At 41.0% G+C, this 94,073-nt stretch carries 79 protein-coding genes, 6 pseudogenes and 2 other annotated features; of the genes and pseudogenes, 73 read left to right on the forward strand and 12 right to left on the reverse strand.

The window, feature by feature from the left end; translation table 11 throughout:
- Positions 1 to 161 precede the first annotated feature (161 nt).
- Positions 162 to 1,535, forward strand: a pseudogene (mbcS, locus tag ETB99_RS08565) (acyl-CoA synthetase MbcS); the annotation flags it as partial.
- Positions 1,536 to 1,920: 385 nt separating this feature from the next.
- Here mbcS and ETB99_RS08570 read toward each other — a convergent pair.
- Positions 1,921 to 3,090: pseudogene (locus ETB99_RS08570) on the reverse strand (IS256 family transposase).
- A gap of 262 nt (positions 3,091 to 3,352) precedes the next feature.
- Between ETB99_RS08570 and ETB99_RS08575 the strand changes: the two are divergent.
- From ETB99_RS08575 to eat, 9 genes and pseudogenes are all read left to right on the forward strand, one after another.
- The gene (locus tag ETB99_RS08575) at positions 3,353 to 4,402 is read left to right on the forward strand and encodes a DNA cytosine methyltransferase (RefSeq protein ID WP_042894807.1); all 1,050 of its coding nucleotides are present in this window, start codon (positions 3,353 to 3,355) and stop codon (positions 4,400 to 4,402) included.
- Positions 4,403 to 4,522: 120 nt separating this feature from the next.
- Positions 4,523 to 5,929: a protein NO VEIN domain-containing protein gene (locus tag ETB99_RS08580; RefSeq protein WP_063211361.1), complete on the forward strand. Its 1,407-nt coding sequence runs from the start codon at positions 4,523 to 4,525 to the stop codon at positions 5,927 to 5,929.
- A gap of 12 nt (positions 5,930 to 5,941) precedes the next feature.
- Positions 5,942 to 6,967 (forward strand): DNA (cytosine-5-)-methyltransferase, encoded by a 1,026-nt coding sequence (dcm, locus tag ETB99_RS08585; protein ID WP_216366126.1) that lies wholly within the window; start codon positions 5,942 to 5,944, stop codon positions 6,965 to 6,967.
- 270 nt (positions 6,968 to 7,237) lie between these two features.
- A pseudogene (tnpC, locus tag ETB99_RS08590) lies at positions 7,238 to 8,686 on the forward strand (IS66 family transposase).
- A 413-nt stretch (positions 8,687 to 9,099) separates the two neighbouring features.
- Positions 9,100 to 9,847, forward strand: a pseudogene (locus tag ETB99_RS08595) (IS982 family transposase); the annotation flags it as partial.
- Positions 9,848 to 10,012: 165 nt separating this feature from the next.
- Positions 10,013 to 11,470, forward strand: a complete 1,458-nt coding sequence (locus ETB99_RS08600) for an ethanolamine ammonia-lyase reactivating factor EutA (protein WP_171700391.1) — start codon at positions 10,013 to 10,015, stop codon at positions 11,468 to 11,470.
- A gap of 13 nt (positions 11,471 to 11,483) precedes the next feature.
- Positions 11,484 to 12,845, forward strand: a complete 1,362-nt coding sequence (locus ETB99_RS08605) for an ethanolamine ammonia-lyase subunit EutB (RefSeq protein WP_042895911.1) — start codon at positions 11,484 to 11,486, stop codon at positions 12,843 to 12,845.
- Positions 12,846 to 12,869: 24 nt separating this feature from the next.
- Positions 12,870 to 13,712 (forward strand): ethanolamine ammonia-lyase subunit EutC, encoded by an 843-nt coding sequence (gene eutC, locus ETB99_RS08610; RefSeq protein ID WP_042895914.1) that lies wholly within the window; start codon positions 12,870 to 12,872, stop codon positions 13,710 to 13,712.
- 26 nt (positions 13,713 to 13,738) lie between these two features.
- The gene (gene eat / locus ETB99_RS08615) at positions 13,739 to 15,133 is read left to right on the forward strand and encodes an ethanolamine permease (RefSeq protein ID WP_171700392.1); all 1,395 of its coding nucleotides are present in this window, start codon (positions 13,739 to 13,741) and stop codon (positions 15,131 to 15,133) included.
- Between the two features lie 275 nt (positions 15,134 to 15,408).
- Here the strand turns inward: eat and ETB99_RS08620 are convergent.
- Positions 15,409 to 16,288, reverse strand: a pseudogene (locus tag ETB99_RS08620) (IS982 family transposase).
- A 209-nt stretch (positions 16,289 to 16,497) separates the two neighbouring features.
- Here ETB99_RS08620 and ETB99_RS08625 point away from each other — a divergent pair.
- Positions 16,498 to 16,845 (forward strand): phenylacetate--CoA ligase family protein, encoded by a 348-nt coding sequence (locus ETB99_RS08625; protein WP_253263589.1) that lies wholly within the window; start codon positions 16,498 to 16,500, stop codon positions 16,843 to 16,845.
- A gap of 110 nt (positions 16,846 to 16,955) precedes the next feature.
- Here the strand turns inward: ETB99_RS08625 and ETB99_RS08630 are convergent, their stop codons facing one another.
- Positions 16,956 to 17,759 carry an NAD kinase gene (locus tag ETB99_RS08630; RefSeq protein WP_171700393.1) on the reverse strand — a complete coding sequence of 268 codons (804 nt, stop codon included), beginning with the start codon at positions 17,757 to 17,759 and terminating at the stop codon, positions 16,956 to 16,958.
- A gap of 125 nt (positions 17,760 to 17,884) precedes the next feature.
- Between ETB99_RS08630 and ETB99_RS08635 the strand changes: the two genes are divergently transcribed.
- From ETB99_RS08635 to ETB99_RS08655, 5 genes are all read left to right on the forward strand, one after another.
- Entirely contained in the window at positions 17,885 to 18,496 is a 612-nt protein-coding gene (locus tag ETB99_RS08635; protein WP_129000728.1) for a DUF2953 domain-containing protein, read from the forward strand.
- Positions 18,497 to 18,534: 38 nt separating this feature from the next.
- Entirely contained in the window at positions 18,535 to 18,963 is a 429-nt protein-coding gene (gene ytfJ / locus ETB99_RS08640; protein ID WP_003398006.1) for a GerW family sporulation protein, read from the forward strand.
- Positions 18,964 to 19,040: 77 nt separating this feature from the next.
- Complete coding sequence (gene tpx / locus ETB99_RS08645; protein WP_003398004.1) at positions 19,041 to 19,547, forward strand: thiol peroxidase; 507 nt, start codon at positions 19,041 to 19,043, stop codon at positions 19,545 to 19,547.
- 85 nt (positions 19,548 to 19,632) lie between these two features.
- Positions 19,633 to 20,607, forward strand: a complete 975-nt coding sequence (locus ETB99_RS08650; protein WP_375153713.1) for a class I SAM-dependent methyltransferase — start codon at positions 19,633 to 19,635, stop codon at positions 20,605 to 20,607.
- 157 nt (positions 20,608 to 20,764) lie between these two features.
- Positions 20,765 to 21,958: an acetate kinase gene (locus ETB99_RS08655; RefSeq protein WP_171700395.1), complete on the forward strand. Its 1,194-nt coding sequence runs from the start codon at positions 20,765 to 20,767 to the stop codon at positions 21,956 to 21,958.
- A gap of 26 nt (positions 21,959 to 21,984) precedes the next feature.
- On the opposite strand, the gene ETB99_RS08660 is transcribed toward ETB99_RS08655, so the two are convergent.
- Positions 21,985 to 22,299, reverse strand: a complete 315-nt coding sequence (locus tag ETB99_RS08660; RefSeq protein WP_012574186.1) for a hypothetical protein — start codon at positions 22,297 to 22,299, stop codon at positions 21,985 to 21,987.
- 146 nt (positions 22,300 to 22,445) lie between these two features.
- Here ETB99_RS08660 and ETB99_RS08665 point away from each other — a divergent pair, with 146 nt between their 5' ends.
- Positions 22,446 to 23,654 (forward strand): argininosuccinate synthase, encoded by a 1,209-nt coding sequence (locus ETB99_RS08665; RefSeq protein ID WP_077429290.1) that lies wholly within the window; start codon positions 22,446 to 22,448, stop codon positions 23,652 to 23,654.
- Complete coding sequence (gene argH / locus ETB99_RS08670) at positions 23,651 to 25,027, forward strand: argininosuccinate lyase (RefSeq protein WP_171700396.1); 1,377 nt, start codon at positions 23,651 to 23,653, stop codon at positions 25,025 to 25,027. The genes ETB99_RS08665 and argH overlap by 4 nt, the downstream gene beginning before the upstream one ends.
- Before the next feature lie 12 nt (positions 25,028 to 25,039).
- On the opposite strand, the gene ETB99_RS08675 is transcribed toward argH, so the two are convergent.
- A complete protein-coding gene (locus ETB99_RS08675) occupies positions 25,040 to 25,492 on the reverse strand; it encodes a universal stress protein (RefSeq protein WP_009361531.1) in 453 nt (150 codons plus the stop codon).
- Between the two features lie 105 nt (positions 25,493 to 25,597).
- Here ETB99_RS08675 and ETB99_RS15190 point away from each other — a divergent pair, with 105 nt between their 5' ends.
- Both ETB99_RS15190 and ETB99_RS08680 read left to right on the forward strand, forming a co-directional pair.
- Positions 25,598 to 25,726 carry a hypothetical protein gene (locus ETB99_RS15190; protein WP_006320834.1) on the forward strand — a complete coding sequence of 43 codons (129 nt, stop codon included), beginning with the start codon at positions 25,598 to 25,600 and terminating at the stop codon, positions 25,724 to 25,726.
- A gap of 74 nt (positions 25,727 to 25,800) precedes the next feature.
- A complete protein-coding gene (locus ETB99_RS08680; RefSeq protein WP_171700397.1) occupies positions 25,801 to 26,580 on the forward strand; it encodes an SDR family oxidoreductase in 780 nt (259 codons plus the stop codon).
- Between the two features lie 17 nt (positions 26,581 to 26,597).
- Here the strand turns inward: ETB99_RS08680 and ETB99_RS08685 are convergent, their stop codons facing one another.
- The gene (locus ETB99_RS08685) at positions 26,598 to 27,689 is read right to left on the reverse strand and encodes a M24 family metallopeptidase (RefSeq protein WP_171700398.1); all 1,092 of its coding nucleotides are present in this window, start codon (positions 27,687 to 27,689) and stop codon (positions 26,598 to 26,600) included.
- A gap of 108 nt (positions 27,690 to 27,797) precedes the next feature.
- Here ETB99_RS08685 and ETB99_RS08690 point away from each other — a divergent pair, with 108 nt between their 5' ends.
- Together ETB99_RS08690 and ETB99_RS08695 are read left to right on the forward strand one after the other, a co-directional pair.
- Positions 27,798 to 28,475, forward strand: coding sequence for a metal-dependent hydrolase (locus tag ETB99_RS08690; RefSeq protein WP_006320842.1), 678 nt, complete (start codon positions 27,798 to 27,800; stop codon positions 28,473 to 28,475).
- 74 nt (positions 28,476 to 28,549) lie between these two features.
- Positions 28,550 to 29,860 carry a CBS domain-containing protein gene (locus ETB99_RS08695; RefSeq protein ID WP_006320843.1) on the forward strand — a complete coding sequence of 437 codons (1,311 nt, stop codon included), beginning with the start codon at positions 28,550 to 28,552 and terminating at the stop codon, positions 29,858 to 29,860.
- A 15-nt stretch (positions 29,861 to 29,875) separates the two neighbouring features.
- On the opposite strand, the gene ETB99_RS08700 is transcribed toward ETB99_RS08695, so the two are convergent.
- Positions 29,876 to 30,175 (reverse strand): YtpI family protein, encoded by a 300-nt coding sequence (locus ETB99_RS08700; RefSeq protein ID WP_006320844.1) that lies wholly within the window; start codon positions 30,173 to 30,175, stop codon positions 29,876 to 29,878.
- Between the two features lie 99 nt (positions 30,176 to 30,274).
- Here ETB99_RS08700 and ETB99_RS08705 point away from each other — a divergent pair, with 99 nt between their 5' ends.
- Positions 30,275 to 31,222 (forward strand): DHH family phosphoesterase, encoded by a 948-nt coding sequence (locus ETB99_RS08705; protein ID WP_171700399.1) that lies wholly within the window; start codon positions 30,275 to 30,277, stop codon positions 31,220 to 31,222.
- A gap of 8 nt (positions 31,223 to 31,230) precedes the next feature.
- Here the strand turns inward: ETB99_RS08705 and ytrI are convergent, their stop codons facing one another.
- Entirely contained in the window at positions 31,231 to 31,731 is a 501-nt protein-coding gene (gene ytrI, locus ETB99_RS08710; protein WP_077429296.1) for a sporulation membrane protein YtrI, read from the reverse strand.
- Positions 31,728 to 32,066: a sporulation membrane protein YtrH gene (ytrH, locus tag ETB99_RS08715; RefSeq protein ID WP_021093776.1), complete on the reverse strand. Its 339-nt coding sequence runs from the start codon at positions 32,064 to 32,066 to the stop codon at positions 31,728 to 31,730. The genes ytrI and ytrH overlap by 4 nt, the downstream gene beginning before the upstream one ends.
- A gap of 113 nt (positions 32,067 to 32,179) precedes the next feature.
- On the opposite strand from ytrH, the gene dnaE reads away from it, so the two are divergent.
- From dnaE to ETB99_RS08755, 8 genes are all read left to right on the forward strand, one after another.
- On the forward strand, positions 32,180 to 35,401 hold the full coding sequence (gene dnaE, locus ETB99_RS08720; protein ID WP_171700400.1) for a DNA polymerase III subunit alpha: 3,222 nt from the start codon (positions 32,180 to 32,182) through the stop codon (positions 35,399 to 35,401).
- An 87-nt stretch (positions 35,402 to 35,488) separates the two neighbouring features.
- Positions 35,489 to 36,742: an NADP-dependent malic enzyme gene (gene ystJ / locus ETB99_RS08725; protein WP_077429298.1), complete on the forward strand. Its 1,254-nt coding sequence runs from the start codon at positions 35,489 to 35,491 to the stop codon at positions 36,740 to 36,742.
- Positions 36,729 to 37,331: a FadR/GntR family transcriptional regulator gene (locus ETB99_RS08730; protein ID WP_171700401.1), complete on the forward strand. Its 603-nt coding sequence runs from the start codon at positions 36,729 to 36,731 to the stop codon at positions 37,329 to 37,331. Before ystJ ends, ETB99_RS08730 begins: the two co-directional genes overlap by 14 nt.
- A gap of 69 nt (positions 37,332 to 37,400) precedes the next feature.
- On the forward strand, positions 37,401 to 38,273 hold the full coding sequence (accD, locus tag ETB99_RS08735; RefSeq protein ID WP_077429300.1) for an acetyl-CoA carboxylase, carboxyltransferase subunit beta: 873 nt from the start codon (positions 37,401 to 37,403) through the stop codon (positions 38,271 to 38,273).
- A complete protein-coding gene (gene accA / locus ETB99_RS08740) occupies positions 38,258 to 39,235 on the forward strand; it encodes an acetyl-CoA carboxylase carboxyl transferase subunit alpha (RefSeq protein WP_171700402.1) in 978 nt (325 codons plus the stop codon). Before accD ends, accA begins: the two co-directional genes overlap by 16 nt.
- A 181-nt stretch (positions 39,236 to 39,416) precedes the next feature.
- Complete coding sequence (gene pfkA / locus ETB99_RS08745; protein ID WP_077429302.1) at positions 39,417 to 40,376, forward strand: 6-phosphofructokinase; 960 nt, start codon at positions 39,417 to 39,419, stop codon at positions 40,374 to 40,376.
- 48 nt (positions 40,377 to 40,424) lie between these two features.
- A complete protein-coding gene (pyk, locus tag ETB99_RS08750) occupies positions 40,425 to 42,185 on the forward strand; it encodes a pyruvate kinase (RefSeq protein ID WP_077429303.1) in 1,761 nt (586 codons plus the stop codon).
- 46 nt (positions 42,186 to 42,231) lie between these two features.
- Complete coding sequence (locus ETB99_RS08755) at positions 42,232 to 42,624, forward strand: FxsA family protein (protein ID WP_309138142.1); 393 nt, start codon at positions 42,232 to 42,234, stop codon at positions 42,622 to 42,624.
- Positions 42,625 to 42,641: 17 nt separating this feature from the next.
- Here ETB99_RS08755 and ytvI read toward each other — a convergent pair whose 3' ends face one another.
- Entirely contained in the window at positions 42,642 to 43,760 is a 1,119-nt protein-coding gene (gene ytvI / locus ETB99_RS08760) for a sporulation integral membrane protein YtvI (protein WP_171700403.1), read from the reverse strand.
- An 87-nt stretch (positions 43,761 to 43,847) separates the two neighbouring features.
- On the opposite strand from ytvI, the gene ETB99_RS08765 reads away from it, so the two are divergent.
- From ETB99_RS08765 to ETB99_RS08940, 35 genes are all read left to right on the forward strand, one after another.
- Complete coding sequence (locus tag ETB99_RS08765) at positions 43,848 to 44,303, forward strand: DUF441 domain-containing protein (RefSeq protein ID WP_171700404.1); 456 nt, start codon at positions 43,848 to 43,850, stop codon at positions 44,301 to 44,303.
- 261 nt (positions 44,304 to 44,564) lie between these two features.
- Positions 44,565 to 45,683 (forward strand): citrate synthase, encoded by a 1,119-nt coding sequence (gene citZ / locus ETB99_RS08770; protein ID WP_077429307.1) that lies wholly within the window; start codon positions 44,565 to 44,567, stop codon positions 45,681 to 45,683.
- A 79-nt stretch (positions 45,684 to 45,762) separates the two neighbouring features.
- Positions 45,763 to 47,037: an NADP-dependent isocitrate dehydrogenase gene (icd, locus tag ETB99_RS08775; protein ID WP_129000709.1), complete on the forward strand. Its 1,275-nt coding sequence runs from the start codon at positions 45,763 to 45,765 to the stop codon at positions 47,035 to 47,037.
- Between the two features lie 23 nt (positions 47,038 to 47,060).
- On the forward strand, positions 47,061 to 47,999 hold the full coding sequence (gene mdh / locus ETB99_RS08780; protein WP_171700405.1) for a malate dehydrogenase: 939 nt from the start codon (positions 47,061 to 47,063) through the stop codon (positions 47,997 to 47,999).
- Positions 48,000 to 48,053: 54 nt separating this feature from the next.
- Entirely contained in the window at positions 48,054 to 48,524 is a 471-nt protein-coding gene (locus ETB99_RS08785; protein WP_171700406.1) for a MaoC/PaaZ C-terminal domain-containing protein, read from the forward strand.
- 90 nt (positions 48,525 to 48,614) lie between these two features.
- A complete protein-coding gene (locus tag ETB99_RS08790) occupies positions 48,615 to 49,331 on the forward strand; it encodes a response regulator transcription factor (RefSeq protein ID WP_171700407.1) in 717 nt (238 codons plus the stop codon).
- The gene (gene pnpS / locus ETB99_RS08795; protein WP_171700408.1) at positions 49,324 to 51,087 is read left to right on the forward strand and encodes a two-component system histidine kinase PnpS; all 1,764 of its coding nucleotides are present in this window, start codon (positions 49,324 to 49,326) and stop codon (positions 51,085 to 51,087) included. Before ETB99_RS08790 ends, pnpS begins: the two co-directional genes overlap by 8 nt.
- Before the next feature lie 193 nt (positions 51,088 to 51,280).
- Positions 51,281 to 53,908, forward strand: coding sequence for a DNA polymerase I (gene polA, locus ETB99_RS08800; protein ID WP_171700409.1), 2,628 nt, complete (start codon positions 51,281 to 51,283; stop codon positions 53,906 to 53,908).
- An 18-nt stretch (positions 53,909 to 53,926) separates the two neighbouring features.
- Positions 53,927 to 54,748 (forward strand): DNA-formamidopyrimidine glycosylase, encoded by an 822-nt coding sequence (mutM, locus tag ETB99_RS08805; RefSeq protein WP_129000703.1) that lies wholly within the window; start codon positions 53,927 to 53,929, stop codon positions 54,746 to 54,748.
- A 66-nt stretch (positions 54,749 to 54,814) separates the two neighbouring features.
- Positions 54,815 to 55,438 carry a sporulation membrane protein YtaF gene (ytaF, locus tag ETB99_RS08810; RefSeq protein WP_006323535.1) on the forward strand — a complete coding sequence of 208 codons (624 nt, stop codon included), beginning with the start codon at positions 54,815 to 54,817 and terminating at the stop codon, positions 55,436 to 55,438.
- 8 nt (positions 55,439 to 55,446) lie between these two features.
- Positions 55,447 to 56,052 carry a dephospho-CoA kinase gene (gene coaE / locus ETB99_RS08815; protein ID WP_006323530.1) on the forward strand — a complete coding sequence of 202 codons (606 nt, stop codon included), beginning with the start codon at positions 55,447 to 55,449 and terminating at the stop codon, positions 56,050 to 56,052.
- A gap of 107 nt (positions 56,053 to 56,159) precedes the next feature.
- Positions 56,160 to 57,188, forward strand: a complete 1,029-nt coding sequence (locus tag ETB99_RS08820; protein WP_006323528.1) for a glyceraldehyde-3-phosphate dehydrogenase — start codon at positions 56,160 to 56,162, stop codon at positions 57,186 to 57,188.
- Between the two features lie 241 nt (positions 57,189 to 57,429).
- Complete coding sequence (gene speD / locus ETB99_RS08825; protein WP_012574217.1) at positions 57,430 to 57,804, forward strand: adenosylmethionine decarboxylase; 375 nt, start codon at positions 57,430 to 57,432, stop codon at positions 57,802 to 57,804.
- A gap of 75 nt (positions 57,805 to 57,879) precedes the next feature.
- Positions 57,880 to 58,272 carry a cytosolic protein gene (locus ETB99_RS08830; protein ID WP_077429314.1) on the forward strand — a complete coding sequence of 131 codons (393 nt, stop codon included), beginning with the start codon at positions 57,880 to 57,882 and terminating at the stop codon, positions 58,270 to 58,272.
- A 62-nt stretch (positions 58,273 to 58,334) separates the two neighbouring features.
- A complete protein-coding gene (gene nrdR, locus ETB99_RS08835; protein WP_077429315.1) occupies positions 58,335 to 58,805 on the forward strand; it encodes a transcriptional regulator NrdR in 471 nt (156 codons plus the stop codon).
- A gap of 33 nt (positions 58,806 to 58,838) precedes the next feature.
- Entirely contained in the window at positions 58,839 to 60,236 is a 1,398-nt protein-coding gene (locus ETB99_RS08840) for a replication initiation and membrane attachment family protein (protein WP_171700410.1), read from the forward strand.
- A gap of 10 nt (positions 60,237 to 60,246) precedes the next feature.
- Positions 60,247 to 61,179, forward strand: coding sequence for a primosomal protein DnaI (gene dnaI, locus ETB99_RS08845; RefSeq protein ID WP_171700411.1), 933 nt, complete (start codon positions 60,247 to 60,249; stop codon positions 61,177 to 61,179).
- A gap of 62 nt (positions 61,180 to 61,241) precedes the next feature.
- Positions 61,242 to 62,096 (forward strand): putative sporulation protein YtxC, encoded by an 855-nt coding sequence (gene ytxC, locus ETB99_RS08850; protein ID WP_171700412.1) that lies wholly within the window; start codon positions 61,242 to 61,244, stop codon positions 62,094 to 62,096.
- A 294-nt stretch (positions 62,097 to 62,390) separates the two neighbouring features.
- Positions 62,391 to 64,322, forward strand: a complete 1,932-nt coding sequence (gene thrS / locus ETB99_RS08855) for a threonine--tRNA ligase (RefSeq protein ID WP_129000699.1) — start codon at positions 62,391 to 62,393, stop codon at positions 64,320 to 64,322.
- Between the two features lie 117 nt (positions 64,323 to 64,439).
- Positions 64,440 to 64,563: a sequence feature (ribosomal protein L20 leader region), on the forward strand.
- A 25-nt stretch (positions 64,564 to 64,588) separates the two neighbouring features.
- On the forward strand, positions 64,589 to 65,131 hold the full coding sequence (infC, locus tag ETB99_RS08860; protein ID WP_006323512.1) for a translation initiation factor IF-3: 543 nt from the start codon (positions 64,589 to 64,591) through the stop codon (positions 65,129 to 65,131).
- 19 nt (positions 65,132 to 65,150) lie between these two features.
- Positions 65,151 to 65,351, forward strand: coding sequence for a 50S ribosomal protein L35 (rpmI, locus tag ETB99_RS08865; RefSeq protein WP_003397838.1), 201 nt, complete (start codon positions 65,151 to 65,153; stop codon positions 65,349 to 65,351).
- A gap of 18 nt (positions 65,352 to 65,369) precedes the next feature.
- Positions 65,370 to 65,729: a 50S ribosomal protein L20 gene (rplT, locus tag ETB99_RS08870; RefSeq protein WP_003397837.1), complete on the forward strand. Its 360-nt coding sequence runs from the start codon at positions 65,370 to 65,372 to the stop codon at positions 65,727 to 65,729.
- 61 nt (positions 65,730 to 65,790) lie between these two features.
- A complete protein-coding gene (locus ETB99_RS08875; RefSeq protein ID WP_171700413.1) occupies positions 65,791 to 66,279 on the forward strand; it encodes a dUTP diphosphatase in 489 nt (162 codons plus the stop codon).
- 55 nt (positions 66,280 to 66,334) lie between these two features.
- The gene (locus ETB99_RS08880) at positions 66,335 to 67,420 is read left to right on the forward strand and encodes a M42 family metallopeptidase (RefSeq protein WP_171700414.1); all 1,086 of its coding nucleotides are present in this window, start codon (positions 66,335 to 66,337) and stop codon (positions 67,418 to 67,420) included.
- 227 nt (positions 67,421 to 67,647) lie between these two features.
- Positions 67,648 to 68,829, forward strand: a complete 1,182-nt coding sequence (locus ETB99_RS08885) for a galactokinase (protein WP_171700415.1) — start codon at positions 67,648 to 67,650, stop codon at positions 68,827 to 68,829.
- Positions 68,826 to 69,812, forward strand: coding sequence for a UDP-glucose 4-epimerase GalE (gene galE, locus ETB99_RS08890; protein WP_171700416.1), 987 nt, complete (start codon positions 68,826 to 68,828; stop codon positions 69,810 to 69,812). The genes ETB99_RS08885 and galE overlap by 4 nt, the downstream gene beginning before the upstream one ends.
- Positions 69,813 to 69,815: 3 nt before the next feature.
- Positions 69,816 to 71,327 carry a UDP-glucose--hexose-1-phosphate uridylyltransferase gene (gene galT / locus ETB99_RS08895; RefSeq protein ID WP_171700417.1) on the forward strand — a complete coding sequence of 504 codons (1,512 nt, stop codon included), beginning with the start codon at positions 69,816 to 69,818 and terminating at the stop codon, positions 71,325 to 71,327.
- A 15-nt stretch (positions 71,328 to 71,342) separates the two neighbouring features.
- Entirely contained in the window at positions 71,343 to 71,486 is a 144-nt protein-coding gene (locus ETB99_RS08900; RefSeq protein WP_171700389.1) for a hypothetical protein, read from the forward strand.
- A 289-nt stretch (positions 71,487 to 71,775) separates the two neighbouring features.
- Positions 71,776 to 73,065 (forward strand): ABC transporter substrate-binding protein, encoded by a 1,290-nt coding sequence (locus tag ETB99_RS08905; RefSeq protein WP_171700418.1) that lies wholly within the window; start codon positions 71,776 to 71,778, stop codon positions 73,063 to 73,065.
- A 234-nt stretch (positions 73,066 to 73,299) separates the two neighbouring features.
- Positions 73,300 to 74,217 (forward strand): carbohydrate ABC transporter permease, encoded by a 918-nt coding sequence (locus tag ETB99_RS08910; protein ID WP_171700426.1) that lies wholly within the window; start codon positions 73,300 to 73,302, stop codon positions 74,215 to 74,217.
- Positions 74,210 to 75,034, forward strand: a complete 825-nt coding sequence (locus ETB99_RS08915) for a carbohydrate ABC transporter permease (RefSeq protein WP_004889101.1) — start codon at positions 74,210 to 74,212, stop codon at positions 75,032 to 75,034. The genes ETB99_RS08910 and ETB99_RS08915 overlap by 8 nt, the downstream gene beginning before the upstream one ends.
- A 21-nt stretch (positions 75,035 to 75,055) precedes the next feature.
- Positions 75,056 to 78,097, forward strand: a complete 3,042-nt coding sequence (lacZ, locus tag ETB99_RS08920; protein ID WP_171700419.1) for a beta-galactosidase, LacZ type — start codon at positions 75,056 to 75,058, stop codon at positions 78,095 to 78,097.
- A gap of 174 nt (positions 78,098 to 78,271) precedes the next feature.
- On the forward strand, positions 78,272 to 79,072 hold the full coding sequence (locus ETB99_RS08925) for a winged helix-turn-helix domain-containing protein (protein WP_253263590.1): 801 nt from the start codon (positions 78,272 to 78,274) through the stop codon (positions 79,070 to 79,072).
- Between the two features lie 22 nt (positions 79,073 to 79,094).
- Positions 79,095 to 80,114: a LacI family DNA-binding transcriptional regulator gene (locus ETB99_RS08935; protein ID WP_171700420.1), complete on the forward strand. Its 1,020-nt coding sequence runs from the start codon at positions 79,095 to 79,097 to the stop codon at positions 80,112 to 80,114.
- Positions 80,115 to 80,173: 59 nt separating this feature from the next.
- Positions 80,174 to 81,226 carry an aldose epimerase family protein gene (locus ETB99_RS08940; RefSeq protein ID WP_171700421.1) on the forward strand — a complete coding sequence of 351 codons (1,053 nt, stop codon included), beginning with the start codon at positions 80,174 to 80,176 and terminating at the stop codon, positions 81,224 to 81,226.
- A gap of 35 nt (positions 81,227 to 81,261) precedes the next feature.
- On the opposite strand, the gene sspI is transcribed toward ETB99_RS08940, so the two are convergent.
- On the reverse strand, positions 81,262 to 81,471 hold the full coding sequence (gene sspI, locus ETB99_RS08945) for a small acid-soluble spore protein SspI (protein WP_171700422.1): 210 nt from the start codon (positions 81,469 to 81,471) through the stop codon (positions 81,262 to 81,264).
- 83 nt (positions 81,472 to 81,554) lie between these two features.
- On the opposite strand from sspI, the gene msrA reads away from it, so the two are divergent.
- The 6 genes from msrA to ETB99_RS08975 all read left to right on the forward strand — a co-directional run bounded on the left by msrA (position 81,555) and on the right by ETB99_RS08975 (position 92,229).
- Positions 81,555 to 82,079, forward strand: a complete 525-nt coding sequence (msrA, locus tag ETB99_RS08950; RefSeq protein ID WP_004889108.1) for a peptide-methionine (S)-S-oxide reductase MsrA — start codon at positions 81,555 to 81,557, stop codon at positions 82,077 to 82,079.
- Positions 82,076 to 82,825 carry a TrmH family RNA methyltransferase gene (locus tag ETB99_RS08955; RefSeq protein ID WP_021093805.1) on the forward strand — a complete coding sequence of 250 codons (750 nt, stop codon included), beginning with the start codon at positions 82,076 to 82,078 and terminating at the stop codon, positions 82,823 to 82,825. The genes msrA and ETB99_RS08955 overlap by 4 nt, the downstream gene beginning before the upstream one ends.
- A 70-nt stretch (positions 82,826 to 82,895) precedes the next feature.
- Positions 82,896 to 83,131, forward strand: a binding site (T-box leader).
- A gap of 50 nt (positions 83,132 to 83,181) precedes the next feature.
- A complete protein-coding gene (gene pheS / locus ETB99_RS08960) occupies positions 83,182 to 84,216 on the forward strand; it encodes a phenylalanine--tRNA ligase subunit alpha (RefSeq protein WP_077429332.1) in 1,035 nt (344 codons plus the stop codon).
- 15 nt (positions 84,217 to 84,231) lie between these two features.
- Positions 84,232 to 86,646, forward strand: a complete 2,415-nt coding sequence (gene pheT / locus ETB99_RS08965; RefSeq protein ID WP_171700423.1) for a phenylalanine--tRNA ligase subunit beta — start codon at positions 84,232 to 84,234, stop codon at positions 86,644 to 86,646.
- A 241-nt stretch (positions 86,647 to 86,887) separates the two neighbouring features.
- The gene (locus tag ETB99_RS08970; RefSeq protein WP_309138143.1) at positions 86,888 to 91,060 is read left to right on the forward strand and encodes an RHS repeat-associated core domain-containing protein; all 4,173 of its coding nucleotides are present in this window, start codon (positions 86,888 to 86,890) and stop codon (positions 91,058 to 91,060) included.
- Between the two features lie 719 nt (positions 91,061 to 91,779).
- Positions 91,780 to 92,229, forward strand: coding sequence for a DUF5071 domain-containing protein (locus tag ETB99_RS08975; protein WP_052023561.1), 450 nt, complete (start codon positions 91,780 to 91,782; stop codon positions 92,227 to 92,229).
- Between the two features lie 201 nt (positions 92,230 to 92,430).
- On the opposite strand, the gene ETB99_RS08980 is transcribed toward ETB99_RS08975, so the two are convergent.
- Positions 92,431 to 92,676, reverse strand: coding sequence for a hypothetical protein (locus tag ETB99_RS08980; RefSeq protein WP_143271315.1), 246 nt, complete (start codon positions 92,674 to 92,676; stop codon positions 92,431 to 92,433).
- A gap of 193 nt (positions 92,677 to 92,869) precedes the next feature.
- Here ETB99_RS08980 and ETB99_RS08985 point away from each other — a divergent pair.
- Positions 92,870 to 93,808, forward strand: a pseudogene (locus tag ETB99_RS08985) (RHS repeat domain-containing protein); the annotation flags it as partial.
- Positions 93,809 to 94,073 lie beyond the last annotated feature (265 nt).

Here is a 94,073-nt window from a genome sequence, read left to right on the forward strand (position 1 = left end):
AAGGCAAAGACGGAAAGCGTATCGCACAAGGAATAAATTATAGATATGTCCAAGTCATTCAGCGATTTGACGGATATGCTTATGGAAAGGGGGTGGCGGAACTTGCGTAAGGTGCAATTCCTCCCCGTGCCTAAAGGCGGGGGCTTCCTTGCGTAAGTTTCGTGATGCTCCCGCGTTTGTTAGAAGCATATGCGGTATATATAGGTGCGTTGAAAGCCGGGCTTGTCGTTATTCCGAGTTCCGAGATGTTGCGTACAAAAGATTTGCAATATCGGATTTCGCATGGGGAAGTGAAAGGGGTTATTGCTTATTTTCCATATGTTGAGCAATTCATTCCTATTGAGGGTATGGAAAATATGGTCGCATTTTCGGTCGGCGGTTCGACTGAGCGATGGCTCGATTTACATGAAGAAATGGCAAAACAAAGTGATGCATTTGTTGCTGTAGAGACGTCTCGTGAAGATATGGCATTTTTATCTTATACATCGGGGACGACAGGAAATCCGAAAGGTGTAGTGCATACGCACGCTTGGGCATATGCTCACTTAAGAACAGCAGCAAAAAATTGGCTTTGTATTGAAGAAGGGGATCTTGTTTGGGCAACAGCAAGTCCAGGGTGGCAAAAATGGGTATGGAGCCCGTTTTTATCAACGCTTGGATGCGGGGCGACAGGTTTTGTGTACCATGGCCGCTTTGAGCCGGAAAAATATTTGCATCTGCTAGAGAAGTACCGTATAAATGTACTTTGTTGTACACCAACCGAATATCGTCTTATGGCGAAGGTGCCGACGATTTCTCAATATAAGTTGCCGCACTTGCATAGCGCTGTATCAGCAGGTGAACCGTTAAACCGAGAAGTCATTGATACGTTTGAGCGGTATTTTGGTGTTCAAGTTCGCGATGGATATGGACAAACAGAAAATACGTTGCTTGTCGGCGTGATGAAAGGAATGAACATAAAGCCAGGTTCGATGGGGAAACCGACACCAGGGAATCGTGTTGAAATTATTAATGAGTTCGGTGAGCCTTGTGCGGTTGGAGAAGTCGGAGATATTGCGGTTCACGTCGAAACGCCAGCTTTATTTAAGTGTTATTATAAAGACCCGGAACGAACAGCGATGCAGTTTCGTGGAGAATATTATATTACTGGCGATAAAGCGAAAAAAGATGAGGAAGGGTACTTTTGGTTTGAAGGTCGTGGCGACGATATTATTATTAGCTCAGGTTACACAATTGGTCCGTTTGAAGTGGAAGATGCATTAGTGAAACATCCATTTGTGAAAGAATGTGCGGTTGTCGCTAGCCCAGATGAAATTCGGGGGCACGTTGTTAAAGCGTTTATTGTGCTACGAGAAGGGGTAGATAAAAACGACCCGAATTTAATTCCGCAGCTTCAAGAGCACGTGAAACAACTAACAGCGCCGTATAAATATCCGCGCAAAATTGAGTTCGTGGACGATTTGCCAAAAACGACCTCGGGCAAAATTCGTCGCGTTGAATTGCGCGAACGTGAAAGAAAAGCTGTACAAAAATAAAACGTTCCGCTCCAAGTCAATCGGAGCGGAAAAAAGCTTGACGAATAAAAAAATTTTTGTACTATACTTTTAGAATTTTCTTAAAATTAAGAAATATTTCTACAACCCTCTTTTTGATAGCGCTTACATTTTTGGGATTTGCCTCTGTAAAGTCATAAAGATATAAAAACGTCCATAAAGTGTTATCGAAAGAGGGAAATAAACAAAGGGGGATGAAGTGGGTACCGTCAAGAATTTTGTGTAATGTAAGATAGATAGGGTATCTCTGAATGGATTTAGAATGGATAGGGAACCGATTTCCTCCCCACAGGAGACTGAATATTCAGTCTCCTGTGGGGAAAGGGAAAATCCCCTTATTTTGTTTATTTTCGTTTACAATATATAGTTAATTGTAACATTCTTCAAACATTCGCTGGAGGACTTCCTGCGCTTCGGCAAATCCTTGTAACTTTCGCCCCGCCCATTTCTCATTAAAGTCTTGGATGGTTAAATACACGACTTTTTCCGCGGCTTCTAAACTGCTCAAACTGTTCATCAGCTTGAGACGTTTCCGAATTTCCTTGATCGTTCGTTCGATGGCATTGGTCGTGTAAATTACATTTCGAATACTGCTTGGATAATCCATAAATGTAAGGAGGACATCCAACTCATTTGCCCAAGATTGAACTTCTCTTGGATATTTGCTGGACCATTTCGACTCAAACTGTTGAAACATTTGTAACGCCATCTCCTTATTCGGCGCGCGATAAATCAGCTTGAAATCCTCGGCCACTTCGAATTGGTCTTTTTTCCGAACACAGCTGAGGGTGTTACGGACTTTGTGAACGACACAGCACTGTACATCGGCTTTCGGATACACCACCTTAAAGGCTTCCTCCAGCCCCGGAAGGCCATCGAAGACGCCAAGAAGCACTTCCTTGACGCCTCTTTTGTAGAGCTGTTGGAGAATCTCCCGCCATCCATAGGCGCTTTCTTGTCCTCCTACAAAGAAATCGAGAATTTCGCGTTATCCTTCTTCGTTCACCCCTAACACCACATAAATGACTTCTTTCTCCACGGTTTCGCGGCGAAGTTTCACGTACAAACCGTCCAAATATAAGACGGAATAACGCTTGTGTAGTGGACGATTGCGCCATTTTTCGATGTCTTCCTTTACGACATCGGTAATATGGCTGATTGTCGTAGGAGAATAGGTACTTCCTAGAATTCGTTCGATAAACTTGCCAATTTCCCGTGTACTCATGCCGCTTTGATACATCTTGATGATGGCTTCTTCCAGCCAGCCGGTGTGTCGTTGGTAAGGGGCAAACAGCTGCGTTTGAAATTCCCCGTTTCGGTCTCTTGGAACCAAAAGACCCTCAATCCGGCCATATTGCGTATCTAGATTTCGCTGATAGTAGCCGTTTCTCATATTCGGCGTTCCAGCCTGTTCGATTTCGAGGAAATGTTTGATTTCTTCTCGCATGATCAGTTCTAATTTTTCTTTTACAAACTGACGAATGGCATTTTCCAGTTGATTTGCCCAGTCGACATTCGGTATACTTCTTTTAGACATAGGTAGGGTACTCCTTTCTCTAAGATTTTTGGTCCAATCAGAGAATACCCTACCTTTTTTCTTTTGGTCTAGCAAAATGCTTTACACAAAATTTTATACATCATTCCTGTATATTAGATTTTACATTTTTTTGATTTTATGCTTTTATTTTTCTTGGAGTAATATCAATATAGACAAATTACTTTTTGTTAAAATAAAATGTTGTAACTACAAGCTGTGTTGTTTATTTAATTAATAAAAACGAATAAGGGGAATTTGCTTTATGTACAATATCATTGACCTATTTTGTGGCTGTGGAGGACTATCCTTGGGGTTTGAACTGGCCGGATACCGAACTTTATTAGGGATAGACAACGATAAAGCCGCTATTGAAACTTTCGAAAAAAATCATAAGGGAAGTATAGGATTATGTACAGATATCACTGAAATCACTAAAGAAGAAATTCTTCGAACCATAAATTATCAAAACGTGGATGTGGTGGTCGGTGGGCCGCCGTGTCAAGGGATGTCCATTGCAGGGCCAAGGAAACTTCATGATCCAAGGAACAAGCTATATTTATCGTTTATAAGAATTGTAGAAGAACTGCAACCTAAAGCTTTTGTGATCGAAAATGTCCCTGGATTGGTCAGTCTTTTTAAAGGCGCCATTAAAGATAGTATTTTAGAAGAGTTTAACAGAATAGGGTATACTGTTAATTACCAAATACTAAATGCAGCTGATTATGGTGTTCCTCAGCTGAGAAAGAGAGTATTTTTTGTGGGGCTTAAAAACGGGAAGAAATTTGTATTTCCGGAGCCAAAGATTCTATTTGAAAATGATTGGATAACTGCCGAAGAAGCTACTAGTGATTTACCATTATTAGAAGATTCATTAGGTAATGAAATAGAACATTATGTTTCCGAACCAAAAAATGAATTCCAGAGTTTCTGTCGTAGAAACTCCAAAGTTATTTATAATCATCAGGCCACAAATCATAGTGAACAAACTAAAAAAATCATTAGTCTAGTACCGGAAGGTGGGAACTTTAAAGACCTTCCTGAAGGGTATAGAAAAACTAGAAATTTCAATGTTGCATGGACAAGGTATCACAGCAAACGTCCAGCTTTAACAATTGATACAGGACATCGTCATCATTTTCACTATAAAGCTAACAGGGTACCGACAGTTAGGGAAAATGCTAGATTCCAGTCTTTTCCTGACGATTTTATATTTTATGGTAACAGGACACAGCAATATAGACAAGTTGGTAATGCAGTACCACCATTATTGGCAAAAGCTATTGCTGAACAGCTAACCGTTTATCTTGAATAACAAAATAATAATTGGGGAGAGAGATAAGACATATAGTTTCGTTCCTCTCTCCAAGCACTAAGATGGGGTCTAGGTAACGGGAAATTTCGCATAATATCTATAAACAAGAGGTGGGGGAGATTGTTATTGTACCAAGTTCCTGAACAGTATTATTTTAGAATACATCATCCAAGACCTCGATTTAAAAATGATATTGAAAATGTACTTATATACCTTGCTACAGAAATTACTGCCATTGGTAAGAAGATTGCCACAGATTTTACTAAAGAATTAAACGCTGCCATTAGAAGATATCCAGGAAATTTGACTAAGAAACAAAAGACAATAGATAACTGGAGAACAGAAATAGATGCCTTATTTTGCTTTATTGAGAGAGAGGACATTTACCTTAAACCTAGCAGACGAGCAGTTGAGTTAGCCACTACTCAGGACTTAGTGAAGTTTTTTAAGCTCTTTTGTTATCACTTTCAGTATCCTGGCGGTTTTCTGAAGCCACATATGAATTTAGAGTATTTAAGACAAGGCATTAAATTTCGGCCATGTTCTTATGTCTTAAAAATGCTATATACTGCTGAAAAAAACAGCGGAAACAGAGCCGGTATAACAAAAGCAGAAGCAACTCATTGTGTTTTTAATGACCTAAGGGTTACAAGAGACAATCGATGCGTAGAAGATACTTGGGACTTAGTGATGCACAATAGAAGAAATAATATCGAATATGACTGGACCGGTGACGTGATACGCTATGCCGGTGATATTTTGGATTATATGGTGCAAGCAAACTTGCTTGTAAAGCATGCAGATGGCAGATATTATATAAATCATGTAGAGGATATTGCGATTCAAAGATTTATAAATCCAACCAGTGATTTATTTGATTATTATGAAAAAATAAAGGATATTTCAAATATAACAATTGATGATGTTAAAGATCTAGATGATGAATGGGTCCGTTATTTTAATACCGAGCGTGAAGATGGCTTTTTTGATACCGACATTCTTGCATTAATGACCGACACGTCCTCTAAATATCAAGAACTAAAGGAAATGCTGGATTTGGATAAAATAATTGCTGAAGGTGGTTTATCATCTGCTGAAAGCATAGGATTTGTAGGAGAAAGCTTGGTATTAAATCATGAAAAGAAAAGAGTCGTTTTAGAGGGGAGACCTGATTTAGAACATTTGATAAAATTAATTCCAGATACATATGCTGTGGGATATGATATAAACTCACGGGAAATTGACGGAAAACATCGGTTTATTGAGGTTAAAACTACTGCAAGTTCTACCCCAATTAATTTTATGAGGTTTCATCTAACACCGAATGAGTGGTCTGCAGCTGAAACGCATGGGGAAAAATATTTTGTTTATCGTCTTATGGTAACAAAAGGAAACACAAGACTTATTATTATTCAAGACCCTGTCGGAGAATATAAGCGTGGAAATCTGTCTGCTATGCCTCGTGATGGAATGGACATTTATTTTGACCCGAAGAAATGTGGGGTGGAGGTACAATTATTGATATAAAAGGTGATGTTTATGTTTACTGTTGTTTCTTTATTTTCTGGTTGTGGCGGAGGAGATTTAGGATTACATGGTGATTTTGAATTCTTGGGTAATTATTACAGCAAACTGCCTTTTAAAACTATTTATGCAAACGAAATTGATCCCAAAGTAGCTGAAATATTTAGCGAAAACTTCAATATCATCCCTGATGTCCGTGATATTAGAGATGTACCAGAAGATGACATCCCGAAACATGATGTATTAGTGGGTGGCTTCCCATGTGTATCTTTCTCTATTGTAGCCCAAAATCCCAAAAGACTAGGGATAAAAAATGAGACAGGAAGACTATTCTTCGAAATGGTCAGGATATTAAGGGCTAAACAACCGCTGGCCTTTATTGCAGAAAATGTAAAAGGTATTTTATCAGCCAACAAAGGAGAAGCATTTCCGCTTATCCTTAAGGAATTCGAAGACTGCGGATACGAAGTGAAATACAGTGTACTAAATGCTGCTGATTATGGTGTACCACAAAATAGACATCGTGTTTTCATTGTTGGCTTACGAAAAGATGTTAAATTAAGTTATAATTTTCCTGAGCCTACTCATTTTGAAGAAGAAAGTCTCTTTGGACAACCTCATGTTCCTTTAAAAAAAGTCATTTTTGACGAGAACGAGGTGGAAGAGAAGTATTATTTTAGTCAAAGAGCAGTTGAAGGAATGCTTAGGGCTAAAAAAGAGATGAATAAAGGCCGTGCCCAAGATATTAACAAACCTTGTAATACAGTTGGCGCACATTTGGCAAAAGTTAGCCTTAACAGTACAGATCCTGTTCTAAATATTAACGGAAGATATAGACGCTTTACACCTAGAGAAGTGGCAAGAATACAATCTTTTCCTGAATCATTTAAATTGATCAATTCTGAAGGAACGCAGTATAAGGCATTAGGAAATGCCATACCTCCTGTTCTAATGTGGCATGTAGCAAAAAATTTAAGTCATACATTATCAAGCTATGTTAAAAGGATGACGGAAACTGAAGAGAGAGAATTGGTAAAATAAAATTATCCTAAAAAGGTCCTGCTAGGTGATGCTGTGCCTAGCGGACCTTTTTTAATGGGTAACGCTTATACCAAAACTTGCCCTTTTCGGTTACGGAAAATAATCATAATAGGTATTAATACCATAAAGCATTAATCCCTGGTAACATAAGTTATCGTTTCTTGTTTTTCACACTAAACGTAACTATTCAGCCACATCATAAAGTGAGCTGAATATTTTCTTCTTTCCTTGTCTATGATGTGAATACTGATAGACAAGGAGGTGAATCGCGTGTTGACGGTACAACAAGCTGTATTTACAGTTGAGAGCTTAATCAGCAAAGTCCAACAACAAAAACAGCTCATTCATCAACTCGTTCAAGAAAATGAACATTTGCGTCACGAAATCAAACAGCTGCGCAAAGAAAATGAACAACTGAAGTATCGCGTTCAAGAGCTGGAAGCACGCACGAAAAAAAACAGCTCCAATAGCCATTTGCCCCCATCTTCTGACCGTTTTGCCAACACACGTTCTTCTCGTCAACCATCTGGCAACAAGCCAGGCGGACAAGAAGGACATCAAGGAACGACGCTCCGTCAAGTGGAACATCCACATCATCGTGTCGTCCACCGTGTGCATACGTGTCAAGGATGTGGGGCTTCTTTGCGTGAAGTCAAACCGTTCAAAGTCGATATCCGTCAAGTGTTTGATGTCCCTCCTGTGCCGATCGAGGTGACACAACATGAACGTGAGGTGAAATCGTGTCCACATTGTCGATGTGTTCAACAAGCCGAATTCCCATCCCACGTCACGAATCATGTGCAATACGGTCCACGGCTCACGGCGCTCGTTGTTTATTTACATCATATCCAATTGATCCCGTACAAGCGTTTAAGTGATACAATCTAAGCGTTATATCAACACTCGATTAGTACGGGAACTCTTGCCAATATGGTGAAACGAGGACGCGAAGCGCTGGAATCAAATATGGACATGATCGAGAACGCCTTACTTGAATCCAACATCCTGCATGTCGATGAAACGAGTTTGCGCATCAATGGGAAACTCGCATGGGTGCATGTCGCGTGCACATCGAAATATACGTACTTGGCTCCTCACGCTTCTCGTGGAAAGAAAGCGACCGATGATATCGGGATTCTTCCCCGATATGAAGGAACGATGATGCACGATGCGTTCGGTACATATCCGAAATACACACATGCCACCCATGCCCTTTGCCATGCCCACCATTTGCGTGAGTTAAAAGGATTCATCGAACAAGGGCATACGCGGGCGATGCGCATGACCACGTTTCTGTTGGCCGCCAAGCAAGCCGTCGAAGCCCATCACGGTGCACTTTCCGAAGAAGAAGCGAGACGGTGGGAACGAGCGTATGATCGCATCCTAGAAAGAGCACAACACCGATTGGAAACGATGACGCCTCTTCCGAAAAAAGCACTCGCTTTTGTTCGATGCCTTCAAAAACGAAAGGAAGAAGCGCTGCGTTTCTTACGTGAAGTACATGTTCCCTTTGACAACAACCAAGCCGAACGCGATCTTCGCATGGTTAAAGTCAAAGAGAACATTTCGGGTACATTTCGCGAAGAAACATTCGCCCAGTCGTTTTGCATCACAAGAAGCATCATTTCCACACTGACGAAACACGAAAAAAACGTGTGGGATTCGTTATGTCTTCTGTTGACAGGCGAAACGCTCGATCGTGTTCTTTCTACCACTTAGGGCATTTTCTATTACGGGGATGCCTTATTTGTGTTGCGCTCCTTTACATACTACTATCGGGATGAATAGTTACCAATTTCTCCTAACAAGTTTCTTTTTTACCACGTTGAGTTTCCTCCCATTCTGTGCAAATTTTTCTTTTTGTAGACGTGTTGATTGACTTCTTTCTACTCTTTCTATAGTAATATTTTAACTTATTTGTATATTCACATCTTAAATAGACCATTCTTCCTATCACCACTCCGATTATCAATGGCAAAGGTAATTAATAACATATTATAGAAATGATCTTAGGATTTTGGTGTAAAAAATATGTTAGATAAACTGACATAAAAATTGTTCTTATTCTTTAAATATACTTTAATATTTATATAAAATTTTTTTAAAACCCGTGGTGCTAGATAAACTCAAACAAGCAAGAGGACGCTGTCATCATCGCCATTCATCTTTTAGGAAAGCTGCTCGGTTTTACTTCTGAACGGGCGTGGCATCGTTTTGTCACGGGAAATTTGTTCACAAACGGCTCGTTTCTCGAACGTTCTCGGTATAACCGCCGCTGCCGGGCGCTTGGTTTCGCCATCAAATGGATCCGTCATGAGCTGGCGAAACGTGGTCAATACCATGCTTATGCGGTCGTCGACAGCTTGCCTCTTCCGTTGTGCCATCCCGCAAGAATGCAGCGCGTCAAGCGGTTTCGAGGGATCGTGGATATGGGGTATTGTGCTTCCAAAAAGCAATGGTACTACGGTTTCAAGCTGCATCTTCAAGTGACCAATCAAGGGCTGGCCATGGGCTATGTCGTGACGGAAGCGTCCTGCCACGACGTCAAAGCCGCTGAAACGGTGATGACTCCAATCCCTCATCCCTACAACTTTGGGGACAAAGGGTACATCAGCCACGCTCTTCTAGAAAAGCTGTACGAAGAACACCAAGCCGCGTTCTGGACACCGTCTCGACACAATCAAAAGCACGGCCCATCCAAGGCATGGGAAGAATGGATCCGAAAAAAAACGCAAAGTGATCGAGACGGTGTTCTCGGTTCTGGTTGACCACTATCGCATCACGGGGATCCGAGCCAATTCGATTATCGGATTTGAAGTGGCACTAGACGGTATATTGTTAGCTTATTCCCTGGTTACACTTGGGCTAGTTGAGCGCTAAAGCTCAACTAGCACCACGGGTATTTTACAGAAGAAAAAATCTAAAAATCTATTAGATGAAAGAAGAGTATGAAATACTGATTCTACAGTTGATTGAAAAATTCTTGAGTATAATACGAAACCAGCGCCAATAACTGAAACACAGGATTTTTAGGATGTGAGTAGAGTGGAAGGTCAATCGATTATTAGCGTGGGAATCGATATCGGAACAAGTACGACAAAATTTATTGTAAGTCATTTAAAATATGCAAAAGTATCTAGTCATTTTTCTTTGCCTCGCTACGAAATTGTTGAGAGAAAAATTGTGTATGAAAGCCTTATGTACTCAACGCCGTTAAAAGAGAAACGGGATGAAATTGATTTGAAAACTCTCATGGGATGGCTTGAAGAGCAATATAAAAAGGCAGGAGTGAATGTATCAGAAGTAAAATCTGGCGCTGTGATCATAACCGGCGAAACCGCAACGAAAAAAAATGCAGAGAGCATTCTACATTATTTAGCTGAAAAATCGGGGGATTTTGTAGTTGCCATTGCTGGTGCTAGTTTGGAAGCGTTGCTTGCCGGCAAAGGATCTGGTGCTTTTTTGCGATCTAAAGAAGTGAAAGGAACAGTTGCTAACATTGATATTGGGGGTGGAACAGCGAATGTTGTACTTTTTCGGAGAGGAAAAGTATTAGGTACCATTACCTATCATGTTGGTGGAAGATTAATCGAATTAGATCAGAATGGTGAAATTACGTTTATATCCCCATCTATTGAACCATGGTTACATTCGAAAAATTATCGACTGGAGGTAAAGAAAAAAATTTGTTTTAAAGAAATGCAGCAGATTGTCCAAGAAATGTGCAAAGATATGCTGAATTCGTTAACCGGTCAGAAACCGATCCGGTTGGATGATTCGCTAATTCACAGCACGAGTTTTCAAGTGATTCCTCCTATCGATGAGGTGATGATTTCTGGAGGAATTGGTCAGTTGCTTGAGAAAGAAGCTCCTAAAACGATCTATGACACCGCTGTCTATGGAGATATCGGTCCGCTTCTTGCACATGAAGTAGTAAAGGAGATTGAAAATTGTTCGTTAAAACTAATAAAAGCGACGCAAACATCTCGTGCAACGGTAATCGGAGCCGGGATGCAAAGTACAGAAATTAGTGGGGCTACTATACATGTTGCCCCGTCACGTCTCCCGATCCGCAATTTACCAATCATGATGATTGAGCTAGACAATGAACAAATAAAAAACAGAGATTATGTGTATGAGCAAATCAAACATGCGATGATCGAGTGGAAGCAGTACTTTCAAGGGGAACAAGAAATTCCTTTTGCCATTCATATTCGAGGGATTTCTTATTGTTCATATGCAGTATTAAAAGAAGTAGCCAAGATATTATTTTCGCTTTATGAAAAATACTTTCCGAGGAATCCTGTTTTAGTAGTCATCTGTGAAAACGATATTGCGAAAGCACTTGGACAATTGCTAGTGCTTCAATCTAACAATAAAGTAGATATCATTTCGATTGATCAAGTTGTAGTTGAACAAGGTGACTACATTGATATAGGAGAAACAATCAATCAAAGTATGGTTCCTGTAGTCATCAAAACGTTGGCTTTTATGAAAAATTAGGAGGTGATTCAATTTGAAAACAACGATCACATTAATGAGAAAAACTTATCAATTTAAAAGTTTGAAAGAAATTATGGCAAAAGCAAATGAAGAAAAATCAGGTGATCAGCTAGCGGGTATTCATGCGCAAGATGCACAAGAACGAATTGCAGCAAGACATGTTTTATCAGAGCTAACTCTTGCTGATATTCGAAATAACCCGCTTTTGCCGCCAGAAGAAGATGAGGTGTCACGTGTCATAGAGGAAGGGGTTAACGAAAAAATTTACGCATCAATTCGAAATTGGACGGTTGCGGAACTTCGTGAATACCTTCTATCACCGAATGTAATGAACAACGAAATCACTCATATTCGCCGAGGACTAACAAGCGAGATGATTGCCGCAGTAACGAAGATTATGACAAATTTGGATTTGATCCAAGCGGCATCAAAAATCACAGTAGAAACACGTTGTAACACAACGATTGGTCAAAAGGGACGATTAGCAGGGAGAGCACAGCCTAATCACCCTAATGATAATTTACAAGGAATCAAGGCAGCGATTTTTGAAGCATTGAGTTACGGCGTTGGGGATGCGGTTATTGGAATTAATCCGGTTATTGATACGGCAGACAGTGTGAAGGCGATTTTAAATATGACAAAGGAGTTAATTGAGAAGTGGAATATTCCGACGCAAAATTGTGTTTTAGCACATGTAACAACACAAATGAGGGCGATTAAACAGGGAGGGTCAGCAGATTTATTATTTCAGAGTTTGGCAGGTACTGAACAGGGAAACAAAGCATTTGGCATTAGCGTGGAATTGCTAGATGAAGCAAATGAACTGATTCTAAAAGAAGGAACAGCCGCTGGTCCGAATGTATGGTATTTCGAGACAGGACAGGGATCGGAACTGTCAGCAGATGCTCATCATGGTATTGACCAACTAACGTTAGAAGCTAGGTGCTATGGGCTGGCCAAGCGATATAAGCCGTTTATAGTGAATACAGTAGTAGGCTTTATTGGCCCCGAGTATTTATATAACAGTAAACAAGTGATTCGTGCGGGACTTGAAGACCATTTTATGGGAAAACTTCATGGCTTGCCGATGGGAGTGGATGTTTGTTACACCAATCATATGAAAGCGGACCAAAATGATATGGAAAACTTAGCAGTCCTCCTGGCTGCAGCGGGTGTCAATTTCTTAATCGGTGTGGCTATGGCAGATGACTGTATGCTAAATTATCAATCTCTTAGCTTCCATGACATTGCCACACTAAGAGAATTGCTTCACATGCGACCGGCTCCGGAGTTTGAGCGCTGGTTAGAAAAAATGGGGATTATGGAAAACGGAAAGTTAACATCAATAGCTGGTGATCCTACTTTATTTTTATAAGCTATAAAGGTGGTGGTATGTGAAATGAATCAAGCGGATATTCAACAAGAGAAGTTGATTATGGAATTACAGACCAAAATATCAGACAAAATAATCGATAAAGACGAAGATGAAAAAAGTTTTCATTACACTGTGGTTGATTGGTCAACATATGTCCCAAATCCAAAATTTCCTGAAGGAATTGATGAATTGCGAAAAGTAACTCCTGCACGTATAGGGGTATGGAGGACGGGGACACGTCCACTGACGAAAACAATTTTAAAATTACAGCTTGATCATGCTGCAGCTGTTGATGCTGTTAACGGAGAAGTCTCTGATAGTTTACTTAAAGAATTTAATTTATTTACAGTAGAGACTTGTTATGAAAATAAAGAAGTTTATTTAAAGAGACCAGATAAAGGGCGGGTTCTTACAGAAGAGGCAGTCAAAACGATCCAAGAAAAATGTGTGAAAAATCCTCAAGTACAAATCGTTGTTTCTGATGGATTAAGTGCAAGTGCGATTGAGGCAAATCTCAGAGACATTTACCCAGCATTGTTGGATGCATTAGAAGTAAATGGGTTAACGCAAGGAACTCCTTTTTTTGTAAAAGGTGGAAGAGTAGCATGCATGGATCATATCGGTGAGATCTTGCAACCAGAAGTTCTTGTCCTTTTAATTGGAGAGAGACCAGGTCTTGTTTCTGCCAATTCTATGAGTGCTTATATGTGCTATAGACCGAGAAAAGGAACTATAGAATCGGAGAGAACTGTGATTTCTAATATTCATTCAGGAGGTACTCTTCCTGTTGAAGCTGGTGCCCATATTGGTACGATTTTAAGAAAAATGATTGATCAAAAAGCTAGCGGACTTCATTTAGAGCTTTAACATAATTATTAAGGGGGAAGGATAGTGTGGTGAACAATTCTAATCATTTGCAAAAGGCGTTAAAACCAATTCATTTATGGGGAATTGCAGTAGGAATGGTGATTTCAGGCCAGTATTTCGGATGGAATTACGGATTTGAGCAAGGTGGAACGATAGGATTAGCGATTGCCACGATTATTGTCACTATTTTTTATACGACTTTCATATTTAGCTATTCAGAACTTTCTACATCCATTCCACACGCTGGAGGACCATCCGCCTATGCAAGAAAAGCGATGGGTCCTTACATGGGGTTTATGACGGGATTAGCCTGTTTACTTGAATTTGTTTTTGCTCCGCCTGCCATTGCTGTTGCGACTGGAGCCTACATTAACTTTTTAATTCCAAGTATTAACGCTGTGTATGCTACAGTGGCTGTTTTTTCATTTTTTATTTTAATCAATCTAATAGGTGTAAAAGGAGCCGCAATCATTGAGCTTGTTGCTACTATTTTGGCATTGATTGGTTTAAGTGTTTACTACGTTGCTGGACTGCCTCATGTAAATAGCTCGGCGATATTTAATGATATGTCATTTTTTAACGGTTGGACAGGAGTATTTGCCTCTATTCCTTTCGCTATTTGGTTTTTTCTTGCTATTGAGGGAGGAGCGATGGCAGCAGAAGAAGTTCGTAATCCTAAAAAGGATATACCAAAAGGATTTATTTCTGGCATTTTGACATTAGCGACTGCAACCGTTCTTACATTGCTTGTAACAGCTGGGCTCGGCGGAGGAGAAGGAAAACCTGCTGATTATCCGCTTCCGCAAGCGTTAGCTGGCGTTTATGGTGAAAATAATATTTTACCAAAAACGGTCGCCATTATTGGTTTGTTTGGGTTAATAGCAAGTCTGCATGGCATAATCATTGGTTACTCCCGACAAACGTTTGCATTAGCCAGAGCGGGATATCTGCCTAGATTCCTCTCTAACTTATCAAAAAGAGGAGTTCCGCATTGGGGATTAATTGTACCTGGTATTATAGGAGTAGTTAGTGCTGGTTCTGCTAGCTTTGCCAATGCTTTGATTATCTTATCTGTATTTGGTGCGATTACCATGTATTGTTTGAGTCTCATATCGCTGTTTGTATTGCGGAAAAAAGAACCTCATATGGAACGACCTTTCAAGGTAAGCTATCCAGTTGTTCCGGGAATAGCACTCTTTTTAGGTATTATTTCGTTCTTTTGCGTATTAAAATATAGTGTATTAACTACAAACCTTCCTCTCTTCGGAATTGAAATTCCGTTAATCGCTGTAATTTTGTTCGTATTTGGCGCAGGAAGCATTTACTACTTCTTAGTAGGTGCTAAGAACATTCGTCCAATATCTGAGGAATTTGTATCTATCGAAGATGTAGCATCTAGTCAGCAGAATGTATCGTTATAGGCTCTATAAAAAGTATTTGTACCCAGATTTGAAATAACTGTCGTTCCTCGTGTTTATTTGGTATTCTCGAATGGTGACGGATATTTTTATCATACTCCCATGAGAAGATTCCCATTTCAACGTGCATCAACGGGTAAAGTGGGAGATAAATTGGCTTTAGGGAGAAATGATTCTTATTCTTTTGGACAATGAGATGTTGGGGATATAAAGGCGGAATCTATTTTAAAGATAACCTGCGTTTTTATGATTTAAAAACCCGTGGTGCTAGTTGAGCGCTAGCGCTCAACTAGCACGAGTGTTACAAGTGAATACACCAACAATATGCCATCTAGTGCTACTTCAAATCCCGCAATCGAATTCGCACGAATGTCTCTGTGATACGATACTGGTCAACGAGGACAGAGAACACCGTTTCAATGACTTTCCGTTTTTGTTTGAGCCATTTCTCCCATGATTCAGATGGGCGGTGTTTCTGATTTTTGCGAGATAGAGTCCAAAAAGCGATTTGGTACGCTTCATACAACTTTTTTTGCAATTCGCTACTGATAAATCCTTTATCACCCAAGTTATAGGGATGAGGAATTTGAGTCATGACGGTTTCCGCTGCGGTTCGATCGTGACAGGACGCCTCCGTTACCACGTATCCCTGGGCAGTCCTTGGTCTGTCACTTGAAGACGAAACTTAGACCCATAGTACCACTGCTTCTTCGACGCACAAAGCCCGATGTCCGCGATCCCTTGGAATCGTTTGACACGGTACATTCTTGCGGCATGGCACAACTCGAGTGGTATACTATCTACGACCGCATAGACGTGGTGCTGCCCACGTTTGGCTAGCTCATGGCGAATCCATTTGATCGCAGAGCGTAGCACTCGACAACGACGATTGTAGCGAGAACGTTCGAGAAAATGTCCATCCGTAAACAAGTTCCCAGTCACAAAGCGATGCCATGCACGTTCGGAAGAGAAGCCAAGCAGCTTCTCTAAAAGATGAATAGCAATGATTACCGCATCTTCTTGTTTCACCAAATGACGATTGCGACGTTGCAAATACATTTGAATCGATGGCAGTTGAGCAGAAACAAAGAAAAAAATGGCTGTATATTGTTTTTGAATCTTTGCTTGATCTGTAGTAAAACGAAAGTGCTCTTGCATGGGAATTCTCTCTTCGAATGTTGGTTGGCACTTTCATTCTACGGGAGATCCACAAGCAAGGGCTATTTTTATGCTTACTCGAGTTTATCTAGCACCACGAGTTTTACACAAAATTTTATACATCATCTTTATGGCGAAAGGGGGAAGGATATGGAACAGCAGATTGTGGCTGCATTGCTTTTGAAGATCGTCAAGGTCCGGGATTAAAAGTGAGTTCACGAGCCATTGTACAATTAGGTGATCCAATAACTGACGATCTACTTCATGAAGAAGGGGACATTGTCGTCACGATACTAGATCGCACATATCTGCTCATTCGTTTTGGCACAGGAGATGTCTCACGATGGGTGGATGATTACGAAGGAGAACGTATAGTAGGTGTAATCGGTCGAGTCGGTACAAGCGTGAAAGTGAAAGGAATGTTTGTTCACGAACAACAGTTAAAGCAAGTGATGGCTGAAGTAGGTTGCTTGCTGTTTCAGGCGATTGTAACAGATGAAAATGGTCATGATGAATTGACGATTTACATTGAGAAAGAGCTTGATGAAGAAAAGTAAAAAACGTCATTCGTGTAACACCGACATTTGTTCATGTTGATCGTGTAAATGAGGCGAATCGCTGCCTCGTTGATCAAAGAAAATGGTAAAAAGAGGCGAAATGCCTCTTTTTACAAAAATGTTCGTTTTACTTTTTCCCAAAAAGAGTTATCTTTTAACTTGACCGTTTTTATGACTTTTCCACTTAATGCAATATCAATTTTTTCAACATGTTGAATGCTTAATGCTTCATTATCCATCCCGATAATTGGATAGTCGTTTCCGTCTTGTACGACTTTTAATGTAAGTTTTCGGTTTCCGCTTAAAATAAATGATGAACCGAGGGTGCGATAACGATTGTTGTTTAGCGATGCTAATTCGCTTACTTGAAAGCAAGGAAGCATCGGGTCTACGACTGCCCCATTGACCGATTTGTTGTAGGCAGTACTTCCCGTCGGTGTAGCAATGATCATGCCATCCCCGCGGAATGTTTCAAAATGTAAATCGTCAATAAACACGTCCATGACAAATGTTTTAATAATACTTGAACGAATCGTACATTCATTTAAACAATAAAATGATGTAGAGTCATTTACTGTAACGTAAATCGTTGGATATTTACGCACTTCAATTTGTTCGGTTGTCATCGCCTCAATCATTTTGTCTGTATCATGAATATGAAAATCGCAATACATACTTAATGAACCCGACGTTGAAATACCGGCATATAAGCAGTCGTCACGGAAGCCTGTTTTTCTGACGGCTTGTAAAAATGTCCCATCGCCACCTACGCTTACAATAATGTTTGCGTGCTTCGCATCGTCCATGACTTGAAATCCATACTGTTTGGCGAGTTCAATAAGCGGTTGGACTTGCTTTGTCGTTTCTTCATCATGTTTATGAAAAAAGTACATGCGATTACGGCGTTCAGTCATCGTTTTCCCTCCGTTAAAATGTCCTCACGTTTATTTTATCATTTATTTTCCATTCATTGCGAATTTATTCGTTTAATTTTGCTCGTTTTTGTCGAAAATGTCATCGGGAAGGAAGTGAAAAACCGATGATTTTTATTATTGCCATCATCTTTATTGCCTTCTTAACGTTTATTCCTTTTTTACATGTATACATGACGATTCAATTTCAACATGCACAAGATAATGACCAATTCACCATTGATGTTCGTATCCTTCGCATATTTCATTATCGATTTGTTGTTCCGCTCATTGAAATATCGAAAAAGGAAGCTGGAGTAGTGACAGAGCAAAAAACAACAACAGGAAAAGACGAAAAAACAACGTTTACTGTCACCGACGCTCGCGAACGTCTAGCGCAATTGAAACAATGGCTAAACCAAATCGTTCATTTACATACAATCATGAAAAAGTTTTTGCAACATGTGTCGGTTTTACAGTTTCAATGGCATACACAAATTGGTGTCGGTGACGCGGCAAAAACCGCCGTGCTTGTCGGGGTTGGATGGTCGGTAAAATATTATGTGGTGGCAATGATAAGTAAATATATGAACGTTTGTATCACTCCTTCCATTTCTATCGTTCCTTTTTTCCAAGGAGCTGTATCGCGTACGTCATTTACATGTATGATCCAATTTCGAATTGGTTACGCTATATTAGCAGGACTGAAGGTCGTTAAACATTGGAAAAAAGACATGTGAGTCACAAATGATGTGGACAGTTGTTAGGAGGAATGAAAATGAATGGACATCCAATTGAAGGATTAATGACGACGGCGATGGAAAATTTAAAAGAAATGATCGATGTCAATACAATTATTGGTGATCCTGTCGAAACACCTGATGGAAGTGTCATTTTAACTGTTTCAAAAGTCGGATTTGGCTTCGCTGCAGGCGGTAGTGAGTTTATATTAAACAATGGAAACGAACAACAAAAAGAAGCACATCCGTTCGGTGGGGGAAGTGGTGGCGGAGTATCGATCACACCGATTGCTTTTTTAATTGTTAACAGTTCCGGTGTGAAATTGTTGCATGTGGACGAAAGCACGCACTTATACGAGAAAATTTTAGACTTAGCTCCACAAGCGATTGAAAAGATCCAGCATATGTTTGAGAAAAAAGAAAAGCCGAAGCAACAACATAACGGAGCGCCAGACTTTGATATTTAGTATCAATCGAAATAATTGAATTTTTCATCTAATTACGTTATGATGAGCCTGTATCTTATATAAAGAGGAGGCTTACTATGGCGAAGGTTACATTTAAAGGAAATCCTGTCACATTAGTTGGCAATGAAGTGAAAGTCGGTGATGCAGCTCCTAATTTCACGGTGCTTGCAAACGACTTATCGCCGGTGACATTAGACGATACAAAAGGATTTGTTCGGTTAATTAGCGTTGTACCATCAATCGATACAGGAGTTTGTGATGCGCAAACGCGTCGTTTTAATGAGGAAGCAGGTAGCATTGAAGGAGTAAAAGTATTAACGATTAGCGTTGATTTACCATTTGCGCAAAAACGTTGGTGCGCTGCAAACGGGTTAGAAAACGTTGTCACACTGTCTGATCATCGCGACGTATCGTTTGGCCAAGCATATGGTGTGCTTATTCAAGAATTGCGTTTACTTGCTCGCGCTGTATTTGTCGTTGATCGTAACGATCGTGTGACATATGTTGAGTATGTATCTGAAGCGACAAACCATCCGAACTACGAAGCGGCAATCGAAGCGGCAAAACAAGCCGCGCAACAATAATTGTTTGAGGCTGTCTCAAAAAGGGATAGCCTTTTTCGTTTACATTTTCTAAAATAAAATGTCGGACAGAAAGGAGTGAGGGATGTTGGAAAAATTGTTTACCATCATTGATGAAACGGCGACATGGCTTCAAGAAGAATTAAAATGTTCATATTTAGAAGCAGTTGCTGAAACTGGAGAAAATTTATTTCACGGGGATGTACTGCAAGAAGAAGTAAACGAGCTATTAAAAAAACGTTTAAAAAAGGCGTATGAAGTTGTGCATGTACACGAGTGGAAAAATGAACATATTCGTAAAGCGCTACAATTAGCGATATTAAAAGGAATGAAACAATATGTACAGCCACACCATCAAATGACACCGGATGCGGTCTCAGTATTTATTGGCTATTTAGTTGATGAATTTACAAAAACGTATTTTTCGTTATCGCTTCTCGATCCTGCTATTGGTACAGGAAATTTAATGACAGCTGTGTTGAATCAACTGACGAATAAAAAAGTAAGAAGTTATGGGGCGGATGTAGACGATTTACTATTAAAGCTCGCTTATGTGAATGCAAATTTACAACAACATGAAATTCAATTATTTCATCAAGACAGCTTAAAGCCGTTGTTTATTGAGCCGGTTGATGTAGTTGTGTGCGATTTGCCGATCGGATATTATCCAGACGATGAAAATGCCAAGTCATTTCGTTTACATGCAAAAAGCGGTCATTCATACGCTCATTATTTGTTTATTGAGCAAAGTATTCGTTATACGAAAGAAGGCGGATATGTATTTCTCGTAATTCCAAATACGCTGTTTACATCAGACGAATCAAAACAACTGCATGCTTTCATCAAAGAAGAAACGTTTATTCAAGGCTTGTTGCAACTTCCGCTTTCGATGTTTAAAAATGAAAAGGCAGCGAAAAGTATTTTTATTTTGCAAAAGAAAGGCGCGCATGCAAAAGCGCCAAAACAAGCGTTGCTTGCCCAGCTTCCTAGCTTTTCGAATAAGCAGGCGATGCAAGCCATGGTGCTAAAATTCGAACAATGGCTGAAAGAAAATCGTTCATAACCTTCTGAATATAACAAATATGTGAAGAAAACGTTTTCGGGAAGTTTGTATACTTGAAAAGAGCGGTGAACGACCCGTAAAATGAGAGACGTACCGATGAAATTCGCATAGTTGCATACAATAATTGTGAACGATGTTAAAGGAGCTGTTTAATCAAATGCCAAAAATCATTGCGATCAATGCAGGAAGTTCTTCGTTAAAATTTCAATTGTTCAACATGCCGAGCGAGGAAGTATTAACAAAAGGTGTTGTTGAGCGAATTGGTTTTGAAGATGCGATTTTTAATATTACAGTCAATGGTGAAAAAATAAAAGAAGTAACGCCAATTCCGGATCATGCGGTTGCTGTAAAAATGTTGCTTGATAAATTAATTGAACTTGGTATTATTCAATCGTTTGACGAAATCGAAGGAATTGGTCATCGTGTGGTACATGGTGGAGAGAAATTTAGCGACTCCGTTTTAATTACAGATGAGACGTTAAAAGAAATTGAAGACTTATCTGATTTAGCGCCATTGCACAACCCAGCAAACGTTGTCGGCATCAAAGCGTTTCGTGAAGTGTTACCGAACGTACCAGCGGTTGCAGTATTTGATACAGCATTCCATCAGACGATGCCAGAACAGTCGTTTTTATATAGCTTGCCATATGAGTATTACGAAAAGTTCGGCATTCGTAAATACGGGTTTCACGGCACATCACATAAATATGTGACACAACGTGCAGCTGAGCTATTAGGCCGCCCAATTGAGCAACTTCGTTTAATTTCTTGTCATTTAGGAAATGGAGCAAGTATTGCAGCGGTAGAAGGCGGGAAATCGATCGATACGTCGATGGGCTTTACACCGCTTGCAGGTGTAGCGATGGGGACGCGCTCAGGAAACATCGACCCAGCGCTAATCCCGTACATTATGCAAAAAACAGGGAAAACAGCCGAGGAAGTCATTGATATTTTAAATAAAAAGAGCGGTATGCTTGGTTTAACTGGTTTTTCAAGCGATTTACGCGATATTGAAGAAGCAGCTGCAAAAGGTGATCAACGCGCAGAATTAGCGCTCGAAGTGTTTGCTGGGCGCATTCATAAATACATCGGCTCATACGCAGCGCGCATGTGCGGCGTCGATGCGATTATTTTCACAGCAGGCATTGGAGAAAATAGTGATGTCGTCCGTGCAAAAGTATTGCGTGGTCTTGAATTTATGGGCGTTTACTGGGATCCGGCATTAAATAAAGTGCGCGGCAAAGAAGCGTTTATTAGTTATCCGCATTCTCCGGTAAAAGTATTAGTCATTCCAACGAATGAAGAGGTTATGATCGCCCGTGATGTGATGAGATTGGCGAATTTAGCGTAAAAAAGGTGTCCGTATGGGCACCTTTTTTATTGATGTATGCGATTTGTAACGGTTTGATTCATTCGATACCAAATCCATAAATCGTTAATGATGGACGCGAGCGCTGCAATTTCAAAGTTGAGCGTGCATGAGCGAGCGAAATCATTTTCTTCTCCAAGCTGTCGTTGCTTTTCATTAATTTGTTGTTCTAGCTCGATAATTCGATCAGGAATTTTGCCACGAATCGTCTCCCATTCTAATAAAATTTCTGCTTGTTCTTCTTTTGTGTACATGTCCCATTCTTTTTGTAAATGTGGCAGGCGAATGCCAAGGCGTTCATCATATATAAAATGTGCACTCATATTATTCTCCCATCCTTTTCGCTTATTAATTTTTATTTTAATCAAAATAGTTATTGAAAAAAAGAAAAATAGCTGTTACATTATTAATATGCGAAATGAATAAATATAAATATATAAGTATTTTTATTCTTCAAGGAGGAACGATTATGGCAAATCCAAAAGTGGTGCTCGCTTATTCAGGAGGTTTAGATACATCGGTAGCGATTAAATGGCTACAAGAACAAGGATATGATGTTGTTGCTTGTTGCTTAGATGTGGGTGAAGGAAAAGACTTAGAATTTGTAAAAGAAAAAGCGCTAAAAGTTGGTGCTGTCAAGTCATACATGATTGACGCAAAAGAAGAGTTTGCGAATGAATATGCGTTAATTGCTTTACAAGCCCATGCGCTATATGAAGGAAAATACCCACTTGTCTCTGCGTTGTCCCGTCCGTTAATTTCAAAAAAGCTTGTTGAAATTGCTGAATTAGAAGGAGCGGTTGCTGTTGCGCACGGTTGCACAGGAAAAGGAAATGACCAAGTGCGCTTTGAAGTATCGATTCAAGCATTAAATCCGAATTTAAAAGTGATTGCACCTGTTCGGGAGTGGAAATGGTCACGTGAAGAGGAAATCGAATATGCGAAACAACATCACATTCCGATTCCAATCGATTTAGATAGTCCATTTTCCATCGATCAAAACTTATGGGGAAGAAGTAACGAATGTGGCATTTTAGAAGACCCGTGGGCTGCGCCGCCAGAAGAAGCATACGAGTTAACAGTTGCGCTTGAGCATACACCGAATGAACCAGACATCATTGAAATCGGCTTTGAGCAAGGGATACCGAAAACAATTAACGGAAAAGCATATGCGCTTGCAGAGCTCATCTTACAATTAAATACATTAGCAGGGAAACATGGCGTCGGCCGCATCGATCATGTTGAGAACCGACTCGTTGGCATTAAATCGCGTGAAGTGTACGAATGTCCTGGCGCGATGACGCTCATTAAAGCGCATAAAGAGTTAGAAGATTTAACACTTGTTAAAGAAGTCGCTCACTTCAAGCCGATCATTGAGCAAAAAATCGCAGAAGTCATCTATAACGGCCTTTGGTTTTCACCACTAAAAGATGCGCTCGTTGCATTTTTAAAGGAAACACAAAAAAATGTTACAGGCGTTGTACGCGTGAAATTGTTTAAGGGCCATGCGATTGTAGAAGGTCGGAAATCTCCGTTTTCGTTATATGATGAAAAATTAGCGACGTATACAGCAGAAGATGAATTCGATCATCAAGCGGCTGTCGGATTTATTTCTCTATTTGGCTTGCCTACAAAAGTATATAGCATCGTCAATGGAGAAAAGAAGGTGAACGTGTGAGAAAGTTATGGGGGGGACGATTTACAAAAACAGCAGCACAATGGGTCGATGACTTTGGTGCATCGATCCATTTTGATCAACAACTTATTGAAGAAGATATCGAAGGAAGTATCGCGCATGTGACGATGCTTGGTGAATGTGGCATTTTGCCAAAAGAAGATGTTGAAACGATCAAACAAGGATTAACAAAACTATTAGAAAAAGCGAAACGAGGAGAGCTTTCTTTTTCTGTTGCTTATGAAGACATTCATTTAAACATTGAAAAAATGTTAATTGATGAAATCGGTCCTGTTGGGGGTAAGCTTCATACAGGGAGAAGCCGAAACGATCAAGTGGCGACAGATATGCATTTATATTTACGAAAACGGGTTATCGAGATTATCGAACTTATTCGTCAATTGCAACGTGTGCTTGTCGAAAAAGCAGAACAACATATCGAAACGCTTATTCCGGGTTACACACACTTGCAACGGGCGCAGCCGATTTCGTTTGCCCATCATCTCATGGCGTACGTATGGATGTTTGAACGGGATCGCGAACGTTTTACCGAATCGCTCAAACGAATTAACAAATCACCCCTCGGTGCTGGAGCGCTCGCAGGGACAACGTTTCCGATCGATCGCCATTTAACAGCACAACTTCTCGGTTTTGATAGCATATATGAAAATAGTTTAGATGCGGTAAGTGATCGCGATTTTATTATTGAATTTTTAAGCAATAGCTCTATTTTAATGATGCATTTATCTCGTTTTTGTGAAGAGCTCATTCTTTGGTCGAGCCAGGAGTTTCAGTTTATCGAAATGGATGATACGTTTGCGACGGGAAGCAGCATTATGCCACAAAAGAAAAATCCAGATATGGCTGAGCTCATTCGCGGGAAAACGGGGCGAGTGTATGGGAACTTAATGGCTTTATTGACCGTTATGAAAGGGCTACCGCTTGCTTACAATAAAGATATGCAAGAAGATAAAGAAGGAATGTTTGATACCGTTCAAACGGTGATCGGCAGCTTAAAAATTTTTGCTGGTATGATTGAAACGATGACAGTCCGCACAGATGTGATGGAAAAAGCAACGAAACAAGATTTTTCAAATGCAACGGAACTAGCTGATTATTTAGCGAAAAAAGGTGTACCGTTTCGCGAGGCGCATGAAATCGTTGGAAAACTTGTGCTGACATGTATTGAACGAGGTGTTTTTTTAGCTGATTTACCGCTTGATGTGTATCAACAAGCTTCCCCTCTATTTGAGGAAGACATTTATGAAGCGCTGAATCCGTATACAGCTGTCAACCGTCGCACGAGCGCAGGAGGAACAGGGTTTACGGAAGTGAAAAAAGCGATTGAGAAAGCAAAACAAATGATAGAGGCATAAAAGCAAACGCTTTTATGCCTCTGTTTGTTCAGGTGTGCGTACGACGAGTACGTCGCATTTCGCATATCTTGTAATATGTTCAGAAACGCTTCCGATGAAAAATCGTTCCACAGCGCTCATTCCTGTGGCGCCACAAACAATTAAATCTACTTCATATTTCGGAGCGACTTCTTTCGAAATTTTTACTTTTGGGGAACCGTACTCAATATCTGTGACGACTTCTTTCACGCCCGCATCGACTGCTTGCTTTTCGTATGATTGCAACAATTCTTTTGCGAATTTTTCCGCTCGTTCTGCCACTGTTCGATCGTATGCTTCGATCGTCGCGAATGAACGAACGTCGATAATGTGCGAAAGAACGAGTGAAGCATCGTTCCGTTTAGCAATTTCAATTGCTTTTTTAAACGCCCATTCTGCTTCTTTTGAGCCGTCGACTGCTACTAAAATTTTTTTGTACTTGTACATAAACACTCCCCCAATAAAAAATTTTCCTTCCAATTCAAGTATATCATTTTTTGTAAAACAAACACTACGTATTGTCGAAAAATTTATGACGAAAGGAGTAGAACGATGCGTGATAAGGAACAAAAAGAACAACTTTATTATGATGAAAATGGCGTTTCAGAAGTGACTGAACAAATTACAGACGCCTACATTAGCGGGGTCATTGAACAAGAGGAGGAACAAAAGAGGCGATGATGCCTCTTTTGTTTCTAACAAGCATAATAAGTGTGTTCCTCCGCCTGTTTGTAGTACGATAAACATAGTAAAGCATGGATGGAGGGATGAATGTGAGGCATGCTATTGTAACGGCAGGGGCAAAAGGGCTCGGAAAAAAAGTAACGGAACGATTTTTAAACAAAGGATATGCTGTTACCGTCCATTATCGGAGCGACATAAAGGCTGTTGAAGCGTTAAAAGAAATGTATCGTGGCTGTCATGAGCGTCTTCATTTTGTCCGAGGCGATGTGACGAAGAAAGAAGATTTAATTCGCATTGTTGATGAAGCTGTTGCCAAATTCGGACGCATCGATTATTTAATTCATAATGCAGGTCCTTACATATTTGAGCGAAAAAAGTTAGCCGATTATACGGATGACGAATGGTATGAAATGATTGAAGGAAATTTAAGTGCGATGTTTCATTTATTTAAGCGAGTTGTACCAATTATGCGAAATCAACGTTTTGGGCGCATTGTGACATACGGTTTTCAAGGAGCAGATCACGCACCAGGATGGATGTACCGTTCAGCATTTAGCGCGGCAAAAGTTGGGCTTGTTTCATTAACAAAAACGATTGCACTTGAAGAAGCGGAGTATGGCATTACAGCGAATATGGTATGTCCGGGGAATATTATTGGAGAAATGAAAGAAGCAACAATTGCATATGCTCGCCAGATGAAAGACGATATAACGCCGATTGGCCGTTCAGGGACGGGAGAGGATATTGCTCGTGTTGTGGAGTTTTTATGTGATGATTGTTCTGATATGATTACAGGAGCAGTCATTGAAGTGACAGGTGGTCTTGATGTCATTCATCGTTATCGAAAATAGGCTGCCATTGTGACAGCCTATATAATTTGTAGTTCTTTTGGATATGTTGTTAAAAGAAGAGGTCCTTTTTCAGTCATATATACATCGTCTTCAATGCGTACGCCACCGACTGATGGGACGTAAATACCGGGCTCAATTGTAAATACCATTCCTGCTTGAAGTGGCATGGTATTTGTTGCGTTCATTGACGGATATTCATGAACATCAATACCGAGGCCATGACCAATTCGATGTGGGAAGTACGCCCCGTAACCTTCTTGTTCAATTCGTGAACGAGCTGCCTTGTCAATGCTTCCGATGGATGCACCAATTTGACATGTATGAATCGCAGCTTGCTGTGCTTGTAAGACGGTGTTGTATATGCGTTTTTGTTCTTCTGTTGGTTGCCCGAATACGACCGTGCGCGTAATGTCGGAACAATATCCATCAAGCACGATACCAAGGTCAAACAAAACAAAATCCCCCGATTGAATGCGATTCATTCCTGGGACACCGTGAGGATGTGCGCTATTTGTTCCAACGAGAACCATCGTATCAAATGCCATCGTGCGCACTCCTTTTTTCTTTAACTCGTACTCAATTGTAGCAATGATTTCTAATTCTGTTCTTCCTTCTTTTATGGAATGAACACCGATATCGACAGCAAAATCGGCTAATTCAGCCGCTTGACGAAGTGTTTGTAGCTCTTTTTCATCTTTGATCATTCGTAACTCATGAAGCGTATCGGTCAAATCGACAAATGAGGTATGAGGAAAATATGATTGAAGTTGTTCAAGACGACTTACTGTCACATGGGATTTCTCGATGCCGATTTGTTCTGTTTGTACATTTCTCTTGTTCAATTCATTGCTCAACATACGCCACGGATTATGTACATCATCATAGCTGACGATCGCATATGGCCAACCCGCTTGCTTTGCTTGATTTGCATCCATTTCTGGACAAATGAGAAACGGTTCGTCATTTGGAAATATAACAATAGCTAACAATCGTTCATGTGGATTGCTGTAAAAGTTGCTAAAATAAAAAACGTTTGCTGTCGATGTAATGAACGCCCATGACGCGTTTGTTTCTTTCAATTTTTGTTGGAGTTTACTTATTCGTTCCATCCTGTTCACATCCTTTCTTTTTCAGCTTATCACGAATGAAAAAAGAAGGAAATAGTGCAAAAACGAAGAAACAAAATCATGTAAAAAACGAAGAAAGGAGAAGGAAAGATGAAGCTCACTTATCACGGACATTCTGTTGTAAAAATTGAAACGAACGGCAAAACAATTTTCATTGATCCTTTTATTACAGGAAATCCGCTAACCGACTTAAAAGCAGAGGACGTTCATGTCGATGTCATTTTATTAACACATGGCCATAATGATCATGTCGGTGATACGGTCTCATTAGCGAAAAAGAACGATGCCCTCGTCATCGCTCCGTATGAATTAGCTACGTATTTGAGCTGGAAAGGTGTTCGCATCCATCCGATGCATATTGGTGGATCATTTACGTTTGATTTTGGAAAGATCAAATTCACCCAAGCATTTCACGGCTCTAGCTACGTAGAAGAAAATGAAACGATTGTGTATACAGGAATGCCGAGCGGTATTTTATTTCAGGCCGAAGGAAAAACGATTTATCATGCCGGGGATACAGCGTTATTTTCTGATATGAAACTTATTGGTGAAATGAATGATATTGATGTGGCGTTTTTACCAATTGGAGATAACTTTACGATGGGACCGGAGGATGCGGCGATCGCAGCAAAATGGTTAAAGGCGAAAATGGTTGTTCCAATTCATTACAATACATTTCCTGTCATTCAACAAGATCCACAACAGTTTGTGTCAATGATTGAAGGGATTGGTCGCGTCTTACGAATTGGCGAAAGTATCGAACTGTAAAAACGTTCATTGAATGCCAACATGCACACCCTTATAATATAAAGTAAGAAACTGTCGAAAAAGGGTGGGACAACTTGACGATTACGAAGCACGAACAAATTTTACAATATATCGAAAGCTTACCGGTTGGAGAGAAAATATCTGTTCGTCAAATCGCGAAAGAAATGGGAGTAAGTGAAGGAACGGCTTATCGTGCCATTAAAGACGCTGAAACAAAAGGGTATGTAAGCACGATTGAGCGTGTTGGAACGATTCGAATTGAACAAAAAAAGAAAGAAAATATTGAAAGGTTAACGTATGCCGAAGTCGTTAATATCGTGGATGGGCAAGTGCTCGGTGGGAAAGAAGGATTACATAAAACGTTAAATAAATTTGTGATCGGAGCAATGAAGCTCGAAGCGATGATGCGCTATACAGGTGCAGGGAATTTGTTGATTGTTGGGAACCGAACGAAAGCGCATGAATTAGCACTTGAAGCTGGGGCAGGTGTGTTAATTACAGGTGGTTTTGATACCGAAGAACACGTGAAAAAATTAGCGGATGAGCGACAGTTGCCGATCATTTCGACAAGTTACGATACATTTACGGTTGCCACGATGATTAATCGCGCCATTTATGACCAGTTGATTAAAAAAGAAATCGTGCTCGTTGAGGATATTTTAACACCATTTGAAAAAACGGCATATTTGTATGTGACCGACCAAGTTGAGAGGTGGTATGAGCTCAATCGTGAAACGAATCATAGCCGTTTTCCAGTCATTGATCAACAATTAAAAGTGCAAGGAATTGTGACGGCGAAAGATGTGATGGGGTATGAGCGCGATGTGCTTATTGAAAAAGTAATGACGAAACATCCGATTACGGTAAGCGGGAAAACGTCAGTCGCTTCCGCTTCACATATGATGGTGTGGGAAGGCATCGAAGTGTTGCCGGTAGTCGATGAATATGATCGGCTCCAAGGGATTATTAGTCGCCAAGACGTATTGAAAGCGTTGCAAATGGTGCAACGTCAGCCGCAAGTGGGCGAGACGATTGACGATATTGTAACGACCCAATTTTTAACTGAAACAGTTGACGGCGTTTTTCGCTGTAACATTACTCCGCAAATGACGAACCATTTAGGAACGTTATCATATGGTGTATTTACGACAATTGTAACTGAGGCAGCTACGCGCGCGCTTCGTTTACATAAACGAGGTGATTTGGTGGTAGAGAACATTACCATTTACTTTATTAAGCCTGTACAAATTGATAGCGTGATCGATATTAAACCGAAATTGTTAGAAATTGGACGGAAATTTGGGAAAGTCGACGTTGAAGTGTTTAACGAAGGGACGCTTGTCGGAAAGGCATTAATGATGTGTCAGTTGCTTGAACGACAATAGGCTGCGTACGGCAGCCTATTTCGTTTCTTCCGCTTCTTTTACAGCAAGCGGAAAATAATAGCGATGAGCTCGGTATCCTGCCCATATGCTCCCTGCACCGACGAGAAGAAGCACAATGCCAACGATGAGAGATACTGTCGACCGATGAATGAAAAATTGGTTGATCGCAAAGAAAAATACAAACGACCCGAGCGCCATGCTTGATTTTGCGCTAATCCATTTTCGTTCCATCGGCTTTTTACTGCGGACATATTTTATTTTGTAATACAAATAAAACGAAAGCGAAAAAACGATAAGTATAACAAATATTGGCATATTCAGTCCTCCAAAAGAAAAAATTGTTGCGTGATTATTTTACATCTTTTCGAATCATAATAAAATATGTTTTAATGGAGAAAAAAAGGGAGAAGAGCCATGGAACAAAAAGTGCTGGAAATTATTGACCATATTCGGCAATTTGATACGATTATTATTCACCGTCACGTCCGTCCTGATCCCGACGCGTACGGTTCACAAGGAGGATTAGCGGAGCTTATTCAAGCGTCGTTTCCAGAAAAAAGAGTATATACGGTTGGAAAAGATGAGCCGTCGCTTGAATTTTTACGTAAGATGGATGTTGTTCCGGATGAAATGTATAACGATGCACTTGTCATTGTTTGCGATACAGCAAACGAAGAACGGGTATGCGATCAACGCTATAAGCTAGGGAAAAAGATTATTAAAATCGACCATCATCCGAATGAAGATCCGTACGGTGACATCTTATGGGTAGATACAAATGCAAGCTCCGTTAGCGAAATGATTTATGAGTTATACTTAATTGGAAAAGAACATGGTCTCATTTTAACGAAAGAAGCTGCTCGGCTCATTTACGCGGGCATTGTCGGTGATACAGGTCGCTTTCTTTTCCCAAGTACAAATCCGAAAACATTTAAATACGCAAGCGAGTTAGTTGAATACGGGTTTTCGTTTGTCGATTTATATGATCAACTTTATCGAACGAAATTATCGATTGCACATTTAAGCGGATATGTGTTGCAAAATTTCGAGCTATCTGAATATGGAGTGGCTCATATTGTATTAACAAAAGAGTTGTTGAAGCAGTATGATGCAACGCCATCGGAGGCTTCACAACTTGTGAGCGTGCTTGGAAATATTGAAGGGATTAAAGCATGGGTGTTTTTTGTGGAAGAAGATGATCAAATTCGTGTCCGTCTTCGTTCAAGAGGTCCGATTGTCAATGAAGTGGCGAAAAAATACCGTGGCGGAGGTCATCCGCTAGCAGCAGGTGCGTCGATTTATTCGTGGGAAGAAGTTAAACACATATTGGCAGATTTAAACGAAGTATGCAAGCAACAGTAGAACGCTTTCTACTGTTGCTTTAATTTTAGTTCAATAGATATATTAGTGAAAAATAAAATCGTTTCGATATCGAGATGGTATTTCTGATTGTCGATGATATACGTTTTATTTTCAATTGCTTTTTTTAATAGTTCTCTACTTTTATATACTGTTTCAATATCTTTTGCGGTGATATGTTGAATATCTTTTTTTATATCTTCCTCTATACGAAAAGTTGTATACGTATCGATACCATAAGATTTGGCATTGATCACTTTTACATCAATTGATTGGATTGTTAGTCGCTTTTTATTTTCTTTGTTTAGCTGAATGTAATCTTGTTGCCAAATGTTTAAATCGTGTTTTAATTGAGCAATAATTTCTTGTTGCATTTTGAGCAGGCGCACTTGTTTTTCTTGTAAAATGCCAAAGATTTGTGAGAAAACGATCCAACTGATAAGTGCACCAATTGCCGCTCCAGCGAAAAAGCGTTGCCAGCCTGGATCGCGTGTGTACGGTGGAACTCTCATGCGCCATGCTCCTGTGTAAACCAGCGAATGAATGTCATACCTGTTTGTGCCCCGCCAGTTGCCGATAAAATAAGTAAAAATTGTTTAATGACATCACGCGTTTCCCCTTGGAAAAATCCGCGTTCTACGCTGTAAAACGTATCAAACGTACCACCAATAGCTGCAATTAACGCCCAAATTTTTAAACTGCTCGCAAAGCGATACATCATCGTCAGCGGCGGTTCACCGGACAAAAAAGCCCCGAATCCTCCGATGAGTGCCCCTCCAACTAACACGCCTAAAGCAATGAAATAGCTTTGAATAAAAGCAGGTAAAAACGCCGTTTTCATCTCCATCTCACTCACTCCTTCTGTATACTATGTATATGGGACAAATAAACAAGGTATGTTTTGCTTTTCGGCTTTTATAGAGCATATAATAGAAAAAAATAGAAAAGGTGGGAGACACATTGTCGTTTATCCATCTACAAGTGCGGAGTGGTTATAGCTTATTAAGTAGCACAGTCAAAATAGAGGAACTTGTCACGCGCGCACGTGAACTTCAATTTCCAGCAATCGCTCTAACGGATGAAAACGTCCTGTATGGCGTTATGCCTTTTTATGAGGCGTGTCAAGCGCATGGAATTAAGCCAATTATCGGCATGATGGCAACGATTATGGATGAACATGGCCATACTGATCAGCTCGTGTTGTTAGCAAAAAATAACGACGGGTATCGTCAACTTGTCCATATTGCTACAGCCATTCAAATGAATGATGGAAAGGGCATTTCTTTGCTTGATTTCTCACATCATACGAGCGAACTCATCGGTATGACAAGTGGGGTATACGGTCGGGTGGAGCAACATTTATTGAACGGCGAAATTGAGCAAGCCGAGGCGATCGTTCAAACGTATGCGAAGCTGTTTCAACGTGGCGACTTTTATATAAACGTGCAGCAACATGGCTTACAAGAACAAGAACATTTGTTGTCACTACTTTTTGAACATAGTAAGCGATGGGACATTCCGCTCGTGGCGACAAACGATGTACGCTACATGTATAAAGAAGATGCACTTGCTTTTGAATGTTTACTTGCGATGAAACACGGAAAGAAAATGGCTGACCCGACACGTCCGCGTTTAGCAACAAATGAATATCATTTAAAAAGCGCTCACGAAATGGCCGCGTTATTTTCAAATTGTTATGAAGCGGTCGAGGAGACGGTACGCATTGCCCAACGATGTCATGTGACGTTTGAGTCTAAAAAATGGTTTATGCCGCGCTATCCTGTTCCTTCGGGGAAAACAGCTGACGAATATTTGCAAACGTGGTGTTGGGAGCAATTCACGAAACGGTTTCCTGATCGACCAAAAGCATATGTCGCTCGATTGCAATATGAACTGCAAATCATTCAACAGATGAATTTTAGTGACTATTTTTTAATCGTTGCTGATTTTGTGCGTTTTGCTCGTGGGCGAGGCATGTTAACGGGACCAGGACGTGGATCAGCCGCTGGATCGCTCGTCGCTTATATACTCGGTATTACCCAAGTCGACCCTTTGCAATATGGGTTATTGTTTGAGCGTTTTTTAAATCCAGCACGTTTATCTCTCCCAGATATTGATATCGATTTTCCTGATGATCGTCGTGAAGAAGTGATTCGTTACATTGAACAAAAATACGGACCCGACCACGTTGCACAAATTGTGACGTTTGGAACTTTCGGGATGCGTTCTGCTGTTCGTGAAGTTGGTCGTGTTTTTGATGTCGATGAAAGCGAAATCCAACAAACGCTAGCAACCGGAAGCTTTGATCATACGCGCCCATGGCACTACGTTGCACAACGAATTGAAGGATTACCGAAGCATACGTCCGTTCATGCTGCCGGTATTGTGATCAGCCCCCGTCCATTAACGGACATCATCCCTCTTCAAAGCGGGCAGACGACAACATATGTGACACAATATGCAATGGATGCGCTTGAACGACTAGGACTACTAAAATTCGATTTACTTGCGCTTAAAAATTTAACGATGATCGAACAAATGATTCAAAGCATTGAACAACGTACAGGTCATCGTTTGAGTTTTGAAAACATGCCAATTGATGATCAAAAAACGTATGCACTTTTAAGCCGAGGAGATACATTTGGTGTGTTTCAGCTTGAGTCAGAAGGGATGAAGCGGGTATTGCGCGAATTACAACCGACAACGTTTGAAGATATTGTTGCAGTAAACGCCTTATTTCGTCCGGGACCGATGGAACAAATTCCAACATATATTGCTCGTAAACATGGCCGTGAACCGATCCGTTACATGCATGATGATTTGCAATCGATTTTGCAATCGACATATGGCGTCATCGTGTACCAAGAACAAATTATGAAAATCGCTGAACAAATGGCGAAATTTTCATTAGCTCAGGCAGATTTATTACGTCGAGCAATAAGTAAAAAAGACGTTGGACAAATGGAAAAAGAGAAAAAACACTTCATTGAGGGATGCATACAAAATGGGTATGATGCGCATCTCGCAAACGAATTGTATGAGCTTATCGTTCGTTTTGCTGGATATGGGTTTAACCGTAGCCACGCGGTAGCATATAGCTACATCGCATATATGCTTGCGTATATTAAAGCACATTATCCGCTTGATTTTTATGCTGCTGTACTAACAAACGTAAGTGGGCAAAAAGAAAAAATGATGCAATGTGTACACGAACTTCGGAGCAAAAAAATACGGCTACTCCCTCCTTCCATTGCACGGAGCGAAGGGCACTTTACTGTTGATGATAACGGTATTCGCTTTGGATTGTTAGCGATTAAGCAAGTGAGCGTTGCTTTTGTCAAAGAAGTGATTCGAGAGCGTCAAAAACGTCCATTTTCCGATTTTTTTGATTTTGTTTCACGGCTACGTATGGAATCTTCACAAAAAAAAGTGGTCGAGGCGCTTATTTTTTCAGGTTGTTTTGACGAGTTTCATATTGAACGTGCCACCCTTTACGCAAGCATCGATGTCGCGATTGAGCATGCGGAGTTGATGAATTTCTCTCTTCATGTACAACCAAAATACGTTCAAGCTGAGCCGTTATCGCTTATCGATCAACTAAAATATGAAAAACAATGGCTGAACGTATACGTGTCCCCTCATCCGGTTGAATCATTTTCACATTTTTATTCGATGTGGGGAGCAAAGCGCATGTATGAATGGACGAAAGAAAATGTGAATCATGGCAAAGTAATTGTATATGTTGAGGAGGTGACGAGAAAACGGACGAAAAAAGGGGAAGAAATGGCGTTTGCTACAATTTGTGATGACAGCGATGAATGGCAAGCGGTCGTATTTCCGACGAGTTATCGGCGGTTTCATGATTTATTGCAACAAGGAAGCATACTGTATATGGAAGGAAAAATAGAACAGCGATCGAGCGGGTGGCATCTCATTGTACAACAAGTGAGAAAACCAGTATGTGTGTATATCAAAATTGATGAACAGCATGCATCGCCAGTTGTGTTAAAGCAGTTGAAGGATGTGCTAACCACTCATCGTGGACATGCACCTGTCATTTTGTATTATGAAACGGAACGAAAAAAAGTGCAGCTCTCCCATGAGTACGCAGTATCCCCAAACGATGAGAGCATTCGGCAATTGACAGCATTGCTTGGCGATGGGAATATCGTTGTGAAATAAAAATGCTTTACTATTTCTCATTTTTATTATATTTTTATAGAAGTTAAGTGGTCAGACCAGTGACCACTTGTTAGGGAGGAATATGTCGTGTCTTTGTTTAAAGAAGCGCTCCATATGCATGAGCGCTATCAAGGAAAATTAGAAGTAAAGGCGAAAGTGCCGCTAAAAAACGCTTACGATTTAAGCTTAGCTTATTCTCCCGGTGTAGCAGAACCGTGCAAAGTGATCCATCAAGAACCGAGCAAAATATACGATTATACGTTAAAAGCGAATACGGTGGCGGTTGTATCGAATGGAAGCGCAGTATTAGGACTTGGAAATATTGGAGCAGAAGCAGCGTTACCAGTCATGGAAGGGAAAGCAGTCCTTTTTAAAAGTTTTGCTGGAGTTGATGCGTTTCCGATTTGTTTAAATACATCAGACGCGGAACAAATCATTCAAACAGTAAAGCTACTTGAGCCGACATTTGGTGGCATTAACTTGGAAGATATCGCGGCTCCGCATTGTTTTATCATTGAAGAACGCTTAAAGCAGGAATTAAATATCCCTGTTTTTCATGACGACCAACATGGAACAGCGATTGTAACCGTTGCTGGTTTAGTAAATGCATTAAAGTTAGTGAATAAAAAAATAGAAGACATTCGAGTTGTCATTAACGGGGCAGGGGCGGCAGGAATAGCGATTATTAAATTGCTTCGCTGTTATGGCGTTAAACATATGATCATGTGCGATTCCAAAGGGGCAATTTATGAAGGACGTCCGTACGGAATGAATGACATCAAACATGAAATTGCGCAATGGACAAACGTGGAGAAAAAATCAGGGACGTTACAAGAAGTGATTGTTGGTGCAGATGTATTCATTGGTGTGTCGGTTGCAGGGGCATTGACAGCTAGCATGATCGAAACGATGAATCGAGATGCAATTATTTTTGCGATGGCAAATCCAACGCCAGAAATTATGCCGGAAGACGCGTTACAAGCAGGTGCAACTGTTGTTGGCACCGGGCGTTCTGATTATCCGAATCAAGTGAATAATGTTTTAGCATTTCCAGGTATTTTCAGAGGAGCGCTTGATGTGCGCGCCAAGCAAATTAATGAACAAATGAAAATGGCAGCCGTTGAGGCAATCGCCAACTTAATTACAGAGGACGAGCTACGTGCGGATTATGTCATCCCTGCTCCGTTCGATCCGCGTGTCGCTCCAGCCGTTGCCGCTGCTGTGGCGAAAGCGGCGATGGAAACGGGGGTTGCGCAAGTGATTGTTGATCCAAAAGAAGTAGAAAAGCGAACACGACAATTAGCTGTGATTGCAGGTGAGCATGAACATGACTACTTCTAAAGTGTACATCGAAACGTTTTGGCAAATTCATCGCATGATTGAAGAAGCAGGTCTTCAACCTGGAGACCGGTTGCCATCTGAACGAGAGCTAGCCGACCGATTAGGAGTCGGACGCTCTTCTGTTCGTGAAGCGTTGCGGGCGTTGGAGTTGCTCGGATTAATTGAAACGCGTCGTGGGGAAGGAACGTTTATGAAACCGTTTGGTGACCATCAGCTTATTCAGCTTCTCGGCTCGTTTATTTTACAAGGAAATCGGGAAAAACGAGATTTAATCGAAACAAAAGTTCTTATCGAACGAATATGTTTGCAGCTTGCCTGCGAACGACTGACGGATGAGAAGCTTGAGCGTATCAAACGGGAGGAACATACGTATCATTCATTTTTTCGGCGAATTGTAGAAGCGACGGATAACTATTTGTTGCTACGCATTTGGCTCGTATTAACCGACTTTTTTAAACACATCTATACGTTGACTCTCCCTTCCGAATTTTATGAACAAATGTGGGTGGCGTTACAAAAACGGTCGTGCGAAGAAGCAATAGCGATGTATGAACAATACGTGATGCAAAAAATGTCGAAAGAGAACTGACACAATATGACAAACAAAGTTGTTTTTATTCGGTAAAGTAGAAATGGACTAAGTAGGGGAGGGAAACATGTGCTGAAAGATTTGTTCTCCAAAAAGAAGAAATATGCTACCATTCCATCTGAACAAGCGAGGCAAGACGTGCCAGAAGGCATTATGACGAAATGTCCGAAGTGTAAAAAAATCATGTATACGAAAGAACTAGTGAAAAATTTACGCGTTTGTATATCGTGCGGCTATCATCATCCGATGTCTGCTCCTGAACGCATTGCGTGTTTGTTAGACGAAGGAACGTTTCATGAATACGATCGTCACCTTCTTTCTAAAAACCCGCTCGATTTCCCTCAATATATGGAAAAAGTTGAGGAGGATCGCGAAAAAACAAAATTAAATGAAGCAGTCGTGACCGGTGAAGGAACAATAAACGGTTTCCCTATCGTTATTGCCGTAATGGATTCCCGTTTCCGTATGGGCAGTATGGGATCAGTTGTCGGAGAAAAAATTGCACGTGCTATTGAGCGAGCGATGGAAAAATCGGTACCTTTTATTATTTTTACCGCTTCCGGTGGAGCGCGGATGCAAGAAGGTGTATTAAGTTTGATGCAAATGGCGAAGACAAGTGCTGCGTTAAAACTGTTTAGTGAACAAGGCGGGCTTATTATTTCAGTGATGACTCATCCGACGACAGGTGGTGTATCAGCAAGTTTCGCCTCGCTTGGAGATTACAATTTTGCTGAACCAGGGGCGCTCATCGGTTTTGCAGGACGGCGCGTCATTGAACAAACCGTTCGTGAGGAATTGCCAGATGACTTTCAAACAGCGGAATTTTTATTGAAACATGGACAACTAGATGCGGTGATCCCGCGTCATGACCTAAAAGACACGTTAACGAATGTATTAGACATTCACCAATCGCGAGGTGGAGACGAATGGCATACGAATTAGAATTTGAAAAACCACTTGTAGAATTGCGAAAAAAAATTAGTGAATTAAAAGAATTTACAAAGCATCGCGATGTTGACTTTTCCGATGAAATTAATAAATTAGAAGCTCGACTTGAAAAGCTGGAAAACGACATTTATGCGAACTTAAGCCCGTGGGATCGTGTGCAAATTGCGCGCCATCCGAATCGACCGACAACGCTTGATTATATTGAACGATTGTTTACAAACTTTTTCGAATGTCACGGTGACCGTTGTTTTGGGGATGATGAAGCGATCGTAGGAGGAATTGCAAAATATCATGGATTACCTGTGACTGTCATCGGTCATCAACGTGGGAAAGATACGAAAGAAAATATTCGTCGTAATTTTGGTATGCCACATCCAGAAGGATATCGAAAAGCGCTTCGTTTAATGAAGCAAGCTGAAAAATTTGGGCGTCCGATTATTTGTTTTATTGATACGAAGGGGGCGTATCCAGGAAAGGCTGCTGAAGAACGGGGGCAAAGCGAAGCAATCGCACGGAACTTATTTGAAATGGCAGGGTTGACAGTTCCAGTTGTATGCGTTGTTATTGGCGAAGGAGGAAGCGGTGGTGCGCTTGCCCTCGGTGTCGGAAACTACGTTCACATGCTTGAAAATTCGACGTATTCCGTAATTTCACCAGAAGGGGCAGCAGCAATTTTATGGAAAGATGCATCGCTTGCAAAAAAAGCTGCCGAAACGATGAAAATTACAGCAAAAGATTTAAAACAGCTTGGTGTTATCGATGAAATTATTCCAGAAGTGCGCGGTGGTGCGCATCGAAATGTCGATGAACAAGCGAAATACATTGACGATGTGCTGCAACGTTCATTGCGTCAATTGCTTCCATTAAGCGCTGAACAACTGATTGTGCAACGATACGAAAAATATAAACAGATTGGCGATTTTATCGAATCTCAACAACATGTATCGGTTATGTAAAAAGGTCATCATCGGATGGCCTTTTTACATGAAATAAATGATTTTGAGCAAACTTGTTGTAGTGAGAAAAATCAACGTTTTGTGAAACATTTCATTATGTATTGTGTTCCATATACCTTCATGTTATCTTAAAGTAAGAGGTCATACTTCTTATTTTATTTTTTTAAAGAGGTGAAGAGCGATGAAAAGAATTGGTGTGCTTACGAGCGGTGGCGATTCGCCAGGAATGAATGCCGCTATTCGTGCGGTTGTTCGGAAAGCGATTTACCACGGCTTAGAAGTGTACGGCGTTTATCACGGATATGCTGGATTAATTGCTGGTCAAATTAAAAAGCTTGAAATCGGGGATGTTGGCGATATTATTCATCGTGGCGGAACGATGTTATATACTGCTCGTTGCCCAGAATTCAAAACGTTAGAAGGGCAGTTAAAAGGAATTGAGCAGTTGAAAAAACATGGGATTGAAGGACTTGTTGTCATCGGTGGTGACGGCTCTTATCAAGGCGCGAAAAAGTTAACAGAACACGGTTATCCGTGTGTCGGTGTGCCGGGGACGATTGATAACGACATTCCAGGAACAGATTTTACGATTGGTTTTGATACAGCGTTAAATACGGTTATTGATGCCATTGATAAAATTCGCGATACAGCGACATCTCATGAACGTACATATGTGATTGAAGTCATGGGACGTCATGCGGGAGATATTGCGCTTTGGGCAGGTCTTGCAGGCGGGGCAGAAAGTATTTTAATCCCAGAAGCAGATTATGATATGGACGAAATAGTCGCGCGTCTCAAACGTGGACATGAGCGCGGTAAAAAACATAGTATTATCATCGTTGCAGAAGGGGTTGGCAGCGGTGTTGATTTCGGTAAACGCATTGAAGAAGCAACAGGATTTGAAACGCGTGTAACTGTGCTAGGGCACGTACAGCGCGGTGGATCACCGACAGCGTTTGACCGTGTACTTGCTAGCCGTTTAGGTGCGCGCGCAGTGGAATTGTTACTCGAAGGAAAAGGTGGACGTTGCGTTGGCATTCAAAACAATCATCTCGTCGACCACGACATCATTGAAGCGTTAGCACAAAAACATACAGTTGACCAAAAAATGTATCAACTATCAAAAGAACTTTCAATTTAGTGGTTATTTATGGTATCGTTTCCATATGCAAAGTGTAGGAGGGTATTTATGCGCAAAACGAAAATTGTTTGTACGATCGGTCCAGCGAGCGAAAGTGTAGAAAAGCTTGTGCAACTCATTGAAGCAGGGATGAATGTTGCCCGCCTCAACTTTTCGCACGGAAGTCATGAAGAACATGCAGCGCGCATTCGCAACATTCGCGAAGCATCGAGAATGACTGGAAAAACGGTTGCGATTTTATTGGATACGAAAGGTCCAGAAATTCGTACACATGACATGGAAAATGGTGCGATTGAATTGAAAGCGGGCGCTGAAGTCACTATTTCGATGACGGAAGTGCTCGGTACGCCAGAAAAATTTTCGATTACGTATGAAGGGCTAATTGACGATGTGCATGTCGGCTCAACGATTTTGTTAGACGATGGTTTAATTGGTTTAGAAGTATTGGCTGTTGATAAAGAAGCGAAAGAAATAAAAACAAAAGTATTAAACGGTGGCGTATTAAAAAATAAAAAAGGTGTAAACGTTCCGGGCGTCAAAGTAAAATTGCCAGGTATTACAGAAAAAGATGCTGCTGATATTCGTTTCGGTATCGAGCAAGGTATTGATTTTATTGCTGCATCATTTGTTCGTCGCGCTTCAGATGTGCTCGAAATTCGGGAATTGCTTGAGGCGCATGACGCGTTACACATTCAAATCATCCCGAAAATTGAGAATCAAGAAGGCGTAGACAATATTGATGAAATTTTAGAAGTAGCAGACGGTTTAATGGTTGCTCGTGGCGACTTAGGCGTCGAAATTCCAGCGGAAGAAGTGCCTCTCGTCCAAAAAGAGTTAATTAAAAAATGTAATGCGCTTGGAAAACCTGTTATTACAGCGACACAAATGCTTGATTCCATGCAACGAAATCCACGTCCAACTCGCGCTGAGGCGAGCGATGTAGCGAACGCCATTTTTGACGGAACAGATGCGATTATGCTTTCAGGTGAGACAGCGGCAGGGGCTTATCCAGTCGAAGCGGTACAAACGATGCATCGCATTGCTTTGCGCACAGAACAAGCGTTACAATATCGCGACTTATTATCGAAACGAAGCAAACAGAGCGGTACGACGATTACAGATGCAATCGGGCAATCAGTTGCTCATACCGCATTAAATTTAGATGTCGCAGCGATTGTGACGCCGACAGTAAGCGGTCATACCGCCCGGATGATTTCGAAATATCGCCCAAAAGCGCCAATTATCGCTGTGACATCGAATGAAGGTGTTTCGCGTAAATTAGCGCTCGTTTGGGGTGTTTATCCACGCGTCGCTCAACACGCAACGTCAACGGATGAAATGCTCGATATTGCTGTTGAGGCAGCCCTTGACACAGGCATCGTGAAACATGGTGATCTCGTTGTGATCACAGCGGGTGTTCCAGTTGGAGAAACAGGTTCAACAAACTTAATGAAAGTGCATATGATCGGTGATATGATTGCAAAAGGTCAAGGGATTGGCCGTAAATCAGCATTCGGGAAAGTTGTTGTAGCCAAAACAGCAGAAGAAGCGCTTGGAAAAATGGTTGAAGGCGGTATTTTAGTTGCTCCAGCAACGGATGCAGACATGATGAAAGCGTTAGAAAAAGCTGCGGCGATCATTACAGAAGAAGGCGGCTTAACAAGCCATGCGGCTGTTGTTGGTTTAAGCTTAGGGATCCCGGTAATTGTTGGGGTAAACCATGCGACATCTATTTTAAAAGATGGACAAGACATTACGGTAGATGCAAGCTTCGGTGCTATTTATCGCGGTCATGCGAGCGTGCTATAATAAAGAAGGGGGACATCCCCTTCTTTATTATTTTGGAGGGATGTGTGTGCGAAACATCTTTTTTCTTCTTTTTATCGTTATTCCAGCGCTAGAAATTGTCGTTCTTGTTTTGTCGGGAAAAGCAATTGGCATATGGCCAACATTTACATTGATTGTGACAACAGGTATCATCGGTGTCTTTTTAGCGAAAAAACAAGGACTATCCACGTTTCAACGAGCAAAATATGAGTTCATGAACGGGCGCATACCAAGCGATGCGCTATTAGATGGTGTTTGTATTTTAGTTGGTGGGACGTTATTGTTAACGCCAGGGTTTATTACTGATACAGTAGGTTTTATTTTACTTCTCCCATTTGCGCGTGAAAAAATAAAACCGTGGCTTGTGCGCCTATGGAAGAGGATGTTCTATGAAAAAACATGGATTTACATTCGAAAATAAAAGCATAAGCTCGCCGCTTATGCTTCTTTTTTTCCGATAATAAAGTTCCAAATATCTTGAAAGACGCCAGCATGATGCAATGTTCGCCCAATGACGAGCAATACCGGCCCAACGATTAAACCGAGAAACCCGATCAATTTAAAACCGACGAATAAAGCGATCAACGTTGCTAACGGATCGAGTCCGATATTCGAGGAAAGGAGCTTTGGTTCCATCACTTGACGTTGTACGAGAACAACGACATACAGCACACCTAGACCGATCGCAAAATGAGTATCGCCGCTCATCGCAGCGTACACAATCCATGGAACAAATACTAGTCCTGTCCCTAAATACGGTAAAACATCGACAATGCCGATAATAAGAGCGATCGTAATTGCGTATTCTACTCGCAACACAAGCAAGCCGACTAATACAATAAGTGTTGTAATAGAAATGAGTGTCGCCTGTGCTTTAAGAAAGCCAAATAGCGCCTTTTTTAATTCGGCAAATACTTTTGTCGTACTCGTCTGCACTTTGGTTGGTAACAATTTTTGAAACAATGCTTTTAGACGATACCAGTCTTTGCTTATAAAAAACGTGGCAAGCAACGAGAAAATAAAAATTGTTGCAAAATTAGGCAACCATCCAATGATTGAAGGAATATTTTGTAATATATTTTGGATGAATTGCCCGACCGTTGTAGCAATTTTTGTTCCAACGGATTGAATGTTTGCCATAATCGTGTCTTGTTGAGACGTGTCTAAATTTTTAAAGAGTGTCGCTAGTTGGTTATAGAGCGGAATGATTTGGCTTGCCACAAACTGCTCTATATAAATGACAAGCTTTTGAAAATGATTTGGCACAACTGTCGCTAAATATTGTGTTCCAGTCACGATTTCCGCAACAAGGAGGGTAACGAGCCCAGCAACGAGTGCAAGTAAAAGAATTAAAACAACGATGACCGCCAACGCCCTTGGCATTTTCGCTTTCTTCTCTAATACATCAACGACCGGGTTAATAAAGTAAGCAATCGCTAACGCAATTAAAAACGGATATGTTAGCGTTGATACATAGTATAAGCTCGCTAACCCGGCAATGATGACAAAGATGACAAATAAAAAGCGAAGGGAGCGATATACGTAGTGAGTTGACATGTCCTCACCTCCCGTCTTTTGTCATTTATGACTATTATAATATACAATGCAAAGAAAGAAAAAGTTTCAAAGAAGGGGGCATATTTCATGCAGCCATTCATTTTTTTATTTATTCTTTTCGTTGTCGGTATCATTGCGAAAAATCAATCCCTCATAATCGCTGTACTATTTTTACTTATTGTGAAAAGTATCGGATTAAGTTCTAAAGTACTGCCGTATTTAGAGCAAAAAGGAATCCATCTTGGTGTAACAATCATTACGATTGCGGTCTTAGTTCCGATTGCAACTGGAAAAATAGGATTTAAAGAACTAACGGACTCTGTTCGCTCAATTTATGCTTGGATTGCGATGTTATCGGGTATTGCTGTTGCTTTGTTGGCAAAAGGAGGCGTGACATTGCTTGCGAAAGATCCGCATGTAACGACTGCGCTCGTTCTTGGTACTATTTTAGCCGTATCTTTATTCAATGGAGTGGCTGTCGGCCCGTTAATAGGCGCAGGTATTGCTTATGTAATCATGAAAATAGTGGATATATTTTCATGATTGATTGCTTTTTTATAATAATATTTTTGAATTATGATGTCTTTTAGTTCACAAAAGTCTGATAATTGTTTATAATAATAGTGGAGCATGTACGAAACTATCGTGTATATTCCCCTGCTCGCTTCGTGAAGCGACTAGGTGAATATATAACAAAATGTAAGCATTTTCTTTGCATTTTTATTCAGCCGTTTTGAGCAATCGCTCGACGACGCGTTTTAACATGGGAAAAGGGGAATAAAAGAAAAAAAGGAGAGATGTAAGATGACAGTAACTCGCGGTCTCGAAGGGGTTGTAGCAACCACTTCCACAATTAGTTCAATCATCGATGATACGCTCACATATGTTGGGTATAATATCGATGACTTAGCAGAACATGCTACGTTTGAAGAGATCGTTTATTTGCTTTGGCATCGCAAATTGCCAAACAAAGAAGAGCTAGAAACGTTAACAAAGCAGTTGGCGGAACATGCCGATATTCCGCAACAAATCATTGATCATTTTAAAATGTATCCGCTTGATCAAGTTCATCCGATGGCAGCGCTTCGTACAGCGATTTCATTTCTTGGCTTATACGATGAAGAAGCGGAAGCAATGAATCCCGAAGCGAACTATCGCAAAGCGATTCGTTTACAGGCGAAAGTATCAACAATTGTTGCTGCGTTTTCGCGTATTCGCAAAGGATTAGAACCTGTGCCACCGCGCAAAGATTTAAGTTTTGCGGCAAACTTTTTATATATGCTAACGGGTAAAGAGCCAGATCCAATTGCTGAGGAAGCGTTTAATAAAGCACTCGTGCTTCATGCGGATCACGAGTTGAATGCTTCAACGTTTACTGCGCGTGTCTGTGTTGCGACTTTATCAGATGTGTACTCAGGTATTACAGCAGCGATTGGAGCATTGAAAGGCCCGCTTCATGGTGGAGCAAATGAAGCGGTAATGAAAATGTTGACGGAAATCGGCACACTTGAAAATGTGGAAACATACATTCACAACAAATTGAATAACAAAGAGAAAATTATGGGGTTCGGTCATCGCGTTTATCGCCAAGGTGACCCACGTGCGAAACATTTGAAAAAAATGTCTGAGAAATTGACGAAGTTAACAGGTGAACCACACTGGTATGATATGTCGGTGAAAATTGAGGAGATTGTTACATCGACGAAAGGTTTGCCGCCAAATGTTGACTTCTACTCCGCTTCTGTTTACCATAGTTTAGGAATTGATCATGATTTATTTACACCAATTTTTGCGATTAGTCGCATGTCTGGATGGCTTGCGCACATTTTAGAGCAGTACGAAAACAACCGTCTCATCCGTCCACGTGCCGAATATACAGGACCTACGAGACAAGTATACGTGCCGCTTGAAGAACGTGCATAACATGCATAACAGTGGTTGCTCAAGGTGAGAAACTCGCCTTTCTCACCTTTTTACACTACATGATTTGGAGGTCGTTATTGTGATGCAAGGTGAAAAAATTACGGTTACAAACGGGGTATTAAACGTTCCAAACTATCCGATTATTCCATTTATTGAAGGGGACGGGACAGGTCCAGATATTTGGGCAGCCGCATCTCGCGTATTAGAAGCGGCTGTGGAAAAAGCTTATAAAGGGGAGCGCAAAATCGTTTGGAAAGAAGTGCTTGCTGGTGAAAAAGCGTTTAAGTTGACTGGTGAATGGTTGCCACAAGAAACGCTTGATACGATTCGTGAATACATAATTGCGATTAAAGGACCGCTGACAACACCAGTAGGCGGTGGAATTCGTTCATTAAACGTTGCGCTTCGTCAAGAGCTCGATTTATTTGTGTGCTTACGCCCAGTTCGTTATTTTAAAGGAGTACCGTCTCCGGTCAAGCGTCCTGAAGATACAGATATGGTGATTTTCCGTGAAAATACGGAAGACATTTATGCGGGGATTGAGTATGCAAAAGGAACACCAGAAGTGAGAAAGTTAATTGATTTCTTGCAAAATGAAATGGGTGTGCGTAAAATTCGCTTCCCTGAAACATCGGGAATCGGTATTAAGCCAATTTCAGAAGAAGGTACGAAACGATTAGTGCGCGCAGCAATTAAATACGCCATTGAACATGGTCGCAAATCTGTCACGCTCGTTCATAAAGGAAACATTATGAAATATACAGAAGGTGCGTTCAAAAACTGGGGCTATGAATTAGCTGAGCAAGAATTCAGCGATCAAGTGTTTACTTGGGCGGAGTATGACCGCATCGTTGAAACGCACGGAAAAGAAGCTGCAAACCGCGCGCAAGCGGAAGCAGAAGCAGCAGGAAAAATCATTGTGAAAGATGCGATTGCAGATATTTTCTTGCAACAAATTTTAACTCGTCCGCGCGAGTTCGATGTTGTTGCAACAATGAACTTAAACGGTGACTACATTTCTGATGCGTTGGCAGCACAAGTAGGTGGCATCGGTATTGCACCAGGTGCAAATATTAACTATGAAACAGGCCATGCAATCTTTGAAGCAACGCACGGAACTGCACCAAAATATGCGGGATTGGATAAAGTAAATCCATCGTCGGTCATCTTATCTGGTGTCATGATGTTTGAACATCTTGGTTGGAATGAGGCGGCAAAACTGATCGTTGACTCTATGGAGAAGACGATTGCCTCAAAAGTCGTCACATATGACTTTGCACGTTTAATGGAAGGCGCAACAGAAGTGAAATGTTCGGAATTCGCAGATGCTCTCATTCAAAACATGGGAGAATAAAATAAAAAAGGGGATGGAAGAACGTGGGGATGAAACGAAAAAAAATCTCAATTATCGGTGCTGGATTTACGGGAGCGACGACGGCGTTCATTTTAGCGCAAAAAGAGCTTGGAGACATCGTTCTTGTCGACGTTCCACAATTAGAAAATCCGACAAAAGGAAAAGCGCTCGATATGCTTGAGTCAAGCCCTGTTCTCGGATTCGACGCTAACATTATTGGCACGTCGGATTATGCGGATACCGCTGATTCGGATGTTGTTGTTATCACTGCGGGCATTGCGCGCAAACCAGGCATGAGCCGCGATGACTTAGTCACGACAAACCAAGGAATTATGAAGGCGGTCACGAAAGAAGTAGTCAAGTATTCGCCGAACTGCTTTATTATCGTATTAACGAATCCTGTTGATGCGATGACATATACGGTTTTTAAGGAATCTGGCTTTCCGAAAAACCGCGTCATCGGTCAATCTGGAGTATTAGATACCGCACGTTTCCGTACATTTGTTGCACAAGAGTTGAATTTATCTGTGAAAGATATTACAGGGTTTGTTTTAGGCGGTCATGGAGATGACATGGTGCCGCTTGTGCGCTATTCGTATGCAGGTGGCATTCCGCTTGAAACGTTAATCCCAAAAGAGCGGTTAGATGCCATTGTTGAACGTACGCGCAGAGGTGGCGGTGAAATTGTCAACTTACTTGGTAACGGTAGTGCCTATTATGCGCCAGCTGCATCCCTTGCTGAAATGGTTGAAGCGATCGTAAAAGACCAGCGCCGAGTTCTTCCAGCCATCGCTTATTTAGAAGGCGAATACGGGTATGAAGGAATTTATTTAGGTGTGCCAACCATTTTAGGTGGCAATGGAATCGAAAAAGTTATCGAATTAGAGCTAACAGAAGAAGAGAAAGCGGCGTTAGCAAAATCTGTTGAGTCGGTGAAAAATGTGATGAAAGTGTTACAATAGTAAAAAATTCGGGGTGATTCCCCGAATTTTTGTATATGGTCAAACAAAGGGGAGATGGATATGCTGAGCAAAAAACGCAAACTTGGACGTTTAATTTCGGACATTTCCGTTGGTGAGAAGCTCGTCTTAACGGAAGCGATCGAAGATAAAGATTTATTGTTATACTTAGGGCTCACAAACGATGCCAATCCGCTCTATATTCAACATGACTACGCATCGCAAACGCCATGGAAACGTCCGATCGTACCAGCTATTATGTTAACAGGTATTATTACATCGGCTGTTTCAAAATATTTACCGGGACCAGGAAGCCATATTGTTTCGCAAACGATTGAATTTAAACGACCAGTATATCATTATGAGCATGTTGAATTTTTATTTGAAGTGACATCTGTTGATGAAGAAAATAATGAAATTCATATTTCCGTTCAAGCGATCCGCGATGGTGAAGAAATATTAGTTGGATCATTGCGTGTCGTTCCGCCATATCCGTTCGTTGAAGAGAAAGCGTTAGATAACTTTTAAAAAGGGGCTTTTGCCTCTTTTTTGTTTTTTTCTTTTCACATAACTCGTTATAATAAAAATGTAACAAATTTACGTTGTTGGAGGATAGCTATGTCGAAACGTGTGTTAGTTGTCGATGATGAGCAGTCGATCGTCACGTTGCTAGAGTACAATTTAAAGCAGGCAGGGTTTATTGTATTGACAGCTTATGATGGAGAACAAGGACTTCATAAAGCGTTAGAGGAACGCCCTGATTTCATCATTCTCGATTTAATGCTACCGAAATTAGATGGAATTGAAGTATGTAAACATTTGCGTCAACAAAAAGTGATGACCCCCATTTTAATGTTAACAGCAAAAGACGATGAATTTGATAAAGTGCTTGGTCTTGAACTGGGTGCCGATGACTATATGACAAAGCCGTTCAGCCCACGTGAAGTTGTAGCGCGTGTGAAGGCGATTTTACGTCGCACAGTTATCCATGGACAAGAAGAAAAGCAAGAACATAATGACGATTCGCTCGTTGTCGGACAACTAGAAATTTTCCCAGATCGTTATGAAGCTTATTTTGCACAACAAAGATTAGAACTCACCCCGAAAGAATTTGAACTACTAGCATACTTAGCGAAATATAAAGGACGTGTATTGACACGTGATCAATTATTAAGTGCAGTTTGGAACTATGACTTTGCAGGGGATACACGCATTGTCGATGTGCATATTAGCCATTTGCGTGACAAAATCGAACATGATACGCGAAAGCCTGTGTATATTAAAACGATACGCGGCTTAGGGTATAAACTGGAGGAGCCGAAAGTGGATGAATAAATTTCGCTCTCGGCTATTGCTTGGGCTTATTTCTGTCATTTTGTCTGTTTTATTTGGCCTAGGTTTGTTATTAGGTCAACTGTTTCAAAAATTTTATGCAGACACGGTACATGATCGAATAGAGAAAGAGGCAAAACTTTTGGCTTTATACATGGAAAATAAATCGTTCCAATCTAATATGTTTAAGCAACAATTACACGCAATTAGCGACATGTTGTCGGCGCGCATCACGATTGTTGATCGTGAAGGACAGATCATGTTTGATACAAACAATTACGTATCAATTGATGAAAAACGTCATAAAACATTCATTCGAACGTTACTAAAACAAGAAGATCGTCCTGTTATTTTTCAAGAAGAACAAAATGTATATTATTATGCTGTACCATTTTGGCAGCGTGACCAGAAGCTCGGACATATTGTCATGAGTTTATCTATGGATGCGATCGAGCGGGTAGATGAACAAATTTGGCTGTTGCTTACGTTTAGCTTAAGTATTGCTTTTTTCATCATTCTTTTATTGGGTATTAAAATTACAAATCAATATACAAAGCCGATTGAAGCGGCAACAAAAGTAGCGATGGAGTTGGCGCGTGGCAATTATAAAGCGAGAACGTATGAAAGTAGAGACGATGAAACAGGAATGCTCAGCCAGTCATTAAACATTTTGGCGCGAAATTTACAAGAGATGGTGCGTACACAAGAAATGCAACAAGATCGTTTGCGAGCCCTTATTGAAAATATAGGGAGCGGTTTAATTTTAATTGATCAACGTGGCTATATTTCATTAATGAACCGCGCATATAAAGAAATGTTCCATATCGATCCGTCTGACTATGTTCATCGTTTATATTATGAGGCGTTCCCATATAAGGAAGTGATTGCACTTGTAGAAGAAATATTTATGACAGAGGTAAATGTACGTAAACAAATGCTCCTTCCGATCGACATTGAACGGAAACATTTTGAAGTGTACGGAACGCCAATTATTGGGACAAACGACGAATGGAAAGGAATTATCGTTGTGTTCCATGATATTACTGAGCTAAAAAAACTTGAACAAATGCGCAAAGATTTTGTCGCCAATGTTTCTCACGAGTTAAAAACACCGATTACGTCCATTAAAGGTTTTGCAGAAACGTTGTTAGACGGGGCGATGCACGATGCTCAAACGCTTGAATACTTTTTAACGATTATTTTAAAGGAAAGTGAGCGTCTTCAACATTTAATTCAAGATTTGCTCGATTTGTCAAAAATCGAACAGCAAGGATTTACGTTAAATATATCCGTTGTTGACTTGCATGAAGTATTGAAGGAAGTTATCGTCATGCTTGAAGCGAAAGCAAACGATAAACAAATCACATTGGAATGTACATCGAATGCACCGCTTTGTTATATGTATGGCGATTTACATCGTTTAAAGCAAATTTTTATTAATTTAATTAATAACGCGATCACTTATACACCAGCTGGTGGACGCGTAACGGTTTATGTGGAGAAAGATAATAAAGAGCTACACGTTCATGTAAGTGACACAGGAATTGGAATTGAACAAAAAGAAATTCCACGTATTTTTGAACGATTTTATCGTGTGGACAAAGCACGAAGTCGCAACTCAGGTGGTACGGGTCTTGGATTAGCGATCGTGAAACATTTAGTGGAAGCACATCATGGAACAATTTCAGTAAAAAGTGAAGTGGGGATAGGGACGACATTCACTGTCCATTTTCGTGCAGACGCTTGTGCAGACGAATAATTTTAACGATATATTTACAATCGATTTACCATATATTAAAAAAATATTGATAACATAACAGGTGAAAACCCCTTCATCCAAGAAGCCGATTGTCTTGGAATAGGCGAGGACAGCGAACGTTCTCGTCTTTTTTCTTTTTTGGAGGCAATCATGGTAAAATAAGCGTAAATGAATACAAGAGGAGGTTTTCGGTTTGGCAAACAAACTCGTTTTAATTGATGGCAATAGCATCGCTTATCGCGCTTTTTTTGCATTGCCGCTCTTACATAACGATAAAGGCATTCATACAAACGCTATTTATGGTTTTACAATGATGTTAATGAAACTCATTGAAGAAGAAAAGCCGACGCATATGCTCGTTGCGTTTGACGCAGGAAAAACGACATTTCGTCATGAAGTATACACAGAATATAAAGGTGGGAGACAAAAAACGCCACCGGAATTATCGGAACAGTTTCCGTTTTTACGCGAACTGCTTGATGCATATAACATTCGTACGTACGAACTTGAAAATTATGAAGCAGACGATATTATCGGAACGCTTGCCACCAAAGCAGAAAAAGAAGGCTTTGACGTCGTCATTATTTCGGGAGATCGCGATTTAACACAATTAGCGTCGGAACGTATTCATGTTCATGTCACGAAAAAAGGCATAACAGATATGGAGCGATATACACCGGAATACGTATTTGAGAAGTATGGACTAACGCCTGCACAAATTGTTGATTTGAAAGGATTAATGGGCGATGCATCAGATAATATTCCAGGCGTTCCGGGAGTCGGAGAGAAAACAGCATTAAAATTATTAAAAGAATATGGAACGGTTGAACATGTACTTGCCTCACTTGAACATATTTCTGGAAAAAAATTGAAGGAAAACTTACAAACGTACCGTGAACAAGCGTTACTAAGTAAACAGTTGGCAACCATTCATCGTGATGTTCCATTGACACTATCGCTCGATGAGTTAGCATGGCAGTCGTATGATGCAGAACGGGTAGCAGCGCTATTTCAAGAGCTTGGTTTCACTTCGCTTATGGACAAAATTGGTCAAATTTCACAAGAACAACTATCATTAACCGATATTTCGTTTGTTACGGTTCAAGCGATTGATGAGCACATGTTGACAAAAGAAGGTGCACTTGTTGTTGAAGTGATGGATGCGAATTATCATCAAGCACCAATTATTGGATTTGCACTTGTAAATGAGCGTGGACACTTTTTTATTCCGACGGACATAGCTCTCGCTTCATCACGATTTAAAAGATGGCTTGAAGATGAGCAATGTAAAAAAAGTGTGTTTGATGCCAAACGAGCGATCGTTGCGCTGAAGTGGAACGGTATTGAACCTAAAGGTGTCGATTTTGATCTATTATTAGCTGCATACTTGCTCAATCCGACCGATGCGAATGGGGATGTGGCGGCCGTTGCAAAAACGAAGCAATATACGGATGTACAAAGCGACGAAGAAGTATATGGAAAAGGAGCGAAACAAGCTATTCCGCCGACAAATGTATTAGCTGAACATCTCGTACGAAAGGCGAAAGCGATCGCTTCGTTGAAAGAAACATATATTCAAGAACTAAAGCGAAATGAACAATTTGAATTGCTTGTACATTTAGAATTACCGCTTACATTTATTTTAGCACAAATGGAATTTTACGGTGTGAAAGTGGATGTTGATCGTTTGGAACAGATGGGAAAAGAGTTTACTGCCCAACTCGAACAAATTGAGCAACGCATTTATGAACTTGCAGGAACAACGTTTAACATTAATTCTCCGAAACAACTAGGAACGATTTTATTTGAAAAACTTCAGTTGCCGATTGTGAAAAAAACGAAAACGGGTTACTCTACCTCCGCGGACGTTCTAGAAAAATTAGCGCCATACCATGAAATTATTGAGCAAATTTTACACTATCGTCAGCTCGGAAAATTACAATCCACATATGTCGAAGGATTAATGAAAGTCGTCCGAAAAGATACAGGAAAAGTGCATACGATTTTTCAACAAGCGTTGACTCAAACGGGACGTTTAAGCTCTACAGAGCCTAATTTACAAAATATTCCGATTCGTATTGAGGAAGGAAGAAAAATTCGTCAAGCGTTTGTCCCATCCTCAGACGATTGGGTTATTTTTGCAGCTGATTATTCTCAAATCGAGTTGCGCGTTTTAGCGCATATTGCCAATGATGAAAATTTAATTGCCGCGTTTCACCACGACCTTGATATTCATACGAAAACGGCGATGGATATTTTTCATGTCAAGGAGGACGAAGTGACCGCTCATATGCGCCGTCAAGCGAAAGCAGTCAATTTTGGCATCGTTTATGGGATTAGCGACTACGGATTATCGCAAAACTTAGGCATCACGCGCAAAGAGGCAGCCGAATTTATTGAACGATATTTTCGAAGTTATCCGGGTGTAAAGCGGTATATGGAAGAGATCGTACAAGATGCAAAACAAAAAGGGTATGTGACGACATTGCTTCACCGTCGTCGTTATTTGCCGGATATTACAAGTAGTAATTTTAATGTTCGTAGTTTTGCGGAACGGACAGCGATGAACACGCCAATTCAAGGAAGTGCGGCCGATATTATTAAAAAAGCGATGATTGATTTGGCTAATCGTTTACATGAAGAACGACTGCAAACTCGTTTGTTGCTGCAAGTACATGACGAATTGATTTTAGAAGCACCAAAAGAAGAAATTGAATTGTTGAAAAAAATCGTACCAGATGTGATGGAGAACGCAGTATCATTACGTGTTCCGTTAAAAGTCGACTATCATTTTGGCCCAACATGGTATGATGCGAAGTAACGAAAGGGGGGAGCAACCATGCCAGAATTGCCTGAAGTCGAAACGGTACGACGTACACTTCTTTCTCTTGTTGTTGGTAAAACGATCGAACGTGTGAAAGTGCATTGGCCAAAAATCATTCAGCACCCTGATGTAGCTACGTTTTGTGAGCGTCTGAAAGGACAGACGATTCACAATATCGGGCGGAGAGGTAAATTTTTGCTTTTTCAATTGGATGATGTCGTCCTCGTTTCTCATTTGCGGATGGAAGGACGTTATATATATGAAAAAGAAGATGCTCCATTTGATCAACATACACACATTTTTTTTACATTCACAGATCAGACGGAACTTCGTTATCGCGATGTGCGCAAATTTGGTACGATGCATTTATTTAATAAAGGTGAAGAATTACGTGTCCCTCCTTTATCAAGTATTGGGGTTGAGCCGTTCGATGAGCAATTTACGGTTGCATGGCTTACAGATCAACTTCAACGAACAAAACGTACAATAAAAGCGACATTGCTTGATCAAACGATTGTCGCAGGATTAGGCAATATTTATGTCGATGAAGTATTATTTCGTTCGTCCATTCATCCAGAGCGGACAGCAACGACGTTAACGATACGGGAAATCGAAGCATTACATGAGGCAATTGTTCAAACGATACAAGAAGCGATTGAAAAAGGTGGGAGTACCGTTCGAACATATGTGAATACGCAAGGGAAGACAGGGACGTTTCAAACGCAATTGTATGTATACGGTCGTGCCAACATGCCGTGCCGTCGTTGTGGAAATCCCATTTCCAAAACAACTGTAGCCAATCGCGGCACACATTATTGTAAACATTGTCAAACGTAGTGTAAGAACATTGCCTAGACCTCTTCCATATACTATGGTAGCTTTTCAAGGAAGGGGCGGGCGTATATGATTACATGGTCTTTATTTTTGCTTGCGTTTGCTGTAAGCATTGATGGGTTGACTGTCGGTATTACGTATGGTATGCGGAATGTACATGTTCCGCTTCGTTCGTTGCTGATTATTTCGTTTTTTTCATGCATGACATTTTTAGTAGCGATGGGCATTGGTCGCATGTTATATATGTTTTTTTCGCCAACCGTTGCCAACGCAATGGGTGGGGGGATATTAATCATATTAGGATTATGGATGCTCATTCAATTTATGCTTAAAAGCGATGATAAGGAAGAAAAATTTTTAATGAACGTAGAAATTCGTTCGCTCGGCATTGTCATTCAAATTTTGCGCAAACCAACGATGGCTGATTTTGACCGTTCAGGAACGATTACAGGGATGGAGGCTGTATTTTTAGGAATCGCCTTGTCGCTCGATGCGTTTGGAGCAGGCGTAAGCGCGGCGCTTTTAAACTATTCGGTAGCGTTTACTACATTTCTCGTTTGCTTGCTTAGCTTTAGTTTCTTATTTAGCGGGTTGAAAATTGGAAAATCGTTTAGAAAGTATGACTGGCTACAAAAATACTCGTTTTTACCTGGGATTATGCTTATTGTCATTGGTATTTTTAAAATGAGATAGGGGTGAAGGTGGTGTTAACGATCGGATTAACAGGGGGCATCGCAAGTGGAAAAAGTACGGTCGCGGCGATGTTCCGTGACTTACATATCCCTGTCATTGATGCAGATGAAATCGCTCACCGTGTCACAGCCATCGACGGTGAAGCGTATCAACTAATTGTTGAGACGTTTGGAAGCGACATTTTAGACTCAAATGGTGCGATTGATCGACGTAAGCTTGGTGCGATCGTATTTCATGATGAACAAAAGCGAAAACAGTTAAATGCCATTGTTCATCCGCTCGTACGTAAACATATGCTACAACAAAAAGAGCAATATGCAAGAAAAGGGGAAAAAGCTGTTGTTCTCGATATTCCGCTTTTATTCGAAAGTAATTTAGAACATCTCGTTGATCGTATTCTCGTTGTGTATGTAGATGAACAAATTCAACTTCGGCGCCTTTGCGAACGCAATGGCTTTTCGTTTGAAGAAGCATGGGCGCGTATAAAATCGCAAATGCCGCTCGAACAAAAACGAAAAAAAGCAGATGCTGTCATCGATAATAATGGAACGATCGAACAAACGAAACGACAACTATACGAACGCTTAGTTGAGTGGGGTATCCTTGAAAAATAGGACGCCCTTTTTTTATTTTTTTATAGCATAAACACTTTAAAAATGTTATACTATTTTTGTGTATAACAGATAAACAGTATAACACATATATTGAAAGGGGCTATATAATGAAAGCGAGAGTAGCGATTAACGGGTTCGGACGCATTGGACGTATGGTGTTCCGAAAAGCTATTATGGACAATGATGTTGACATTGTAGCCATTAATGCGAGCTATCCGCCTGAAACGTTAGCTCATTTAATAAAATATGATTCGAACCATGGTAAATTTGATGGGGATGTCGTTCCTGTTGAAGATGGTTTAATTGTAAATGGAAAAAAAGTACAACTATTAAATTCACGTGATCCACGACTATTACCGTGGGGAGAGCTTCAAATCGATATCGTTATCGAAGCAACGGGAAAGTTTAACGCAAAAGAAAAGGCGATGATGCACGTTGAAGCGGGAGCAAAGCGCGTCATTTTAACTGCACCAGGAAAAGATGAAGATGTGACGATTGTAATGGGAGTCAATGAACATATGCTTTCTCCAGAGCACGTCATCATTTCAAACGCTTCATGCACAACAAACTGTTTAGCACCTGTTGTGAAAGTGCTTGATGAAGCGTTTGGTATCGAAAATGGACTTATGACAACTGTTCATGCCTACACAAACGATCAAAAAAACATCGATAATCCACATAAAGATTTACGTCGAGCACGTTCATGCGCACAATCGATCATCCCGACAACAACAGGTGCGGCTAAAGCGTTAGCACTTGTATTGCCACATTTAAAAGGAAAAATGCATGGTATGGCATTGCGCGTTCCAACACCAAACGTTTCACTTGTTGACGTCGTTGTCGATGTGAAAAAAGATGTCACAGTCGATGAAGTGAATGAAGCGTTTATGCAAGCAGCTCGTGGGGAGTTAAAAGGCATTTTAGACGTGACGATGGAACCGCTTGTATCCATTGATTTTAATACAAATCCACATTCTGCGATTGTTGATGGGTTATCGACAATGGTGATCGAAAATCGAAAAGTAAAAGTGTTAGCGTGGTATGATAATGAATGGGGCTATTCATGTCGCGTTGTTGATTTAACAAAACTTGTTGCGAAACAATTGTTAAAAAATGAAACGGTTGCGATGTCATAACGCTGGGGTTCCCAGCGTTATTTTTCTACCCATTTTTTAAAAAAATAAAAAACGATATTGAAAAAAATATATAAACGAAGTATACTATGTTTCGTGAACTTCTTGAACGCGTGGTAATGTGACTACTTAAAGGGTTAGGACCTCTTTGGACTAACTTTCCCCCGTGGTAGTTATACATTCCAGAAAGCAAAAGAAATTCATCGTTTATTTTTTTCAAAATTTATAAAAGGGGGATACGATCATGGATACAATGGGTCGTCACGTTATCTCAGAACTTTGGGGATGCGATTTTGATAAGTTAAATGACATGGAGTTTATTGAAAAAACATTTGTTGATGCAGCGTTAAAGTCTGGTGCTGAAATTCGTGAAGTTGCGTTTCATAAATTTGCACCACAAGGTGTTAGTGGCGTTGTTATTATTTCTGAATCACATTTAACTATTCACAGTTTTCCAGAGCATGGTTACGCGAGCATCGACGTGTACACATGTGGGCATCTAGATCCAACGATTGCAGCTGACTATATTGCAGAAGCATTAGGTGCACAAACGCGTGAAACAATTGAATTGCCTCGTGGTATGGGTCCAATTGAAATTAAACAAGCAAAAGCTTTATAATAAAGTGTAAGAGGAAAAGAGGTGTAGATTCTGCACCTCTTTTTTATCATTCATTGAAAAGTGAGGAGACGAACAGTGAAATGGAAGCATATATTAACAAATCATAATGAAACATCTGAACGTCATCCGGATGAGCAGCTAAAAAGCCGTTATTACAAAACGACACAATCCACTGCATTACAAGTAGTGAAAGAAATGTTTGAACAGATGGACGGGTGTCACATTGTTGCCGTCTCAGCAGAACGAGGAGAAATAAGTGTATCACTCACGAAAGGAAGAAAAGTATTTATCGTCGCAACTATTGTTTCTGTTCGTCCATTTGAAACAGCTATTGATTTTTCAGTTACGACAGAAACAAAATGGTTTCCAATTGACTTCGGATTTAGTCGCCAACTCATTATTCGTTTATATGATCAATTAGAGAAAAGACTCCCATATATCGGATCGGGAATATATGGGGATAAGTAGTTGTATATCCGCCTTGTTTTGTCTACTATAAAAGTAAAATTACTGCTAGGGAGCTGATACATATGAAATGCCCGTCGTGTCACCACAACGGAACGCGTGTGCTCGACTCGCGTCCTGTTGATGAAGGGCGTTCTATTCGTCGCCGTCGTGAATGTGAACGTTGCCATTTTCGATTCACAACGTTTGAAAGGGTGGAAGAAACACCGTTAATTGTTGTGAAAAAAGAAGGAACGCGAGAGGAATTTAGCCGTGAAAAAATTTTGCGTGGTCTTATTAAAGCGTGTGAAAAGCGACCGGTTGCGCTTGAACAGCTAGAGGAAGTCACGCAACAAATTGAACGAGAGTTGCGCAATAGCGGGATCAATGAAGTGAAAAGCGAAACGATCGGTGAAATGGTGATGGAACGCTTGTCCAAAATTGACGAAGTCGCTTATGTTCGTTTTGCTTCTGTATACCGCCAGTTTAAAGATTTAAACGTCTTTATCGAGGAATTAAAAGAACTAATAAAAAAAGAACAAGGAGAAAGGGCATAATATGCTCTTTTTCATATGAAGAAGGTCGATAATATGGAATATAGCTGGAAAGAATTAATTGCGGTCGACCGATATATTGTCCACGCCAATGGTGTTTTAAGTGAACTAGATCGGAAAGTATTGACACTTTTATATCAACCGTTAATTGGTGCGCAAGCGTATAGTTTATATATGACGTTATGGAGCGAACTTGAGCAAACACGCTTATGGAGTGAAGAGACGACACACCATAGTTTAATGGCAATTATGCAATGCAGTTTGCCAACGATATACGCTGAACGTTTAAAACTTGAGGGAATCGGGTTGTTAAATACGTATATGAAGCGAACGAATGCAGATGATGAACGCGTATTTATTTACGAGCTTCGCCTTCCCCTTACACCAGAACAATTTTTCACTGATGGTGTGTTAAATGTATTTTTATATGATCGTGTAGGAAAAACGAAATTTCAAAAGTTGAAAAAGTTTTTTTCTGATCGTGCTATCGATCGCACTTCTTTTGTACCTGTGACGCGCTCATTTCACGATGTATTTTCATCGATCCAGCCTGAAAAAATGATTCATAAGTTAGGCGACGAAGCGAAACAAGAAGTAACGCTCCAAGACGGGCATCAGTATATAGGAAAAGAACAAGCGATGTATACGATGCAAGATGATATATTTGATTTTGACGCATTTTATGCAGGACTGTCTCATCATCTCGTCCCACGTCGTGCGATTACTGCAAAAGTGAAAGATGCGATCAAAAAGCTAGCTTTTTTATATGGCATTGGCCCGCTTGACATGCAAAAAATTGTGATGAGCGTCATCGATCCCGCAGAACAAATTGATATCGAATCATTAAGAAAAGCGGCGCAAGAATGGTATCAATTTGAACGTGGTGAGGCGCTTCCGCGGCTATATGATCGCGTGCAACCGTTAGCGGAGCGGACGATGGCGCATGTCGAGCCAAAAAACGAAGAAGAATATTTAATGAAACAGCTCGAAACCGTTTCACCGAGACAGTTGCTTATGGACTTTTCTGGTGGAGCTGAACCGGCGTTAGCGGATTTGCAGCTAATTGAAGAAATGATGTTTAAGCAAAAACTGCCACCAGGCGTCATGAATGTGCTTATTTATTACGTCATGTTACGTACAGATATGAAGCTTCCGAAAAAATATGTAGAAAAAATTGCTAGTTCGTGGGCGAGAAAAAAAGTGCGTACGGTCAAACAAGCGATGGAATTGGCGAAAAAAGAAGCGCGTGAATACGAAACATTTATGAAAGAAAAAGAGGAAAAAGGGTCGAAAAAGCCGATTCGTACTGAGATGTTGCCAGATTGGTTACAAACAGACTATTCACAATTTGAACGAAAACAAATGAGATCGGAAGAAGAGCTAGAACAAAAACGGCGCGAGTTGGAAGAACGGTTGAAAAAGCCGAAAAGTTAGGGGATAAATGATGAAACCAATTCGGGAAACTATCCACCATTTGATGAATCGTCATGATTTTAAAGAACGATATGAGGCGATGAAACGCGATATTTTAAACGATCCACACGTTCAATCGTTTTTACGTGGTCATGATGTGACAGATGCGATGTTAAATCGCCATCTTGGCAAATTGTATGAGTTTGTACAACAAAGTAAACATTGTGAGCGTTGTTCAAGTTTAGAACAGTGTCCTAATTTGCTGAAAGGTTATACACCACATTTAATTTGGCAAGGGAAAAACATTGATGTGCAATACGAGCGCTGCGCTCGCAAAGTGCAAGAAGATGAACGAAAAAAACAACAATCGCTCATTCGTAGTTTGTTTATCCCGCGTGATATGTTACAAGCATCATTTGATAAGCTAGAAACGGACGATCTTGGGCGTATTGAAGCGATCGAACTTGCGAATACATTTGCATCGACGTATGAAGTAGGTAAACGAATAAAAGGGCTATATTTATATGGATCATTTGGAGTAGGAAAAACATACTTGTTAGCAGCGATGGCGAATGAATTAGCTCAAAGACATATTGCTTCATTTCTTGTGTACGTGCCGGAATTTGTTCGTTCATTAAAATCGTCGCTTCAAACGGATGCGTTTCAAGATACGATTGAATACGCAAAACAAGTCCCTGTGCTTATGCTCGACGATTTAGGGGCAGAACTTATGTCAAGCTGGTGGCGCGATGAGGTGCTCGGGCCGATTTTACAATATCGCATGCTTGAGTATTTACCAACATGTTTTACATCCAATTTTGACTTAAAACGTCTTACTCATCATCTCGCCCATTCGCAGCGCGGTGAAGAAGAACAAGTGAAAGCGGCGCGAATGATTGAGCGAATTGTCTATTTAGCTACTCCGATCGAAATGAAAGGAAAAAATCGCCGAATCGACATGTGATAAACGTTCGGTGTTCCCCATATATATAAAACAAGCATGTTTTTGGAAAAGGGGGGGCACCGTTGATTTATATCGTATTTCAAGATGGACAAGATGCGCAACGACTATTTGCTGAATTAAGTAAAGCACCACAACCGTATGGGAAATTGCTTTACGATGACAAGACGATTACTATTTTCTTTCATGAACAAGATGTTGCGCACATGCGCGCATTGTTTATTCCGATTTTTACTTCATGTATCATTCGAGCGTTTGAAGCACGTTGGATTTTATCGATCATTTCACGCACATTTTTTTACGAAAATGAAGAAGAACAACAACAAATTTTACAGCTCGCCTGTTCGTTTATTGAAGGGGAAAGGTACGATTATCGCCCTAGGAAAAAAGCGAATATATCGCGTGAACAATTAATTGCACAATCGTTGCACGAATGTTTGCATGAAGGATTGTTTTCGTTTGAGTCGCTTATGACTTTCCGTTTAAAACCGTATTACGATCGGCTGATGCATTATGTTGAATTAGCGATCGATGAATACAAACTAGAGCAAGAATACCAGGCGTTTGTTCATATGTTGCGTGAAATTGTTGCATTACGTCAACCGCAAATGAACGCTCTTCACGTATTATATGAGCACGGATCGTTTCAATTTTTCGATGAGCGATTCGTCTACTTGTCACCTCAGCAGCTGAAGCAGTGGATTGACCGTAGATTGATGGTGAGTCAGCCGATGTATATTGATACATCTGTATTAGCACCGCTCGTCTCTATTGCGCCAGAAAAAATATGGATATATACCGATGTGACAGATGTTGGGATGATTCAAACGATTCAAAACGTATTTCAAGAGCGAATTGAGCTACGAACACCTCTTGATTTTCCAAAAAAATATGCTTATAATGACATACATAATGAATAAGGTCAAAAGTGATGATGAGGACATGGGTGTATTTTTACGGTTCACAGAGAGGGAAGGCATAGGCTGAAACCTTCCTAACACGAAGAATGCACTTACCACCTCTAAACTTCAGCAGTGAACAATGGGACGATTACCCGTTTAGTAATTGCTGACGGTTTGCGCCGTTATCGAAATGAAGCCGTTTATACGCTCGCTGTTATTCGTATAAGCGGGAAGAAGGGTGGAACCACGAAACCAACTCGTCCCTCGTTTTTGGGACGGGTTTTTTTATTTTTAAAAAAGGAGTGAATAGCTTTGGCGGATGTAGTAAAAATTACATTTCCAGATGGAGCAGTAAAGGAGTTTCCGAAAGGAGTGACAACGGAAGACATTGCGGCTTCCATTAGCCCAGGACTGAAGAAAAAAGCGATTGCAGGAAAGCTAAATGAGCGCATGATCGATTTACGCACACCGATTGAAGAAGATGGCGCCATTTCAATTATTACACAAGATATGCCAGAGGCGCTTGATATTTTGCGTCATAGCACAGCGCACTTAATGGCGCAAGCGGTGAAACGACTATATAAAAATGTAAAACTTGGCGTTGGACCTGTTATTGAAAATGGTTTTTACTATGATATTGATGTCGATGTACCAATTACAGCAGAAGACTTACCAAAAATCGAACAAGAAATGAAAAAAATCGTAAAAGAAAACTTAGACATCGTTCGAAAAGAAGTGAGCCGTGAAGAAGCAATTCGTCGCTATGAAGAAATTGGCGATCCGTTGAAAATTGAACTCATTCACGATATTCCAGAAGGAGAAGTTGTCTCTATTTACGAACAAGGAGAGTTTTTCGACCTTTGTCGAGGCGTGCATGTGCCATCAACAGGAAAAATTAAAGAGTTTAAACTGTTAAGCGTGGCAGGTGCGTATTGGCGTGGCGACAGTAAAAACAAAATGTTGCAACGCATTTACGGCACAGCCTTTTTCAAAAAAGAAGACTTAGACGAATATTTACGTCTTTTACAAGAAGCAAAAGAGCGCGATCATCGCAAGCTAGGAAAAGAACTTGATTTATTTATGACATCACAAAAAGTTGGACAAGGATTGCCACTTTGGCTTCCAAAAGGTGCGACGATTCGCCGAACAATTGAACGTTACATCGTCGATAAAGAGCTATCCCTCGGTTATCAGCACGTATATACACCGGTGCTTGGTAGCGTGGAATTATATAAAACGTCTGGCCATTGGGATCATTATAAGGATGGCATGTTCCCACCGATGGAGATGGATAATGAGCAGCTCGTATTACGCCCAATGAACTGTCCACATCATATGATGGTATATAAACATAAAATTCATAGCTATCGCGAGTTACCAATTCGTATCGCGGAGCTCGGTACGATGCACCGTTACGAAATGTCAGGAGCGCTTACAGGCTTGCAACGGGTGCGTGGCATGACATTGAATGATGCACATATTTTCGTGCGCCCAGATCAAATTAAAGATGAGTTTAAGCGCGTCGTGAATTTAATTTTAGACGTATATAAAGACTTTGGTTTAACAGACTATTCATTCCGTCTATCGTATCGCGATCCGCAAGATAAAGAAAAATATTATGACGACGATGCGATGTGGGAAAAAGCACAAAGCATGCTAAAAGAGGCAATGGACGAGCTTGGGCTTGACTATTACGAAGCGGAAGGTGAAGCGGCGTTTTACGGTCCAAAGTTAGATGTTCAAGTGCGTACGGCGCTAGGAAAAGACGAGACGTTATCGACTGTTCAGCTTGACTTCTTGTTGCCGGAACGTTTTGATTTAACATATATCGGTGAAGACGGAAAACCGCATCGTCCGGTTGTCATCCATCGCGGTGTCGTATCGACGATGGAACGCTTCGTTGCCTTTTTAATTGAAGAGTACAAAGGAGCGTTCCCAACATGGCTAGCACCTGTACAAGTACAAGTGATTCCAGTCGCTCCATCTATCCATATGGACTATGCGTATGAGGTGAAGCATGCGCTACAAGCTGCAGGTATTCGTGTTGAAGTCGATGAGCGTGAAGAAAAAATCGGCTATAAAATTCGTGAAGCGCAAATGCAAAAAATTCCGTACATGCTCGTTGTCGGCGATAACGAAGTAAAGGAGAAGGCGGTAAACGTGCGAAAATACGGGGAACAAAAGAGCGAAACGATGCCGCTTGATGCGTTTGTTGATTTCATCACAAAAGAAACGCGTAAATAAATAGTTGCAATTTTTTTCGATGTTTGTTATAGTGTTGCTTGTTGTGAGAAACGAACGTTAGTTGACAATGTATTCCCGTTTATGGTATATATGTTAGAGTAAAAATAAATACTTGTTTGACACAAGCAGAAGCACCCGCTTCTCACCTGATGGACGCCGTAAGGCTGTTAACAGGTTCATGACAAAACAAATGTTGTGAGTGAGACGTGTGGGTGTATTGTGCCCACACGTTTTTTGTTGTGTGCGTTCTGCTTTAACAAACAAGTTTGAAAAAACCGTGGAGGTGGCTAGTTATTAGCAAAGATTTTATTATTAATGAAAACATTCGGGCACGTGAAGTTCGTTTAGTCGATCCAAACGGCGAGCAGCTTGGGATTAAGACGAAACAAGAAGCGTTAGAAATTGCAGCGCGTTTAAACTTAGACTTAGTGATGGTTGCACCAAATGCGAAACCGCCAGTATGCCGCATTATGGATTACGGTAAATTCCGTTTCGAGCAACAGAAGAAAGAAAAAGAAGCGCGCAAAAAGCAAAAAGTAATCAACGTGAAAGAAATTCGTTTAAGCCCAACGATCGAAGAACATGACTTCAACACAAAATTGCGCAACGCGCGGAAGTTCCTTGAAAAAGGAGATAAAGTGAAAGCGACAATTCGCTTTAAAGGACGTGCGATTACGCATAAAGAAATTGGTCAGCGTGTGCTTGATCGATTTGCTGAAGCGTGCGCGGATATTGGTACGGTTGAGACGGCTCCAAAAATGGATGGCCGCAGCATGTTTTTAGTGCTAGCACCGAAAAACGACAAATAACAAAAGGGAGGAACACCTTATGCCAAAAATGAAAACTCACAAAGGCTCAGCGAAGCGTTTCAAAAAGACAGGAACAGGTCAATTAAAACGTTCACACGCATTCACTAGCCACTTATTCGCAAATAAAACACAAAAACAAAAACGTAAACTTCGCAAAGCAACACTTGTATCAAAAGGCGATTTCAAACGCATTCGTCAATTGTTAGATAACGTAAAATAATTTTAGGAGGGAAATGTTATGCCACGTGTAAAAGGCGGTACAGTCACACGCAGACGTCGTAAAAAAATTCTTAAACTAGCAAAAGGATATTTCGGTTCAAAACATCGTTTATATAAAGTAGCAAACCAACAAGTGATGAAATCGTTAATGTACGCGTATCGCGATCGTCGCCAACGCAAACGCGATTTCCGTAAACTTTGGATTACGCGCATTAACGCTGCAGCGCGCATGAACGGTCTTTCTTACAGCCGTTTAATGCACGGATTAAAGCTTGCAGGAATCGAAGTAAACCGCAAAATGCTTGCTGATTTAGCAGTAAACGATGCAGCAGCATTCACACAACTTGCAAACATCGCAAAAGAAAACTTAAACAAGTAATAAAAGAAATGACCATTCTCCCTTGAGGGGATGGTCATTTTTTGTAAGAGGGGGAGAAAAAATGGATATAAGAAAATTATTTGCTATGCAGCGGCAATTGGACGAACGAATTGAGACGGAGCGCGGATTGCGCGGTGAACGTTTAGTTGAACGGAAATTGTTAGCTCTTCTTGTTGAAATCGGGGAACTTGCGAATGAAACGCGTTGCTTCAAGTTTTGGAGTTCAAAGCCACCAGCAGCAGTCGAAACGATTTTAGAAGAATATGTCGACGGTCTTCATTTTATTTTATCGCTCGGACTAGACCTTTCTCTTGATAAGCATGTTCAATGGCCAAACGTTGAAGAAAGCGAACCGCTTGTTGATCAATTTTTACGCGTATTTGAGGCGGTTCATGCGTTTCGGATGAAGTTAGACATCGAGGCATATAACCAATTAGTATATGCGTACGCTAAGCTCGGTCATGCGCTTCAATTCACTGCTGAGCAAATCGAACGAGCGTATGTCGCAAAAAACGAAGTGAATCATGAACGGCAAAGTCACAATTATTAACAACTGTCAAAATGTTTAGTATAATGAATGTTGTACATAGAGAGGAGTGACATACGTGAAAAAATTAGATGAAACGTTAACGATGTTGAAAGCGTTAACGGATGCGAAAGGTGTTCCAGGGAATGAGCGAGAAGTGCGCGAAGTGATGAGATCGTATATCGCTCCGTATGCGGATGAAGTGACGACTGATCGTCTTGGGAGCCTCATTGCGAAAAAAGTAGGAAAAGAAAATGGACCAAAAGTGATGATTGCCGGTCATTTAGATGAAGTAGGCTTTATGGTGACGCAAATTGATGAAAAAGGTTTTATTCGCTTCCAACCGCTCGGTGGCTGGTGGGGGCAAGTCATGCTTGCTCAGCGCGTGACAATCGTGACGAAAAAAGGCGACATTACAGGTGTTATCGGATCGAAACCGCCGCACATTTTACCAGTTGAAGCGAGAAGAAAAGCTGTTGAAATAAAAGATATGTTTATTGACATCGGAGCTTCGAGCCGTGACGAAGCAGTCGAGTGGGGGGTGCGCCCTGGCGATGCGATTGTACCATATTTTGAATTTACGGTTATGAACAATGAAAAAATGTTGCTTGCGAAAGCATGGGATAACCGCATCGGTTGCGCAGTTGCTATTGATGTGTTGAAACAATTAAAAGACGTTGAGCATCCAAACGTCGTATACGGCGTCGGAACCGTACAAGAAGAAGTAGGCTTGCGCGGGGCGCGAACATCCGCTTTTGCGATTGAACCAGATATTGCGTTTGCGGTAGACGTCGGCATCGCTGGCGACACACCAGGTGTATCAGAAAAAGATGCTATGGGGAAACTTGGCGGGGGCCCACATATCGTCTTATACGATGCAACGCTCGTTTCTCACAAAGGATTGCGAGAATTTGTCGTTAACGTTGCGGAGGAAATGAACATCCAGTACCGCTTTGACGCGATGCCAGGTGGTGGAACGGACGCTGGTGCGATCCATATGACGATGCGCGGCGTTCCAGCGCTCACCATTTCCATCCCAACACGCTACATTCACTCTCACGCTGCCCTTCTTCATCGCGATGACTACGAACAAACAGTAAAACTACTAGTCGAAGTCATTAAGCGTCTCGATGAAGAAAAAGTGAAAGAAATTACGTTTGATTAAGAGAAGAGAAGTCGACTCGAATAGGGTCGACTTTTTACTTTTTTCAGAAAATTTTTATTGACTTAAGTTAAATAATTTACTAAAATTTTTACTAACAGAAGTAAGCGCTTACTAAAATAAAACTTATTTCTAGGGGGAGATAACAATGAATAAGAAAAGGTTATTTAATTTCTGATTATTTAGGTAACTAGTATTAAAATAAATTTAAGTAAAAGTGGTGTTCTAGAATGATTGAACATTTAAAAAATGAATATATAAAAGTATTTCAGGGGGGATATGGAAGATCATCTGTCTTCTTTGCCCCCGGCCGTGTTAATTTAATTGGAGAACATACAGATTATAACGGCGGATATGTGTTACCTTGCTCATTGCATATCGGAACATATGCGGTCGCTCGGTTGAATGATGATGGGATGATTCGGCTCTATTCAAAAAACTTTCATGAAGATGGAATTGTCTCTGTGACAAAAGACGAACTTGCATATGACGAACGTCATGGATGGGCGAATTATCCGAAAGGAATGATTCGTGCGCTCATGCCAAAAGATGTACAAAGCGGGATTGACGTCTTATACTATGGCAATATTCCGAATGGGGCTGGATTATCTTCGTCTGCGTCGATTGAGCTCGTTACGGCCGTCATGTTGAACCATTTGTTTGAATTAAATATCGAGATGTTGGAATTAGTGAAGATTAGCCAACAAGTAGAAAACGAGTATATCGGTGTCAATTGTGGCATTATGGATCAATTTGCGGTTGGAATGGGAAAAGCAGGTCATGCGCTACTGCTCGATTGCCAAACGCTTCAATACGAGTATTTGCCCCTGTCTTTGGAAGATTGCTCGATCGTCATTGCAAATACGAATAAAAAGAGGGGATTAGCTGATTCAGCATATAACGAGCGCCGTGCGACATGCGAGCAGGCGTTGACGAAATTACAACAATATGTACGCATCAACTCGCTTGGAGATATGACGATGGAACAGTTTAATCAATATGCACATGTATTGTCTCCGATCGAACAAAAAAGGGTGCGACATGTCGTTTCAGAGAATGAGCGGACAAAGCAAGCGGCTTTTGTTTTACGCCAAGGAGATTTGCATACATTTGGACAATTGATGCGTCAATCACATGAATCATTGCGTGATGATTATGAAGTGACGGGAAAAGAGTTAGATACGCTTGTTGAAGCGGCATGGAAACATGAAGGTACAATAGGAGCACGTATGACGGGGGCAGGCTTTGGTGGTTGTACTGTAAATATTGTAAAGGACGATCATATTCCATCGTTTATTGAGCAAGTCGGTCAAATGTATGAAATGGAGATTGGTTATGCCCCAAGTTTTTATGTAGCTAAAATTGGCGATGGGGCAAAACAGCTTACAAAAGAAGGAGAGAGCATACGATGATTCTCGTTTGCGGTGGGGCTGGATACATTGGAAGTCATGCAGTGTATCGTTTAATCGAAAAAGGAGAAAGAGTTGCTGTCGTGGATAATTTACAAACAGGACATCGAAAAGCTGTTCATCCAGAGGCGATATTTTATGAAGGTGATATTCGTGATCGCCACTTTTTAAGCAACGTATTTAAAAATCATGAAATCGATACAGTGATCCATTTTGCAGCACATTCTCTTGTTGGAGAAAGTGTGAAACAGCCGTTAGCTTATTACAACAACAACGTTTATGGAACAGAAGTGTTGCTTGATGTGATGAATGAATATGGCGTCAAACAAATTGTTTTCTCCTCAACGGCTGCGGTGTATGGGGAACCAAAACAAATTCCGATTCAAGAGGCAGATGAAACAAATCCTGAAAGTCCGTATGGAGAAACAAAACTAGCGATGGAAAAAATGATGAAATGGGTGAACGTTGCACACGGTATTCGTTACATTTCTTTACGATATTTTAATGTTGCTGGAGCGTATGGAACGATGCTTGGTGAAGATCATCGTCCGGAGACCCATTTAATTCCGCTTATTTTGCAAGTACCGTTACGGAAACGAGAAGAGATTCATATTTTTGGAGATGATTACGACACGCCTGATGGCACGTGCATTCGTGACTACATTCATGTGCTAGATTTAGTCGATGCTCATCTATTAGCGGTAGAAAAACTAAGAAACGGTGGGGAAAGCAACATATACAATTTAGGAAATGGCAACGGTTTTTCTGTAAAAGAAGTCATTGAGGCTGCACGACGCGTGACGGGACATCCGATTCCTGAAAAAGTTGTGCCGAGACGACCTGGAGATCCTGCGCGTTTAGTTGCTTCATCGGAAAAAGCAAAACGTGAACTTGGCTGGAAACCGTTATACACAACGATTGAAGAAATTGTTGCTTCAGCATGGGAGTGGCACGAGGCGAATCCGAACGGATATGAAGAGGTGTAACTCATGGTGAACATTTACGAAGAAATTGAAACACTCATTCAATATGCGCTCCATCATCGCCTAATTGAACGAGAAGATGTCATTTATACACGCAATCGAATATTAGCGTTGTTGAAATTAGACGAATGGCAACAAGTTGACGTGATGCCTTCCTCGGATCGCCCACTTGTTTCCATCTTACAACGGATGATCCATTGGGCTGAAGAACATGGACGGCTTGTTGGAAAGACAGTTACTGATCGCGATTTATTTGATACAGAGATTATGAATTGTTTTGTAGCGCGTCCGTCAACGATCATTCAAACGTTTTATGAGAAATATAAGCGAAACAAACAAGAGGCGACAACTTGGTTTTATGAGCTTAGTCAAGCATCCAATTACATTCGCGTAGACCGAGTGATGAAAAATAGACGATGGAAAGCGCGTACGAAATATGGGGATATGGATATCACGATTAACTTATCCAAACCCGAGAAAGATCCTCGAGATATTGCGCGCATGAAGGACGTAAAGGAACAACGTTATCCTACTTGCTTGTTATGTATTGAAAATGAAGGGTATGCAGGAACGATTCGTCATCCTGCACGAGCGAACCATCGTATCATTCCGATTGAACTATGCAGTGAACGTTGGTTTTTCCAATATTCCCCTTACGTTTATTACAATGAACATTGCATCGTATTACGCGATAAACATATGCCGATGAAAATGGAAAGAAAAACGTTTGAACGGTTGCTTGATTTTGTCGATCAATTTCCACATTATTTTATCGGCTCTAATGCTGATTTACCAATTGTAGGAGGATCTATTTTATCGCACGATCATTTTCAAGGTGGAAAATATACGTTTGCGATTGAAAAAGCTCCATCTGATTTTTCGTTTACATTGCCAGCTTATCCTCACGTACAAATGAGCATTGTTCGTTGGCCGATGTCAGTTATACGTATACGTGGAGCAAAGAATGATGTATTACAAGTGAGTGATTTGATTTATAAAGAATGGAAAAAATATAGCGATCCTCAAGTGGATATATATGCACAAACAAACGATGTGCCGCACAATACAGTCACGCCAATTGCTCGTCGACGTGGGGAGTTGTACGAGATGGACATCGTATTAAGAAACAATCGCACATCAGCGCAACATCCATACGGTATTTTTCATCCACATGAGGAGCTCCATCATATTAAAAAGGAAAATATCGGTTTAATTGAAGTCATGGGGTTAGCGGTATTGCCTAGTCGATTGGCGGATGAGCTAGACCATATCGCACGATATATGAAAAATCAAACGCCAAAAGAGCAATGGGAACCGTCGTTATTGAAACATTGGGAATGGGTGCAAGACATAATGGAAAGACACTATGTTTTTGATGATGTACATGAATTATTAAAAGAAGAAGTAGGAAAACGATTTGAACAAGTACTCGAACATGCGGGAGTGTTTAAGCGGACGGAAGAAGGAAAGCGAGCGTTTCATCGCTTTATTCAACACCTTCAGGAACGAAATGAATAAAGATGGGGAAAAAAGATGTATATCGGTGTAGACTATTATCCAGAATACTGGCCAAAAGAAATGATTGAAGAAGATATTCGAAGAATGGGTGTGAAAACGGTCAGAAGATGGGGGCAAATGGCTATTGGAGCTGTTTGTACCGTCAATATGCGATATTGATGGAAAATGTTTTCGAGGAGGTGAATTGAGGATTCAGGGGGGTGATGTAGCAGTGTTAAGAGAGCATGATGAAGCCGTGAAGGTTTAGAGAAGTCTCGTTCCGACAGTTGGCAACATAATATGCATAAGATGATAATGTCTATAAACATTGGATCTTACGCACTTAGTGAAAAGGCTCATTTCATTAAGACAACAACTGAAAAATGTATGTTTTTCGGCTGTATATTCTTAATTAGACTCCTTTTTCACCAAAAGTTCATAAGAATTAAAAAAACAGGAGGGATTTTCTTTGAAAAAGATTTTGACACTATTTTTAGTAAGTATTCTTCTATTAACTGCTTGTTCTTCAGAAACGAAAACCGGGGGAGATACAGATGGTACAAAAAGTACGAATGAAATAACAGTGTGGACGTGGGATCCAAATTTTAACGTAAAAGCGATGAAAATTGCAGAAGAGTTTTATAAGAAAGAGAATCCTAATTTTAAATTAAAAATTATTGAAAATGCTCAAAAGGATGTCGTTCAAAAGCTTAATACAAGTTTAAGTTCTGGCACAACAAAAGGCTTGCCAAATATCGTATTAATTGAAGACTATAGTGCACAGAGCTTCCTTAAATCGTATCCTGATGCATTCTATGACCTATCAAAATATTTCAAAGCGGAAGATTTTGCTGAATATAAACTTGCTTCTACTAGCTTAAATGGTAAACATTATGGGCTTCCGTTTGATACAGGGGTTGCTGGGTTATATGTGAGAACAGATTATTTGCAAAAAGCGGGATATACTGTTGATGATTTACAAGGATTGGACTGGAACAAATATATTGAAATTGGGAAAAAGGTAAAACAAGCAACGGGTAAATATATGCTTGCACTCGATCCTAAAAATCTGGGGATTATTCGTGAGATGATTCAAAGTAGTGGTTCATGGTATGTGAAAGAAGACGGAGTAACCCTGAATTTGGCAGACAATGAGCCGCTGAAGGAAGCATTTAAAACTTACAAAGAAATTGTAAACGCAGGGATATCGAAACCTGTTTCTGACTGGGGTCAATTTATTTCCTCTTTTAATAGTGGAGCAGTTGCATCGATCCCGACAGGAAACTGGATTACAGCTTCTGTTAAAGCCGAAGCTTCTCAGGCTGGTAAGTGGGCTGTTGTGCCTTTTCCGAAACAATCGGGCATTCCTAACTCTGTTAATGCTACGAATCTAGGTGGAAGTTCTTGGTATGTACTTAACATTCCTGGAAAAGAAAAGGCGGCAGAATTTCTAGCTAAAACGTTTGGATCAAATGTTGAGTTTTATGAAGCGCTAAACAAAGAAATTGGTGCAATTGGCACATACAAACCAGCTGCTAATAGTGAGGCCTATAAGGCTGCAGATGAGTTTTTTGGAGGTCAAAAAGTAACAGCTGATTTCTCCAAATGGATGACAGAAATTCCTCAAGTAAACTATGGTGCACATACGTATGTGATCGAAGATATTTTAGCAGTTGCGTTGCAAGATTACTTAAAAGGCAAAGATCTTGATAAAGTGTTGGAAGATGCACAAAAACAGGCAGAACAACAAGTTAAATAAATATACAGAACATCTATCAATTGTTTTATGAATTAAGCCCCGGGATTCCGCCGTCCTGTCTGGTTTTTATACTAGCACCATTCCGTAGGAGGCGGAGTGGTTCGGGGCTTTTCAGTGAAGAGGTGCGCCTTGAGTTGTTATTTTCATGCGCGGAAGGAGAGTAAAAGTTTGTTCATGGATTTTTTGTTATCAATAGTGATAGGGAGTTGAGATAGAGTGATTCCGTCAACAAAGATGAATATAGATTTGACGATTAAAACAGGTCCAAATATTAATCGGAAACACCGTATTAAGAGCACAATAGTTGGATGGTCTTTTGTGATATTGGCTACTATTATGATTTGCGTATTTTATTTCTATCCAATGGTTCAGGCATTGATTCTTTCGTTACAATCAGGTTCGGGTGCGAATCTAACTTTTGTTGGACTGAAAAATTATGCTCGTCTATTTAACGATCCTACCTTTTTAACAACTGTAAAAAATACAGTGATATACCTTATTATTCAAGTTCCGATTATGATTATTGTCGCTTTATTCTTAGCCGTACTATTGAATAATCCGAAATTAAAGCTGAGAGGATTGTTCCGAACAGCAATCTTTTTACCATGTGTCACTTCCCTAGTTGCGTATTCTGTCATATTTAAATATTTGTTTAGCGAAGATGGATTGATCAACGTTATGTTGACGAAATTTTCCCTTATATCTGAGCCAATCAACTGGCTAGGTGATCCTTTTTGGGCTAAAGTGACCATTATTATTGCTCTTACGTGGAGATGGGCAGGATATAATATGATTTTTTACTTATCTGCTCTACAAAATATTGATCAATCCATTTATGAAGCCGCTAAAATTGATGGTGCTTCGCCAGTTCAGCAGTTTTTTAAAATTACGATTCCATTGTTAAAGCCTGTGATTTTGTTTACGTCAATCACTTCAACAATCGGTACGCTCCAGCTGTTCGATGAAGTAGTGAACATTACGCAAGGGGGACCGGGAAATGCAACGATGACGATTTCTCAATATATCTACAATCTTTCATTTAAATATACTCCTGATTTCGGTTATGCGGCAACAGTTTCGTATGCGATTGTGATTATGATTGTATTCTTTTCTATTATTCAGTTTAAAGTGGCAGGTGATAAAAATGAGTAATCTTAAAAACGTATTCAACTATACTGTTTTAACCATTGCATCTATTGTTTCTGTGTTTCCATTTTTGTGGATGGTTGTTAGTGCAACGAATAAATCAGTAGAAGTGACGAAAGGGCGGTTATTGCCAGGTAGTCACTTTATGGAAAACTTCCGCAACCTGCTTGATAGCACTAATCTGGTCAATGCATTAATGAATTCGGCAAAAATCGCGATTGTAACAACTTTACTTGCATTGTTGGTCTCCTCTTTGGCTGGTTACGGATTTGAAATTTTTAAAAGCAAAACAAAAGATTTTGTATTTAATTTCTTGTTGCTTTCAATGATGATACCTTTTGCTGCTTTAATGGTCCCGCTGTTTAGAATGTTTGGGACAATATCACAAATATTTCCAAGCATCGGTATTGATACAATGACGGCCGTTATTTTGCCGACAGTCACAACGGCATTTCTGATTTTTTTCTTCCGCCAAAACACGAAAATGTTCCCGAAGGAAATTATTGAAGCGGGCCGAATTGATGGATTGTCTGAATGGGGGATCTTCTTCAGGCTGTATGTCCCTACCATGAAAACAACCTATGCAGCCGCGGCCATTATTACATTTATGTCGAGCTGGAACGGCTATTTATGGCCACTTGTCATATTACAGTCCCCGGAGAACCAGACGGTGCCATTGCTTATATCAAATCTCGGATCGAGTCATTATCCGGATTTTGGAATGATCATGACCGCTGTTGTGATCGCTACCTTGCCGACGGCGCTAATCTTCTTTTTCATGCAAAAGCACTTCGTTGCTGGGATGCTCGGTTCAGTAAAATGATGAGTAAGGAGTGTGGAAATAATGAAAAAAACATTAACAACCCCCACATTAGAATGGCTTTCAGATCCTCGTGTGTTCGGTGTTAATCGCCTGCCTGCCCATTCGGACCATATTTATTATGAGACGTTGGAAGAAGCAAAAAGTGGAGTTTCCATGTCGATGCGCTATGAGTTGAATGGGAATTGGAAGTTTCACTATGCAGTCAATCCAGCTAGCCGACCGGCGGAATTTTATCAGCTCGATTTTGACTGCTCAAACTGGAGTGATATTTCCGTACCAGGACATATTCAGTTGCAAGGTTATGGAACTCCCCAGTATGTAAATATAATGTATCCGTGGGATGGTCATTGCGATGTTCATCCTCCAGAAGTTCCTATGGATTATAATCCAGTAGGAAGCTATATAAAAATTTTTAATCTCCCTAAAAGCATGAAAGATAAACCGGTGTATATTTCTTTTCAAGGAGTAGAGTCAGCGTTTTATGTTTGGTTGAACGGGCAGTTTGTTGGGTATAGTGAGGACTCTTTCACGCCGGCAGAATTTGAACTTACACCTTTTATAAAGGATGGAGAGAATAAGCTCGCGGTTGAGGTTTACCAGTACAGCACCGGAAGTTGGCTTGAGGATCAGGATTTCTGGCGTTTTTCTGGAATCTTTCGCGATGTATACCTTTATACAGTGCCAGATATTCATGTCTATGATTTACATGTTCGCGCCGAATTGGATTCGTCCTATACGAGAGGCATGTTAACGGCGGACCTTACCTTTTTGTCTCCGGTACCTGCCGGCTCTAGGTTTATCGCTGAACTGTATGATGCGAAAGGCGACCTTGTCGCCAAAAAAGACGGAGAGCTTCATGGCGAAAAGGGGACATTTTCCATTGCGGTCGATGAACCGGAATTATGGAGCGCGGAGAAACCGTATTTGTATAAGCTATATATTCAGATTTTTAACGAGTTTGGCCAATTGGTAGAGGTTGTTCCACAGAAGGTCGGTTTTCGAAGATTCGAGATCATCAATAAAGTTATGCACCTTAACGGAAAACGGATTGTATTTAAAGGCGTTAACCGACATGAATTTCATTGCCGAAGAGGCCGGGCGATCACAAAGGAAGATATGCTATGGGATATTAAAACGTTGAAGCGTCATAACATTAACGCAGTCCGTACGTCACACTATCCGAATCAAAGCTATTGGTATGAACTATGCGATGAATACGGCATCTATGTCATTGATGAAATGAATTTGGAAACGCACGGAACGTGGCAAAAAATGGGCCGTGTCGACCCCACATGGAATGTTCCGGGGAACAATCGAGAATGGCAAGACATTGTTATGGACCGGGCGATTTCAATGTTTGAAAGGGATAAGAACCATCCTTCCATCCTGATTTGGTCATGTGGAAATGAATCGTATGCTGGGGAAGTTCTGTTAAACGTCGCCAACTATTTTCGGTCAGTCGATCCGAGCCGTCTTGTCCATTATGAAGGAGTATTCCACGCCCGCGAGTACAATGATATAAGCGACATAGAAAGTCGTATGTACGCAAAGCCTCATGAAATTGAAAAGTATTTAACAGAAAATCCGGATAAACCGTATATCAGCTGCGAATATATGCATGCAATGGGGAACTCGCTCGGCGGGATGTACAAATATACGGATTTGGAACAAAAGTATCCGATGTATCAAGGTGGTTTTATTTGGGATTTCATTGATCAAGCCCTTGTGAAAAAAGATCGTTATGGAAAAGAATTTTTGGCATATGGAGGGGACTTTGGCGACCGTCCAACCGATTACGGTTTCTGCACGAACGGAATTGTCTATGCCAACCGGGAGTTGTCACCGAAAATGCAGGAAGTAAAATATCTTTATCAAAACTTTAAGCTTTCACCGGATCAATACGGTGTCAATATTAGAAATGAAAGTCTTTTCACTGACACAAGTGAATATGGTTTAGAATACGTCCTATTCCTTGAAGGGAGAGAGTTGTATCGAAGCAAGCTGAATGTATCGGTAGCACCGCAGGAAGAGAAAAGAGTCGAGTTCGACTGGCCCCTTGGGATGATGGCAGATGCAGGTGAATATTGCATTCATGCATCATTTAAATTGAAAGAAAAAACACTTTGGGCTGATGTTGGTTATGAGGTGGCATTCGGCCAATTTGTATTCCAGATTGGTTCCAAGGAATTCGTTGTTCCTAGCGGAAAGTTAAAAGTTGTCCATGGTGATGTCAACATTGGGGTGCACGGCAAAGATTTTACGATCATGTTTTCCAAACAGGCAGGAAGCCTAGTTTCAATGAATTACGCAGGCAAGGAGATGATTGCGGTCCCTCCTGCACCATTGTTTTGGAGGGCCACGACTGATAATGACCGAGGTTTTTTGCAAGACTTCTATTCGGGGCTTTGGTATGCGGCGAGTTTGGCGCGTAAATGTGTAAAAGTCGATGTGAAAGAGGAAGCAGCCCAAGTAAATGTCACCTTTACCTACAAATTTTCCATTAACCCTGAATTGGAAGTGAAAATTGGTTATACCGTTTATGCTGATGGCAGCATTCGCGTGAAGGCGGTCTATCATGGAGTCGAGAATCTTCCGTCAATGCCGATTTTTGCGGTATCATTCAAGGTTCCAGCCGACTATAATCAACTCGAGTGGTATGCAATGGGGCCCGAAGAAAACTATGTCGACCGCTCAAAGGGGGCAAGACTTGGAATTTTTAGAAATCAAGTATCTGACAATGTATCGCGCTATCTCAAACCGCAGGAATCAGGAAACAGAACAGGTGTTCGTAAAGTAAGCTTAACGAACAGCAATGGACAGGGAATAAAAATTTCTTCTATAACTGAACCGTTGGAGTGCAACTTTTCGCCATACACAGCTTTTGAACTTGAACATGCCAATCATCATTACGAGCTGCCCAATATTCATTATACGGTTGTCACGGTAGCAGGTCGACAAATGGGAGTTGGCGGAGACGACAGCTGGGGCGCCCCAGTTCACGATGAATACGTCATAAAGGCAGATCAAGACATGGAATTTGAGTTTATGATTCATAAAGTTTAGCGACAACAGCATCATGATGTAAACTTCTCATCTTAGCGTTTTCATTTATCTTGAAAAATAAAAATTGCCCTAACAATATGTGTTCATTAAAAACTAATCTTCTTAAATTACTCGTGCACACTCCGATGATCCTGTTGCCCTAAGGAAACCAATGGAAAAGGAGCAGGATCATTCATGAAGCGTTTGTGCATCACCAACGATCACGGATGGACACCTCGGACACTTCGCAAACAGGAACGGAAAATCAAAAACACCCTTCTTCGCCAACGGGTGATGGCGGTTCGCCTGGTCATGGAAGGCTATTTGGGCAAAGAGGTGGCCTCCATGGTCAACGTGTGCCGACAAACCGTTTCCCATTATGTGTCGCTGTTCAACGAAGGCGGTCTGGAGCTCCTGCTTCATCGGGATTTCGCCCCCGGGCGGGAGCCGTTTCCCACCGAAGAACAGCAGGAAGAGATCAAACAGCTTGTGTTGACCACCACTCCCGTAGAACTGGGCTGGGACGTCGCTTCGGCGTGGAACACCAAACTCCTGCAATCCTATGTCGAAAAGCACTTCGGTGTTTGCATTTCCCGCGAAGCGTTGCGAAAACTCCTGCACCGCAAAGGGCTGTCGTGGACACGGCCGACCTACACATTGGCAAAAGGCAATCCGGATCGACAAAAGAATTTTGAGAAACAGATCGACTTCATAAAAAAATTTTATCCGCTCGCCGCGATAACTGAAAATGAATATGGTGATGGGAACGTTTATTATATTGGTGGGGGCATAGATGACGATGTGCTGAATGACCTTGCAAAGGAAATTGTGCAAAAACATCACATATGGCATGTAGAAAGCGACGAAGGTGTTGAAGTGTATCGACGTGTATGTGATGATGGTGAGTACATGTTCATCTTAAACCATACAGATCAAGAAAAACGGTTTCACAATTTGACCCTCAAACCGTATGATAGTCAAATCGTTAAAATCTAGCATAAATAAAGGGGTTGCATTAATGGCTACATTGAAAGAAATCGCAGAGAAGGCAGGGGTGTCCGTTGCCACTGTATCGCGTGTATTAAATTATGATATGACGTTATCTGTATCGGACGAAACGAAAAAGCGCATTTTTGAAATTGCCCAAGAGCTGAACTACAAAACGCCTCGGGAACGCAATCAAATGAGCGCGAAAGAACGGCTTCGTTTTGGCGTTGTCAACTGGTACTCGGAATCTCAAGAGCTTGACGATCCATATTATATGGCAATCCGTCTCGGTGTAGAAAAGGAATGTTTTCATCGCCAAATTGAGCTCGTCAAGTTGTTTAAGAAAGATGGTTCGTATGAATCAGAATGGTTAACAGGTTTAGATGGAATTATTGCTGTTGGGAAGTTTGGGAAACAAAATATTGACTTATTCATGTCAGTCACAAAACATATTGTTTTTGTTGACTACTCTCCCGATGAAGATCGCTTTGATTCTGTCGTTGTTGATTTTCGGAAAGCAACTGTTCGTGTTCTTCAATATTTGATGGATCTCGGTCATAAGCATATCGGTTATATTGGGGGGCGCGAATATGTTGGTGATGGTCAACTAGTTCAAGATGAGCGTGAACGTACATTTTATGAATATTTATATTTGCGCGGCATGTTCATTCCAGAGTATGTATTCACCGGACGTTTTATTGCTGAAGATGGATATATGTTAATGAAACAAGCACTTCAGCTACCAAATCGTCCAACTGCGTTTTTTATCGCAAGCGATTCGATGGCGATTGGAGCGTTGCGGGCGCTACATGAAGCTGGAATTGATGTACCAAATGAAGTGGCCATCGTAGGCTTTAACGATCTTCCTACATCGAAATTTGTTCAACCACCGTTATCGACTGTGCAAGTTTATACGGAATTTATGGGCGAGACGGCCGTTGAATTGCTTGTTGAACAAATTCAAACGAAAAGAGAAATACCGAAAAAAATTGTTGTTCCAACAAAACTTGTTGTGAGGGAAAGTAGTTGTATCTACACAGTAAAGAAATAGCTTCCGCTTTGGCGAAAGCTATTTCTTTTATGACACTATCCAAAAAGGAGTACAAAAACATGAAGCTTGTACAAGAACAACGAACGGAAATCAACGGTCACCCGATCATCGCATTTACGCTTGCAAATGATCATGGAATGGAAATCACTTGTTTAAACTACGGGTGCATCATTACAAGCATACTTGTTCCTGATAAAAATGGAAACTATGAAAATGTCGTTTTAGCATTTGATGACTTTTCTTCTTATTTGACAAACCGTCCATACTTGGGAGCTGTCATTGGGAGAGTAGCTGGAAGAATAAAAAATAGTTGTTTTGAGTTAAACGGGAAAACATACAAGTTATATGCAAATGAAAATAGAAACCATCTGCACGGTGGAGAGAAAGGCTTTCATCATGTTATTTGGCAAGCAGCAGGATTCTCAAAAAAAGAAGAAGTCGGTGTACGTTTTTTACATCGAAGTGTTGATGGAGAAGAAGGATATCCGGGAAATGTTGATGTACAAGTCACATATACGTTAAATAATCAAAATGAGCTCATCATTTCTTACTATGCCGTTTCAGATCAAGACACTCCGCTTACATTAACAAATCATACGTACTTTAATTTAAGCGGTAACGCACAGAGAGATATTTTGCAACACGAACTAAAAATGAAAAGTGACCGTTTTTTACCGTTAGATCATGAATTTATCCCGACTGGGGAAATAAAAGATGTGACAGGTACACCTTTTGATTTACGTCAAGGGAAAAAGTTGAGAGAAGTCATTGAGTCAACTGATCCGCAAATTCGTTTAGTCGGACAAGGATATGACCATCCATTTATTTTAAATACTCATCATGATGAAGAAATTGTCTTATTTGACCGTGAAAGTGGGCGAACATTAGTTGTTGAAACGGATGAAGTTGGTGTCGTCGTATATACTGGGAACCAAATCCCTCATGGTGAAAAAATGAATGGTCTACAATCTCGAAAGTATTTAGGCATTTGTTTAGAAACACAAGCGTTACCAGATGCGGTACATCATTCAAATTTTCCGTCTTGCATTTTGCGAGCAGGAGAAGTGTATTCATCGACGACAAAATATGCATTTCGTGTGTCATGTGAATAGGGGCGACAATGTGAAAATAGCCTTCAACGCGAAGGCTATTTTTTTACGGCTTCTTCTAATGTTTCAAGCATTGATTGTTTTTGTTCATCTGTTGCATGATTCCATAACGCTTCAAATAAAACGCCAAGACCAGGTAAATATTTTTCTTCACCTTGTTGAATCGCATCAACGATCGTATGTTCAAGCTGGTCTTTTGAGCTGTTTGCGACGTTTGCCATGACGGCACCGCGTAAATTAAAGTCCATTGTTTTCACTCCATTCTTTATGTATTGCGTAAGTAGTTTTTGCTATAATGATAATTACTATTCATAAAAGAGGAGAGAGGGAAATGGAAAAAGCAACATTTGCGGGCGGATGTTTTTGGTGCATGGTCACTCCGTTTGAAGAACTTGACGGCATTTATGGCATTGTTTCCGGATACACAGGCGGTCATGTGGAACATCCGACGTATGAACAAGTGAAAACAGGAACGACAGGACATTATGAAGCGGTACAAATTACGTTTGATCCCGATGTATTTCCGTACGAAAAATTGTTGGAGTTGTATTGGTGTCAAATTGATCCAACGGATGACGGGGGGCAATTTCACGACCGTGGTCCACAATATCGAACAGCGATTTTTTATCATAACGAAAGACAAAAAACATTAGCGGAGCAATCGAAAAAACAACTAGAAGAAAGCGGTCGTTTTTCCAAGCCGATCGTGACAGAAATTTTACCGGCGACAACGTTTTATCCAGCAGAAGACTATCATCAAAACTACCATAAGAAAAATCCAAAACATTATAAGGAAGACCGAGCGGCATCTGGACGTGATGAATTTATTGCGAAACATTGGGGGAAAAACGAGTGAAGCGAATTGAATCGCCAAAAAATGAACGAGTGAAGCAATGGAAAAAACTGCTCACTAAAAAAGAACGCGAGAAAACGGGGCTATTTTTAGTAGAAGGATTTCATTTAGTTGAAGAAGCTTTAAAAAGCAACATCGTTGAACTTCTTATTTTATCAGAAACGAAAACGATTCCGACAAGCTGGAAGGTAGATCATATTCCGATGGTGATTGTCACGGAAGCGGTGATCGGCGAATTAAGCGATACGGAAACACCGCAAGGAATTGTTGCAGTGTGCAAGCATTTGCATTGGAACGTCGATAGTGTGCAAACGGCGCTGTTCATCGACGCGGTTCAAGATCCAGGGAACTTAGGAACGATTATTCGTACCGCAGATGCTGCTGGAATAGACGCCGTTGTCGTCGGAGAAGGAAGCGTCGATATATATAACGCAAAAGTGATTCGTGCAACACAAGGTTCGTTGTTTCATTTCCCTGTGATAAAAGGAGATATTGGACAATGGATCGCCTATTTTCAAAACAGGCATATTCCGATTTATGGAACATCGCTTCAAAACGGAGTAGACTATCGATCTGTATCCCCTTCGTCATCGTTTGCATTAATCGTTGGAAACGAAGGAAGCGGTGTGAACGATAAGTGGCTACAGCAAACAACTGCCAACTTATATGTGCCGATTTACGGGAAAGCAGAATCGCTCAATGTAGCCGTTGCAACAGGGATTTTACTTTACCATTTGCAGAAAAAATAAACACATGTTTGCATCATCACCTTGCACCGCATTGTACATTTGCTTATAATAAATGAAGAATTTCATCATATAAAAAACGATGATCGAGAAGAGTAGCTTGCCGATCGCCATTCAGGGAGAAAACGCCATAGACTGCGAGCGTTTTTATGGCTCAAGCAAGTGAATTCACCTCGGGAGTTGGCGCTTGGACCATTTTGCGCGTGCAAAATGTAAAGGCGTTCCGGTGTAGACCGTTATCACAATGAAGTGAGCTATGTTGATCGCATAGCTAACAAGGGTGGTACCGCGAGTGCACTCGTCCCTTATGTGAGGGGCGAGTTTTTTATTTTTTATACATAACAAGGAGGGATTTCCATATGAAGGAGCGGTTACAACAGCTTCAACAAGAAGCGCTTGAAAAAATTGAACAAGCAAACGATTTAAAAACGCTCAATGAAGTGCGTGTGGCGTATCTCGGAAAAAAAGGCCCAATTACAGAAGTGTTGCGCGGCATGGGGGCGCTGTCGCCTGAAGAGCGTCCGATCATGGGAGCGCTTGTCAACGACGTACGCGAAGCGATTCAACAAGCGTTAGAGGCAAAACAAGCAACGCTTGAACAAGCAGAAGTCGAGAAAAAACTAGCGGCGGAAGCGATTGATGTGACACTTCCAGGGCGTCCGATTAGACGTGGCAATCATCATCCACTCACGCGCGTTATTGAAGAAATTGAAGATTTATTTATCGGCATGGGATATACGATTGCTGAAGGTCCAGAAGTAGAGCAAGATTATTACAACTTTGAAGCGCTCAATTTGCCAAAAGGTCATCCGGCGCGCGATATGCAAGATTCGTTCTACATCACCGAGGAGATTTTGTTGCGCACGCATACGTCACCAGTGCAAGCAAGAACGATGGAAAAACATCAAGGGCGAGGCCCTGTAAAAATCATTTGCCCGGGAAAAGTGTACCGCCGCGACAACGACGATGCAACGCATTCCCATCAATTTACGCAAATTGAAGGGCTCGTGGTGGACGAAAACATTCGCATGAGCGACCTAAAAGGAACGTTACGTGAATTTGCCCGCAAAATGTTTGGTGAAGATCGCGACATTCGCTTCCGTCCAAGCTTTTTCCCATTTACCGAACCGTCTGTTGAAGTCGACGTATCATGTTTTAATTGCGGCGGGCACGGCTGTAACGTATGTAAAGGAACAGGTTGGATTGAAATTTTAGGGGCAGGGATGGTCCATCCGAACGTGCTCGAGATGGCGGGATTTGACTCGAAAAAATATACAGGTTTTGCGTTTGGTATGGGTCCAGAGCGTATCGCAATGCTCAAATATGGCATTGATGATATTCGCCATTTTTACCAAAACGATCTTCGTTTCTTGCAACAATTTAATCGGGTGTAAAGGGAGGTTTCATGGATGTTTGTTTCATATAAATGGCTACAGGAATATGTCGATTTAACAGGCATTACCGCAAAACAATTAGCCGATCGCATTACGAAAGCAGGCATTGAAGTAGAAAGCGTTGAGGTGCGCAATAAAGGAATACAAGGTGTTGTCATCGGACATGTAATTGAGCGCGAACAACATCCGAACGCCGATAAACTAAGTAAATGTCTTGTCGATATCGGGGAAGGGGAGCCAGTGCAAATTATTTGCGGGGCGCCGAACGTCGCAAAAGGACAAAAGGTTGCCGTTGCTAAAGTTGGTGCCGTATTGCCTGGCAACTTTAAAATTAAACGCGCAAAACTGCGCGGTGAAGAATCGAACGGCATGATTTGTTCGTTGCAAGAGCTTGGCGTGGAGTCGAAATTAGTACCGAAAGAATACGCCGATGGCATTTTCGTTTTCCCAAGCGATGCACCGGTCGGAGCGGATGCGCTACAACTACTTTACTTGGATGACGAAGTGTTAGAACTTAGTTTAACACCAAACCGCGCCGATTGTTTAAGCATGATTGGCGTCGCTTATGAAGTGGCAGCGATTTTAGGAAGAAGCGTGAAGCTTCCGACCATCGAGCTACAGGAAAACGATGAAAACGTTCATAACTATATTTCTGTACGTGTCGATGCACAAGAAGATAATCCTTTATATGCAGGGCGCATCGTGAAAAACGTAAAAATTGGCCCATCGCCGCTTTGGATGCAAGCGCGTTTAATGGCAGCTGGCATTCGACCACATAATAATGTCGTTGATATTACGAACTACATTTTACTTGAGTACGGTCAGCCGCTTCATGCGTTTGACTACGATCGCCTCGGTTCAAAAGAAATCGTCGTTCGCCGCGCAAAAGCCGGTGAAACAATTGTGACGCTTGATGATGTAGAGCGCACGTTGACAGAAGATCATCTCGTCATTGCAAATGGGAAAGAGCCTGTCGCTTTAGCTGGTGTGATGGGCGGTGCGAACTCGGAAGTATGTGATGAAACAATAAACGTATTTATTGAAGCAGCATATTTTAATGGAGCGACGATTCGCCAAGCGGTCAAAGATCACGGATTGCGCAGTGAGTCGAGCACACGGTTTGAAAAAGGCATCGACCCAGCGCGCACGAAAGAAGCGCTTGACCGCGCAGCTGCATTAATGGCGGAATACGCTGGCGGCGAGGTCGTTGGCGGCGTTGTCGAAGCGAATACATTACAGCTAAAGGATGTCGTTGTTACGATTACGTTACATCGTATTAACCGCGTGCTTGGCACAGCGATTACGAAAGAAGAAGTCGCAGGCATTTTAACGAACTTGCAATTTACATTCACAGAAGATAACGGAACGTTTACGATTACCGTTCCATCGCGCCGCCGTGATATTGCTATTGAAGAAGACATCATCGAAGAAGTAGCGCGTTTATACGGATACGATCATTTACCAGCAACGCTTCCAATCGGCGAAGCAAACCCGGGTAAGCTCACACCATATCAAGCAAAGCGTCGCAAAGTACGCCGTTATTTAGAAGATGCGGGCTTGTTCCAAGCGATTACGTACTCGCTTACAAACGAAGCAAAAGCGACGATGTTTGCGCTTGAAACGGCGCAACCGATCCGTCTTGCTCTTCCGATGAGCGAAGAGCGCAGCGTCTTACGACAAAGCTTAGTACCGCACTTATTGGAAGCAGCAAGCTATAACCGCGCCCGCCAAGTCGAAAATGTCGCGCTATATGAAATCGGCTCGGTATATTTAGCAACAAATGAACACGAGTTGCCAAACGAAAAAGAGCGGTTAGCCGGCGTCTTGACAGGCGTATGGCATGCGCATTTATGGCAAGGGGAGAAAAAAGCAGTTGACTTCTATGTCGTTAAAGGAATTTTAGATGGTTTGTTTGCGTTGCTAGGATTAGAAAACCGCGTGGAATATAAGCAAGCAAAACGCGAGCACCTTCATCCAGGGCGTACAGCAGAAATTTTATTAGATCATAAGACAATCGGCTTTGTCGGTCAGCTTCATCCGAACGTGCAAAAACAATTTGATTTAAAAGAAACATATGTATTTGAGCTAGATCTTGAAGCGTTATTAAAAGCGGAAGTAGCCGACATTCGCTATACGGCGATTCCACGCTTCCCGTCCATTACGCGCGACATCGCTCTTGTCGTTGATGAGCATATCGTAGCAGGTGACCTCGAGCGAGCAATTATCGAAGCAGGCGGTGAACTGTTGAAAGACGTATCGATTTTCGACGTTTACAAAGGAGACCGACTTCCAGAAGGCAAAAAATCGATCGCCTTCTCGCTCCGTTACTACGACCCAGAGCGGACATTGACGGACGAAGAAGTAACAAACGTTCACGAACAAGTCATCAAAGCGGTCGAACAACAATTCGGCGCCACATTGCGCGGGTAAAACGAAACCCCTATCTGATGCACGGGCATTGGATGGGGGTTTTTATGTCCTTGGCGGATCGGTGGGGGCGTTTTTTATCTAGTCCGCCAAAATTGGCGGGCGCACCGTCAAAAAATGGCGGGGTTCGACATCAAGTTGGCGGTGAAGGAGGAAGAAAATTAGGTATAATGAGGTTGAATAGGAAAAATATTCGTGAGGGAGGTACTGTTATGAAAAGGAAAATAACTAGGCTAGGAGTTATGTGTCTAACATTAGTAGCATTATTAATCTTGCTATTTCTGGTCTAGGCGAAGATGTTGAATTTACGAGAACATACAATAGCCGAAAGTCCGGATCGAATGGGATGTTTGGTTATGGATGGATGTCTAATCTCGAAATGAATATTTGGGATGCAGGCAGTGGACCAGTTACGTTTGTTGATGGAGATAATACTCGTCATATTTTTGGTGAAAAAGTTGGCGGGGGATACGAAGCTGCTGGTGGTGTCTATCTCGATCTAATCAAAAATGGGGACGGCACTTATACAATAACCAAAACCGATGGTACGAAACTTTATTTCAATACAAATGGCAAACTTTCTCGCATGGTCGATACAAATGGGAACACGACTACATTGAATTATAATACAAACGGAAAATTAGCTTCAATTACAGATGCATCAGCAAGAACGACGACGATTGCCTATGGAACAAACGGATATGTATCGAGTATCACCGACCCAGCAAACAGAACCATCTCTTATGAGTATGATGCTTCCGGCAACCTAACGAAAGTTACGGATGCTCAAGGAAACGCGACCATTTTTACGTATGATTCGGATCATAATCTAACAAGTATTAAAAATGCCCGAAATATTACGACGACAATTGGTTATGATACACTCGACCGCGTAACAAGCATTGAACGCCCTATTACGATTAACGGCGCACTTACAAATAGTACCACAAATTATTCATATGACAAAACCAATGGTGTTACGTCGGTCACAGATGGCGAAGGGAGACGGGTAGATTATACGTACAACGCTAACGGCAATATTATTCAAATCACAGAAAATCCTTTAGATGCTCAAAACAAGGCTGTGACAACATTCGATTATGATAATAACAATAATTTAATCCGAGTAGTGGAACCAAATGAAAATAAGGCGAATGGAACCGCAGCGTTCATTTATCAATATGACGAAAAAGGAAATATTGTCAGCGTTCAATTGCCAGAAAATCAGTCGGCACAATATACGTATGATTTGCAAAATAATCTTATCAAAGAGCAGGATTTCAACAGCAACGTCAGCACATTTGATTATGATCAAAATAACAATCAAACCGAAGCGATCGATCCTTATACACAATCAGTTTCACAGCGATACGATAATCTGGGAAATTTGCAGTATTCGACGTATCCAATGTCTACAGCTGATAACTTGGTAAGTAACTCTAGCTTCGAATTCGATCATAATGCGGATAATTGGCCAGACAACTGGACAAAGGCCGTAGAATCAGGGAAAATCGCTACATTCAGTTGGACGACAACAAGCAAATTTGGGAATAAAGCGATCAGCATTTCGAATTCGACCGGATGGGCGATTGTCAGTTCTGATAAGCAGCCGTATGATGGTGGAGTTTATGTGGCAAGCGGTTATGTAAAAACATCGTCCATGTCTGCCAGAGCTCTTATTAAAGTTGAATATTTTGATGCGCAAGGAAACTGGTTAAATCAAAAAATTTCTTATGGGTTGGCAGGAACGAACGATTGGACTCGGCTTCATGTCGTCGCGGATAACGCACCAACTGGCACCAAATCTATTCGGGTATCGGTTGGCTTAAATGCCGGTTCGGGAACTGCTTATTTTGACGGTATTCAATTAGAGAAAGGAACGGTTGTCAGCGCCTATAATCTTGTTGATAATTCCAGCTTCGAGCGAGATATGAATAGTGATGGAATTCCTGACAATTGGACGACAAGCGGCAATTTATCAACAAATGATGGACTAGATACAACAGTTGCGAATATATATGTTGGAAGCAAGTCATTTAAAATCACAGGAGAGTCTGGGAAAAATAAGCATATTAAACAACGGATTAATATTTCTGGCGACAGCAACACTAAACTTACGTTGTCTGGATGGTCCAAACAAGAAGGAGCCAATCCAAACGGCGGTTACTATAGCTTGCAAGTAGCAATCCACTATACGAATGGTACAACCGATTGGGGTTATGCAAACGACTTTGATAAGGCGAAGACTGACTGGCAACATGTTGCCGCGGAAGTAAAACCGAAACAGGCCTTCGATTACATTGACGTGTATTATTACTATTATAATCAAACGGGCACAGCATGGTTTGATGCAATGCGTCTAGAAGTAGGAGCTTCTCTGACGTCGTACACGTATGATGCAAAGAAAAACTATGTAACCCAAATCAAAGATCCGGCAGGAGATACGGTTTCTTTCGGTTATGATGCCGTAGGAAATCAGACAAGTGTAACGGATGGAAAGGGAAAAACGACTTCTTATGAATATAATGCCAATAACCAATTGACAAAAGTCACGGATCCAAACGGCAATGTGACGACGTATGGTTATGACGGTGTAGGAAATCGTACATCGGTTAAGAATGCAAAGAATTATATAACCAACTATACGTATAATGAGTTGAATCAGGTTTCTGGTTTCACGAACCCGTTAAATCAAACGACGTCCTTTGCCTATGATAAAAACGGTAATCTCACAAAGGTTACCTACGCCAATGGCGATAAGGTATCCTATAGCTACAACGCGCTGAACCGCCTTGTTTCGATTGCTTACAATGGCTTGACGAAATGGACGTTGAATTACGATGCCAATGGCAACGTGACATCGGTCACGGATGGTAGTGGAAATACGATCACGTACACGTATGATAAGAATAATCGTCCAACACGAATCAGTAAAGGGGCATCTAATTCCATTGCCTATGGCTACGACAATAACGGAAACGTGATGTCCACCTCCATCACAGTGGGTACAACAACCGACACCATCGGATACAGCTACAACCCGTTGGATCAGCTAGTCGTGTTGTCCAGAAACAGCGCCAACCTTGCGAGATTTACGTACGATGAGCGAGGGAATATTTCATCCATCATCCATGCGAATGGCACCTATACCGCCTACGAGTATAATGATGCCAACCAGTTAAAATCGATTAAAAACTTTGGCGCGAACGGCAATGTCTTAAATTACTTCAACTACAGCTATGATGCCAATGGCAACATTACCAGTGTGGAAACCAACAATGGAACGATCACGTATCAATATGATGCATTGAATCAGCTGACAAAGGAAACACTAGCGGATGGAACAACGATTACGTACGAATACGATGCGGTTGGCAACCGGACGAAGAAAATCGTCAACAATGGAACAACTACGACGACTACGTACACGTATGACGCCGCCGACCAACTAACAGCCGTTAACGGACAGGCATACACATATGACGTGAACGGGAATTTAACGAACAACGGCAACAAGACGTTTGTGTATGATGACGAAAACCGTCTCATTCAAGTAAAAAACGCATCCGGCACTACGATCGCAACCTATACGTATGACCATCAAGGAAGACGCATCAGCAAAACAACATCAAGCGGTACGACTTACTATCACTACGATGGCGACTCGATTCGTCTGTTGTATGAAACAGACGCCAACAACAACATCACAGCGGAATATACGTGGGACGCATTGGGCCGCCCGGTCACGATGACGAAAGGCGGAGCCACTTACTACTATCATTTGAACGGTCATGGAGATGTCGTCGCATTGACGGACGCAAGCGGAAATGTCGTCGCCCAATACGAGTATGACGCATGGGGCAACATTGTGTCTAAAACCGGTGCGCTGGCAACAGCGAACCCATACCGTTATGCCGGGTATTATTACGATGAGGAAACCGGGCTATACTACCTAATGGCGCGGTATTATGATGCGAATATGGGGCGGTTTATTACAAGAGATACGTTCCATGGGTTTGAAAATGAGCCGCAAAGCTTGAATCAGTATGTGTATACGAAAAATAACCCGGTAATGTATGTGGATCCAAGCGGCCATTTTTCAGTAAGACAGTATGTAAGTCACTTGCCTAGATGGGTACAAAATTTACTAAGAAAGATATTTCCCAATGATCCTAAAAAAGTTGCAGAAGGGATAGCAGTAAAGTCGCTACAATGGTCAATGATAGGGGCTTTTACAGGGGAGCTTGTAGTGAGTGTTAGTGTCTATGGTAAACCAAAAACATATAAAGCTGTCGGAAAAGTAGGAGCGATGGCTGGAGCTGTTTTTGGAGCGAATGCAGGTGCTTTTGCTGCTGCAATTCCATTGACAATTAGGTATCAAATTGGTGTTTATTTGTTTGGTAAAAAGAAAGATTAATTTAGCATCGATGGAGGTGCAAAATTGATACATCTCGTTGGTCTATTGCTATTTATAGCTGGAATTACTATTTTAATTATCATTTCCGTTCATGAGTATAAACAAATTAAAGAGGCAAAAGATAAAACAAGTTACACGATTTTTTTCGCAGCCTTAGAACTCATCAGTATTTTGTTTGGATCCAGCAGCATATTATTAGTGTTTGGAGCGATTATTTTAGGTTTGGTCCTCATTTTTTATCCCTAACAAAAAGCCGGATGGTTTTCGATAACCATCTGGCTTTTTGTTCTTATTTTGCAGTCACAGTTTAGGGGAAGATAGGGATTAATTTCTCTTTTTTGCCGATGGCATTATTCTCGTTACGGAGGAAGAAAAAACGTCTTTTCCTGTGTGTATTTAGGAAAAGCATAGTTATTCTTTAAGAAATTCATATCATGAAGAGTGTATGGAAGAATCTCTCTATGAAACGTTTAGAAATGTCAAGATAATTGTTTGTTCTTGTCTTTTTTGGAATTTCCACTTCAAGTGGAACGATAACGTTCATTCCATGTTTCAATGGACGAAATATATTCATTTTGGCGAAGACCGTGCTCGATTTTTTTGCTTCTTTCCATGTATGATTCCGGTCAAGTCCAAACGATTGTGTAAACTCCCACATGAGTACACAAAATTATTGCAGGCCCTTTCTGTGAAAGTTAAATAGTAGGAGATGAATTTTAATGGAACTTAGTGAAGTTAAAAGATTGATGAAAAACTTGAGTTGGAATATGCCCCAAGAAGTTCAACTATCTGCAATAAGGGAGTTAACAACAATTGATGATGAATACACTCCTTTGTTAATACAAGATACCGAGAAGCATTGTTGGGAGAATGCGGTTAAAGTTTTAAATAAAATTGGATACCCACGAAATAGGCTGGCGATACCCTGCTTAATAGAGTTAATGCAAGATATGAATTGGCCTGGTGTCCCTACAGCGATAGAGATATTGAAGAGTATAGATAAAAGTGTGATAGTTCCACATATAGAGGCTTCGCTAATAAAAGCAGCTGAGGATGACGATCGCATGTGGATAGGGGGAATTCAGAGACTTATAGATATATTACAAATTTCTGAATCAGACTTTCATGATAAGGAAGTATATAAGTTATTAAAATTATCGGATTGGTAAACCAAGAAATTAGGAGCGGGCACTTGTCTTTTATGAAATAATATTGTATAGAATCCCCCAACTGCGTAAAATGCAGATGGGGGTGTTTTATAGGATGAGTATCTGTCACTTGGTTTATGTGACGAAGCGGGTGCCAATAAAAAATGGTAGTGCAATATATATGGGCCGCCTAGTGATGATGACGAAAGGCGGAGTCATTTACTATTTCGGTCTTCCATACTTTTTGCCAGCCTGCCTCTGTTTTTTCAATGCAATCGCTCCGAATTTGGAGCGGGAAGGCGGTTCGCCCGCTTGAAGTTGGAATGTCGCCACGATTTGGTTGCGCCCGTCTTGATCAAAATCATACAGCTCGATCGATTCGGGATCTGCAAGAACAGTGTTGGGTGGTATAAACTTTTTCGCTATTTCCATCCACTCATCGCGGGCCAAAGCATGAATGGACTGCAAGGAGAAGAGCCCTGCGAAAAGCAAAAAGCGAGCCGTTTTTTCATCTTGTTCCTCCGTTATCCGGTTTTTGAAGTTATGATTCCGGATTAGCGGCGGCATTTATACATGAAAACAGCGGCTCATCCCGGCAACATGCCGGACTTATGCAGCGCGGTGGAAAGCAGAAGAGCAGCGATCAAAGCGGGAATCGATATTGGCGAACAGTGCCTGGCACTGTTCGATAATCCATGCGAATGGCACCTATACCGCCTACGAGTATAATGATGCCAACGAGTTAAAATCGATTAAAAACTTTGGCGCGAACGGCAATGTCTTAAATTACTTCAACTACAGCTATGATGCCAATGGCAACATTACCAGTGTGGAAACCAACAATGGAACGATCACGTATCAATATGATGCGTTGAATCAGTTGACAAAAGAAACACTAGCAGACGGGACGACCATCACGTACGAATACGATGCTGTGGGGAACCGTACGAAGAAAATTGTAAATAATGGAACGACTACTACCACAACATACACGTATGACGCCGCCGACCAATTAACAGCGGTCAACGGACAAGCGTACACGTACGATGCCAATGGCAATTTAACGAACAACGGCAATAAGACATTTGTGTACGATGATGACAACCGTCTCATTGAAGTAAAAAATGTATCTGGTACAACCATCGCGTCTTTCACGTACGATCAGCTTGGAAGACGCATCAGCAAAACCACATCAAACGGAACCATTTATTATCACTACGATGGCGACTCGAACCAAGTGCTATATGAAACAGATGCAAACAACAACATCGTGGCGGAGTATACGTGGGACGCATATGATCACCCAATCACGATGACCAAAGGCGGAGTAACTTACTATTATCATGTCAACGGTCATGGGGATGTTACGGCATTAACGGATGCAAGCGGAAACGTTGTAGCGGAATATCAATACGATGCATGGGGGAATATTCTTTCCAAAACCGGCGCGATGGCATCAGCCAACCCATACCGTTATGCGGGTTATTATTATGATGAAGAAACTGGATTATACTATCTCATGGCACGTTATTATGATGCTAATATTGGTCGGTTTATTACAAGGGATACGTTCCATGGGTTTGAGGATGATCCGCAGAGTTTGAATCAATATGCTTATGGAAAAAACAACCCAGTAACTTATATTGATCCAAGTGGACACATATCAATAAACAAGCGTGTTCAGTATGCACTCAAATACGCCATAAAATTTTGGTTAGCAAATTATATAGGATGGGATTGTCAAGGCCGATTATTTTTTCCCCAAAATCGCCGGTTTAAAATTCCCCAGAAGGACCTCATTGATCCTTCTGTTTTTCTTGTTGGAGCCTTTTTTCCCGCAATCGATAGCTTTCCCCCTTTAGGTT

The organism is Anoxybacillus sp. CHMUD (assembly GCF_013096965.1).
Classification (GTDB): Bacteria; Bacillota; Bacilli; order Bacillales; family Anoxybacillaceae; genus Anoxybacillus; species Anoxybacillus kestanbolensis_A.

Excerpts from the sequence above, each read along its gene's own strand:
- ETB99_RS08575 (WP_042894807.1), top strand. The coding sequence starts at position 3,353 with ATGTACAATATCATTGACCTATTTTGTGGCTGTGGAGGACTATCCTTG.
- dcm (WP_216366126.1), top strand. The coding sequence starts at position 5,942 with ATGTTTACTGTTGTTTCTTTATTTTCTGGTTGTGGCGGAGGAGATTTA.
- eutC (WP_042895914.1), top strand. The coding sequence starts at position 12,870 with ATGAATCAAGCGGATATTCAACAAGAGAAGTTGATTATGGAATTACAG.
- ETB99_RS08630 (WP_171700393.1), bottom strand. The coding sequence starts at position 17,759 with ATGACTGAACGCCGTAATCGCATGTACTTTTTTCATAAACATGATGAA.
- ETB99_RS08635 (WP_129000728.1), top strand. The coding sequence starts at position 17,885 with ATGATTTTTATTATTGCCATCATCTTTATTGCCTTCTTAACGTTTATT.
- ytfJ (WP_003398006.1), top strand. The coding sequence starts at position 18,535 with ATGAATGGACATCCAATTGAAGGATTAATGACGACGGCGATGGAAAAT.
- tpx (WP_003398004.1), top strand. The coding sequence starts at position 19,041 with ATGGCGAAGGTTACATTTAAAGGAAATCCTGTCACATTAGTTGGCAAT.
- ETB99_RS08655 (WP_171700395.1), top strand. The coding sequence starts at position 20,765 with ATGCCAAAAATCATTGCGATCAATGCAGGAAGTTCTTCGTTAAAATTT.
- ETB99_RS08660 (WP_012574186.1), bottom strand. The coding sequence starts at position 22,299 with ATGAGTGCACATTTTATATATGATGAACGCCTTGGCATTCGCCTGCCA.
- ETB99_RS08665 (WP_077429290.1), top strand. The coding sequence starts at position 22,446 with ATGGCAAATCCAAAAGTGGTGCTCGCTTATTCAGGAGGTTTAGATACA.
- ETB99_RS08675 (WP_009361531.1), bottom strand. The coding sequence starts at position 25,492 with ATGTACAAGTACAAAAAAATTTTAGTAGCAGTCGACGGCTCAAAAGAA.
- ETB99_RS15190 (WP_006320834.1), top strand. The coding sequence starts at position 25,598 with ATGCGTGATAAGGAACAAAAAGAACAACTTTATTATGATGAAAATGGC.
- ETB99_RS08680 (WP_171700397.1), top strand. The coding sequence starts at position 25,801 with ATGGATGGAGGGATGAATGTGAGGCATGCTATTGTAACGGCAGGGGCA.
- ETB99_RS08685 (WP_171700398.1), bottom strand. The coding sequence starts at position 27,689 with ATGGAACGAATAAGTAAACTCCAACAAAAATTGAAAGAAACAAACGCG.
- ETB99_RS08690 (WP_006320842.1), top strand. The coding sequence starts at position 27,798 with ATGAAGCTCACTTATCACGGACATTCTGTTGTAAAAATTGAAACGAAC.
- ETB99_RS08700 (WP_006320844.1), bottom strand. The coding sequence starts at position 30,175 with ATGCCAATATTTGTTATACTTATCGTTTTTTCGCTTTCGTTTTATTTG.
- ETB99_RS08705 (WP_171700399.1), top strand. The coding sequence starts at position 30,275 with ATGGAACAAAAAGTGCTGGAAATTATTGACCATATTCGGCAATTTGAT.
- ytrI (WP_077429296.1), bottom strand. The coding sequence starts at position 31,731 with ATGAGAGTTCCACCGTACACACGCGATCCAGGCTGGCAACGCTTTTTC.
- ytrH (WP_021093776.1), bottom strand. The coding sequence starts at position 32,066 with ATGGAGATGAAAACGGCGTTTTTACCTGCTTTTATTCAAAGCTATTTC.
- ETB99_RS08730 (WP_171700401.1), top strand. The coding sequence starts at position 36,729 with ATGACTACTTCTAAAGTGTACATCGAAACGTTTTGGCAAATTCATCGC.
- accA (WP_171700402.1), top strand. The coding sequence starts at position 38,258 with ATGGCATACGAATTAGAATTTGAAAAACCACTTGTAGAATTGCGAAAA.
- pfkA (WP_077429302.1), top strand. The coding sequence starts at position 39,417 with ATGAAAAGAATTGGTGTGCTTACGAGCGGTGGCGATTCGCCAGGAATG.
- pyk (WP_077429303.1), top strand. The coding sequence starts at position 40,425 with ATGCGCAAAACGAAAATTGTTTGTACGATCGGTCCAGCGAGCGAAAGT.
- ytvI (WP_171700403.1), bottom strand. The coding sequence starts at position 43,760 with ATGTCAACTCACTACGTATATCGCTCCCTTCGCTTTTTATTTGTCATC.
- ETB99_RS08765 (WP_171700404.1), top strand. The coding sequence starts at position 43,848 with ATGCAGCCATTCATTTTTTTATTTATTCTTTTCGTTGTCGGTATCATT.
- citZ (WP_077429307.1), top strand. The coding sequence starts at position 44,565 with ATGACAGTAACTCGCGGTCTCGAAGGGGTTGTAGCAACCACTTCCACA.
- ETB99_RS08785 (WP_171700406.1), top strand. The coding sequence starts at position 48,054 with ATGGATATGCTGAGCAAAAAACGCAAACTTGGACGTTTAATTTCGGAC.
- ETB99_RS08790 (WP_171700407.1), top strand. The coding sequence starts at position 48,615 with ATGTCGAAACGTGTGTTAGTTGTCGATGATGAGCAGTCGATCGTCACG.
- pnpS (WP_171700408.1), top strand. The coding sequence starts at position 49,324 with ATGAATAAATTTCGCTCTCGGCTATTGCTTGGGCTTATTTCTGTCATT.
- mutM (WP_129000703.1), top strand. The coding sequence starts at position 53,927 with ATGCCAGAATTGCCTGAAGTCGAAACGGTACGACGTACACTTCTTTCT.
- ytaF (WP_006323535.1), top strand. The coding sequence starts at position 54,815 with ATGATTACATGGTCTTTATTTTTGCTTGCGTTTGCTGTAAGCATTGAT.
- ETB99_RS08820 (WP_006323528.1), top strand. The coding sequence starts at position 56,160 with ATGAAAGCGAGAGTAGCGATTAACGGGTTCGGACGCATTGGACGTATG.
- speD (WP_012574217.1), top strand. The coding sequence starts at position 57,430 with ATGGATACAATGGGTCGTCACGTTATCTCAGAACTTTGGGGATGCGAT.
- nrdR (WP_077429315.1), top strand. The coding sequence starts at position 58,335 with ATGAAATGCCCGTCGTGTCACCACAACGGAACGCGTGTGCTCGACTCG.
- ETB99_RS08840 (WP_171700410.1), top strand. The coding sequence starts at position 58,839 with ATGGAATATAGCTGGAAAGAATTAATTGCGGTCGACCGATATATTGTC.
- dnaI (WP_171700411.1), top strand. The coding sequence starts at position 60,247 with ATGAAACCAATTCGGGAAACTATCCACCATTTGATGAATCGTCATGAT.
- rpmI (WP_003397838.1), top strand. The coding sequence starts at position 65,151 with ATGCCAAAAATGAAAACTCACAAAGGCTCAGCGAAGCGTTTCAAAAAG.
- rplT (WP_003397837.1), top strand. The coding sequence starts at position 65,370 with ATGCCACGTGTAAAAGGCGGTACAGTCACACGCAGACGTCGTAAAAAA.
- ETB99_RS08875 (WP_171700413.1), top strand. The coding sequence starts at position 65,791 with ATGGATATAAGAAAATTATTTGCTATGCAGCGGCAATTGGACGAACGA.
- ETB99_RS08885 (WP_171700415.1), top strand. The coding sequence starts at position 67,648 with ATGATTGAACATTTAAAAAATGAATATATAAAAGTATTTCAGGGGGGA.
- galE (WP_171700416.1), top strand. The coding sequence starts at position 68,826 with ATGATTCTCGTTTGCGGTGGGGCTGGATACATTGGAAGTCATGCAGTG.
- galT (WP_171700417.1), top strand. The coding sequence starts at position 69,816 with ATGGTGAACATTTACGAAGAAATTGAAACACTCATTCAATATGCGCTC.
- ETB99_RS08900 (WP_171700389.1), top strand. The coding sequence starts at position 71,343 with ATGTATATCGGTGTAGACTATTATCCAGAATACTGGCCAAAAGAAATG.
- ETB99_RS08910 (WP_171700426.1), top strand. The coding sequence starts at position 73,300 with ATGAATATAGATTTGACGATTAAAACAGGTCCAAATATTAATCGGAAA.
- ETB99_RS08915 (WP_004889101.1), top strand. The coding sequence starts at position 74,210 with ATGAGTAATCTTAAAAACGTATTCAACTATACTGTTTTAACCATTGCA.
- lacZ (WP_171700419.1), top strand. The coding sequence starts at position 75,056 with ATGAAAAAAACATTAACAACCCCCACATTAGAATGGCTTTCAGATCCT.
- ETB99_RS08925 (WP_253263590.1), top strand. The coding sequence starts at position 78,272 with ATGAAGCGTTTGTGCATCACCAACGATCACGGATGGACACCTCGGACA.
- ETB99_RS08935 (WP_171700420.1), top strand. The coding sequence starts at position 79,095 with ATGGCTACATTGAAAGAAATCGCAGAGAAGGCAGGGGTGTCCGTTGCC.
- ETB99_RS08940 (WP_171700421.1), top strand. The coding sequence starts at position 80,174 with ATGAAGCTTGTACAAGAACAACGAACGGAAATCAACGGTCACCCGATC.
- sspI (WP_171700422.1), bottom strand. The coding sequence starts at position 81,471 with ATGGACTTTAATTTACGCGGTGCCGTCATGGCAAACGTCGCAAACAGC.
- msrA (WP_004889108.1), top strand. The coding sequence starts at position 81,555 with ATGGAAAAAGCAACATTTGCGGGCGGATGTTTTTGGTGCATGGTCACT.
- pheS (WP_077429332.1), top strand. The coding sequence starts at position 83,182 with ATGAAGGAGCGGTTACAACAGCTTCAACAAGAAGCGCTTGAAAAAATT.
- pheT (WP_171700423.1), top strand. The coding sequence starts at position 84,232 with ATGTTTGTTTCATATAAATGGCTACAGGAATATGTCGATTTAACAGGC.
- ETB99_RS08975 (WP_052023561.1), top strand. The coding sequence starts at position 91,780 with ATGGAACTTAGTGAAGTTAAAAGATTGATGAAAAACTTGAGTTGGAAT.